The organism is Lysinibacillus sp. FSL M8-0337 (assembly GCF_038593855.1).
Lineage (GTDB): Bacteria > Bacillota > Bacilli > Bacillales_A > Planococcaceae > Lysinibacillus > Lysinibacillus sphaericus_D.
Genome location: NZ_CP151996.1, coordinates 346027 through 461369 on the forward strand (window position 1 = coordinate 346027; position 115343 = coordinate 461369).

At 38.0% G+C, this 115343-nt stretch carries 97 protein-coding genes, 2 riboswitches and 1 other annotated feature (2 of these 100 only partly in view); of the genes, 71 read left to right on the top strand and 26 right to left on the bottom strand.

Annotated elements, in window-relative coordinates:
- On the top strand, positions 1 to 1095 hold the 3' portion of the coding sequence (locus tag MKY08_RS01655; protein ID WP_069512949.1) for an acetyl-CoA hydrolase/transferase family protein. Its footprint begins 426 nt before the window's first position; 1095 of the gene's 1521 nt are visible here — the last part of the coding sequence; the start codon falls outside the window, past its left edge; it ends in the stop codon at positions 1093 to 1095.
- Between the two features lie 60 nt (positions 1096 to 1155).
- Here MKY08_RS01655 and MKY08_RS01660 read toward each other — a convergent pair whose 3' ends face one another.
- Positions 1156 to 1785 (bottom strand): glycerol-3-phosphate acyltransferase, encoded by a 630-nt coding sequence (locus tag MKY08_RS01660; RefSeq protein ID WP_069512948.1) that lies wholly within the window; start codon positions 1783 to 1785, stop codon positions 1156 to 1158.
- Between the two features lie 155 nt (positions 1786 to 1940).
- Positions 1941 to 2054: riboswitch (SAM riboswitch) on the top strand.
- Positions 2055 to 2167: 113 nt separating this feature from the next.
- On the opposite strand from MKY08_RS01660, the gene MKY08_RS01665 reads away from it, so the two are divergent.
- The 3 genes from MKY08_RS01665 to MKY08_RS01675 all read left to right on the top strand — a co-directional run bounded on the left by MKY08_RS01665 (position 2168) and on the right by MKY08_RS01675 (position 5649).
- Complete coding sequence (locus tag MKY08_RS01665; protein WP_069512947.1) at positions 2168 to 3469, top strand: O-acetylhomoserine aminocarboxypropyltransferase/cysteine synthase family protein; 1302 nt, start codon at positions 2168 to 2170, stop codon at positions 3467 to 3469.
- A 397-nt stretch (positions 3470 to 3866) separates the two neighbouring features.
- On the top strand, positions 3867 to 4253 hold the full coding sequence (locus tag MKY08_RS01670) for a hypothetical protein (protein ID WP_069512946.1): 387 nt from the start codon (positions 3867 to 3869) through the stop codon (positions 4251 to 4253).
- Between the two features lie 409 nt (positions 4254 to 4662).
- Positions 4663 to 5649, top strand: coding sequence for a homoserine dehydrogenase (locus tag MKY08_RS01675; protein WP_024362742.1), 987 nt, complete (start codon positions 4663 to 4665; stop codon positions 5647 to 5649).
- A 61-nt stretch (positions 5650 to 5710) separates the two neighbouring features.
- On the opposite strand, the gene MKY08_RS01680 is transcribed toward MKY08_RS01675, so the two are convergent.
- On the bottom strand, positions 5711 to 5941 hold the full coding sequence (locus MKY08_RS01680) for an excisionase (protein WP_024362743.1): 231 nt from the start codon (positions 5939 to 5941) through the stop codon (positions 5711 to 5713).
- 154 nt (positions 5942 to 6095) lie between these two features.
- On the opposite strand from MKY08_RS01680, the gene MKY08_RS01685 reads away from it, so the two are divergent.
- The 4 genes from MKY08_RS01685 to MKY08_RS01700 all read left to right on the top strand — a co-directional run bounded on the left by MKY08_RS01685 (position 6096) and on the right by MKY08_RS01700 (position 10085).
- Positions 6096 to 6956 (top strand): EamA family transporter, encoded by an 861-nt coding sequence (locus MKY08_RS01685; RefSeq protein ID WP_069512945.1) that lies wholly within the window; start codon positions 6096 to 6098, stop codon positions 6954 to 6956.
- A gap of 101 nt (positions 6957 to 7057) precedes the next feature.
- Complete coding sequence (locus MKY08_RS01690) at positions 7058 to 7750, top strand: response regulator transcription factor (RefSeq protein WP_069512944.1); 693 nt, start codon at positions 7058 to 7060, stop codon at positions 7748 to 7750.
- On the top strand, positions 7728 to 7883 hold the full coding sequence (locus MKY08_RS01695) for a hypothetical protein (RefSeq protein WP_176723219.1): 156 nt from the start codon (positions 7728 to 7730) through the stop codon (positions 7881 to 7883). The genes MKY08_RS01690 and MKY08_RS01695 overlap by 23 nt, the downstream gene beginning before the upstream one ends.
- A 15-nt stretch (positions 7884 to 7898) precedes the next feature.
- On the top strand, positions 7899 to 10085 hold the full coding sequence (locus tag MKY08_RS01700) for a HAMP domain-containing sensor histidine kinase (protein WP_069512943.1): 2187 nt from the start codon (positions 7899 to 7901) through the stop codon (positions 10083 to 10085).
- 537 nt (positions 10086 to 10622) lie between these two features.
- Here MKY08_RS01700 and MKY08_RS01705 read toward each other — a convergent pair.
- On the bottom strand, positions 10623 to 11771 hold the full coding sequence (locus MKY08_RS01705; protein WP_069512942.1) for an acyl-CoA dehydrogenase family protein: 1149 nt from the start codon (positions 11769 to 11771) through the stop codon (positions 10623 to 10625).
- A gap of 158 nt (positions 11772 to 11929) precedes the next feature.
- On the opposite strand from MKY08_RS01705, the gene MKY08_RS01710 reads away from it, so the two are divergent.
- The 7 genes from MKY08_RS01710 to MKY08_RS01740 all read left to right on the top strand — a co-directional run bounded on the left by MKY08_RS01710 (position 11930) and on the right by MKY08_RS01740 (position 20778).
- On the top strand, positions 11930 to 13009 hold the full coding sequence (locus tag MKY08_RS01710) for a metallophosphoesterase (protein ID WP_069512941.1): 1080 nt from the start codon (positions 11930 to 11932) through the stop codon (positions 13007 to 13009).
- Positions 13010 to 13233: 224 nt separating this feature from the next.
- Complete coding sequence (locus tag MKY08_RS01715) at positions 13234 to 14067, top strand: undecaprenyl-diphosphate phosphatase (RefSeq protein WP_069512940.1); 834 nt, start codon at positions 13234 to 13236, stop codon at positions 14065 to 14067.
- A gap of 320 nt (positions 14068 to 14387) precedes the next feature.
- The gene (locus tag MKY08_RS01720) at positions 14388 to 15680 is read left to right on the top strand and encodes a globin-coupled sensor protein (protein ID WP_069512939.1); all 1293 of its coding nucleotides are present in this window, start codon (positions 14388 to 14390) and stop codon (positions 15678 to 15680) included.
- A 415-nt stretch (positions 15681 to 16095) separates the two neighbouring features.
- Positions 16096 to 17058, top strand: coding sequence for a D-glycerate dehydrogenase (locus tag MKY08_RS01725; protein WP_069513050.1), 963 nt, complete (start codon positions 16096 to 16098; stop codon positions 17056 to 17058).
- Positions 17059 to 17242: 184 nt separating this feature from the next.
- Complete coding sequence (locus MKY08_RS01730; RefSeq protein WP_256093216.1) at positions 17243 to 17839, top strand: XRE family transcriptional regulator; 597 nt, start codon at positions 17243 to 17245, stop codon at positions 17837 to 17839.
- 58 nt (positions 17840 to 17897) lie between these two features.
- Entirely contained in the window at positions 17898 to 19010 is a 1113-nt protein-coding gene (eutH, locus tag MKY08_RS01735) for an ethanolamine utilization protein EutH (RefSeq protein WP_069512937.1), read from the top strand.
- A complete protein-coding gene (locus tag MKY08_RS01740) occupies positions 19003 to 20778 on the top strand; it encodes an aminopeptidase P family protein (RefSeq protein WP_069512936.1) in 1776 nt (591 codons plus the stop codon). The genes eutH and MKY08_RS01740 overlap by 8 nt, the downstream gene beginning before the upstream one ends.
- Positions 20779 to 21009: 231 nt before the next feature.
- Here the strand turns inward: MKY08_RS01740 and MKY08_RS01745 are convergent, their stop codons facing one another.
- On the bottom strand, positions 21010 to 21810 hold the full coding sequence (locus tag MKY08_RS01745) for a TIGR00266 family protein (protein ID WP_069512935.1): 801 nt from the start codon (positions 21808 to 21810) through the stop codon (positions 21010 to 21012).
- A 434-nt stretch (positions 21811 to 22244) separates the two neighbouring features.
- Between MKY08_RS01745 and MKY08_RS01750 the strand changes: the two genes are divergently transcribed.
- From MKY08_RS01750 to MKY08_RS01765, 4 genes are all read left to right on the top strand, one after another.
- Positions 22245 to 23723: an aldehyde dehydrogenase family protein gene (locus MKY08_RS01750; RefSeq protein ID WP_069512934.1), complete on the top strand. Its 1479-nt coding sequence runs from the start codon at positions 22245 to 22247 to the stop codon at positions 23721 to 23723.
- Positions 23724 to 23749: 26 nt separating this feature from the next.
- On the top strand, positions 23750 to 24922 hold the full coding sequence (locus MKY08_RS01755) for a saccharopine dehydrogenase C-terminal domain-containing protein (RefSeq protein ID WP_069512933.1): 1173 nt from the start codon (positions 23750 to 23752) through the stop codon (positions 24920 to 24922).
- 9 nt (positions 24923 to 24931) lie between these two features.
- Entirely contained in the window at positions 24932 to 26125 is a 1194-nt protein-coding gene (locus MKY08_RS01760) for an acyl-CoA dehydrogenase family protein (protein ID WP_024362758.1), read from the top strand.
- A gap of 211 nt (positions 26126 to 26336) precedes the next feature.
- A complete protein-coding gene (locus MKY08_RS01765; RefSeq protein ID WP_069512932.1) occupies positions 26337 to 28430 on the top strand; it encodes a beta-propeller domain-containing protein in 2094 nt (697 codons plus the stop codon).
- 143 nt (positions 28431 to 28573) lie between these two features.
- Here the strand turns inward: MKY08_RS01765 and MKY08_RS01770 are convergent, their stop codons facing one another.
- Positions 28574 to 29983, bottom strand: a complete 1410-nt coding sequence (locus MKY08_RS01770) for a polysaccharide deacetylase family protein (protein WP_256093214.1) — start codon at positions 29981 to 29983, stop codon at positions 28574 to 28576.
- A 372-nt stretch (positions 29984 to 30355) separates the two neighbouring features.
- Between MKY08_RS01770 and MKY08_RS01775 the strand changes: the two genes are divergently transcribed.
- Complete coding sequence (locus tag MKY08_RS01775; RefSeq protein WP_024362761.1) at positions 30356 to 31108, top strand: threonine/serine exporter family protein; 753 nt, start codon at positions 30356 to 30358, stop codon at positions 31106 to 31108.
- 12 nt (positions 31109 to 31120) lie between these two features.
- Positions 31121 to 31588, top strand: a complete 468-nt coding sequence (locus MKY08_RS01780) for a threonine/serine exporter family protein (protein WP_069512931.1) — start codon at positions 31121 to 31123, stop codon at positions 31586 to 31588.
- Positions 31589 to 31678: 90 nt separating this feature from the next.
- Here the strand turns inward: MKY08_RS01780 and MKY08_RS01785 are convergent, their stop codons facing one another.
- The gene (locus MKY08_RS01785) at positions 31679 to 33700 is read right to left on the bottom strand and encodes a bifunctional diguanylate cyclase/phosphodiesterase (protein WP_069512930.1); all 2022 of its coding nucleotides are present in this window, start codon (positions 33698 to 33700) and stop codon (positions 31679 to 31681) included.
- Between the two features lie 186 nt (positions 33701 to 33886).
- On the opposite strand from MKY08_RS01785, the gene MKY08_RS01790 reads away from it, so the two are divergent.
- From MKY08_RS01790 to MKY08_RS01810, 5 genes are all read left to right on the top strand, one after another.
- Positions 33887 to 34780: a DMT family transporter gene (locus MKY08_RS01790; RefSeq protein WP_069512929.1), complete on the top strand. Its 894-nt coding sequence runs from the start codon at positions 33887 to 33889 to the stop codon at positions 34778 to 34780.
- A gap of 73 nt (positions 34781 to 34853) precedes the next feature.
- Complete coding sequence (locus MKY08_RS01795) at positions 34854 to 36575, top strand: ABC transporter ATP-binding protein (protein ID WP_069512928.1); 1722 nt, start codon at positions 34854 to 34856, stop codon at positions 36573 to 36575.
- Positions 36575 to 38407 carry an ABC transporter ATP-binding protein gene (locus MKY08_RS01800; protein ID WP_069512927.1) on the top strand — a complete coding sequence of 611 codons (1833 nt, stop codon included), beginning with the start codon at positions 36575 to 36577 and terminating at the stop codon, positions 38405 to 38407. Before MKY08_RS01795 ends, MKY08_RS01800 begins: the two co-directional genes overlap by 1 nt.
- Positions 38408 to 38844: 437 nt before the next feature.
- Positions 38845 to 39711, top strand: a complete 867-nt coding sequence (locus MKY08_RS01805; RefSeq protein WP_069512926.1) for a GNAT family N-acetyltransferase — start codon at positions 38845 to 38847, stop codon at positions 39709 to 39711.
- Positions 39712 to 40136: 425 nt separating this feature from the next.
- The gene (locus MKY08_RS01810; RefSeq protein ID WP_255313807.1) at positions 40137 to 40262 is read left to right on the top strand and encodes a hypothetical protein; all 126 of its coding nucleotides are present in this window, start codon (positions 40137 to 40139) and stop codon (positions 40260 to 40262) included.
- 124 nt (positions 40263 to 40386) lie between these two features.
- Here MKY08_RS01810 and helD read toward each other — a convergent pair whose 3' ends face one another.
- Positions 40387 to 42615 (bottom strand): RNA polymerase recycling motor HelD, encoded by a 2229-nt coding sequence (helD, locus tag MKY08_RS01815; protein WP_069512925.1) that lies wholly within the window; start codon positions 42613 to 42615, stop codon positions 40387 to 40389.
- Positions 42616 to 42750: 135 nt separating this feature from the next.
- On the opposite strand from helD, the gene MKY08_RS01820 reads away from it, so the two are divergent.
- The gene (locus tag MKY08_RS01820; RefSeq protein ID WP_069512924.1) at positions 42751 to 43473 is read left to right on the top strand and encodes a glycerophosphodiester phosphodiesterase; all 723 of its coding nucleotides are present in this window, start codon (positions 42751 to 42753) and stop codon (positions 43471 to 43473) included.
- Positions 43474 to 43589: 116 nt separating this feature from the next.
- Here MKY08_RS01820 and MKY08_RS01825 read toward each other — a convergent pair whose 3' ends face one another.
- A complete protein-coding gene (locus MKY08_RS01825) occupies positions 43590 to 44612 on the bottom strand; it encodes a DUF2804 domain-containing protein (protein ID WP_069512923.1) in 1023 nt (340 codons plus the stop codon).
- Between the two features lie 184 nt (positions 44613 to 44796).
- Between MKY08_RS01825 and MKY08_RS01830 the strand changes: the two genes are divergently transcribed.
- On the top strand, positions 44797 to 45291 hold the full coding sequence (locus tag MKY08_RS01830) for an amidase domain-containing protein (protein WP_069512922.1): 495 nt from the start codon (positions 44797 to 44799) through the stop codon (positions 45289 to 45291).
- Positions 45292 to 45389: 98 nt separating this feature from the next.
- Positions 45390 to 45962 (top strand): nitroreductase, encoded by a 573-nt coding sequence (locus MKY08_RS01835; RefSeq protein ID WP_069512921.1) that lies wholly within the window; start codon positions 45390 to 45392, stop codon positions 45960 to 45962.
- Between the two features lie 165 nt (positions 45963 to 46127).
- Here the strand turns inward: MKY08_RS01835 and MKY08_RS01840 are convergent, their stop codons facing one another.
- Positions 46128 to 47513, bottom strand: coding sequence for a dipeptidase (locus MKY08_RS01840; RefSeq protein ID WP_069512920.1), 1386 nt, complete (start codon positions 47511 to 47513; stop codon positions 46128 to 46130).
- A 196-nt stretch (positions 47514 to 47709) separates the two neighbouring features.
- Here MKY08_RS01840 and MKY08_RS01845 point away from each other — a divergent pair, with 196 nt between their 5' ends.
- The 5 genes from MKY08_RS01845 to MKY08_RS01865 all read left to right on the top strand — a co-directional run bounded on the left by MKY08_RS01845 (position 47710) and on the right by MKY08_RS01865 (position 51335).
- Complete coding sequence (locus MKY08_RS01845) at positions 47710 to 47970, top strand: transposase (RefSeq protein ID WP_069512919.1); 261 nt, start codon at positions 47710 to 47712, stop codon at positions 47968 to 47970.
- A 77-nt stretch (positions 47971 to 48047) separates the two neighbouring features.
- Positions 48048 to 48689 carry a hypothetical protein gene (locus MKY08_RS01850; RefSeq protein ID WP_069512918.1) on the top strand — a complete coding sequence of 214 codons (642 nt, stop codon included), beginning with the start codon at positions 48048 to 48050 and terminating at the stop codon, positions 48687 to 48689.
- A 240-nt stretch (positions 48690 to 48929) separates the two neighbouring features.
- The gene (locus MKY08_RS01855; protein ID WP_069512917.1) at positions 48930 to 49172 is read left to right on the top strand and encodes a hypothetical protein; all 243 of its coding nucleotides are present in this window, start codon (positions 48930 to 48932) and stop codon (positions 49170 to 49172) included.
- 227 nt (positions 49173 to 49399) lie between these two features.
- On the top strand, positions 49400 to 50443 hold the full coding sequence (locus MKY08_RS01860) for a zinc-dependent alcohol dehydrogenase family protein (RefSeq protein ID WP_069512916.1): 1044 nt from the start codon (positions 49400 to 49402) through the stop codon (positions 50441 to 50443).
- 343 nt (positions 50444 to 50786) lie between these two features.
- On the top strand, positions 50787 to 51335 hold the full coding sequence (locus MKY08_RS01865) for an RNA polymerase sigma factor (RefSeq protein ID WP_024362778.1): 549 nt from the start codon (positions 50787 to 50789) through the stop codon (positions 51333 to 51335).
- Between the two features lie 129 nt (positions 51336 to 51464).
- On the opposite strand, the gene MKY08_RS01870 is transcribed toward MKY08_RS01865, so the two are convergent.
- The 5 genes from MKY08_RS01870 to MKY08_RS01890 form a co-directional block, all read right to left on the bottom strand.
- Entirely contained in the window at positions 51465 to 51911 is a 447-nt protein-coding gene (locus MKY08_RS01870; protein WP_024362779.1) for a MarR family transcriptional regulator, read from the bottom strand.
- A gap of 23 nt (positions 51912 to 51934) precedes the next feature.
- A complete protein-coding gene (spx, locus tag MKY08_RS01875) occupies positions 51935 to 52339 on the bottom strand; it encodes a transcriptional regulator Spx (protein WP_024362780.1) in 405 nt (134 codons plus the stop codon).
- Positions 52340 to 52610: 271 nt separating this feature from the next.
- The gene (gene abc-f, locus MKY08_RS01880; protein ID WP_069512915.1) at positions 52611 to 54176 is read right to left on the bottom strand and encodes an ABC-F type ribosomal protection protein; all 1566 of its coding nucleotides are present in this window, start codon (positions 54174 to 54176) and stop codon (positions 52611 to 52613) included.
- A gap of 93 nt (positions 54177 to 54269) precedes the next feature.
- Positions 54270 to 54455 carry an SE1832 family protein gene (locus MKY08_RS01885; RefSeq protein ID WP_069512914.1) on the bottom strand — a complete coding sequence of 62 codons (186 nt, stop codon included), beginning with the start codon at positions 54453 to 54455 and terminating at the stop codon, positions 54270 to 54272.
- 211 nt (positions 54456 to 54666) lie between these two features.
- On the bottom strand, positions 54667 to 55713 hold the full coding sequence (locus MKY08_RS01890) for a CMP-N-acetylneuraminic acid synthetase (RefSeq protein WP_069512913.1): 1047 nt from the start codon (positions 55711 to 55713) through the stop codon (positions 54667 to 54669).
- A 220-nt stretch (positions 55714 to 55933) separates the two neighbouring features.
- Between MKY08_RS01890 and MKY08_RS01895 the strand changes: the two genes are divergently transcribed.
- From MKY08_RS01895 to MKY08_RS01915, 5 genes are all read left to right on the top strand, one after another.
- Positions 55934 to 56770, top strand: coding sequence for an NAD(P)H-binding protein (locus MKY08_RS01895; RefSeq protein WP_342534980.1), 837 nt, complete (start codon positions 55934 to 55936; stop codon positions 56768 to 56770).
- 123 nt (positions 56771 to 56893) lie between these two features.
- On the top strand, positions 56894 to 57448 hold the full coding sequence (locus MKY08_RS01900) for an NADPH-dependent FMN reductase (protein ID WP_024362785.1): 555 nt from the start codon (positions 56894 to 56896) through the stop codon (positions 57446 to 57448).
- Between the two features lie 186 nt (positions 57449 to 57634).
- Positions 57635 to 61417 carry an AAA domain-containing protein gene (locus tag MKY08_RS01905; protein WP_069512911.1) on the top strand — a complete coding sequence of 1261 codons (3783 nt, stop codon included), beginning with the start codon at positions 57635 to 57637 and terminating at the stop codon, positions 61415 to 61417.
- Between the two features lies 1 nt (position 61418).
- A complete protein-coding gene (locus MKY08_RS01910) occupies positions 61419 to 62168 on the top strand; it encodes a hypothetical protein (protein WP_069512910.1) in 750 nt (249 codons plus the stop codon).
- 106 nt (positions 62169 to 62274) lie between these two features.
- Positions 62275 to 63342 (top strand): glycosyltransferase, encoded by a 1068-nt coding sequence (locus tag MKY08_RS01915; protein ID WP_069512909.1) that lies wholly within the window; start codon positions 62275 to 62277, stop codon positions 63340 to 63342.
- Positions 63343 to 63806: 464 nt separating this feature from the next.
- On the opposite strand, the gene MKY08_RS01920 is transcribed toward MKY08_RS01915, so the two are convergent.
- The gene (locus tag MKY08_RS01920) at positions 63807 to 63941 is read right to left on the bottom strand and encodes a hypothetical protein (RefSeq protein WP_256093212.1); all 135 of its coding nucleotides are present in this window, start codon (positions 63939 to 63941) and stop codon (positions 63807 to 63809) included.
- 518 nt (positions 63942 to 64459) lie between these two features.
- Here MKY08_RS01920 and MKY08_RS01925 point away from each other — a divergent pair.
- The 18 genes from MKY08_RS01925 to MKY08_RS02010 all read left to right on the top strand — a co-directional run bounded on the left by MKY08_RS01925 (position 64460) and on the right by MKY08_RS02010 (position 86438).
- Complete coding sequence (locus MKY08_RS01925) at positions 64460 to 66655, top strand: DNA topoisomerase III (protein ID WP_069512907.1); 2196 nt, start codon at positions 64460 to 64462, stop codon at positions 66653 to 66655.
- A 914-nt stretch (positions 66656 to 67569) separates the two neighbouring features.
- Positions 67570 to 69648, top strand: a complete 2079-nt coding sequence (locus MKY08_RS01930; RefSeq protein ID WP_069512906.1) for a serine hydrolase domain-containing protein — start codon at positions 67570 to 67572, stop codon at positions 69646 to 69648.
- Between the two features lie 417 nt (positions 69649 to 70065).
- Entirely contained in the window at positions 70066 to 70716 is a 651-nt protein-coding gene (locus MKY08_RS01935) for a TetR/AcrR family transcriptional regulator (protein WP_069512905.1), read from the top strand.
- Between the two features lie 88 nt (positions 70717 to 70804).
- Complete coding sequence (locus MKY08_RS01940; RefSeq protein WP_024362792.1) at positions 70805 to 71947, top strand: acyl-CoA dehydrogenase; 1143 nt, start codon at positions 70805 to 70807, stop codon at positions 71945 to 71947.
- A 31-nt stretch (positions 71948 to 71978) separates the two neighbouring features.
- On the top strand, positions 71979 to 73619 hold the full coding sequence (locus MKY08_RS01945; RefSeq protein WP_069512904.1) for an AMP-binding protein: 1641 nt from the start codon (positions 71979 to 71981) through the stop codon (positions 73617 to 73619).
- Between the two features lie 15 nt (positions 73620 to 73634).
- Entirely contained in the window at positions 73635 to 74993 is a 1359-nt protein-coding gene (locus MKY08_RS01950) for an acetyl-CoA carboxylase biotin carboxylase subunit (RefSeq protein ID WP_069512903.1), read from the top strand.
- Between the two features lie 193 nt (positions 74994 to 75186).
- On the top strand, positions 75187 to 75399 hold the full coding sequence (locus MKY08_RS01955) for an acetyl-CoA carboxylase biotin carboxyl carrier protein subunit (protein WP_069512902.1): 213 nt from the start codon (positions 75187 to 75189) through the stop codon (positions 75397 to 75399).
- 12 nt (positions 75400 to 75411) lie between these two features.
- Positions 75412 to 76329 (top strand): hydroxymethylglutaryl-CoA lyase, encoded by a 918-nt coding sequence (locus MKY08_RS01960; protein ID WP_069512901.1) that lies wholly within the window; start codon positions 75412 to 75414, stop codon positions 76327 to 76329.
- Positions 76326 to 77111: an enoyl-CoA hydratase gene (locus tag MKY08_RS01965; RefSeq protein ID WP_069512900.1), complete on the top strand. Its 786-nt coding sequence runs from the start codon at positions 76326 to 76328 to the stop codon at positions 77109 to 77111. The genes MKY08_RS01960 and MKY08_RS01965 overlap by 4 nt, the downstream gene beginning before the upstream one ends.
- A 24-nt stretch (positions 77112 to 77135) precedes the next feature.
- Positions 77136 to 78674, top strand: a complete 1539-nt coding sequence (locus MKY08_RS01970; protein ID WP_024362798.1) for an acyl-CoA carboxylase subunit beta — start codon at positions 77136 to 77138, stop codon at positions 78672 to 78674.
- Positions 78675 to 78798: 124 nt separating this feature from the next.
- Positions 78799 to 79371, top strand: coding sequence for a VanZ family protein (locus MKY08_RS01975; RefSeq protein ID WP_069512899.1), 573 nt, complete (start codon positions 78799 to 78801; stop codon positions 79369 to 79371).
- Positions 79372 to 79720: 349 nt separating this feature from the next.
- Positions 79721 to 80506, top strand: coding sequence for a putative metalloprotease CJM1_0395 family protein (locus tag MKY08_RS01980; protein WP_069512898.1), 786 nt, complete (start codon positions 79721 to 79723; stop codon positions 80504 to 80506).
- Between the two features lie 23 nt (positions 80507 to 80529).
- Complete coding sequence (ybaK, locus tag MKY08_RS01985) at positions 80530 to 81024, top strand: Cys-tRNA(Pro) deacylase (RefSeq protein ID WP_069512897.1); 495 nt, start codon at positions 80530 to 80532, stop codon at positions 81022 to 81024.
- A 130-nt stretch (positions 81025 to 81154) separates the two neighbouring features.
- A complete protein-coding gene (locus MKY08_RS01990) occupies positions 81155 to 82231 on the top strand; it encodes a nucleotide kinase (RefSeq protein ID WP_069512896.1) in 1077 nt (358 codons plus the stop codon).
- 227 nt (positions 82232 to 82458) lie between these two features.
- Positions 82459 to 83658: a glycine C-acetyltransferase gene (locus MKY08_RS01995; protein WP_176723218.1), complete on the top strand. Its 1200-nt coding sequence runs from the start codon at positions 82459 to 82461 to the stop codon at positions 83656 to 83658.
- A gap of 236 nt (positions 83659 to 83894) precedes the next feature.
- Entirely contained in the window at positions 83895 to 84905 is a 1011-nt protein-coding gene (locus MKY08_RS02000) for a methionine ABC transporter ATP-binding protein (RefSeq protein WP_069512894.1), read from the top strand.
- Positions 84898 to 85566, top strand: coding sequence for a methionine ABC transporter permease (locus tag MKY08_RS02005; protein WP_069512893.1), 669 nt, complete (start codon positions 84898 to 84900; stop codon positions 85564 to 85566). Before MKY08_RS02000 ends, MKY08_RS02005 begins: the two co-directional genes overlap by 8 nt.
- Positions 85567 to 85586: 20 nt before the next feature.
- Positions 85587 to 86438, top strand: a complete 852-nt coding sequence (locus MKY08_RS02010; protein WP_069512892.1) for a MetQ/NlpA family ABC transporter substrate-binding protein — start codon at positions 85587 to 85589, stop codon at positions 86436 to 86438.
- 52 nt (positions 86439 to 86490) lie between these two features.
- On the opposite strand, the gene MKY08_RS02015 is transcribed toward MKY08_RS02010, so the two are convergent.
- Together MKY08_RS02015 and MKY08_RS02020 are read right to left on the bottom strand one after the other, a co-directional pair.
- Positions 86491 to 87660 (bottom strand): pyridoxal phosphate-dependent aminotransferase, encoded by a 1170-nt coding sequence (locus MKY08_RS02015; protein WP_069512891.1) that lies wholly within the window; start codon positions 87658 to 87660, stop codon positions 86491 to 86493.
- Positions 87661 to 87822: 162 nt separating this feature from the next.
- A complete protein-coding gene (locus MKY08_RS02020; RefSeq protein WP_069512890.1) occupies positions 87823 to 88521 on the bottom strand; it encodes a polysaccharide deacetylase family protein in 699 nt (232 codons plus the stop codon).
- 702 nt (positions 88522 to 89223) lie between these two features.
- Between MKY08_RS02020 and MKY08_RS02025 the strand changes: the two genes are divergently transcribed.
- Positions 89224 to 90024, top strand: coding sequence for a carbon-nitrogen family hydrolase (locus MKY08_RS02025; protein WP_069512889.1), 801 nt, complete (start codon positions 89224 to 89226; stop codon positions 90022 to 90024).
- A gap of 90 nt (positions 90025 to 90114) precedes the next feature.
- On the opposite strand, the gene MKY08_RS02030 is transcribed toward MKY08_RS02025, so the two are convergent.
- Positions 90115 to 91683, bottom strand: a complete 1569-nt coding sequence (locus MKY08_RS02030; protein WP_069512888.1) for a PucR family transcriptional regulator — start codon at positions 91681 to 91683, stop codon at positions 90115 to 90117.
- 310 nt (positions 91684 to 91993) lie between these two features.
- On the opposite strand from MKY08_RS02030, the gene MKY08_RS02035 reads away from it, so the two are divergent.
- Positions 91994 to 93346: an aspartate aminotransferase family protein gene (locus MKY08_RS02035; RefSeq protein WP_069512887.1), complete on the top strand. Its 1353-nt coding sequence runs from the start codon at positions 91994 to 91996 to the stop codon at positions 93344 to 93346.
- A gap of 171 nt (positions 93347 to 93517) precedes the next feature.
- On the opposite strand, the gene MKY08_RS02040 is transcribed toward MKY08_RS02035, so the two are convergent.
- On the bottom strand, positions 93518 to 94684 hold the full coding sequence (locus MKY08_RS02040; protein ID WP_256093211.1) for an FtsW/RodA/SpoVE family cell cycle protein: 1167 nt from the start codon (positions 94682 to 94684) through the stop codon (positions 93518 to 93520).
- A gap of 214 nt (positions 94685 to 94898) precedes the next feature.
- Between MKY08_RS02040 and MKY08_RS02045 the strand changes: the two genes are divergently transcribed.
- The 3 genes from MKY08_RS02045 to MKY08_RS02055 all read left to right on the top strand — a co-directional run bounded on the left by MKY08_RS02045 (position 94899) and on the right by MKY08_RS02055 (position 99733).
- Complete coding sequence (locus MKY08_RS02045; protein ID WP_069512885.1) at positions 94899 to 96569, top strand: methyl-accepting chemotaxis protein; 1671 nt, start codon at positions 94899 to 94901, stop codon at positions 96567 to 96569.
- Between the two features lie 313 nt (positions 96570 to 96882).
- Positions 96883 to 97836: an L-threonine 3-dehydrogenase gene (locus MKY08_RS02050; RefSeq protein WP_069512884.1), complete on the top strand. Its 954-nt coding sequence runs from the start codon at positions 96883 to 96885 to the stop codon at positions 97834 to 97836.
- A 271-nt stretch (positions 97837 to 98107) separates the two neighbouring features.
- Entirely contained in the window at positions 98108 to 99733 is a 1626-nt protein-coding gene (locus MKY08_RS02055) for a long-chain fatty acid--CoA ligase (RefSeq protein WP_069512883.1), read from the top strand.
- Positions 99734 to 99847: 114 nt separating this feature from the next.
- On the opposite strand, the gene trpB is transcribed toward MKY08_RS02055, so the two are convergent.
- Complete coding sequence (gene trpB, locus MKY08_RS02060; protein WP_069512882.1) at positions 99848 to 101023, bottom strand: tryptophan synthase subunit beta; 1176 nt, start codon at positions 101021 to 101023, stop codon at positions 99848 to 99850.
- 58 nt (positions 101024 to 101081) lie between these two features.
- Positions 101082 to 101274 (bottom strand) — a binding site (T-box leader).
- A 138-nt stretch (positions 101275 to 101412) separates the two neighbouring features.
- Entirely contained in the window at positions 101413 to 101895 is a 483-nt protein-coding gene (locus MKY08_RS02065; protein ID WP_069512881.1) for a QueT transporter family protein, read from the bottom strand.
- Between the two features lie 6 nt (positions 101896 to 101901).
- Positions 101902 to 101946, bottom strand: a riboswitch (PreQ1 riboswitch).
- A gap of 405 nt (positions 101947 to 102351) precedes the next feature.
- Between MKY08_RS02065 and MKY08_RS02070 the strand changes: the two genes are divergently transcribed.
- The 6 genes from MKY08_RS02070 to MKY08_RS02095 all read left to right on the top strand — a co-directional run bounded on the left by MKY08_RS02070 (position 102352) and on the right by MKY08_RS02095 (position 108507).
- Positions 102352 to 102903: a hypothetical protein gene (locus tag MKY08_RS02070; protein ID WP_069512880.1), complete on the top strand. Its 552-nt coding sequence runs from the start codon at positions 102352 to 102354 to the stop codon at positions 102901 to 102903.
- A 46-nt stretch (positions 102904 to 102949) separates the two neighbouring features.
- Positions 102950 to 103465 carry a hypothetical protein gene (locus MKY08_RS02075; protein ID WP_069512879.1) on the top strand — a complete coding sequence of 172 codons (516 nt, stop codon included), beginning with the start codon at positions 102950 to 102952 and terminating at the stop codon, positions 103463 to 103465.
- 455 nt (positions 103466 to 103920) lie between these two features.
- Positions 103921 to 104943, top strand: a complete 1023-nt coding sequence (locus tag MKY08_RS02080) for an ABC transporter substrate-binding protein (protein WP_069512878.1) — start codon at positions 103921 to 103923, stop codon at positions 104941 to 104943.
- 227 nt (positions 104944 to 105170) lie between these two features.
- Entirely contained in the window at positions 105171 to 106199 is a 1029-nt protein-coding gene (locus tag MKY08_RS02085; protein WP_069512877.1) for an ABC transporter permease, read from the top strand.
- A complete protein-coding gene (locus MKY08_RS02090; RefSeq protein ID WP_024362822.1) occupies positions 106192 to 106986 on the top strand; it encodes an ABC transporter ATP-binding protein in 795 nt (264 codons plus the stop codon). Before MKY08_RS02085 ends, MKY08_RS02090 begins: the two co-directional genes overlap by 8 nt.
- Positions 106987 to 107109: 123 nt before the next feature.
- The gene (locus tag MKY08_RS02095) at positions 107110 to 108507 is read left to right on the top strand and encodes a right-handed parallel beta-helix repeat-containing protein (RefSeq protein ID WP_069512876.1); all 1398 of its coding nucleotides are present in this window, start codon (positions 107110 to 107112) and stop codon (positions 108505 to 108507) included.
- Positions 108508 to 108700: 193 nt separating this feature from the next.
- Here the strand turns inward: MKY08_RS02095 and ilvA are convergent, their stop codons facing one another.
- Complete coding sequence (ilvA, locus tag MKY08_RS02100) at positions 108701 to 109963, bottom strand: threonine ammonia-lyase IlvA (protein WP_069512875.1); 1263 nt, start codon at positions 109961 to 109963, stop codon at positions 108701 to 108703.
- A 281-nt stretch (positions 109964 to 110244) separates the two neighbouring features.
- Here ilvA and MKY08_RS02105 point away from each other — a divergent pair, with 281 nt between their 5' ends.
- Entirely contained in the window at positions 110245 to 110991 is a 747-nt protein-coding gene (locus MKY08_RS02105; protein WP_069512874.1) for a TerC family protein, read from the top strand.
- A gap of 40 nt (positions 110992 to 111031) precedes the next feature.
- On the opposite strand, the gene bshB2 is transcribed toward MKY08_RS02105, so the two are convergent.
- From bshB2 to MKY08_RS02120, 3 genes are all read right to left on the bottom strand, one after another.
- Complete coding sequence (bshB2, locus tag MKY08_RS02110) at positions 111032 to 111721, bottom strand: bacillithiol biosynthesis deacetylase BshB2 (protein ID WP_069512873.1); 690 nt, start codon at positions 111719 to 111721, stop codon at positions 111032 to 111034.
- A gap of 13 nt (positions 111722 to 111734) precedes the next feature.
- Positions 111735 to 112085 (bottom strand): YojF family protein, encoded by a 351-nt coding sequence (locus MKY08_RS02115; protein WP_024362827.1) that lies wholly within the window; start codon positions 112083 to 112085, stop codon positions 111735 to 111737.
- Positions 112086 to 112664: 579 nt separating this feature from the next.
- Positions 112665 to 112946, bottom strand: coding sequence for a hypothetical protein (locus MKY08_RS02120; RefSeq protein WP_024362828.1), 282 nt, complete (start codon positions 112944 to 112946; stop codon positions 112665 to 112667).
- Between the two features lie 203 nt (positions 112947 to 113149).
- On the opposite strand from MKY08_RS02120, the gene MKY08_RS02125 reads away from it, so the two are divergent.
- On the top strand, positions 113150 to 113659 hold the full coding sequence (locus tag MKY08_RS02125) for an acyl-CoA thioesterase (protein ID WP_227665405.1): 510 nt from the start codon (positions 113150 to 113152) through the stop codon (positions 113657 to 113659).
- Positions 113660 to 113830: 171 nt separating this feature from the next.
- On the opposite strand, the gene thiD is transcribed toward MKY08_RS02125, so the two are convergent.
- Positions 113831 to 114661 (bottom strand): bifunctional hydroxymethylpyrimidine kinase/phosphomethylpyrimidine kinase, encoded by an 831-nt coding sequence (gene thiD / locus MKY08_RS02130; RefSeq protein ID WP_069512872.1) that lies wholly within the window; start codon positions 114659 to 114661, stop codon positions 113831 to 113833.
- 171 nt (positions 114662 to 114832) lie between these two features.
- Between thiD and MKY08_RS02135 the strand changes: the two genes are divergently transcribed.
- A protein-coding gene (locus tag MKY08_RS02135; RefSeq protein WP_069512871.1) for a uracil-DNA glycosylase crosses the window boundary here: on the top strand, positions 114833 to 115343 show its 5' portion. Its footprint extends 167 nt past the window's final position; 511 of the gene's 678 nt are visible here — the first part of the coding sequence; it begins with the start codon at positions 114833 to 114835; its stop codon lies off the right edge, out of view.

Genomic DNA, 115343 nt, shown 5'->3' on the forward strand with positions numbered 1-115343 from the left:
TTATTAATTCCTACAACTTCAGTTGGTAACTCTCCGATTTTCGTACAAGAAGCAGATCAAGTAATCATCGAGCTAAACGTAGCCCAGCTTGATGCATTAGAAGGTGTGCATGATATTTTTGTACCAGGACCACAAGGTAAACGTGATCCAATTCCAATGCTAAATGCGTCAGATCGTCTTGGCACAATTGGCATTCCACTAGACTTAGACAAAGTAAAAGGTATTGTTATTTCAGATATTTTAGATGCTCCATCAACAATTGTTCCAGCTGATGAAGAAACAGATATTATGGCAAATCATTTGCTGAACTTCCTGCGCGAAGAGATTAAAGTAGGTCGTTTAACAACAAGTTTACGCCCGTTACAATCAGGTGTAGGCTCAGTAGCAAATGCTGTATTACTAGGTTTCAAAGATTCCGAGTTTGAGAATTTAGAAGTTTATTCAGAAGTACTGCAAGATGCTGTTTTTGAATTAATGGATGCTGGGAAAGTAAGCTTTGCATCTGCTACTTCTATTACCCTATCGGAAGAGGTAGGAAACCGTATTTATGGAAATTTTGAAAAATATGCTGATAAATTAGTATTACGTCCACAGGAAATTTCTAATCATCCGGAAATTATCCGTCGACTCGGTTTAATTTCTGTAAATACAGCGCTTGAGCTAGATATTTATGGGAATGTAAATTCAACTCATGTTTCTGGCACACGAATGATGAATGGGATTGGTGGTTCTGGTGATTTTGCTCGTAATGCCCGGTTAGGTATTTTTGTGACGAAATCGTATGCAAAAGGCGGTAAAATTTCTAGTATCGTACCAATGGTTTCGCATGTAGACCATACAGAACATGATGTAGATATTATTGTCACAGAACAAGGTGTTGCAGACTTGCGTGGTTTAGCACCGAAAGAGCGTGTAGGTCGTATTATTGAAAACTGTGCGCATCCAGATTATAAGGATCAATTATGGGCGTACTTTAACGAAGCGAACGAGGCAACAGGCGGACACCATACACCACATATTTTAGAAAAAGCGCTTTCTTGGCATGTCAATTTAGCTAAGAACGGTACAATGCAAGATCCATCATTTGCAAAATAATGATATAAAAAAGCCTTGAGAGTTTGTTTGTTGTCTCTCAAGGCTTTGATTTGTTTAAATTTATTTTTTAAAGGCAGATGTTACTTTAGGCTCTGTCCCTTGGATAAGCCGTTTAATATTTTCAATATGCAACATGAGCGCGATACCAAAAAGAACAATTGAAATCATTGTTGGTCCAACCCCAGGTATCCATAAGTAAGTTGCTGTACAAAAAACAATATAAAATACAAGCACACCAATGATTAAATAATTTGTTGTTAAAGATAAAATGACAAATAACATAAGTGCAAATAATGCAATTTTCCAATCAATAGCGAGCAATATGCCTATGATTGATGCAGTTCCTTTCCCGCCTTTGAAGCCCATATGGAACGGGAAGTTATGACCTAGTATTACACTAGCAGCTATTGCATAGGTTAATAACCACATTTGTACTTCAGTAAATTGTGAAGCATTGGAGGAAAAGTAGTAAAGTGCGCATAGCACGGCAGCAACTCCTTTACCTATATCTATAAGTGCTACTAATATGCCGTATTTCCATCCAAGAGAAAGCGTTGCGTTTGAGGCACCCGCATTGCCATGGCCAGTCTTTTTTAAATCTACTCCAGAAAGAAACTGTGCCACTTTAGAGCCATGAATACAGCCGATTAGATAACCAATAATAATAAAAATAATCATGGCTTTTACCATAAAAATACTCCTTTCAAACTATATTTTTATATAGTGTATGTGTTCTTATTACGTAAAGGAGCAGACAGAAGTTTCAGAAAAAAATAAATTTTACTGTTGACAGAAAAAAAGTCTATGTTTATACTGTGTAACAACGATGGAAATTGAATCACATACTCTTATCAAGAGCGGCGGAGGGATAGGCCCTATGATGCCCGGCAACCAGTGAGTGACGAACTTGCTAAGGTGCTAATTCCTACAGATTCTTACTTGGATCTGGCAGATAAGGGGAGGAAAACTTGCAACCGCAACCCTCTTCTTAACTGAAGGGGGTTTTTGTTTTCTCACATAAATCCTCCTCATCTCCGGTACCATCGTAAAACCCATTTAGGAGGAAGAAAACATGTCGAATTTTAAACCAGAAACTTTACTATTACACGGTGGCCAAGAGCCAGACCCAGTGACAGGCTCCCGAACTGTACCGGTGTACCGTTCAACAGCTTTCGTATTTAAAGACACTGCTCATGCGCAACGTCTTTTCGCTTTAGAAGAAGCGGGCAATATTTATACACGTATTACAAATCCAACTGTAGATGTTTTTGAAAAACGCGTCGCTTTATTGGAGGGCGGTACAGCAGCAGTAGCACTTTCATCAGGTGCAGCAGCTATCGCATTTTCAATTTTAAATCTTGCAGGAGCAGGGGATGAAATCGTAGCAGCAAGTTCTTTATACGGAGGAACATATAACTTATTAGCAAATACACTACCAAACTACGGTATTAAAACAATTTTCGTAGATGAAACAAATCCTGAGAATTTCCGATCTGCCATTAATGAAAAGACAAAAGCAGTGTTCGCTGAAATTTACGGAAACCCAAGCTTAAAAGTGCTAGATGTAGAGGCAGTAGCTACAATTGCACATGACAACGGTTTACCTTTAATTATTGATAGCACTTTTGCTTCACCATATGGCTCAACACCAATCGACTTCGGTGCAGATATCGTCGTTCACTCAGCGACAAAATGGATTGGCGGACACGGTACAACTTTAGGCGGTGTAGTTGTGGATGCAGGGAAATTTGATTGGACTCAAGGTAGATTCCCAGGATTTACAGAACCTGACGCATCTTATCACGGATTACGATACGGTATTGATACTGCAGCGGCTGCATTTGCCACAAAACTGCGCGTGCAATTACTACGTGATTTTGGACCAACATTAAGTGCAGATGCTGCATTTAACTTATTACAAGGTTTAGAAACGCTCCATTTGCGAATTCCTAAACATAATGAAAATGCCTTAGCAGTTGCAGAATATTTACGTAACCACCCATCTGTGGAGTATGTAAACTATAATGGATTAGAAGATTTTGCTACACATGATTTAGCGAAGAAATATTTGAAAAATGGCTTCGGTTCAGTGCTTACATTTGGCATTAAAGGTGGACGAGAAGCAGGCCGTCAATTAATAGACAGCGTAAAATTATTTTCACACGTAGCAAATGTAGGCGATGCAAAATCACTAATTATTCACCCAGCGTCTACAACTCATCAACAATTATCTGCTGAGGAATTAATCCAAACTGGTGTTTCCGAGTCGCTCATTCGCTTATCAATTGGTTTAGAGGCAATTGAGGATATTATTGCAGATTTAGAACAAGCTATTGCACAAGTAACAACAACTGAACAAAAAGTAGAAGCATAACTATTAAGATAGCCAATGATTTATGTTGTAGCGTTTACGTATTTTCTCATTCGAAATGCCTCATTTGGTAATGCGTATAACGTTGCGACATTCATCCTTACCTCATTCGGTGAGTTTTCTGAAATTTTTTATAAATAATACCTAGTAATTTTATAAGCATTGTTGACTTGGTTAAAACCATGCTGTATACTAGGGATTAAGTAAAACGTTCGAAAGGCTACCAACCTTGAACAAAGTGATGATGTTACTAAACTTTCACCGCCATTCATTAGGCGAAAACAGCTAATTTGTTTTCATAAGTGCTCCCCCACTTTTGAATATATATATGAAAGGGGGTAGCTACCTAGCCAGTAGCTACTCTCGCTTTCCATAACTGATCGAAAAAGGAGTGTTAACAATGGGAAATATTTATCGTGCACAAAATGTAACTGCTTATCTTATATATGAATTAAATGAAAGCCATCATTTTGTAAATAATATGGCCATTCAATACTTACTTTCGACAGTTGAATCAAAATGGCAACAAACTTTTGGACATAGTGCTTTTGAAGAAATCGTATATGCTAAAGAAGAAGGCTATACAGTAAAAGAAGTTTTTGAAGAGTATAAAGTTCATGGTACAAACCATATTACGCTACCTGCGACAGAGTATTACTTACAATACGGGTCATTTCAACTAATCGAGCGCACATATGCCATACCGAACTTTACACAGGAAGAAATCAAACTAGTACAATCAGCTTTAGCACAATATCGTTATCGATTATTTTTACTAGCAAGTTAACTTTCCCTTATATTTTTTAGCTCATTCTCTACTGCTATAGGGAATGAGCTTTTTGTTGTGCTAAGTTTTTTTGAATTTGTTTCGACTTTTCAAGACAGCCATTCTATAAGTAGTATCTTCGTACATATATAATAGAAGAAAGGCATTTTTTTTTATAAAAGAATCGTCAATATTTGTTCAAAAATTATAGATTTATTAAAAAAACGTATAATAAAGGCAATGAAACCGATTTCTTTTGCACGCCTAGAGAAAACAAATGTCCATCCTAGAAAGATTTTTCTTGTGCAATGGATTTATTTGCGTTACAATTTTCTTTAGGTTAAATTTTGAATTATTTGAATATGTGCTTGTAGGCACAAACTTTATATAGAGAGAAAACTGGAGAAATGTACGTTGGAGGGAATCAAGTATGGCAACTATAAAGGCAGCGATCTTAGGATTTGGAACTGTAGGTCAAGGAATTTATCATATTTTAAATGAAAAGCGTGAAGAGCTAAAACATAAATTAGGCATTGAGTTAGAAGTAGCAAAAATATTAGTAACGGATGCTAGTCGTGAACGTGTTCCGGGCACAGCACATTTAATGACAACGAGTATGGATGAAGTGTTGGCAGAGCCTGGCATGCAAGTTGTATTCGAAGCGATTGTCAATGAAGAGCCGGCATTTGGCTATTTAAAGCGTGCGGTTGAACATAAATGTCATGTGATTACAGCGAACAAAGTGATGTTTGCCAAACGTGGCTTAGAGTTACAGGAGCTTGCAAAGGCAAATGGTGTTTTCGTTGGCTTTGAAGCAACTACAGCAGGTGGAGTGCCTGTTATCAAAACGATGAAAAATATTTTGCTTGTAAACGATGTAAGTCGAATTCAAGGTATTTTGAATGGTACTTCAAACTATATTTTAACAAAAATGCGTGCGCAAGGCTGGTCCTTCGAGAAAGCCTTAAAAGAAGCACAAAATTTAGGGTATGCAGAAGCAGATCCTTATAATGATGTGTCTGGTCAAGATGCTTTTAAAAAGCTAATGATTTTAAGTGCATTAGCATTTGGTGAGCAACCAGATTGGGCTGATGTTGAAGTAATTGGTATTGATTGTATTTCTGCTGAACAGGTGAAAGATGCTTGTGAAAAAGGCTTACGTTATCGCCATGTAGCCGAAGTGGAGAAATTAGCGAACGGTAAAGTGGTGGCAAAAGTAGGTCCACAACTAGTAGATAAAGAGCATCCACTTTATCCGGTAGATGATGTTAATAATGCGGTTGCGCTTGAAACAAACTATATTGGTACATTAACATTGGTAGGACCAGGTGCAGGAATGTATCCAACAGCAAGCGTGATGGTAGAGGACTACGCTGAAATTATCGGAAAACGCGCTGGGTTCGTTGTGAGTATTTAAGTATTTGGTGCCAGTCACTCAAACAATTTTGAATTGTTTGAGTGACTGGCACTTTTAGTCTTTAGTCTTCGTCTTTAACATCAATATCTTCAGGAATGGGTGTGTTACGCCAAATTTCTATTTCTTCTTTTATCCGTTCTAGTTGTTCAAAATAGGTGCTAAATTGTGCACTGTTAATTAGTAATTGATGACCATCATATATGGAACGGATGCGTCCTTCATAAACAAGTCGTAGTACTTGCTCCTCCGGCATGCCAAGATCAATGGCTGTTTCTTCAATGGTTTTATACATAAGCGGTCGCTCCTTTTGATGTATCTATTATACCTTCTCTCGAATGGAATGCATAATGATGGATTAATATAAGGAAAGGAATTTGGGAATTGTTTGATTTTGGATAAATCTGTATAGTTAGTAGTAATCGTGTTATAGGCAGGAGGGATAAGCAATGGTCTATCCATATTTTTTTGTTCTTCTAGCAGCTATTTTATGGGGAATGACAGGGACAGCACAAACTTTTTTAGATAAAGGTGTATCTTCCATCGCTGTAGCGACGATTCGTTCAGCAATTGGAGGAGGATTATTATTAGTCGCAGTCGTGTTATTACGTAAAATCTCTTTTCGGACATGGTCCTGGAAATGGACAATATTAGCGGCCGCAAGTATTGCCTTATTCCAAGGTCTTTTTTTTACATCCATCCGTCTAACGGGTGTAGCAATTGGAACCGTTGTGACAATTGGGAGTGCCCCTATGTTTTCAGGCATGCTAGAGTGGTTATTTTGGAAAACACGCCCCTCTAAAGTATGGGGGATTGCCACAATTATGACGATTACAGGTTGTATGTTATTGTTCATCAATAGTGGAGATCGAGCTATTCATTTAGGTGGGGTTGGGCTAGCCGTTTGTGCAGGATTATCTTTTGCCGTGTACACAAATATGAGTAAACAATTAATGGCGCAGCAAGAAGCATTGCCTGCAGTGGCGATGACATTTTCAATTTGTGCAGTATTGTTATTACCGTTTTCCATCAGTAGTGGCTTTAGCTGGCTTGCAGAGATGCAAAATTTATGGACAATGATTTTTATGGGCGTTATGTGTACAAGCATAGCGTATTTATTATTTTTAAGCGGTCTCCAGAAAATTAGCTCGTCCTCTGCTGTAACGTTGTCACTTGCAGAGCCATTGACTGCGGCCATGCTCGGGGTATTGCTAGTTGGAGAACATCTAAGTTCAACATCTTGGGTAGGTGTAGCCATGTTGCTTGGAGGAATTGTAGTTCTAACATTTACCGGAAGAAAAAATAAATAAGTATGAACAATAGATAAAAGCTTAAGAAATTCTTCATTTTTATCCTAGTTGGTTTTTAAGATTTAAACTGTACACTATTAATTGAGAGCGAGGTGTATATCATGACGAAGTTAACAGTTCTTGTAACAGATGATGATCAAGATATTCGTGATGGTATTGAAATTTACTTAAAAAATGAAGGCTATCATGTTATTAAGGCAGCAGATGGTGTGGAAGCGATTGAAAAGCTGAAAAACAATGAAATCCATTTAATTATTTTAGATATTATGATGCCGAATATGGATGGTATTACTGCCACATTTAAAATACGAGCAGAACGCAATATTCCAATTATTATGCTTAGTGCGAAAGCTGAAGATGGTGACAAGATTCATGGGTTATCTGTTGGGGCAGATGACTACGTAACAAAACCATTTCATCCACTGGAGCTGTTGGCGCGTGTTAAATCGCAATTGCGTCGTTATGTACAACTTGGGACGTATAATGACGGGGTTGCGAAGGTGGAAATTGATGGGTTAGTGCTAGATGAAGATGCCAAGGAAGTAGTATTAGAAGGCGAACCAGTTCGCTTAACACCCATTGAATACAAAATTACAGAATTATTAATGAAAAATGCAGGGCGTGTGTTTTCGATTCGAGAAATTTATGAACGTGTCTGGAATGAGGAAGCTTATAATGCAGAAAATATTGTAGCGGTCCACATTCGAAAAATACGGGAAAAAATTGAAGCGGATCCGAAAAATCCACGTTACTTAAAGGTGGTGTGGGGCGTTGGCTATAAAATGGAAAAATAAAATAGAAAAGTATTTCACGATAGCAGGGTTTGTGGCAGGTGTAATTGGTCTAATTTATTTCGGTATTTATGCCTATCAAATGGTCAATGCTCGCTCCTCCGAAATGCTACAGTTTTTTGAAAAAATTTTTTAGAGGAGCGTTAAAGACATGATGAAAAATTGGAAACCTCTTCTTACACTTATTTGTTTAACGTGGTTTATATTCGGTGTGTTTACATTTTCAAAAATTGGTTATCAGTATGTAGGGAAATCCTATTTTCAATCCGAAAACTTTCAACATGAACTGGACAATTTCCTAGCAGAAATAGGACCGCTCGCGTTAAATATACCAACCGCAGAGGAATTGAAGAGCAAGATTACAGTTTCGCAAAATGAAATTGAGGAACATCGAAATTATTATGGCTCACTTGGCACACAAATTGAGAATATAAAAAGTCAATATGAATCTCGTATTCAAGAAGCAGCTGATAATAATGCCAATGATTTAAAGACCAAGCTTGAAAATGAGCGAGATGCCAAAATAAAAGATATTACGAAGAACTTTGAAGATGATGAATATGTTCGTAAGAAAATTGTAGCGCAAAAGGGCGTGCTTATTGATAAATATATAAAATCTGTAAAAGATGAAGCAAAAGAATTCGCAAAAAATTATAATTACTTTTCTTATGAATTAACAAATGAAGATGGTGATACTTATCGTTCAGGAGATATTACTGACAGTAATGTATACAAAAAAATGTATATACAACATCCATTAAGAACGGGAAGTATTAGTAACAATTCAAGTAATTTACTATACGGTTCGGATGTATACATCGAATCCGACGTATTGAATGAAATGACTGATTACACTGGGACGATTACGATTTCTAAAAAAGCAGCTCAATCTGCAGCAATTATGGGAGGCTATGACCAATTTAAACGCAATCAATATATGTTCTTTATGATTTGGATATCTAGTCTAATTGCGGCATTCTTTGCTTGGAAAGGGCGTAAAGAATTGCTGCCAACGATTGGGGCACTAAAAGAAAAAGAATCTCTAGCGAAGTTTCGCATTGATATCCAAATTGTCATAGTGTTTATTACTGGCTGTATCTATTGGTTTGCTTCATATGCTGCATTTGAAGCAATTGAATATATGTATCAATACAATTATGTGCGTTTTTTAATTGACTTTGCATTTAAAGCATTGATTTTGATCACTATTGGTGTTGCGTTTTTCGTGCAAGTTATTTGGTTATATGGTCGCGTCAATACTGTTGAAAAGCTAAGTGAACATGCAAAAGACAGTTATTTATGGGGAATTGGAGAATCCATGACTGATTTATTTTTAAATCGGTCAATCGCACTAAATTCAATTGTTATGGTCGCAGCTGCCTTTTTTGGTGGTGGTAGTTTTGTTGCGAGTGTTACTATGGGCGGAGGATTTCCGGTTATGGTATTCGGCATATGTGGGATTGTTGGTATCCCAGCAATGGTTGTCTTCCTATCCAAAATGGGCTATTTAAATCGCATTATGAAAGATACAAAAGATATGGCAGAAGGGCGACTTAATCGAGATGTGAAAGTAAAGGGGAAATCTCCATTAGCGGCCCATGCTGAAAATCTTAATCACTTACGTGAAGGTGTTCGTACATCAATGCATGAGCAGGCGAAGAGTGAACGGTTAAAAACAGAGCTTATTACAAACGTCAGCCATGATTTACGTACGCCTTTAACTTCAATCATTACGTATACTGATTTATTGAAAAATCCAGATATTACGGAAGAAGAGCGTAAGCAGTATATTCATATTCTCGATAAAAAATCAGACCGTTTAAAAGTGCTAATTGAAGATCTATTTGAAGTATCCAAAATGGCGAGTGGCAATATTGAGCTCCATCGAAGTCGTGTGGATGTTACACAGCTTGTACAGCAAGCGGTTGGAGAGCATGAGGAGGATTTATCGCAAGCACGCTTAGACTTGCGTATGACAATGCCAAACGAGCCGATATACGCTTATGTGGACGGGCAAAAATGGTGGAGATTGATTGACAATTTAATCGTCAATGTATTGAAATATGCATTAGAAGGTACACGTGTCTATGTTACGTTAAAAAGAACGGCAAATGGTGATGCAGAATTCACGGTGAAAAATGTTGCGAAATATGAAATAAGCGAAAATGCTGATGAATTATTTGAACGCTTTAAGCGAGCAGATGCTTCGCGTCATACGGAGGGCTCAGGCTTAGGTTTAGCCATTGCGCAATCTATTGTTGATTTGCACGGAGCGCGTATGAGCATAGAAGTAGATGGAGATTTATTTAAAGTAATTGTTCGAATTCCAGCAGTGTAAAAAAAGCAGCGGCATATCTATTTGCCGCTGCTTAAATTTTAGTAAAGCGTTGATTTCCGTTCTAAGCGCTCCCTTTCTGCAGACACGGCCTCAACTAATTTTTGTGGCATGCGCCACAAAAATAGATTTTCAGCTAGTGCTGTTCCTACGGGAGTGTTGCGCCTTCCACTCCAATCAACTAGTAAACTGCTTGTTATTCTATCCTACTTCTAGGATGCTAAAAATTGTTGCGGTGACATTAAACTCCCTCTCCTTCAAAGCGTCTGCGATAAGAAATACTTTGGAGAAATACGCTGCCAAAGGAGCTGTGTTGATAAAATACCCACTCTTATGAGAGAAGCTTTATTGATTATAGTGAAGGATTGCTCGACGACGCAACAAACCGCGCGTTAGCAAGGATTGCGGTCTTACTGTGCTGAGCGGAAAGCGTCCGCCGTGGCGGACAACAAAGGCAGAGAAAAAGTGTTAGATTGACTGCCATCAATCTAACACTTTTTCCTTTTGTCATAGTCACATTTCCTCGGAGCGAAAATGCTTTTATAAGCCTATATTTTTTGCAATAATCATTTTCATTACTTCGTTTGTGCCTGCGTATATCGACATTACAGGTATATCACGATAACGCCTTGCAATTTTATATTCCTCCATATAGCCATAGCCACCGTGTAACTGCATACATTGGGCGGCTATGTCGCGTGCATTTTCGGTAATCCAATATTTTGCCATCGAAACTTTTGTCACAACATCTTGACCGGCAACATGCTCTTCAATTAAGGATTCTAAAAACGTTTTGCCAAGCTCTATTTTAGTGGCCATTTCAGCAATTTTAAATTGCGTATTTTGGAAGTCACTAATGGATTTGCCAAAAGCCTGACGTGATTTCACATAATCGACCGTTAAATTGAGCATATCTTCGGCTGCTGATTGGGCAGCAATTGCAACAGCTAGACGTTCTTGTTGGAGTTTTTCCATCATGTAGGTGAAGCCTTTTCCTTCCTCACCGAGTAAATTTTCTACGGGAACACGGCAATCTTCAAAAAATAGTTCAGCTGTATCCTGTGCATGCATTCCTACTTTTTCAAGTTTGCGTCCTTTTGTAAAGCCTGGTGTTCCTTCTTCAATGACGATAAGGCTAATACCTCGATGTTTTTTCTCTGCATAAGGGTTTGTTTTTACGGCCACCACCACTAAATTTGCATGAATACCATTTGTGATAAAAGTCTTTTGACCATTAACAATATAATGATTGCCATCACGAATAGCCGTTGTTTGGATATTGGCTAAATCGGAGCCTGTTCCTGGTTCAGTCATAGCAATCGCAGTAATCGTCTCACCTGTTACACATTGTGGAAGCCAACGCGATTTTTGTGCAGCGCTTCCATATGCCTCGATATACGGCACAACGATATCATTATGCAAACCGACACCGATTAGGCTTGAACCTACGCGTTCTAACTCCTCTTGAATAATAACGCCAAAGCTGAAATCTAACCCTAGGCCTCCATACTCTTCTTCGACTTGAGGACATAAATAACCTAATTGTCCGAGCTTGTGCCAAAACGCTAGAGGAATAAGGTGATCTTTTTCCCATTGATCATAGTGTACCTCTGCTTCTTCAGCTAAAAACTTACGTAACGTTTTACGGAATAACTCATGTTCTGTTGATTCAAATTTGTACTTCCCCATTGAGACAACACCCCTTCATTCGCTCGTTTATGCAAAAATTTTCTAGTACATCTATAATGTTACTGAAATACAGTGCAAAATAAAAGTGCTTTTAAAAATACGATTCTTATATGGAATGCTATAATCACAATGAATATATGAAAGAAGAGGACTAGCGTATGGCAAAAATTAGCGTAGGTATTGTTATTTTAAGTATATATAGCGCCTTAACTTTCTATTTGGGCTGGGGCATCAAGCAATGGCTTGTCGCAATGAATTGGTTTCATTATCCCATTTTTTACTGGCTGCTACTTTATATTGTTTCTTTTAGCATTATTATCGGCAGGCTACACGAGTCTTTACGCGTATTTTCAGTTATAGGGAACTATTGGATGTTTATATTTGAATATGGCTTGTTATTATGTTTAACTGTACAGCTTGTGATGTGGCTAACACCATTTCACAATATTCGCATAATTGGTAGTTTAGCAGTTGCTGTGTTCTTTATATTATGGATTTTCGGTTCTTATTTTGCATACTCTCCAGTTGTCCGGCATTTAAATATTGTAATGCCTCAAAAGGATAGTGAGCTATCCTCGATGCGTGTTGTCGTTGCTTCGGATTTTCATTTAGGCGTGCTATCAAACAAAAAGCATTTACAACGTTTTGTTAGGTTATCAAATGAAGCGGAGCCAGATGTGGTTTTTTTAGCAGGAGATATTGTGGATGATGATCCAAAATGGTTTGTTCAAGAGGGAATGGCAGAAGTAATGAAACAGCTAACAGCTACTTATGGTGTGTACGGAGTACTTGGTAATCACGAATATTACGGAAAGAAAATCCCCGAATTTGTAGAAGAAATGAAAAAAGCTGGTGTTAAAATTTTGCGAGATGAAACAATTCGAGTGAGCAATGCGTTTATAATAACAGGCCAAGAAGATAAAACGAATAAAGAAAGGAAGCATCTTGAAGCTATGAAAATGAACGACCAGTTGCCTTGGTTTGTTATGAATCATACGCCAGATGATTTGACAACACCTGCGCACACAGGGGTAGACTTTCATATGTCTGGACATACGCATAAAGGGCAACTATGGCCGAATCAGTATATTACGGCACGTGTATTTGAACTAGATTATGGTTATAAGCTGAAGGGACAAATGCATACACTTGTTTCATCGGGCTTTGGATTTTGGGGACCACCAATGCGTATAGGAAGCCGTTCTGAGCTATGGGTAGTTGATATTACTTTTCAGTAAAAGAGGTAGTATAAGAAAAAAGAGTAGCTTATAATAAGTTGGTGTGTGCAAAAATCGCTTAAAGCTAAGTTAATATCGTGGGCACAAAAGAATGTAGCCTGGATGATTGTAAATGCAACGTACAAAGAGCCTTTTTATCATCTGTGGCATTTCTTTATGTTGTGGAAGCGCTGTTTCCCCGCGTAAAACAAAAGTAGAATAACGTTAAAAGGTAAGGTGACAATGTGGAGATAATAGAATTATTAAAGGCACTTATTTTAGGCTTTGTCGAAGGAATGACAGAGTTTGCACCAGTATCGTCTACAGGTCATATGATTATTGTCGATGATATGTGGTTGAAGACAGAGCAGTTTTTAGGAAAGTATCCGGCTAATACGTTTAAAATTGTTGTTCAGCTAGGGTCCATTTTAGCGGTTATCGTGGTCATGTGGAAGCGTATGCTAAGTCTAGTTGGCCTCTATAATATTGATGGACAATCAAAAACGATGACAGGTCGCTTTAACTTAATGCATGTAATTGTTGGTATGTTACCAGCAATAGTGCTAGGTTTTGCTTTTAAAGATTTTATTGACGACCATCTATTTAAAGTAGAGCATGTTATTTATGCATTAGTTGCAGGGGCAATTTTAATGATTGCTGCAGATAAATTGGCTCCAAGAAGACCAAAAGTTAATTCATTAGATGAGATTTCTTACGGCATGGCGTTTAAAGTTGGTTTAGTACAGTGTTTATCGTTATGGCCAGGATTCTCTCGTTCAGGGGCAACAATTTCAGGTGGGGTTCTTTTCGGGATTAGTCACCGTGTAGCTGCAGACTTTACATTTATTATGGCGGTTCCTATAATGGCAGGTGCCAGTCTTGTATCAGTATTGAAAAACTGGGATACGCTTTCAATGGATTATTTAGGGTTTTATGTAGTTGGTTTTATTAGTTCATTTGTATTTGCATTATTATCCATTAAGTTTTTCTTAGCACTTATCTCAAAAGTAAAACTAATGCCATTTGCAATCTATCGTTTAGTGTTAGCTGCAATTCTTAGTGTTATTATATTTATGTAATTAAAAAGTCACTCATTTGTCACAACAATGAGTGGCTTTTTTTGAATTTAGAACGTTTTGTTTAGAATGAGTAATACTTAAATATCAATATCATCCAATTAATAATAATATACATATAAATAAGTAGGTATAAAGAAATATTAAAAGAGTGAAACGTGTGTAAAATCGTGGTATAGTAGATAAAATTTACCGAACTATTGTAACTATTATTGCATACACTTTATAATCAATAATAGAAAAGGTCATAATACTTATTTTAGCTAATAGGTTTTAACATTCAAAAAGAAAAGACATAATATTTTAATTTATGGGGTGGAGAGATGTTTCAATTTAGAAATAGACCTAAGCAAAATACAATTGTAATGAATGATGTGTCAAATACAGGTGTAATTATTCAAGATCAGGAACGTTTGTTACAGTTACATCTTGTCAATCTCACAAAACAGGACTTGCAGTTAATAAAAAGTTTAAAGCCATATATCGAGCAAAATGTTGTGGATATTGTTGAAACATTTTATAAGGCCGTTGAGAGTGTACCTACTTTACGAGATGTTATTCAAAAGTACAGTTCGAGTGAACGCCTTCGTCAAACACTTCGCCACCATATAATTGAAATGTTTGAAGGAAGAATAGATAATGCCTTTATAGAAAAAAGGCGAAATGTAGGCAAGATGCATGTAAAGATTAACTTATATCCAAAATGGTATTTAGCTGCGTTTCAAAACTTAGAAAAATCCTTGCGCAAGACTGTCTATAATTTATATTTGTCTAAAGAAGAAGAGGAGAAGTATTGTGATGCAGTAAGTAAGATGTGTAATTTCGAACAACAGATTGTGTTAGAAGAATATAATAACTACTCTAATTCTTTAATAGAAGAGCAACGAATGAGTGTACGGACACATGTAAAGGATATAGTGGGTGGCATTTCGACGCAATTAGAGGCACAGTCACATGATACAAATGAGTCAGTGATGGAGCTGATTTCTAGTACAAAGCAAGTAAATGCATATTTAAAAGACAGTATTGATGAGGCCAAAATGATGCAAAAGGTTTCATCGGAAGGCTATTCAAAAATCGTATTGTTAAATGAGCAAACAGGCAAAATCAATGATAAAACGATTGAAATGGCCATGATGGTGGAGGAGTTAAATCATTCCTCTTCAAAAATAAATAATGTCATTGAAATGGTCAAAAATATTTCTGGACAAACCAATTTACTAGCATTGAATTCAGCAATTGAAGCTGCAAGAGCTGGAGAGCATGGAAAAGGTTTTGCAGTTGTCGCAGATGAGGTACGTAAGCTGGCAGACCAAACGAAAGAATCTGTGGAACAAATTGCGGAATTAATCGGTATGTCCAATGGGATTACCAAACATGTTGTACTAGCCATTCAAGAAATTCAAGTGCTTGTCAATAATAGCATCGAGCAAAACTTGAATTCATTAAAAGCCTTTGATGCAATATCTGGTTCGGTGGAGGGCTCTATCGTTAACTTTCAAAATGTTGGAAATCAAATAACGGAGTTGGCGAATGTCATTGAGTCCATTGGAGAATCTTCCGAGGAATTAGAACGAGTTGCGAGTCGTCTAGATACGACCATTAAAGATTTCTAACTGAACGTGTAGCATTTTGCGTCTTGCTGCACGTTTAAAGTAGGACAATCACCCCATTTTACACCAATTCGATTGATATAAATTCCATTTTCTGATTAAAAAAGCATAAACATGACTAAAGGTATTAAGTTCAACTACTTGATGCCTTTAAATGTTATTAGAGCTATATACAAAACAAGATATATTTTTTGACTAGAACTCTCGAAATTTAGAAGGGGAATTTTTAAAAGAAACGGATAGAATGCCTGAACAGAAGGATAGATTTACTAAAATGGAGGATGGAACGAAAAACTTAAAAACCGCTTTTTAAAAAGGGATTAAGTGGAGAAAATCAATGAAAAAGCTTGCTTGTGACCTTCCCATATTAGTGTTACGCTATAGGCAAAATGGGGAAACGAATAAGGGGTGTTGGATGATGAAAAAGAAATTGTTTATTACACGTAAATTCCCGGCTCAGTTTGTCGAGCCTTTAGAGGAGCATTATGATATTGAACAATGGGAGGAAGAAGAGACCGTTATACCTCGCGCTAAACTTTTAGCAGCCGTTGCAAACTGTGAAGTTTTGTGGGTAACGATAGCGGATCAAGTCGATGAGGAATTGCTTTCACACGCCCCCAATTTAAAACTTGTGACAAATTTAGCAGTGGGCTTTAATAATATTGATGTGCCTGCATTACGTAAAAGAGGGATTATGGCAACAAACACGCCTGGTGTGTTAACTAATACGACAGCAGATTTAGTATTCGGTTTACTGCTAGCAACAGCACGTAGAATACCAGAAAGCGAGCGTTATTTACGTGAAGGTAAATGGCAAAGTTGGTACCCGATGCAATTAGTTGGTAAAGATGTATCAGGCGCAACAATTGGGATAATAGGAATGGGGCGGATTGGGCAGGCTGTTGCAAGACGAGCAAAAGGTTTTGATATGAAAGTTTTATATCATAACCGTAGACGTCGCCATGAAGCAGAAGAAATGTATGGGTTTTGCTATGCATCACTTGAAGAGCTATTAACAAAATCTGATTTTGTTGTGATTATGACACCCTATAATAAAGATACGGTAGGTCTAATTGGTGCAAAGGAACTCGCCTTAATGCAGGAAGATGCGGTATTAATTAACGCGTCTCGTGGTGGTATTATTGACGAGAATGCCCTTTATGATACCTTGAAAAATGGCAAGCTATGGGCTGCTGGTCTAGATGTTTTTGAACAGGAACCAGTTGCATTGGATCATCCACTATTAACCTTACCAAACGTTGTTGTATTACCGCATATTGGTAGTGCATCTTTAAAGACAAGAACAGCTATGCTCATGCTCAATGTCAATGCATTAATGGCATACGGGCAGGGTAAGCCACTTTCAAATCGAATTGATTAACGAATGGAGCTTGGCTCATAGAAAGTAAATCAATCTAGGCGCAGATCTAAATGGATCAAGCGTCTTTTTTTGTGCCAATATAGATTGATCATGCAGATACTACTTGAGATATTTAGTGAAATGTCTATAAGGTAAATTTCATTATTATGAATATATTTCATAATTAATTGCGAATCAGATTAAAATGTATTATATTATTCACAAATATGAAAAAATAGGTGAGATGATGAATATAGGGATAGAAATAAAAAAATTGAGGACTGACAAAGGTATTACTTTGAAAGAGTTAAGTGAAAGAAGCGAACTTTCTGTTGGGTTTTTGTCTCAATTAGAGAGGGGGCTTACTACGATAGCAGTCGATTCACTTGAAAAGCTAGCTACTATATTGGGAGTCCATTTAACATATTTTTTTGATTATCCACATAAGCGGAAAGATATCGTTTTAAGGAGTTATGAGCAAGAAATAATGGAAGCCGTAGAAGGTGGATTTATTAAGTATAGTTTAAGCACCAACTTGGAAAATAAACAACTTGTTCCAAGGCTTATCGAAATTCTACCTCAAAAGCAAGATGAAGAAATTTTATCTTATACGCATGAGGGCGAAGAGTTTATTTACGTTTTAGAAGGTATATTAACCGTTTACATAAATGGTAATCGACATGAAGTGTATCCTGGTGATTGTGTTCATATGGACTCAACTATCTCTCACAATTGGGCGAATTACACTAATAAAAAGGTTAAGCTTATCGCTGTTAACACACCTAATTATCTTTTCAAATAGTAGGATGTACACTACAGCTAGCGAGCAGTAATAAAGCTTATAGAAAGTGATAATAGAAATGGATAAATTTGTATTATACCTAATAGGTTCTTTTTTTGTAATTGGTGGGATTGATTATATTACTGGGAATCATCTGAAATTGGGCGAAAAATTTGAGGAAGGCATAAAAACGATGGGGGCTTTAGGGCTTGGTATGATAGGAATACTGTCTTTAGCACCTGTATTAACGAATTTTTTATCCGCCCAAATTAGTCCAATAAGTAAAGTGTTTCATTTGGACCCTTCCATTATTCCTGCAGCATTTCTAGCTGTAGATATGGGAGGCTTTCAAATGGCTGAAAAGCTTGCTTTGTCAAATGAGATGGGAGCATTTTCAGGAATTATCATTGCATCTACTTTAGGAGCCACCGTTAGTTTTTCAATACCTGTTGCGTTAGGGATGCTTGCTAAAGAGGATGAAAAATATTTTTCTAAAGGTGTGTTAATTGGCATCATTACTATACCAATCGGATGTCTTGTAGCAGGCTTATGGCAAAAAATAAATATCACTGTACTTGTATGGAATCTAATCCCTATATTTGTTTTTACTATTATGTTAGGGGTTGGATTACTCAAGGCTCAACATGTTTTTTTAAAAGCTTTTAATCTATTTGGAAAGTTTATAGTGACGTTAAGTACTGTTGGATTACTATTACAAGGCATTGACGTGATATTTGGTGTAAAGCTTGTTTCAGGATTAGCACCGCTATCTGAATCAACTATTATAGTAGGGAAAATTGCATTTATTTTAGCGGGAGCATATCCGATGCTAGCCATGCTAAGTGGAATTTTTAAAAAAAGTTTTAACGCATTAGGAGAGAAATTTGGCATGAATGCTGTGTCAGTAGCAGGCCTTCTCGGAAATTTAGCTAGTAATCTATTAATTTTTGGAACATATAAGGAGATGGACCCTAAAGGAAAAGTCGTATGTACGGCTTTTGGCGTAAGTGGAGCATTTGTATTTGGGGGTCAATTTGGTTTTGTATCAGAAGTAGCTCCGGAAATGCTAGGTGCGTTTATAGTAGCAAAGCTGACTGCAGGGCTTATTAGTATAACCTTGGCCTTATGGCTGTATGATCGTGAAAATAAAAAAATTCATTTAAATGAAAATGGAGGTATTCATAATGAATAGTAGAGATAGAGTCGAAAAGTTAAGAGAGCTTATGGTAAAACATCAACTGGATGCTTATATCGTTCCAAGTTTTGATGCACATCAGGGAGAATATGTAGCAGAACATTGGAAAGGCAGAGAATGGCTATCAGGCTTTACAGGGTCTGCAGGGACAGTAGTCATTACTTTAAAAGATGCTGGTTTATGGACAGATGGCAGATATTATATTCAAGCTGACAAGCAACTTGAAAATTCAGGTATCCGATTATTTAGAATGATGGATCCTGGGGTACCTTCTTATACAGAATGGCTAGCAGATGTTCTTGAAGAAGGAAGCAATGTGGGCTTTGATGGAAATGTTTTTTCAATTGATATGGTTAGAAGTATGGAAAAAGATTTAAAAGCGAAGGCAATCTTATTCAAAATGGATCAAGATTTAATTGGTGAGTTATGGGGAGATCGACCAGAGATTCCTAAAGGAAGGATTTTTAGTCATGACGTCAACTATGCTGGGAAATCACGTGCGGAGAAATTAGATGAAGTAAGAGCGGAAATGAAAAATAAAGGCGCTAATTATTATATTTTAACTTCACTTGATGATATTGCCTGGCTATTGAATATTAGAGGAGCAGATGTACCGAACAATCCAGTGGCTATAGCGAATGTCATCGTAGCAGAACATACATGTTATTTATTTATTGATTCTTGCAAGGTCCCTACTGCGCTTAAATCGGAACTGGAGGGAGAAGGAATTACGTTAAGGGAATATCATGAAATTGAAACTTTTTTAGCAAACCTTTCGGGCGAAGATGCTGTTAGTTTAGATACAAATAAAACAAATATTCGATTGTATAATGCCATTAACAGTCATGTAACGAAAATTGAAAGTCCTAACATGACGACTAACTTAAAAGCGATTAAGAATGAAGTGGAAATAAAAAATCTAAAATGGTGTGAAATAAAAGATGGTTTAGCTATGGTGAAATTTATAAAGTGGTTAAAACACTTTGTAGATAAAGAAGAAATTACAGAGATTGCTGCGGAAGAAAGATTAGAAGATTTCAGAAGAGAGCAAGAAGGATTTGTGGGGCCTAGCTTTGATACGATTGCGGGTTATCAAGACCATGCAGCGATGATGCATTATAAAGCTAATAAAGAAACACAATATACGCTGAAGAATGAAGGTCTATTTTTAATTGATTCAGGCGGACAGTATTATGATGGAACAACAGATATTACACGGACAATTGTTTTAGGAAGTCTTACGGATGAACAAAAAAGAGATTTTACTTTGGTGTTAAAAGGGTTTATTGCATTAAGCTCAGTAAAATTTTTGTATGGTGCAACAGGAGCTAATTTAGATGTTTTGGCAAGACAACCAATTTGGCAATATGGCTTGGATTATAAATGTGGCACAGGACATGGAGTAGGGTTTTTCTTGAATGTTCATGAAGGGCCACAAAGCATCCGCAATACCAATCATGTGCCATTAGAAAAAGGCATGATTATTACGAATGAACCGGGAATATACCTTGAAGGCAAGTATGGCATTCGAATTGAAAATATGATGTCAGTAGTAGAGGCTGAGAAAACAGAATTTGGTCAATTTATGAAGTTTGAAGCAGTAACGTATTGTCCTATTGATTTAGCAGGTATCAATCAAGACATGTTAACAGAGAGTGAAAAGCAATGGCTAAATCATTACCATCAAGAGGTGTATACTACGCTAGCTCCTTATTTAAATGAAGAAGAACGAGTATGGCTAATGGAAGAAACAAAAGCAATATAAAAAAAGTTTAGCGGACAAAACGCTATCCTATCGCCATCTGATGATAACAGTAAAAAGCCTAATTTCTCAGCGTAACGTTGAGCAATTGGGCTTTTTATTTAGCAGATTGTACTCGTTGATGGTCAAGGCCAAGCTTCTTGACGTAGCGGACCTCAACTGCGTAACAAAAAGAGTTCGTTTGACTACGGTCAATCGAACTCTTTAAAGAAAGTACACGGTCTATTTGGCTAGTTACTTATTGAACATATCAAATAGACCACCGATACCACCTTCACCTGATGAATGTCCGCCACCGCCTTGCGAAATCGGTGCTGCAGCGAAGACGCGGCTTGCTAATCGGCTAAATGGTAATGATTGAACCCATACAGTACCAGGGCCACGTAAAGTTGCAAAGAAGATACCTTCTCCACCGAATAGTGCCGTTTTTACGCCGCCAACCATTTCGATATTATAATCAACGTCAGAAGTCATCGCTACTAAACAGCCTGTATCCACACGTAATACTTCACCTGGCTGTAGCGTTTTTCGATGAATTGCCCCACCAGCGTGTACAAAAGCCATACCATCGCCTTCAAGTTTTTGCATAATAAAGCCTTCACCACCGAAGAAGCCTACGCCGATTTTCTTCTGGAATTCAACACCAACTGAAACGCCTTTAGCTGCTGCTAAAAAAGCATCTTTTTGACAAATAATTTTCCCTTTTAATTGGCTTAAATCCATTGGAATAATCTTACCTGGGTAAGGAGACGCGAAATAGACATGACGTTTCCCTGTACCGATGTTTGTAAATGTTGTCATGAATAAGCTTTCACCCGTTACTAGGCGTTTCCCTGCACCGAGTAATTTTCCCATAAGACCGCTTTGGCCATTGCCTTTCGAACCATCTCCGAAAATAGTTTCCATTTGAATTGCATCATCCATCATCATTAAGGCGCCAGCTTCTGCTACCACCGTTTCTTGCGGGTCAAGTTCAACTTGCACATATTGCATGTCATCTCCAAATACTTTGTAGTCGATCTCATGGTTATTCATCGTGTAATTCCTCCAATATCGTTTGTTGTTATTGTATACGATTATTAGGCAGGATAGTTTCATTACATAATTAATAATTTTAGAAAAAAAGGGAATAAGATAGAAAATGTCGAATATAAAAAACTAGAATGTGTATTATTTATCTTTTGTCAGTTATTTTTCTACTAGTGGTGAAAGTATGCATCATCTAGTTGAAATTACTGGAAATGAAGATAAAGCCTTTGGCAAGTGCCACCGATATTTTAACCTAACATTGCTTCGAAATTATTATTCGAGTCATATCTTTGTTATGAAAATTCGGAATTTTGGCATTTTGTATCTGCATATATATAATGCAGTGCGAATAGATAGCGACGGATATTTTCTGTAGTAAAAGCATTCGCGACGTGTTCAAAGAAGCCAAGGCATCATAGATATATCAGGGGGTGTGTGTAATGGAGATTAAAAACTATATCGGTGGTAAGTGGGTTACACATTCGCATTTACAAAGTATAGCAGTGACGAATCCTGCAAACGGAGAGCACTTAGCAACAATACCACTTTCAACTGCAAATGAAGTGACGGAAGCGGTAGCTGTAGCAAAGGCAGCACAAAAAAGTTGGGCACTTGTGCCAGCACCAAAGCGTGCAGATTATTTATATGCCATCGGTCAAAAGATGAAAGACAAGAAAGAATATTTGGCGACCGTTTTAACAAAAGAAATGGGTAAGGTGATTGAAGAAGCAAGAGGTGAGGTACAGGAAGGAATTGATATGGCTTACTATATGGCGGGCGAAGGTCGACGATTGTTTGGAGAGACGACACCGTCAGAGCTTGCCAATAAATTTGCTATGAGTGTACGTGCACCAATAGGCGTAGTAGGGCTAATAACTCCTTGGAATTTCCCTGTGGCAATCGCTACATGGAAGTCATTCCCTGCAATTGTCGCAGGCAATACATTTATTTGGAAACCATCAAATGAAACGCCGATGATGGCTTATGAAATGGGGAAAATTTTTGAAGAAGTTGGCTTACCAGAAGGGGTAGCGAATATTGTTTTTGGTACAGGGCCAACGGTAGGAACAGCACTAATAGAACATCCCGATGTAAAAGTCATATCGTTTACCGGCTCTACCTCAACAGGAAGTAAGGTGGCGGAACTTGGCGGCAAACATTTAAAGAAAATTTCGCTAGAGATGGGCGGCAAAAATGCTGTCATTGTTATGGATGATGCAGATTTACAGCTCGCTACAGAAGCGATATTATGGAGCGCATTTGGCACTGCGGGTCAACGATGTACAGCATGTAGTCGTGTGATTGTGCATAAAGATGTAAGAGAGGAATTAGAAAATCGTCTATTAGAAGCAATGCAATTTTTAACTATTGGAGACGGTTTGGATGAAAGTGTGAAAATTGGTCCGGTGATTAATAGAGCGGCATTAGAAAAAATTAATCATTATGTACAGATTGGTAAACAAGAAGGTGCAACCTTATTAACCGGTGGCAAAATTTTAAATGAAGCACCTTATGATAAAGGGTTTTACTATGAGCCAACATTATTTACAAATGTAAAGCCTCATATGATTATTGCACAGGAAGAAATTTTTGGTCCGGTCGTCTCTCTTATTGAAGTTGCCAATTTAGAAGAAGCAATCGAAGTCAATAATGGTGTTAAATTCGGCTTATCAAGCTCTATTTTCTCACAAAATGTGAATACGATTTTCCGCGCTCAACGCGACTTAGATACAGGTATTGTCTATATTAATGCAGGTACGACAGGTGCAGAAATCCATTTGCCATTCGGCGGAACGAAAGGAACAGGGAATGGACATCGAGATTCCGGTGTGGCAGCATTGGACGTTTACACAGAATGGAAGAGCATATACGTTGACTACAGCGGTAAATTACAAAGAGCACAAATCGATACAAAGTAACAGATCAATGAAAGGGGATGTTCTTGATGAAAGTTGTTGTATTAGGTGCAGGATTGATGGGGAAAGAGGTTGCTCGTGATTTAATAAAAAATAGTAAAGTGGAACAGGTCTTTTTAGGGGATATTGATGTAAAGACAGCCCAAAAATTTGTTGAGACGTTAAAGACAGATAAAGTTGAAGTCGTAGAACTTCATGCGGAAAATGATGACTCTTTAACATCGGTTATTGCGAAAGGTAATGTTGTTGTCAATGCACTGTTCTATTCGTTTAATGAACGTGTAGCACGAGCTGCGATAGAAGCTGGTGTCCATTCCGTCGATTTAGGGGGACATATTGGCGGTGTAACGGATAAGATTTTAGCATTACATGAAGAAGCAAAGGCAAAAGGTGTGACACTTATTCCTGACTTAGGTGTAGCTCCAGGTATGGTCAATATATTAGCGGGCTATGGCGCAACAAAATTAGATGAAGTGGAATCTATTAAGCTATATGTAGGGGGTATTCCAACAGAACCGAAGCCTCCGTTGCACTATACGCGTGTCTTTTCACTAGATGGTGTATTTGACCACTATACAGAGCCTTCTAAAATGATTCAAAAGGGGAAACTTGAAGAAGTTCCATCATTATCAGGTATTGAGCCTATTTATTTCGATGATTTTGGTGTGCTTGAGGCATTTTATACATCGGGTGGCATATCCACTCTTTATAAGACATTCCCGAATGTCCACACATTAGAATATAAGACAATACGTTATAAAGGGCATGCAGAAAAGTTTAAATTGCTAGCTGATTTAGGCTTTTTAGATGCTAGTAATAATGTAGAAGTCGATAACCTAGAAGTGCCTGTCAGAGCTGTTGTCAGGGAGGCGCTTAAGAAGAAGCTTGAACTTGGAACAAAGCCTGATGCGGTGCTATTACGGGTAATTGTTTCAGGAGAAAAGGCGCAACAGCAGGTCACATATGAATACGAAATGGTCGTACGTAAAGATATGACGAATAATGAAACAGCGATGGCTCGTGCAACAGCGAATACAATTTCTGTCGTTGCCCAAATGATTGGTGATGGTGCTATTACAGAACGTGGCGTGTTTGCTCCAGAAACGATTGTTCCAGGTGAGACGTATATTAAAGAAATGGCGAAGCGTGGTGTTGTCATTAAAGAAACATCACATAAGTCTGCAATGATTGTGAAATGGTAGGTGAAGCCCTTGAATTTCGATTTTACAACGGAGCAGGAAATCTTACGAAAAACCGTACGTCAGTTTGTGGATGATGAAATAATGCCACATATTGCAAAATGGGACGCCGCAGGCAGCTTTGATACAAGCATTTGGTCAAGACTAGCTGAACTCGGACTAATGGGTGTTTGCGTGCCAGAAAAGTACGGTGGTAGCGGCATGGATTATAACGCACTAGCCATCGTCTGTGAGGAACTTGAACGGGGGGATACGGCCTTTCGAACAGCTGTATCCGTCCATATAGGTTTAAATAGTATGACGTTAATGCAATGGGGCACCGAGGCACAGAAACAGCAATACCTTGTACCACAGGCGAAGGGGGTACGGATTGGGGCTTTTGGGCTGACTGAACCTGGCGCAGGTTCGGATGTAGCAGCCATGACAACAACGGCCATACGAGATGGTGATTGTTATGTGTTAAATGGGCAAAAAACATGGATTTCCTTATGTGATATAGCAGATCATTTTATTGTCTTTGCTTACACAGATAAAGCGAAAAAGCACCACGGTATCAGTGCCTTTATTGTAGAACGCTCTATGGTTGGCTTTACTTCTAAGGCGATTAAAGGCAAGTATGGCATTCGTGCTGGCAATACGGGTGAGCTCTTTTTCGAAGACTTGCGCATTCCAGTTGAAAATCGTTTAGGAGAAGAGGGAGAGGGTTTTAAAATTGCGATGTCTGCACTGGATAATGGTCGCTTTACAGTGGCGGCAGGCGCAGTAGGACTGATTCAAGCGTGTCTTGAGGCAAGTGTGAAATATTGCCATGAACGAGAGACATTTGGGAAGCCGATTGGCGAGCATCAACTTGTCGGACAGATGATTGCCAAAATGGAAGCGGGCTATCAAATGAGCCGACTGCTCGTTTATCGGGTTGGCGAGTTGAAAAATAAAGGTATTCGCAATACAAGAGAAACTTCCTTGGCAAAGTGGCAGGCATGTGATTTTGCCAATAAGGCAGCAGATGACGCACTACAAATTCATGGTGCGTACGGCTATTCGGATGATTATCCTGTGGCGCGTTATTTACGTAACTCGAAAGCGCCAGTGATTTATGAAGGTACACGAGAAATTCATACAATTATGCAAGCAGATTATGTGCTTGGTCGAAGAAACGATAAGCCATTAGCCAAAATGTTACCAAAATGGCCATTTGATGAGTAAATGACAGACATGTATTTTTATTGTACAGAAGGCATCAGGAAACTATTCCAGATGCCTTTTGTTATGGTGTTTGTTATGGTGTCAGGCACCAAAACAATTCTGAATTTGGTGCTAGTCCTTTTATTTTTTATGAAAATTTTTCATGTAATGTAACTTTATAACCTTTCAGTAGTCTAATTATAAAACAAGTAATATGAAGGAGTGGAAAATAATGAGAAGTAAATGGGTTGCTATATTTATGATTGTCGTATTAGTCGCCTTGCCAGGGATTTTTACATTGATGATTTCCCCAGACGCACAAGCTAAAGCAGCAAGTACAATAATGACAACGCAAAGTTGGCGAGCATCCTTTTCACAAACATTAAAAAATGTAACAGATGAATATGTCTATGTTACGGATGAATCGGGCAAAAAGGTGACGGCAACGATTACATTAGGCGAAGATAAAAAATCTCTTATTGTCAGTAACCTTTCTGCAGGAAGTTACCGATTACATGTGCAAAAAGAAGCTTTTGCTTATAGTACGTTGAAAGCAACATCCCATGATATTGCCTTTACTGTTATTGACAAAATAGAGACTGTTAAATCTGAAAAAGAGTTACAACAATATTTTGAAGCCGTTGTGGCAAATGGAAATAGAGGGCCAGAAATAAACGTCCTTGAAGATAGTGCTTCTAGTAGTAAAGATAGTGCCCCTGTTGCGGATAATTCTTCTACAACAAACAACCAAGTAGAAGGGGTCGAGGAGGGGGATATCGTCGTTGTTAAAGATGGCTTTATTTACGCTATAAAAGATCATAGTATAACGGTTGTTGACGCTAATCATCCTCAAGATTTGAAACTTGCAACGACAATTAAACAAAAAGAATCTCAATATATTACGAAATTAGCATTATACGATCAATTATTAATCGCTATCGGAGAAGAATATATTGAACAAGCAGGCACAAGCATGTCAACGGCAACTTTTTATGATATTTCAAATCCGAAAAATCCCAAAGTGATACGAGAGGTTGCGCAGGAGGGCTCTTTACAGGATATACGTATTACGAATGATACGCTGTATTTAATTGGCAACATGCATCCGAATTATTGGATGCTTCGAGAGGATAGTAAACCAGATTTAAAACCTAAAACGTATGATAGTGTAGTAAGTAAAGAATACAAAAGCTTAGCTATCGAGAAAATTTCTATTTTACCAAACACGATGGATGGCTCATATAGTTTAATTACGGCAATTGATTTAAAAAATGGTGCGAAAACATCAGCGAGTACGAAAGGTTATTTAGGTGGTAGTAGTGGACTTTATATGTCAGAAGATGCCCTCTACTTAACTACACCAAAATATGACGATAAACAAATAACGCCAATGGGAGGTATAAAGGATAGAATCTGGATGCCTCAATCAAATGATACACAAGTGTTTAAGTGGGACTTAGATGGAACGGTCTTGAAGTTTGTAGGTACGAGTGAAGTGAAAGGAACAGTGTTAAATCAATATTCAATGGATGAGTATGATGGAAAGTTCCGCATTGTGACAACTGAAGGAAATATGTGGGACGAAAAAAATATTTCTCGTAACCATCTGTTCATATTAGATGAGAACTTAAAGGAAATTGGTGCAGTAAAGGATATGGCACCAGGGGAAAAGGTGTATTCTGCCCGCTTTATGGGGGAGAAAGCCTATGTTGTAACGTTTAAGCAAGTGGATCCGCTATTTGTTATTGATGTAGCTAATCCACGAAAACCAAAAATACTAGGAGAATTGAAAATTCCAGGGTATAGCAATTATTTACATCCGCTTGATGATACACACTTAATAGGCATTGGTTATGATACGGAAGAACGTTATGATGCTTATACGAAACGCAATTTCACAGTGTCAACGAATATGAAAATGTCCTTGTTTGATGTGACAGATTTTAAAAATCCTAAAGAGCAATCTACCGTTAAAATAGGTGGTAAAGGCTCTTATTCAGATGTACAATACAATCCAAAAGCTTTATTCCGCAATAAAGACTATCATTACTTCGGCTTCCCAGTCGTGCTTTATGAAGAAGGAAAAGGCGATGAGATAGTCTACCAAGGTCAGGGTGCACAAATTTACGAAATTACAGCAGAGAAGGGCATTGTGCTCAAAGGGAATATTATAAATGGAAAGACAAATGAGCAATATGAGAATTGGGAGCAAGTTGTACAACGTGTTGTCTATGTTGGCGATACTTTATACACCGTTGCTCGCAATGAAGTAAAGAGCTACCAATTAAAAGATTTCAAAGCGCTTGATACACTGGTTATTAAATAATAGATTAAATCGAGTGGTGGCTTCTGCTTAGAACGCACACAACGTAAGAGGCAACTAGCGTGTGCGTGGTGAGGCGGATAACACCGACATAGCAAAAAAGTGTTAGATTGATTGCGGTCAATCTAACACTTTTTCTATTCGTGCTATTCACGATAAGGGAGAATTTCAGAGACAGTCACAAATTCATAGCCCTCACTCTGCAAGTAGGCTAATACAGCGTCAAGTCCATCTGCTGTTGATTGGTGAATATCATGCATTAACACGATGGCATTGTTGTGCATATTTTTTTTAATATATGTCAGTAATAATTGTGAATTACGATGTTTCCAGTCCAAAGTGTCAATGCTCCACAATACTACAGGAACAGGTATTTTCGCATTGATGTCGTCATTAGTAGCGCCGTATGGAGGTCTAAAAACAGTAGCGCCTTGATTAATCGCTAATTCAATTTCATTTGCAGTAGACGTATATTCTTTTAAAACTTGCTCCATTGGCATTTTAGTCAATACTGGATGATTCCAAGAATGGTTGCCGATTTCATGACCACGTGCGAGAACATCTCTCGCGATATTAGGATAGTGTTTCACACGACTTCCAAGCATAAAGAACGTCGCTTTCGCATTGTATTTATCGAGCGTATTTAAAATTTGTTCGGTTACTTTCGGGTGTGGACCGTCGTCAAACGTTAATGCAATACGTTTGGCGTTTGGATCTCCTGGAGAAACAGGCTTTGTAGGTTCCATTGTTTCCATAGCAATTTGAAAATCAGATGCTAGTAATGGATTAATAAGTGAAAGAGCAAGCTTCACTATAGGTGCACCTGCTGCGCCACTGGCAATTTCGTACTCATCAAAGTAAAAATGTATCGAATCATCGATAATAGCAAATCGATTAAAGTTTTCCCACTTCGGCTCAGTTACTTTCAGTAGCTCATCATTATTGAGCTGATCTTTTAGCTCAAGATTTTGCTGTAAGTCTTTGCGAACATAGGCTGCTAAAGTTGTCAGGTTATTGGTGTCGTTCTGTAATAATGTTTGGATATTAATTTCTTCACCCGTTTCATTATTAAAGAAAAACGTTTTAGTGGAAACGACATGATTTGCTCCGCCTAAATACAGCATTTTCGTCAAGACAAAAGAATAGTAGTGATCCTGATATGGGAAAGTCTCTAAATTTATAGTAAGCTCACCTGTTGCCTTTTTATCTTTATTTTTTTTCATAGATAACAGATAGTCTTCTTTTGCCTCTGTTATATACTGCAGTACGACATCGTTAAAAACTTCACTTTCTGTTTGTGGATAGTGAACGGCAAAAGGTTTGCGTTTATCTTTAGAAACGTCAGATGTAATACGTATACCTGGAAACGCAGAGTTTTCAGTGGATAGATTACTAGTAGCTTCACTGTTTGTGTCTTTTGAGGCACTAATTTTTTGGAATTTAAAATGATCCTTAGACAATACAATGACAAAGATGATGGATATTAATGTAACAATAAGCCCAATTAACAGAAAGTCAATCATAGGGCCGCGTTTTTTTCTGCGTTCCTGAATCAATGTTGGTACGCTCCTCTCTATAATTATTCTTCTATAAAATCAGACGTGCGAGTCAACGGAAAAGTTGTAGAAATCTACAAAGTTTTTGTTGAATTTAATAGAATTACAATAAAAAATAGTATGTAACAGTGTTTAAAACCTATCACGACAAGAACTTATAAAAGACTCGTTCAAAACAAACTGTATTTGGCACATTTTAGCTCAATGAAATTCGACGGATAAATGGATTTTGTACTGAAGGCATTGTATCATTTAGCGACAGATACAATTATTCCAAAATATAATTGATAATATCGAAGATTTTTTGTTGAGTTTTTATTTACAGTTCGTTACTATATGCAAGGAACCTTTTGAAGGAGGTAGATAACTGGAATGCTATCACGTGAAGTGGATAATGAACTTACTATTGACTGCTTGCTTCTTGCAGGGCGAATTATGATTGAAAGTGGTGCAGAAACATATCGTGTTGAAGATACGATGCTGCGTATGGCACAATCTCAAAATATGCTAGATGCGCAATGTTATGCTACACCTACAGGTATTATTTTTTCGTTAGGCAAGACACAGCCGACGAGAATCACTTCTATTTCCAGTAGGGTTACAGATTTGCAAAAAATATCCTTGGTAAATTCAGTATCTCGTAGACTCACATCTCACATAATATCATTAGAAGACGCTTATGACGAGCTAAAGTCGATACAAAAAACAAATTATTTTTTACCAATTTATATACAAATATTTGCAGCAGCACTTGCCAGTGGCTGTTTTCTGATTATGTTTAAGGGTGGATGGTCTGATTTCCCTACAGCATTTATTGCAGGTGGTCTAGGATTTCTTACTCTTATTCTAATGAATCATTTAACAAAAGTGAAATTTTTCTCGGAGTTTACGGCTTCATTAATTATTGGTGTTATTGCTTTTTTAGCAGTGAAGTTTAACTATGGTACAGAAATCGATAAAATTATTATTAGCTCTGTTATGCCACTAGTTCCAGGTATTTTAATCACCAATGCGGTAAGGGATTTAATGGCAGGTCATTTTATGTCAGGGATGGCAAAAGGAGCAGAAGCTTTTTTAACAGCTTTTGCTATTGGTTCAGCGATTGCCGTCATCCTATCGTTTTAGGAGGCGGAAGTAATGGATATAATTATACAATTAATTGTAAGTTTTTTTTCAACGGCAGGAATTGCGATTATTTTTAATGTACCAAGAAAAACCCTGTTTCATTGCGGTTTTGTTGGTGTAATTGGCTGGATGATTTATTATCTATTGACTGAGCGGGGAATGGACGTTGTAGACGCTTCGTTTTTCAGCTCATTTATCATTGCGATTGTTGCACATTTATATGCGCGCCGCTTTAAAATGCCAATGATTATCTTTATTGTAGCGGGAATCATTCCACTTGTGCCAGGGGGGATGGCCTACAACGCAATGCGTAATGTTGTGGAGGATGATTATTTACAAGGCTTACAATATGGGCTAAAGGCGTTTTTAATTACAGGTGCAATCGTGATGGGCTTAGTGTTTGCGGAAGTCTTAATGCAATTTGTATTTCGTGCTATCCGTTCAAGCAAGTCGAAGCTGCAAAGAACTTACCGAAAATAAAGTATCATCTTACACTATATAAAAAGATGTTAAATAAAAAGAGCTGCTCCGAAGCGTTGGATACTTCGGAACAGCTTTTTATCGCGTTGTTTATTTTACAAGTAATGCTTCGATTTCTTCTGGTGTAACAGGTTTGCTAATATAAAAACCTTGAATAGCATCGCAGCCGTAAGTGATTAATAAGTCAGCTTGCTCAGCTGTTTCAACGCCTTCAGCGACCACTTTTAACTCCATAGATTTACCTAACTGTACCATGCCATGCATAAGCTTTTGTGTTTTTTCGGACTTTAATAACGAACTAGTAAATGTTTTATCAATTTTCAATGTTCCTATTGGTAAAATTTGCATGTAACGGAATGAACCATAACCAGTACCGAAATCATCTAAAACAAAAGCAATCCCTTCGTTTTCAAGCTTTCGCATTTGCTGTGTAATAAAGGTTGCAGCTTCTGCTTCTAATGCGAATTTTTCAGTAATTTCAATTTGAATAAGATTGGCAGGGCAATTTGTTTTTGCTAACATATCAAGAATGGATTTAGCCATGTTTTTATCACGGAATTCACGTACAGATGAGTTAATAGCTACTTTTAAATTATGACCAGCCTTCTTCCAAATAAGTGCTTGCTCGCAAGCCTTTTCTATCATAAACGATCCAATATTGTTAATAAGACCCGTTTCCTCTGCGATTGGAATTAGTTCATCTGGTGAAACGACACCAATCACTTCATCTTCCCAACGAACTAGCGCTTCGACCGCTGTAATTTTACCCGAGTAGATGTCAACTTGTGGTTGATAAAGTACTTTTAGGTTTTTCTGGTCTAGTGCTTGTAGTAGACGTTTTTCAATTAAAGCTTTTCGATTTAATGCTTTATGTGTTGCTTTTGAAAGGGAGACAATTTTGTCACCACCTGCTTCACGCACATTAGTAATCGTTGCGATAGAGGCCTTCATGAGTTGAGAGAAGGTTGTTTGATCCTCAGGGTAGCGTGTAATACCACCACTAATTGAAATAGGTACTGCGATATTGCTGCTATAGATTGGATGCTGTTGTAAATAGGACAAGAAGCCTTGTATAAACCATTCACTTAATGGCGTAATGACAACAAAATCATTTTCGTTAATACGGGCCATCGTACTATCTTGGAAGTACATTTTGATGCGGTTTGTAAATTCGATAATTAGGCTTTGATTGATTTGTTGATCGTGTAATTCCTTTAATGTATAAAATTTATCGATACTTAAATAGACGAAGGAGAAGTGTTTTTCTTCCTCAATCATTTTTGTAATCACTTTTTCTAAACGATGGGCATTCATTAAGCCTGTTTCTGTATCGATATAGGCGATTTTTTCAAGTTGATGTTGAATCGTCTTAGACTTTGTAATATCCTTCTCAATTAAAATAAACTGTTGTTCATTAGCCTCTAAATTAAAAGTTGGGATAGCTGTGAGAAGTACCCAATAGGACTGCCCTGTTTTCGTAACCTTCTCGATTTCCCCTTGCCACGTATGACCATTATTTAAATTGCGCCATATCGTATTTGTAATCTTTTCACTCGCTTCGCTTTCAGGAAATAATTGCCAAAAAGTTTTACCAATCACTCGCTTTGGTGTCCATTGGCTAATTTTTAAAAACTCTGCATTACACTCCAATATAAAGCCGTCGCGATCCAAAGTCACTGTCATAAATGTAGAGTCTAAACCTTGCTTTAAGTCTACATATGTACTGCTGTTTGAAACAGAATTAATCATTAAATCTGGTAACATAAACATAATTAAAATAAGGTGTTCACCTTGTTCAAAAAATGGTTTTGCCAGCAATGCTGAAGAGATTTCTTCTTCAGAATGGGTGTACACTTGAACTTTATCTATATATGTACTTTCTGTATTGTGTAAAATCGCTTGAAACGTCTCAAATGAAAGATTTCTTAGTAGATTTTCATGTATGGATGGAGTAGTATGTCCTGTAATGTCAGTAACTGAGAAACCAAATAGTTCTTCAGCGTGTTTTCCCGAAATTGTTGCTTGTCCATTTTGCTTTATGACAATTGCAGGAAAAGGAAGTGAATTTATATAATGTTCATCTATCGTAAATGATTTATGCATAAGACTCATGAGTATTCGATCTCCTTGGGTAATCAATATATACTAATATTATAGATAATTATCGGGAATTAGTCATTATGAATATATTTGTAAATATTTGATAATGAGAAAAAATAGGACTTTTCTAACGAAAATAAAGAAAAGTTTTGAAGAAAAATAACAATTTTTAGTACGTATATAGGAAGCGGGAATTGAATGGAACGATTAAAAGGTATACTTTTTATTATCACTGGAGCGATGTTGTGGGGAGCAACAGGACCTTTAATGGAATGGTTACTCAATCATACAGCATTGACAGTTTCTTTTATGTTGACAATTCGTCTATCGGTTGCAGGTATTTTTCTACTTACATACTTATTGTTAACGGGTAAAGATATTGTTAGCATATGGCAACAAAAATTTTGGAGTAGACAGCTTATCACCTTTGGTATTGTAGGGATGCTCGGTGTGCAATACGCCTTCGTTGGAGCGATAAATGAAAGTAATGCTGTATTAGCCACGTTACTACAATTTTTAGCACCAATATTTGTTGTTGCTTATGTATCTCTTAGTTTAAAGAAATGGCCACCTAAATATCAAGTATTAGGTATTATAGGCACATTAGTAGGTTTATTTCTACTACTAACGAACGCTTCTTTTGATTCTTTGTTAGTTAGTAATAAAGCCTTATTATGGGGAGTAGCAGTTGGATTAACGTTTGCCTTTTACACATTGTATCCAGCACGGCTTATGAAAGAATGGAATGTGCTCCTTGTTGTAGGCTGGGGGATGCTAATCGGTGGTGTAACGTTAGGTATAGTAAGCCGTGTATGGCAATCCAATCAGTGGACGGTCTTTACAGATTTCAAAATTACAGGTTTAATGCTGGCGCTAATCGTTACGGGCACAGTTGCCTTCATTCTATTTTTAAGTAGCATGAAGTATATTACTGCTGTAGAGACAAGTATCTTATCAAGTATTGAACCATTAACGGCGATGGTAATCTCAGTAATTGTATTTGGTACATCACTTGGATTGTGGCAATTAGTGGGGGTTTTCGTTATGCTTGTTTGTGTAACGTGGTTATCAATCGCGGGAGAAAAGGCATAAAAACATTATTTGTATAGGTGATTTTAACTAGTTTTATAGAATGCTAGTTCTTCTCAAACAAGGGGGAGAGAATGTGAAAGTAATTTTTTCGTATGTAAAACCTTATAAGTGGACAGCCGTTATTGCATTATGTTTGATGCTTATGGAATTATTCGTAGAGCTGATTCAACCGCTTATTATGGCTAAAATTATTGATGATGGTGTACGTGCTCAAAATCAACAAATGATTCTACAATGGGGAGCCGTATTACTTATTTTATCTTTTATCGCCTTTTTAGCTGGCGTCATTAATTCATATTTTTCATCACATACTGCGCAAAGTTTTGCTTTTGATTTGCGTAACGCTTTGTTTGAAAAAATACAATCCTTTACATTGGCTACGTATCAAAAATTTTCTACAGCTTCGCTTATTACTCGGCTAACAAATGATGTAACACAAGTTCAAACGGTATTGTTTATGAGCCTTCGAATTATGCTCCGAGCACCACTTGCTGTTGTGGGGAGTATTGTTATGGCATTTGTTGTCAATGCGAAACTGGCATTGTTTTTAGTAATTGGGACACCCATCATTTTTGTTTTCCTAATTTTTATGGTTGCCAAAGGCGTGTCTTATTTTGGGAAAGTGCAAAAGCGTGTAGACCGTTTAAATCGAGTGCTTCAAGAAAATTTGCAAGCAATGCGCCTCGTGAAAGCTTATTTACGTGGGAAATATGAGGCTTCACGCTTTGAGCAGGTGGCATCACATTTAAAGGTGGATACTGTTAAAGCACTGCGCACGATGGAATATATTATGCCCGTCTTATTGTTCGTAATGAACATGAGTTTATTGGCAGTCCTTTGGTTCGGTACCAAGCAAGTTGCTACAGGGACAGCACCGCTTGGAGATATTGTAGCGATTGTCAACTATGCAATGCGTATCACAGGTTCGTTTTCAATGTTTGCTTTTATTATTATTTTTTATGCCCGTGCGAAAGCTTCAGCAGAACGGATGACAGAGGTGTTGGCTGTTGACAATGAAGTAGAAAGTACTTCGTCATCTATAGTGGGGGCATCTAGTGACATGAAATTAGGAGAGCTGGTATTTCATAATGTCAGCTTTCAATACCCAGGGACAGATGCTACCGTCTTGTCCAACGTAAGTTTTCACGTGAAGTCAGGTGAAAAGTTAGCCATTATGGGGGCTACTGGTGCTGGTAAATCGACTTTACTACAGCTTATTCCTCGTTTTTATGATGTGACAGAAGGACAGATATATGTTGAAGGAAAAGATGTTCAACAATGGGATTTGCAAGAGCTACGCGACATTATAGGCTACGTTCCGCAGCAATCTTTATTATTTACAGGTAGTATTGCGGATAATGTGCGTTGGGGGGATACAGAAGCGGATATGGACGAAGTGTTAAATGCAACGATGCAGGCACAAATCCATGCATCTGTGGAAGACTTCCCGAGTGGTTATGATACCCGAGTAGGGCAAAAGGGTGTTAATTTATCAGGTGGTCAAAAACAAAGATTATCAATTGCAAGGGCGCTATTAAGAAAAGGGCATATATTAATGCTCGATGATAGTACAAGTGCACTTGATGTGAAAACAGAGCAGGCACTATGGGATGCGCTTAGTGAAGAAAGTGCAACGATGCTCGTTGTCACACAAAAAATTCGTACCGCTAAAGGTGCAGATCATATTTTGTTAATAGATGAGGGTAAAGTGGTCGCCTATGGTTCACACGAAGACCTTGTGCAAACTTCTGAGCTCTATCAGAAAATCGCAATCTCCCAGCAGGAGGTGAAATAATGGGATTTTTCCAAAAACCTTTTGGCTATGAGCCGATTTTATCGAAAGAGGATGTAAAACAGGTCGTAAAGAAAAAGAAAGGGCCACGAGCAGCAGATTGGAAAAGTACATTATGGCGTCTATGGAAAATTGTCGATGAACAACGTATGTTATTAGTCATCGTACTATTCCTTGTTATGGTCAGCTCACTTTTAGCGCTATTAGGACCGTATGTAATCGGCAAAATTATCGATCTATATGTGATGCATGGCGAGCTAAATGGATTAGGCAGTAAAATTACGCTGTTAATCGGTATTTATGCGCTTTTAGCCATCTCATTATTTTTACAAAATTACTGGATGATTGGGATTGCTCAACAAACAATTTATAGGCTGCGAACAAGTGTCTTTACTCATTTTCAAAAGTTACCTATATCGTTTTTTGATAGACGGCAACATGGCGAGTTAATGAGTCGCATGACAAATGATATTGAAGCCGTTAGCTCTACTTTGAATAGTTCTTTTATCCAAGTGTTTTCGAGTGTTTTAACGCTTGGGGGCACGCTTATTATCATGCTAAGCTTGAGCCCATTATTAACAATTTTAACGATGACAATTATTCCAATGATGTTTTGGGCAATGCGCTGGATTACGCGTCGAACTGCTCCATTATTTAAAGAGCAACAATCAGCAATGGGAGCGCTCAATGGCATGATTGAAGAAACTATTTCTGGACAGCGCATTGTAAAGGCCTTTTCACAGGAAGAACGTGTAAAGGCGGAATTTCGCGACAAAAGTTTACGTTTGAAAAGAACAGGCTTTTGGGCACAGACTTACTCTGGTTACATACCAAAAGTCATGAACTTTTTAAATAATATGAGCTTTACCATTGTTGCTGGTATTGGTGGGGTGCTTGCACTTTACGGTCATGTATCAATAGGTGTTATTGTTATTTTTACAGAATATGCTCGCCAATTTACACGACCATTAAATGATTTGGCGAATCAGTTTAATACAGTACTCTCAGCTATTGCAGGAGCTGAGCGTGTATTTGCATTACTCGATGAACAGCCTGAAATGGAAATGTCTACTGCAAAAAATCATACATTAGTAGGGCAGGTAACATTCAAACATGTGTTTTTTAAGTATGATGTGGCACAGGAATCTTACACACTAAAAGATATTCATTTTACGGTTGAGCCTGGGCAGACAGTTGCTTTGGTAGGGGCAACTGGTGCAGGGAAAACAACGATTTTACAGTTAATTGCTAGATTTTATGAGGTGACGAAGGGTGAAGTGCTATTTGATGGTGTAAATGTACAGCAAATTGAACGGCAAGCACTCCGTTCCCAAATGGCCTTTGTATTGCAGGACCCTTTTTTGTTTGAAACTACAGTAAGGGAAAATATACGTTATGGCCGTTTAGATGCTAGTGATGAGGAAGTTGTAGAAGCGGCGCAGCTCGCTAATGCGCATGAATTTATTATGAAACTAAAGGATGGTTATGACACTGTTCTCAAGGCAGATGGTCGAGAAATTTCCCAAGGGCAAAAGCAATTACTATCCATTGCGCGGGCACTAATTGCTAATCCGAAAATTTTATTGCTCGATGAGGCAACGAGCAGCATTGACACTGTAACAGAATTAGCAATCCAAGAGGCGCTCAATCGACTTATGCAAGGACGCACAAGCTTTGTCATTGCACATCGATTAAATACTGTGCATAATGCGGATGTTATACTCGTTATGCAGAAGGGTGAGCTAGTCGAAGCGGGTTTACAGCAAGAATTAATCGAATCAGGGGGCATTTACGCCCAGATGCTAAGCGCCTCCTCATATCATTTAGAAGAGTAATTTGGATGAACCATTGCGGCAGAAAAGAACCGCAAATTACTGGCAAATATAAATATGAAATGTTTGATTGTAGAGCGATTTTTCTAGAAATCGCTCTTTTTTAATTGGAATCACCTGCCAATAGTAACAGGTACATAATAATTTATTGTAGAAATTTCGTTCTTTTATTAATGTAATTTTTTTGTATTAATGTTATAATAATTACAATAAATGTAATTATTCGATTTCTTAGGATGAGAAGCCATATAATAATTTATAACTAATAGCTTCTAGTAAATTTCATTTATTTTAAAGACCTATAGTAGTATAAATCTCTATTTATTCTGTATTGGAAGTAAAATTGCTGATTATTAGAAACGGGTATTATAATTTGTTGCCAGTTTATTTTCTTTCTTGCTACAATAGGGCAATAGTCTGATATAAGAACGGAGTAAACAATGAACATTTCAGTGATTACAGTGTCATTCCCTTTGGATGGGGAAACATTGAATGAATTAAAAATATTATGTGAAGAAGCAACTTTAAACGATTATCGTGTATATGAAACGATTATGAATATACCATCGGCAGGTTCTTTTGAATCGAAAGGTTTTATGGTGCTTGCTTATGAAGATGACCATGATGTATTAGTAGGTGCTGCAAGTGCTATTGATTTGATGGGACTGCATACGTATGAATGGTCGTTAGTAGTGACACCAGCTTATCGCCAAAAAGGAATTGGAACAGCTTTAGTCAAGGTGTTACAAGCTGGACTAGAAGAGCGAGGGGCGGAAGGTCAGTTGGCAGTCGTTATTGATGGCTCTCCTTACGGGCATACATTTATCGAAAAGTTCGGCTATTCATACAGTTTTTCAGAAGCAACATTGGAAACAAAAGCAGAGCCAGTTGAACTTCGAGATGATATTCAAATTGCCCCATACGCTGGGGAGCAGACCGAACTAATCGCTATATATAGTGATGCATTTGGGGATTTGCCATCAGAATCGGAGGAGCTAATCGCCTTTAATACGTCAACGCATGGTCGAAAACTATGGGTGGCACATAAAGATGACCACGTTGTAGGTACGGTGACAACAGCAGAAGAAAATGAAATTCAATGGGTGACAGCACTTGCAGTTCATCCACAGTATCAAGGGCAAGGAATCGGTACAGCTTTATTATCCTTTTCAAAAGACTATGCTAGTAAACAAAGCGCTAAATTTGTTATGCTCGATGTAGAAATCGAGAATAGAAAAGCCCTTTCTGTTTATGAGAAGGCGGGCTTTATGAAAGCACAGCAACTAGACTATTATGTGAAAAATTAATGTAAAGAGAGGCTAGGACAAAACTAAAAAAATTTAAGGAACAGAGGAAAGCTGTTCATAAATTTTTGCTATAGGGAGACCTTAGCCATTCTTGCTTTTGCAATTAATAAAATTAGAAGTGTTCACTAGTTGTTGGTAGCGGAGGTGGTGACTCCGGCGGGAACAGCACATAATGTTAGACGCGGGCATTCCGCGCGTAACGAGGGTTGCGGCTTACTGTGTTGAGCGGAAAGCACCGCCGTAGCGGACAACAACGGCATAGCGAAAAAGTGTTAGATTGATTGGGTTCAATCTAACACTTTTTCTCTTATGTCCCAGCCTTCTTATTGCTAAGAAGTTTAAGTTCCTGTTATATTCCTCTTTTTTATCATAAATGTGTACTATGTCCATATAGTATTATTAGGATGAAGAAAGGGGGCGTTGTCATGCGTATGCCAGCATTGCCGAAAAAAAAGTCTCCTCCGAGGGAAGCACCACGCTCATGGTGGAAGGTTGTGAAAGCTTATTTATCGAAAGGAAAGTTTTACAGATTACCACCGCGCCATAAATAATTTTTACAGTACTTATTTAATCTTTATGAATGAGCAAGGCTATCCAACTGCTAAAATAGCATGTTAGGGACTGTATCCTACTGTGCTATTTTTTATTTTTTAGTAAGGCGTAAGAAAGTGTTATTTAATTTTCTAATAGAAATGCCTTTTTCGTAGGACCAATTAAATATAGCTCATGCATAGCACGAGTTAATGCCACATAAAGTAATTTTCTATCAATTTTCGAATCAAAGAAGGGCGTATCAAAGGCAGCAACAATGACAGCATCAAACTCAAGACCTTTTGCTAAATGGCTTGGTACAACCAGTAATACTTGCTGATTAATCGATTCATCTTCTGTGAGAAGTTGACAAGGAATTGCGTCATTCGTTAACGCTTGTTGCATTGATTTGGCTTCAGCCGTAGTTTTGCAAATTAAGGCAATGGATTGGTGCCCATTTGCTCTAATGGAAGCGAAAATTTCTCTAATTTGCTGGGTATTAAAGGAAGCTGCCTGTACAAATGTTGGCGCATCTCCATGACGGACTACAGGCTCAACTAATGGCAGTTGCTCATCCATTTGCATTAAAATTTTGTTAGCGACCTCCATAATTTCAATGGTTGTTCGGTAACTTTTTTGAAGTGTTCTGAAGCTAGCGCGGGGAAATAAATTTTGCACAGGCTCCCAAGCGGTTAAGGAACGATAACTATGAATTCCTTGTGCTAAATCACCTACCATTGTAAACATATCCGTTTCTAGTCCTGCTTTTAGAGCGGCAAGCTGGAACAGGCTGTAGTCCTGTACTTCATCGATAAAGACCACACGCATTTTCCATTCATCTGCAATCCCTTTTAGCTTTGCTTGTAAATAATAGAGGGCCGCTAAATCTTCTAACATCCATTGCTCTTTAGCGTGTACTTGTAAAAATTGCTGTTGCTCCATATAATGCCATTCTGGTGCGATTTCTGCTAATAGTTCAGCATTCGTTAGCAGCGTACGATAGACTGTTTTTACATTATATTTTGTAAAGCGGCGCATATAGACAGCAACGGTAGATTTTGCTTCTTTTTCAATGGCGGGTAAACGTTCATCGCGTTCATCGATAAATTTTGTAACAATGTGTTTTCGTTTCTCAGCATCACGAATACCATTGAGCGCTTTCCCAAGGGCTTCATCGTATTTTGCATGCAATGTATTTAAGACAGCTTGTTTCTTTTGCCGAACATGACTTGCGAGTACTTTTTTAATATGGGCTAACCGTTTTTCAATCGGCATATAAGAAAATTCATATAAGAATAATTTTTTTAAATGTGAAGCCCGCATAATACGATATTTTTCAATATAGACATCCTCGAATTGTTCAGCTATTTGCAATTCAATTTTTTGTAAATATCGTTCGATCATATCGCGATAATAAAGGGAGCCCTTCACTTCAGAAATCCAAGCAGTTGGCTGATCAGCACCGCCTATTACGAGTGATTCCAATTGTTCATTCGGATTGCGTAGCTTTAACTTTAGTTTTGTTGCTGCAAGGACATAGTCTGTAAATGTTGTTTGACATATTTTATCAACACCAAGCTCTGGGAGGACATCTCCAATATAATCAATAAAAAGCTTATTCGGTGCTAAAATCATGAGCTGTTCAGGATTAAAATGTTCGCCCATCGTATAGAGGAAGTACGAGATACGGTGTAAAGCAATCGTTGTTTTCCCACTACCGGCAGCACCTTGGACAATAATTGGCTGACGCAGATGAGCGCGTATTATATCGTTTTGTTCTTTTTGAATAGTAGAGACGATTTCTGTTAGGCGTACATCTGCTTTTCCTGCCAATGCTTCTTGTAGTAATTCATCATTTGTCGTTAAGTCAATATCCCGAATATCGAGCAATACGCCATCTTCAATTTTATATTGTCGTTTGGCAAATAAATGTCCTTTATGAACTTCTCCGCGAACATCATATTCCATATCACCAAGACGGCCGTCGTAATAGACATTTGCTACAGGCGAACGCCAATCGACAATAATTGGTTCATGTGTTTCACGATGAAATAAGGATGTTTTTCCGATATACAAAAACTCTTCAGGATCGCCCGTTTTTTGAAAGTGGATTCGAGCGAAATATGGCTTTTTTTGTACGGCTTCTAAACCTTCCTTTTGATTGCGAGCCATTTCAAAAAAACGAGCATTGGTTAAAATGTTCAAATAACTCAAACTTGAATCTAAATAATCTAAATCTGCCATAGACTTTCGTATATTTTCTTGTGCAGATTGCAGGTCTCGTTGCGATTCATTTAAAATCTGTTGCATATAATTTTGCGTGTATGCAAGGCGCTCTATTTCAGCCTGAAAATCCGGGTGTTGTGCAGTCATTTTTAGCACCTCCTAAGTACTTACAATTTTAAGTAGATTCTCATACTACTATACAAAATTTTACCTATCAAGTGTAAACGTTCTATTTAGCTTATTGTTATACTATTAAGTAAAGAGTAAAAGGAGGTTTTGCATTTGGATTTATTTGCACATCGTGGCGTATCAGCGCACTATCCCGAAAACACAAAAGCCGCTTTTTACGCAGCATCTAAGTTACCAATTGCAGGTATTGAATTGGATGTTCATGTCACTGCAGATGGTGAGCTGGTAGTTATCCATGATGAAACGATAGACCGTACATCTAACGGTTCTGGCTATGTAAAGGATTTTACCCTTCAGCAACTCCGTGCATATGATTATGGTTCGTGGTTTGCAGCACAATTTCAAGGTGAAAGTATTCCCACATTAGGTGAAGTTTTAGAGCTTTTTGTCGCTACACACCATCGTATCAATATTGAGTTAAAAACGGATGTCTTTCCTTATGAAGGAATTGAAGCGCTTGTATTAAAGGAAATAGCGACGCACCAAATGACAGAGAGGGTCATTATTTCTTCCTTTAACCATGAATCACTTCAAACTGTATATCAGATGGCGCCATACATTGAAACGGCTGCTTTATTTGCGGAGGTTTTAGTCGATTTTACAACCTATACAGCAACCATTCCTGCTAAGGCGATTCATGTTAGTTTACCTACTGCATTTAGGAAACCTATAGCAACAGCACTAGAGAAAGAGGCAACTGTGCGTGTTTACACCGTTAATGACGTTAAGTATGCAAAGCAATTGCAACAGCTTGGCATACAAGCCATTTTTACAGATGACCCTGAAGCTATACTAGATGGAATAAATAAAGACTAATAAAATTACCCTCTAGTGATGAACTAATGACGCCAAAGACAAAAAAATTCGCCACACTCTTTTATCAATGGCGAAAAGAGGGCGAATTTTTTTGTGTTTTGAAGTGGAAATAGTTATTACCATTTTGCTTGATGTTCTTCGATACATCCTAGCATTTGCTTAATAACTAATGTTTCACCATTATCTAATAAAATCGTTCCATCATAATAACCAAACATTTGATGTACTTCCGATTTAACGAGTTTTGCGTTCGTTGCGGCAACCCGTTCGAAAAATGGAGAGAATGTTAGAGATACTTGATTTGAAAATTTTGTTTTTACTGTCCATCGTTGCATATAATCCTCTCGATCATAAGTGAACAGCAAATCTTCGTGTATTTTTGTCATCTTCCCATCCACAAAAACAGCATTTTCAGTCATGCCAGTACCATCTGTCCATTTACCGCCTAAGTTGAGTCCGATGCGTCTACCTCGAACACGTTGAGAGGCCATGCCCCAATTCCAAGTGGCTTCCCGTGGCCAAACACCACGTCCATAATCAAGTACAGCAAAGCTTTCTTCAGGGGTAAACGTAAAGTGGCGGTTGCCGATAATTACTTCTCCTGAAGTAGGAAGAATATGATGCTTTCCTGTAAATTGAAATGTCCTACGATTCCAAGGAATGACGACATTTAATGATTCGTCTGAAGGTGGATGCTGAATAATTAAATTGGCACGCAAGGCATCGCCATCAAAAGTAGGGATTGAAACAGATAAATGTGTTTCGTTTTGAATATAGGTCATATCAATTGTCATTTCACTATTCGTGAAAGATACCGATTCCAGTACATGCGTTGGCATTTTGAGCTTGCCACCGAGTGGAACTGTTATTGTTTTTTCAAAATAGCGCTGAGTTTCATATTCAAGGAAATACACGAAGCACACAGCTGCGTAATCGAGATGACTAATCGTTGCGGAGAATAAAATCTCATCGCCATAGATGCACCAATAGTTCCATTTCTTTTTACGCAGGATATGTCCGCTTAAATTGCTATTTATGAGAGGTTTTCGTGCAAATCCAATAGCAGCTGGATTTAAATTCCCTTTTTTATCGCATAAAAGAGTAGGCTGTAAAATTTCTTTCTCAGCATGCTGCTTCACATTCAACATCCCTTCTGTTCGTAAAATAAAAAAATGCCAATTTGTTTAATCTTATTGTAGCAAAAACTATCTTGAAATTGGAAAAGATAGCGCCTAATGTGACCGCTTTCAGCAATTTTGCGATGAAGGACCTAATTAATAGAACGAACGATGGAGTCATATGATGGACGTAAGGAGGGGGAGCGTGGCCAAAATGTATAACAGACAGGCAGCTGTGCAATATGCGAATTTGTGGTGGAATAGTCGTAATCCAGCATTTCCGAATTTTGATGTCGATTGTACAAATTATATTTCACAGTGCTTACTTGCTGGAGGAGCACCGATGCGAGGAGCACCAAATAGGGAAAGAGGTTGGTGGATTCAGCAAGGCAACTGGAGCTTTAGCTGGTCCGTGGCACATTCTCTAAGATGGTATTTGGAGGGCTCAAAAACGGGTTTAAAGGCTACACGCGTGCAAACAGCAGAACAATTAGACATTGGGGACATTATATTTTACGATTTTCAAGGAGATGGCAGAATTGATCATTCTGTCATTGTGACGAGTATCCAAAATGGGATTCCCTATGTCAATGCACATACTTCAGATAGTATTAATAGGGCGTATTTTTATCAGGATTCTACGGCGTATACCCCAAATATGACCTATTATTTTTATCATATAGATGATAGTTTTGCTTAGAGTGTTCGCAGTTTTAAAGCTCATCATTTTATGATAATGTTGGAGATAGAAATGATGAATGTTTATATATACTACTATTATTAGAAGGAGATAGAAAAATGAGTGAACAATTTTTATCGGTAAGAGATGCAATTATCAATCGCCGTTCAATTAAGAAATTTAATGGGCAATCGGTGAAACGTGAAGATTTACTGGGCATTGTTGACGATGCTGTCTGGGCACCGAACCATGGTAATCGCGAACCGTGGCGTTTAGTTATTGCTTGCGATGATGATTTAGTTGCACTACATCAGTTATTACGTGAGCTAGCTGTTCCAAAATGGCAGGAGCTTTCAAGTGAGGATTTAGCGAAGCAAATGGCGAAATTCACATTACCTGGTGGCTATGCATTTGTTATTGTGCCAGAGGATGCACGTCAAAAAGAGCGTTTAGAAGATTACGCAGCAGCGAGTATTTTTATTCAAAATATCCAGCTGTTAGCTTGGGATAAAGGTATTGGATCTTGCTGGAAAACACCAGGCTTCTTAGATAATCCTAAATTCCGTGAAGCATTAAAAGTACAGCCAGGTGAACGTGTAATTGCGATGTTACAGGTCGGTTATTTTGATGAAGTACCAAAAGGCAAAGAGCGTAAAACATCAGCACAGTTTGTAACGAATTTTGGTGAATAAACAAGAAAAAATCCCCTGCCAATGGCGAGGGGATTTTATTATCGCGGGTAAAGCGAAGCAAATCGCGGGTAAAACCGGGTATTCCGCGGGTAAATGGTAATAAATCGCGGGTAACCCAAAGTATTTCGCGGATAAAGCAAAGTGCATCGCGCATAGTTGTGTTGTTTATGATTTACTTAGTGCTGCAACTTCATATAAGTAGTCGCCTAAAACACGTAAGCCTTTATCGAAGTTTTCTAAATGGAAGTGCTCGTTTGGTGCATGGAAGTTTTCGCTCGATAGACCAAAGCCCATTAAAACAACTGGTAAATCTAAAATTTCATCAAAGGCAGCAACGATTGGAATCGAACCACCACCACGTGTGTAAGCGGTAGGTACATTATAAACTTTTTCGTAGGAACGACCTGCTGCTTGAATAAATGGATGATCAAATGGTGTTAAGAATGGACGGCCTTTATCGAATTCTGAAATCGTTACTTCTACACCAGCAGGCTTATGTTTGTCGATATGTGCTTTTAATAAAGCAACGATTTCTTCTGGCTCCTGATTTGGTACTAGTCGGCAAGTAATTTTTGCACCAGCTTCAGCAGGAAGTACAGTTTTAATGCCTTCGCCAGAGAATCCACCGAATACACCATTTACTTCTAAAGTTGGACGAGCCCAAGTGCGCTCTAAATAAGAATAGCCTGCTTCACCGAATAATTCAGATACGCCGACTTCCTCTTTTACGGAGTCTTCGTTAAAGCCTAGTGCTCGATAAGCTTCACGTTCTTCTTCCGTTAATGGCAATACTTTATCGTAGAAACCTTTTACTTGGATTGTACCGTGTTCATCGCGGAAGGATGCTAAAATTTCTGCTAGTGCATGAATGGCATTTTGTACACCGCCACCGTATAGGCCTGAATGTAAGTCGCCTTTTGCGCCACGTACATCAATTTGTACGCCTGTAAGACCACGTAAGCCATAGCATACTGCTGGTTTACCAGGGCCATAAAGACCTGTATCTGAAATCAAAATTAAATCAGCTGCTAATTTTTCTTTATGCTCTTCTACATAGGCAGGCAGATGAGGGCTACCGATTTCTTCTTCACCTTCATAGATGAACTTTACGTTCACTGGTAAAGTACCAGTCGTTGCAAATAGTGCTTCAATCATTTTTAAGTGCATAAACACTTGACCTTTATCATCACTTGCGCCACGTGCAAATAATTTGTTATCACGGATCGTAGGGTTGAACGGTTCGCTATCCCATAGATGTAAAGGATCAACTGGCTGTACATCGTAGTGACCATAAAATAGAATAGTTGGTTTGCCTTCTGCATGTAACCAGTCAGCATAAACAACAGGATGCCCAGCAGTTTGAGTGATAGAAATGTTTTCTAAGTTGAGTTTCTTGAAGGCATCAGCTAGCCACTCTGCGGCATGCTGAATATCGCCTTTATGCTCAGATAATGAACTAATACTTGGAATACGTAAAAATTCATTTAGTTCATTTAAGTGCGCCTCACGATGTTCAGCAAAATAAGCATTTAATGTCTGTAATTGCGTCATACATTCATCCCTCTTTCAATATTTCGATAATAGAAATAGTATAGCATAATGTGGTTGGGGAATCCTGTCGTAGCAATGCTTTCCAAAACATTATTTATTGCTGCAATAGCGATGATTCTTACGGAACTATCCTTCATCTACCTAGACATTGTTATGAATAGCAACTATTATAAATAGGAGAAAAAGGGGGGTTTGTATGGGGAACAAACGATATTCACCTGATTTTAAATTAGAGCTTGTAAAACAATATCGCCTCGGCACCGCTGTCAGTAAATTATCAAGCGAATATGGTATATCTGAAGTAACCATTTATAAATGGATAAAGTTATATACACCAGTTGATGGTGTCACCGACATGACGAAGGCAGAAGTATTAACCGTTCAAAAAGAAAACGAACGATTAAAACAAGAGGTCGATATTTTAAAAAAGGCTATTACCATATTCGCAGCCAATTAGATGATACAGATGTAATTGATTATATAGAACGGGAAAGTAAAAAACATGCTGTTAAAGTACTCTGTGAGCTATTAGACTTGCCCAAAAGTACTTACTACAGTGGGTTGCAAAAAAAGCAACAGTCATCAAGAAAGTCGGCATCGGAAGAGTTATTAGAGGAAATTGAACAAATTTTTATTGAAGATGGGCAACTTTATAATGGTGCACAGCTATATGAAATATTGAAAATGCGAGGCTTTCAAGGGAGTTTGCGGAAGGTCCAGCGCGTATTAAAAAAGGCGAGGGAAGCACAGCTAGAAGAAGTTCCAGAACCGATAGTAAATGTAGGCTTTGAAACGACAAAAGCTAACGAAAAGTGGGTAATTAATATAAGTTACGTACCAACTTGGCATCAAGGTTGGGTTTATATGGCGTCTATTATAGATGTCCATACAAAGAAAATAACAGGCTTCAGCTTCGATCAATTAGTAAGTGAAGACTTAATGGTAATGGCTATAAAGAAAGCATATGACCAGTTTCCAATGCCATCAGTACTATATACAAGCCTACAACCAGCGTTTATTGAACATTGTAAAGAAGCTTGTAAGGAAAAAGAGCTGTTATTACCACCAATTGTTTTTAAAGAGTATTTATATGATGATGAATGTTTACAAGCGATTGTACCATTTTTAACAGGTTCGGAAAATCGACTTCGTCGAGGACATGCTTCCATAAGATAAATGAGAATAATTTGAATCCGAGAGCCTTCTTAAATGGTATATAGGCTGACATTTAAGAAGGCTCGTTTGTCTCTAAAAATTATAAAAATTAACTTATGGATGTCCAAATAATTGATGTTTTCTGAATAATTAATTATATTTGAAGTATATTAAGTCTACAAATCTATTGAGGTTAAAAATACTACACTGATTTACCTTGAATGTGCAGTAAAATAAATTTACTAGATAGAAGGATTAAAGATGCAACTTAAATGGAAACGAGAAAATATTATATTTGATAGTTTATACGAAGCAGATGTATGGGCCGATTCAATAGGAAATGAAATATATGCAAGACTGTATGATGGTTATGATACACCAGATTATAAAATAGCTTATTCCTTAGCTTTTAGACTTGCTCAGATAAATGAATTCAGAGTTCTTACAGAAATCACAATAGATAATGGTAAGAGATATAAAGTTTGGGTGAAATATACTGATTAGAGTCATGCTTCAATGGGTAAATTAGAATAATTGGAAGTAGAGAGCCTTCTTAAATGGTGTGTATTATAGCATTTAAGAAGGCTCGTTTGCCTCTAAAAATTATAAAAATTAACTTATAAGTGTCCTGAATATTGACGTTTTTATAAAAATTATTTATATTTAATGTGTGTTGGAGTTTTGTAAGCCCAATCATATCCAAATTGTTTTTTGAAAGGAGAAATTCTAAAATGAAAGCTCTAGTATATGCAGGTCCAGGTAAAAAAGAATTACGTGAAGTTGAAAAACCACGTGTAGTGAAAGATAGTGATGCAGTGGTGCGTCTAGTAAAAACAACAATTTGCGGTACGGATTTACATATCTTAGGTGGTGATGTGCCCGCCGTTAAAGAGGGAACGATTTTAGGACATGAAGGTATTGGTATTGTAGAAGAGGTAGGCGCAGGTGTATCAAACTTCAAAGTAGGAGATAAGGTAATTATTTCATGCGTGACGTCTTGTGGTAAATGTCACTATTGTAAAAAATCATTATATGCACACTGTGAAGATGGTGGCTGGATTTTAGGTCACTTAATCAATGGTACACAAGCAGAATACGTACACATACCTCATGCGGACAACTCTTTATATCACGTTCCTCAAGGGATTTCGGATGATGCTGCTGTTATGATATCCGATATTTTACCAACTGGCTTTGAAGTTGGTGTATTAAGTGGTCAAGTTTCACCTGGTGATGTTGTAGCTATCGTAGGTGCAGGTCCAATTGGAATGTCTGCACTATTAACTTCGCAATTTTATTCTCCTTCAAAAATTATCATGATTGATCTCGATGATAATCGTTTAGAAGAATCCAAGAAATTTGGTGCTACAGAGACAATCAATTCACGTGATGCTCAAGCTACAATTGATAAAATCTTTGAGCTTACGGATGGTCGTGGTGTAGACGTAGCAATTGAAGCTGTAGGTTACCCTGCAACATTCGATATTTGTCAACGTATATTATCTCCTGGAGGTCATTTAGCGAATGTGGGGGTACATGGTAAACCTGTGGAACTACAATTACAAGATTTATGGATTCGTAATGTGACAATTACAACAGGATTAGTATCAACAAATACTACACCATTATTATTAAAAACTTTAGAAACTGGAAAGATTAAGCCGGAAGTATTAGTAACACATCAATTCAAATTTGACGATATGATTGAAGCATATGAAACATTTGCTAATGCTGCGAAAGAGCATGCATTAAAAATCATTATAGATTTTCAATAAATAGCTTAAAAAGCTCTTAAAGAGGGTAATACCTTTTAAGAGCTTTTTGTATATCTTGCACAATACTGATAAAGGTAATGTGTAAAGCTCGGTATTAGCGATAACCGAATCATTATAAAAACAAAAGTAATAGTAAGCTTACTGAATTTGAATTTGTAAGGGTTTTCATAGGTCTTTCTATATAAAAGAGATATAGTAGTAAAACAATTTTTACGAATATTACAAGTAAAAGCATTTAAGCTTACACGATTGTAATGAAATTGAAAGCCAATACGATAGAGTGTAATACATTATTTTGCGAGAATGTGTATAGAAGCAAGAACAAGAAGCGGAGGAATACACAATGAATGAAAAATTAGAAGGCGTATATGAGGAATATAATCGTTATATATACCATTTATGTTTGAAACTTACTCGTAATAATGTAGAAGCAGAAGATCTGATGCAAGAAGTTTGGGTCAAAGTCGTACGCTACGAAGATAGCGTTGCCGAAGTAGAACATATTAAAGCTTGGCTAACAACAATTACAATGAACACATTTAGAGATCGCTATCGAAAAAAAGTACGACGCAGTAAGTACATGATGAACCAACCTGAAACATTAGACGTACCGATTTTAGATTTGGTTCCCAATAATGAAATTTCAACAGAAGAAAAAATTGAAAAAGAGATTGTGACAAAACTGGTACAGGATAAAATGGGGCAGCTAGATGCAATCTATAGAAAAACTTTATGGTATTTCTACATAGACCAATATTCACTTGCTGAAATTTCTACTATTATGAAGGTTTCTATTGGTACGGTGAAATCTCGTTTATTCCGTGCGAAAGCTCGCTTAAAAGAAATGCTTATGGCTGATGTGTCAATCGTCGAGGCTGTGCTACCAGCGTAATAAAAACATTGGTCGCACTATCTTAACTACTTAGACGGAAGTATTCGTTCGGCCAATCCAAATTAGGATGCATTGCAAACAATAATTTGCGATGCATCCTTATTCGTGTTTCTACATAAAGCTGAAAATTTAATCTTGACGATTAGTATCGACAGTTAGTAAACACTTGGCAAAAATATCACGTAATGTTTGCACTTCTTCTGCTGACAGCATGCCAAACATATTGTTAATAATTTCACTAACTTGTTGACGTGATTCTTCAAGGATATCTTCACCCTCGGTCGTAATAACTAATTGTGAGGCTCTGCGATCGGTAGCGTGCTGTGTTTTTTCGATAAAACCAGCATTAATCAGTTTGGTCGTTAAAACCGTGACGCCACCGGTTGTAACCTTTAAGCGCTCAGCTATAGCAGAAGGGCGCTTTGGTCCCTCCTGCGATAAGTAGTCTAAAATTAAAATATGGGATTTTGAAAAGCCGAGTACATTATGATTATTCCACTCGTTTGCCCATTTACGCTCGATAGAAGAGACAACTTCAAATAATGAGGTAATGGCTTGTTGTTTTTCTTGATCCATATATGGTCATCTCCAAAACATTTTTAACTTTCTTGAGCCAATCTTGTCATCGCGTTTAACTCGTAAGCACGTACTTTACGCGGAATAAAACGACGGATGTCCATCTCATTGTACCCAACTTGGATACGTTTTTCATCTATAAGGATAGGGCTACGTAACATTCTTGGGTGCGCCTGAATAATCGCGTATAGCTCTTGAATAGAAAGCTGATCAATATCAATATTAAGATTTTTAAAATCATTTGAGTTTGTGGCAATAATTTCATCAGTACCATCTTCTGTCATGCTTAAAATTTCTTTAAATTCAGCAAGTGTAAGAGGATGTGATGTAATACGTTTTTCTTTATATTCAATGTTGTGTTCTTTTAACCATTTTAATGCTTTTCTGGATGAAGAGCAGCTCGCTTGTGAGTAAATTGTAACTGTCATTCTTCATTCCCCGCTTTCTTTGTTAGATTATATTTTATGAATAGCTTATTAGTAAGTTAAATAGGTTATACATATATCTTACTAGTAAGCTATATATAAATCAATAGTTATTTAAAAAACATTTAAGAGAATATGATATTTTTTAATCTATACTAAATATACGCTGGAAAGAGGGAAAAGTTTCATTAAATAAGCTTACAATGATGTAAGTTTAGAGGAAGTGCCAGTCACCCTCACAATTGTGTGGGTGACTGGCACTATTTATTAGTATTTAGCTTTGTTGACCAGATGTGAACCAGTCTTGTACATTCCATACTTTCGTTACTAAACCTTCATAAAAATCAGGTTCATGGCTAACGAGTACGATTGTGCCTTTAAATTCTTTCATAGCACGTTTTAATTCTTCTTTTGCATCGACATCTAAGTGGTTTGTCGGTTCGTCAAATAGTAACCAGTTGGCTTCTTCCATCATGAGCTTACATAAACGAACTTTCGCTTGCTCACCACCAGATAAAGAATTAAGAGGGCGAGTGATGTGATCTGTTTTTAATCCAGCACGTGCTAATGCGGCGCGTACTTGTGCCTGCTCCATGGATGGGAAGGCGTTCCAGACATCGTCAATTGGTGTAATTTTATCTGCCTTTACTTCTTGTTCAAAGTAAGAAGGTGCTAAATAATCCCCACGAATAACTGTACCACTTAGCGGATTGATTTTACCGAGCATCGTTTTCAATAATGTAGATTTACCAACACCATTCATACCGACTAAGGCAATTTTCTCGCCGCGTTCAATCATGAAGGAAAGTGGTGGTAGTAAGGGCTTGTCTTTATCGTAACCGATGACTAAATTTTCAGCTTCGACTACATAACGGCTTGGTGTACGAGCTTCTTTGAAACCAAATTCAGGTTTTACTGCTGTTTCAGGACGGTCAATACGTTCTAGACGATCAAGCTGCTTCGCGCGAGATTTAGCACGACCCGTTGTAGAGTAACGCGCTTTATTTTTTGCGATAAAGTCTTCTTGTTTTTTGATGAATTCCTGTTGTTTTTCATATGCATCAATATGTTGACGTTTATTGATTTCAGCTAGCTCTAAAAACTTCTCGTACGTAGCTGTATAGCGAGTCAGTTTTGAAAACTCTAATTGGAAAATCACATCTACTGTCTCATTCATAAATTCCGTATCATGGGAAATTAATAAGAAGGCATGTGGATAGTTTTTTAAATAGATTTTTAACCATGTAATATGCTCTTCGTCTAAATAGTTTGTTGGCTCATCGAGTAATAATACCTTTGGCTTCTCTAATAAAAGCTTTGCCAGTAATACTTTCGTGCGTTGACCACCAGAAAGGGCAGCTACATCACGTTCAAGTCCAATCGCATCCAAACCTAAACCACGTGCAACCTCTTCGATTTTCATATCGAGTGAATAAAAATCACCAGCATCAAGTGCATCTTGAACATCTGCCATTTGCTCGAGTAAATCTTCTAATTCTTCAGGTGTCGCTTCAGCCATTTTACCTGTAATTTCGTTTAGCTCTTCTTCTTTTTTATATAGAGGAAGGAAGGCATCACGCAATACATCGCGCATAGTACGTCCAGCAGTCAGCACAGTATGTTGGTCTAAATAGCCATAATGTGTACCAGGTAGCCATTCAACCTTTCCGGCATCGTGAATTGTTTGCCCTGTAATAATTCCCATTAGAGTAGACTTTCCAACTCCGTTCGCGCCGACAAGACCAATATGATCGCCTTCGACTAAACGGAAAGAAACATCTTTAAAAAGTGTGCGGTCACCAAATGAATGACCTAAGTTTTCAACTGTTAATATTGCCATATAGGTTGTTCCTCCATAATTTCGATTACGTCTTGTGTAGATAGATTCACTGTGCAACTGTTCATACATAATACAGTTGCAAGATGCGAAATATTAAAGCTCTGCTAGTAGTTTGTTTAATTCTGCTAGCTTTGTTTCCATGTTAGCTAGGCGTTGCTCTGCTTTAGCGACTTGGTCGTTATGGCCTGTAGATTCAAGTTTTTCAATGTCGCCTTGTAAATTCATATAATCCATTTTTAATTCTTTAATTTGATATTCAATCTCGCTTTTTGTTGGCATCGTATGTCGCTCCTTTATCGTTTCATTTGTATTACCAATGCGTGTAAAAGCGATGGAGGTTTTATCATCCCCCACCGCTTAATTGTTAAAATCAATCGGGTACTGATGCTTTAAACTCCCTTGAAAATTCTAGCCTACAATCAACTAGAAGCAAGGGGAAAAGAAGTGAAAAATTCTAATATATTGTATCATATTCACCTTCAAAGAATCACTAAGTTGAAGCGATATTATGTCGATCATAAGCGAAATCGAGTAATAATGATTCCAATGTTTGGTTATTGCTTGCGAGATTCAGCTGTCGCTGTTTTTTTACAGCCCGCTCACTACGAGCCTCATGCAATAAAAACTCCATCACCGCATTTTGTATTTGTGATTGTTTCATCTTACGGCCGAGACCAAGGTGAATAAAGCCATTATGCTCACGAGGAAAAGCATGTAATAGCTCGTTCTCCGTTTGTGCAAGTGTAATACAAGGCACACCGTAAGAAGCAATTTTATAAGGTGTATAGTTCGCATTGCAAATAATGACATCGGCTTTGGGCAATAATTTGAGAAGTGCGTCTTTATCACGCAATATGGCAGTATTACGACGACTAAGTACCATCATTTGCAAGTCATCCGTCGCATGGCGATAGCTATCATCTATCATGACTGTAATTTGTAGTGGGATTTGTAGCTGGGTTAAGTGGCGAAGAGTTCGATACGTTAAGTTATGCTCGTCCCCATCCTCAAAAGCAACAACAATATGAGGCGGGTTTTCAGGGACTTTAACATCAGGTAATGATTCAGAATGTTGATAGGCTGCTGGTAATGCAAAGGCGAAACTGCCACCAATATAATGAGATGGAAAATAATCTTTTACTTCTTGATAGAGTGCGAGTAACACACAATCGCAGGCTTGGCCACCATCACCAAAATCATCAAAATGAATTATCGTTTTACAGAATGGTCGTAAACTTTCCACTTGCCAGCTTTCGGAGTTGCGACCGTCCCTGACAATTAAATCAGGCTGTATGGCTTTGATTTGCTTAGGTAATTCGTCAAAAAGATCGAATAGTATTGGTGAAAGATTGTGATTCATTAAAATTTGAATCCCATCATTAGAAGGGGTTTTGACGAATATGAAAACGTCCTCTTGCACAAGCAACTTAGCCAAAGTTGCAACCCGTTCAAAAGGATACAGCCCTTTATCAATACAGCTTTCAATTATGAAAACAATCGATTTTTTCGGTTTTATTGTTTGTGTTTCGTTTTGCAAATGTATCCCATCCTTTCATCTGTCTATTTAAATTATGGTGAAAAATGGGCAAGTATGTGTAAAAATTAACATTAGATAAATAAAGTATGCAGTGAAACTTCAAAAATGGCGTTTGTCGTACCGATGAATAATAGAGAGGATAAGCAAATGTTCTTATTCCTAATATACATATCTAGTAATTGTCTATGTTAAGGCAGATAGGAGGAGTATGAAATTGGGTATGCGTTCGGCAATTGTCGTGGGAGCCACTGGATTAACGGGAAGCTCGCTCATAGAACAGTTATGTGAAAATGATGAATACGTTTCGGTAATCGTTATTGCACGAAGAAAGCTTAACTATGAACACCCGAAGTTAGAGGTCAAGATTCGTAACTTCGACACACTAGAAGAAAAAGATATTGAATTTGCGCATGAGCTATATTGTTGTTTAGGTACAACGATCAAAAAGGCTGGCTCACGTGAAGAATTTGAAAAAGTGGATTTTGAATACCCACTAGCTATTGCTTCATTAGCAAAAAAACAAGGGATTCCACATTTGCTTATTATAACGGCAATGGGTGCGAATGAACGGTCAAAAATTTACTACAATCGGGTAAAGGGTAAGCTGGAGCAGGCTTTAATAGAGCTTGGTATGCAACGCTTATCCATTATTCGTCCATCGCTGTTAGTAGGGCATCGAGATGAATTTCGTTTTGGCGAAAAGGCGGGCGAAAAGGTGTTAAAACTTGTTAAACCTTTGCTAGTAGGACCATTAAAACGTATGCGCTCTATCAATGCTTCGCAGGTGGCAAAAGCGATGATTGTTATTGCATTACATGGCAAGAAGCAACCAGTGACCATCTATCCTTCCCAACAACTAGCTACAATGAATTTTCCAAAAGTGGCTCATGAAGAATTTACGCGTGAGGAGCTATTTAATTGGCAAAAGCGAAAAGGTGCAGATGTAACTGAAGCGGATAAGGTAAATCGAGAGGTCATCATTAATCGAGATAAATTTAAAGTAGAGGAAAGCGTAGTAGACAAAGAGGTGACATTTCATCGCGAGAATGAAAAATAGGTTCCTTTCATATCATTCCGCCTAAAGACTGAATTTCATGTTTTGACTGCTACAATTCTTTCCGTGACTCTATTCATTTGTTACAATATTATTGTAGAAGATGAATGTGGAGGCAAAATGAATATGAAAATTTTACTCGTTGATGGCACAATGTTTGGGCGTAAAACTGGTGCTATTTTAGAGCAAGTAGAGCATTATATTAAAGAATTCGATGCTAGTTTCGACTTAGAAATTATGCATTTTAGTGAATATAAGCATCAAATTGTCGATGGTTCACCATTAAATGATGATATGAAAAAAATGATTCAAAAATTTGAAGAAGCGGATGCGTATATTATTGCTACGCCAATTTTCCAAGCTTCAATTCCAGGTGTGTTAAAAAATGCATTTGATTTCTTACATCCGAAAACGATGCGTTATAAGCCTGTTTCTATCGTAGCGAATGGTGGCACATATCAGCACCATTTAGTAGTTGAAAATCAACTAAAACCAATTTTAGACTACTTCCGTGCGCTTGTAACACCAAACTATGTCTATACACATACATCACATTTTGATGCAGACAATAAAATTGTAGACGAGGATGTTCATAATCGTTTACGTGAAATGGCTCGCGTTTTTGTTCAGTACTGCGAAATGAGTAAATCATTACCGAAAGAAACAATAGACCAACATTAAACAAAGGCAAGTACTGTTCCTAAACAGCTATGACGAGCAAGAGTTACACTGATGCGTAATTTTGCAATATTATAAAGTCCCTTGTACAGTGGAAGGAAATCACTGTGCAGGGGATTTTTCTTTTCAGAATTCCTTTTACGATATGATAAAATAATACTTTAGTGAAATCGGAAGGGAGGGCAGCTCATGCAGAACATCGCTTTACTAGAGAAACAACGCTGTAATTTAATTTTGACGAATAAGGCGAAGGAGGCGGTAGAGGAATGCTCAGCAAATGAGCATGCCTTTTTTGCGTTACAAAAAACATTGACCGTCTATATTGAAAAAAGAAAAGCAAAAACAATTGGCGAAACGTTTTTATCGATTTATTTTAATGCAGAGCATAATGAAAAGTTAGACAGTATATTGGCAGGAAAAACAGCGATTATGGATTGCGTGCTAAAAGTGGAAGGGTTATTAGCAACAAATATTCGTTTTGTACATATGCGTGGTCCAATTAGTACGAATCGTCGTTTACCAGCGGCATTGCAATTTGTCACAAAGCCCAATAATGGCGCTGGAATCCCACTTGATCTTCACACGAAAATTAGAGAGCTACCGATTGCAGAGGAACGGACAGAATATGTGAAAAAGCGTATTGCAAGCTGGGAAGGCTATTTAAAAATTCAAGAACGTGATGCGACAATTGATGATATTCATACGGACTTTAAACAAAGCTACTATAATGAAGATTTCTCACGTTTAACACTTGTATGTCCATATGTGAAGGCGAAGGAATGGAAGCAACTCGAAGGATTAAGTGTGAGCATCCAAGGGGTACGTGGTGAAATTGGACAAGTGTTAAAGGCGAATGCGGGTAAGCAAACAGTGGAAATTGACTTAAAGCCTTTTGCACAGGAGCAAGCGCGCAAAGACCAGCTAAACTTGCGCTCAAAACAAGCAAGCTTTAGTAATTTTGCGACACTAAGTCAAATTCGACGCTTACGTAACGGCTTTACAAAGCTTGAAAAGGGCGAAGCAGTAAATGCTAACTTAGAGACGATTTTATTCGAAAAGCGTCCGACTGTCCGTACAGCAAAGCTCCGTGACGATATTGAGTTTCATAATAATTTAAATGAATATCAACGGAAAGCTGTAATCGGCGCATTATCTGTAGAAGATTTGTATGTTATTCAAGGACCCCCTGGAACTGGGAAAACAACGGTTATTTCAGAGATTTGCCAGCAAAACGTAAAAGCAGGCTTAAAAACACTCGTTGCCTCGCAGTCAAACTTAGCTGTAGATAATGCCTTAGGAAGACTTCTCTCCAATCAAGAAATTCGTATTTTACGATATGGCCGAACAGAAAGTATTGAAGAAGAGGGGAAAAAATTCATTGAGGAAAATGTTGCCCTACATTGGCGTGAGCAAACATTAGCTGCTGTTGAAGAAGAAATTACGGCTTTTACTGAACGTGAACAAGAATTACAAGTGAGTATAAGTAAAACAACTGATGAGCTAGCGAAATTGCAAGCGTGGCTCGAAGAACTAACAAAGGAAATTGCTGCTAAGGAGCAAGCGGCAATAGATGAACCGATTTTACAAAAAGAAATACAATCGCTAAAAAAAGAGTTAAAAACGGCAAAAGCGGAAAAAGAAGCGAGTGAAGCACAAAAAGAGCACTATGAAAAACAGCTTGCACAGTTAGCGTCCGCTATTCAATCACAGGAGCAAATAGTAGCTGAATACGCATCTGCTGAACAGTTACAACAAACGATTCAAGACAGCACCATCAAAATAGAGCAATGGCAAACGGCTATTCAATATAAAAAATTACTTGTAGAAAAACAAGAGCTCACAACGCAGTTTCAAGATATTCAAGCGAAATATGAACAAGAAAATAAGCGTTTGCTTTTAATGAAGGAAAGTCAAAATTATATCGGTTCATTAACATCCTATGAACGTATTCAACGGTTTTTACAGCATTATCACGTTCAACCTTCAGCTGTGTTAGCACAGCAAATTCGACGACTAGAGCATTTAGAGGATGCCAAAGATTTAGAAGCATGGGCAACCATAAATACGCGTCTACAAAAAGCGATTGCAAAACTTGAAGCGTCGGTTTCACCTGAAGGGAAAGAGCGGGCCCTTGCGAAAAGCCGTCAACAGCCTGTTCAATCGTTCTCCCTACAAAATTTAACCGGCGTCTTTGCACAGCTAAATGCCTCATTTCAAGAAGGGCAAACACCGCCAATGGAACAGTTAGAAAGCTATTTACTGGGACTGTATATGCGTCGCGATTTTGTGTGGCAAAAGGGGATGGCACTTCGCCAACAACAGGAGCATAAAGATCGTGAATTTGAGTCGCTCCGTAAAAGTATCGCAAGTTTAATACACCAAGAATGTGCGATTACAAGCTTCGATGTACAAAGCTTGCAGCGTCAATTGCAGCCATATTTAACTCATACCGAGCGTTTACAACAACTTGCAGATACATTCCAAGCTGAGGCTATACCAGAAGAATCCGTAGAGCAGTTGAAAATGCTCGTAACTACAACGCAATCCTCTGTGCAAACAGCCCGTCAGCAGTTTCAGGCTGTTGAACAAGCAAATACACAGCTCTTACCGAAAAGAGCGGCACATCAAACAGCTAAGGCAAGCTTACAAGAGATTGACGAAGAGCTAGCCCAGTTAGAAGAAAAAATTAAAGCTATTAATATAGAAGGACTTAAAAAGGAAAAACAACTAACGGCTTTAACAACATTGCTACAATCCACGCCAGAGCGCACATTAGAAGAAGTGAAGGAAGCTATTCAAACAGCAAATGCTAGTTTAGAAGAGCTACATCGAAAACAACAGCAGCTACCTCTACGTAAGAAATTACAAGAGCAATGGCGCGATAAGCTGCAAAACGCCACGGAATATGATTTAGATGAAATTCGTAAATTGTATGTGCGTCATGCCAACGTAATCGGCACAACATGCGTTGCTTCAGCAAGCAAGGAGTTTATGGAAAACTATCCAACGTTTGATGTTGTGATTATTGATGAAGTATCTAAGGCTACACCGCCAGAGCTATTATTACCAATGTTAAAAGGTAAAAAAATAATTTTAGTGGGTGACCATCATCAGTTACCACCATTACTTGGGGATGATACGTTGGAGGAAACGTTGAAAGGCATGCTAGAAGAAAATCCTAATTTTGATGGGGCGCAAGAGTTGAAAAGCTTGCTCCGTGAATCGCTATTTGAGCGATTATTTAATAACCTACCGTCAACACATAAGCAAATGCTTGCATTGCAGTATCGTATGCATGAAAAAATTATGCACAGCATTACACCATTTTACGCCAAGGAAGAAAACGGCCTGCAATGTGGATTACCAGATTCGGATGCAGCCCGTGACCATGGCTTAGAAGGGCAATTTGTCGGTCGTGATGATCATTTGCTATGGATCGATATGCCAGCGGAAAAACCGTTTTTAGAGGAACAAGTTAAGGGCGGCACAAGTCGTTATAATGAAGGAGAATTACAAACAATTCGTCATATTTTAACGGATTTGAATACTGCCGTGATGGAGGCGAAAAAGGCTGGTCGCATACCACAGGATGCACAGAAAAGTGTAGGCGTTATTAGCTTCTATGGCGAGCAGGTGAAGAAAATCAATCGCCTTCTCCAACAGGAATTACAGTTACCACATCTTCAATTTAGAACGGGCACAGTCGATAAGTTCCAAGGGATGGAGATGGATGTCATCTTAGTTAGTATGGTGCGGAATACGCCAAAAGGAGGGGACATTGGCTTTGCGAGAGATTATCGCAGGTTAAATGTCGCACTATCTCGTGCGCGAGAACTGTTAATGCTTGTCGGTAGTGCTGATATGTTTGCAAAACGTGCGAAACATCAAGATACACGTGATATGTACAGCAATCTTTTAACAACGGTGAAATCCTACAATGGCTTACGTAATCATAAAGGACAGGTGATGTAGGGTGTTGAAAATACAGCAACGTTTAATGCGAGAGTTACAGCAAAATCGTCATGTCAAAATAGTAAAATCAACGGATTGGTGTATTCCAATTCGTACCATTGAGGTAACATATGAGCCGATTCGTCGCTCTACGATGGATGTCTTGATGCAAATGCTGTTAATAAGCATGCAGGAAGCGAAATTTCAAAATGTGCAGGAGTTAAGTGAGCTGTTACTAGTAGACCCACTGTTTATTGAGGATTTAGTATCATTAATGTCTCGCGTGCGCCTTATCGAACAATCGGAGGGCTTCTATACATTAACCCCTAAAGGACAACAACAGTTGGCACGTGGCATTTTCGAAGAGGAGCTAGAAGTCGAAACAGCGACTTTGTTATTTAGTCCATGCCACCAAGCCATACTCCCTGCTGGAGAAGAGGATATAGAGGAGTTTGATGAGTTGCCAGCTCCTTATCGTTATGTTGATAAAGAGGCGGAGCAGCAAGAACAATTTGATGAAGCAATGTTGCTTATAGCTTTACAGCAAGAAGAGCAAGAAGCATCTAGCTCACAGAAAATAATCGAAACCATTGTGACATCAGAAGCGAAACAAATCAATGATATTCCATGTCTAGAATTTCTTCTTTACGATAAGGACCAAGATATTTTCTACGTTCGTGTATGGAATACCTTGTTAAATAAATGGGATGAAGAGCTGGAACGGCAACTTACAGACCAAGAGCAGCCACAATGGCGTGCACAATATTTATAAAATGCGAGAACGAACGGTACAAGTGCCGTTCGTTTTTTTGTGCATTTAGATAACAGCGTGCAAATTTTATAGCCTGCATATATTACTTACATAAAGGAGGGTCCTAATGATAACGATTAGTTTATGTATGATTGTCAAAAATGAAGAAAGTTTGCTCGAAAGATGTTTGGATTCCGTCCAACATGTAGTGGATGAAATCAATATTATTGATACGGGCTCAACTGATCGTACAAAGGATATTGCACAGCACTATACCTCTAGAATTTTTGATTTTCCGTGGTGCGATGATTTTGCAAAGGCGCGTAATTTTTCCTTCCAGCAAGCAACGAAAGATTATATTTTCTGGCTAGATGCTGATGATGTGCTCACATCTGAAGATCAGCAAAAGTTAGTACAATTAAAGCAATTTCTTTATCCAAGCATTGATGCAGTTTCAATGGATTATGTTGTAATGTTAGAGGCGGATGGCACTGTAGCAATGAGTGAAAAAAGATACCGTCTAGTAAAACGTGCACGTCATTATCAGTGGCGAGGAGCAGTACATGAGTTTTTGGATGTAACAGGTAACATCTGTAAAAGTGATGTAGCAGTTGTGCATTTACCAGTAAAGCAGCAAACAGCTCGTAATCTACGCATTTATGAGCGTTTAATTGCAGACGGATATTCATTTGCGCCAAGAGATTTTTTTCACTATGCAAATGAATTAAAACAACACGGTCGTTTTTTAGAAGCGATTAATCACTATCATACATTTTTAGATACAGCACTCGAAACATCCGAGGAACAAGTTCAGGCTTGTTTAAATTTAGCAGATTGCTATGAGCAATTACAAGATACCAAGAATGCGACACAGGCTGTTTTTCAATCATTATTGTATGATCAACCAAAACCGGAAACATGCTGTCGAATCGGCCATCACTTTATGGAGCAATCGAAAAATAAGGAAGCAATTTATTGGTATTCCCAAGCTTTACAAGTAACGCCTTGCACTATCGGCGTTTACAAACGAGCATACTCAACATGGATACCACATTATCAATTAAGTCTACTATATGATCGTTTACGGCTTTATGAAAATGCTTATGAACACAATGAAGCAGCACGCCACCATAAACCAAACGATCAACACATACTTGACCATCAACAATATCTTCGCAAACAGCTGAATAGGTGAGTGAAATGATTTTCCTGTAATGCATGGTGATATCCGCGGAACGGAGTGAAATACCCGCGGAGCAAAGGCGTTTACCCGCGAAAGGAAGCAGAATACCCGCGGAGCAAAGGCGTTTACCCGCGAAAGGGAGTAGAATACCCGCGAAGCAAAGGCGTTTACCCGCGAAAAGAAGCAGAATACCCGCGGAGCAAAGGCGTTTACCCGCGAAAGAAAGCAGAATACCCGCGAAGCAAAGCACTTTACCCGCGAAGCAAGGCAACACACCATTAAAGCACTATAAACTCCCATAAGTGTAGAAAAAAGAATCTGCCTATACGCCTCTCGTAACAGTAAAGAGTGCTATGCAGATTCTTCTTTTTTACGATATAAAAATAAATTTATGGGATGATTCCACTTACATATTAATGACTGCCACACGCATCACGTGATTCAGTTTTACACAATCCAATGGAATACCTTAGAACTTATTCAACGATTTCATTTGCATATGAAGAAACCTCAATATAATCTACATAAATCGCGTGACCAATAATAAGTGATAAAACAACAATAATCGTAATAATAATCACATTTCGTGGTCTAAAGTCTTGAGCTTGCATTTTCTTTTCCTCCTTCATAATTTTGTGAATATTATGGCAATTCAATATATGTTAAGGGAATAGGAGTATGCAGTTTTAAAAATACTTTTTATGTAAATGTTTATACAACATAGGCAAATATGAGGAATGGAACGATGAATGATGCAACAGTTAAGAATTTTACTAGCTTATGTACATTTTACTAGATGAAAAAAAGAAAATTCAAGACGTAACTAATCAATTTCACACAACATTTCTTCTGCGCACATTTATCTGTGTCTACCTATTTTTTTAAAGAGAATGGGCATACATATAAATTGTATGATAAATCATGTTTTGAATATTGAACCAGTTGACTGCAATGAAATTATAAGGATACTTAATAAAATGTTATATTGCAAATTCAACTGATGTACGTAAGGTTTCCAATAACTAGGTTATGTCCATTATGACTCCTACAGTAAGAGTAGCTAAAAAAATTTAACTCTTTACTTGTGGTATATTTAACATGACAGTTGTAAGTAAAGGAGTATGAAAATATGGCGAAAAGTTTAGTAATTGCCGAAAAACCATCCGTTGCGCGTGACATCGCAAATGTACTAAAATGCACAAAAAAAGGGAATGGTTTTTTAGAAGGCGACAAATATATTGTGACGTGGGCATTAGGACATCTTGTAACATTAGCGGACCCAGAAGTATATGACGTGAAGTATAAAACATGGAATTTAGAAGATTTACCAATGCTTCCGGAACGCATGAAATTGGTTGTAATGAAGCAAACAGGCAAACAATATAATGCGGTCAAATCGCAACTAACTCGTAATGATGTAACAGAAATAATTGTAGCTACGGACGCTGGAAGAGAGGGCGAATTAGTAGCACGCTGGATCATTGAAAAAGCAAACACTAAAAAGCCAATCAAACGTCTATGGATTTCTTCTGTAACCGACAAAGCAATAAAAGAGGGCTTTGCAAATCTTAAGCCAGGCAAAAATTATGAAAATCTATATCATGCTGCTGTAGCTCGTAGTGAAGCTGACTGGTATATCGGATTGAATGCTACACGTGCTTTAACTACACGTTTTAATGCCCAATTAAACTGCGGGCGTGTACAAACACCTGTTGTTGCCATGGTTGCAGCTCGCGAAGATGAAATTAAAAATTTTAAACCTCAAACATATTACGGTATTGAAGCAAAAACAAAAGATGAATTAAAACTTACTTGGCAAGATGCAAAAGGCAATAGCCGTAGCTTTGAAAAAGGTAAAATCGATAACATCATAAAAAAACTAGGTGACAACAACGCAAAGGTTATTGAAGTAGAGCGTAAGCCTAAAAAATCGTTTGCACCTGGGTTGTATGATTTAACAGAATTACAACGCGATGCGAATAAAATTTTTGGTTACTCTGCAAAAGAAACTTTAAATATTATGCAGAAGCTATATGAGCAACATAAAGTATTAACGTATCCTCGTACTGATTCACGATTTATTTCAAGCGACATCGTAGCAACGTTACCAGAACGTCTAAAAGCATGCGGAATTGGCGAATACCGCCCGTTTGCTAACAAAGTATTATCTAAACCTATAAAAGCAACTAAAGCGTTCGTAGATGATTCTAAAGTTTCTGATCACCATGCGATCATTCCAACTGAAGAATACGTAAATTTCGCTAACTTTAATGATAAAGAACGTAAGATTTATGATTTAGTTGTCAAACGTTTCTTAGCGGTATTTTTCCCAGCCCATGAATTTGAACAATTAACGTTACGCGCGAAAATTAGTGATGAAAATTTTGTTGCAAAAGGAAAAACAATCATTGCAGCTGGTTGGAAGGAAGTATATGAAAACCGCTTTGATGATGAGGAATCGAATGACGACTTAAAAGAGCAAGTTTTCCCTCGAATCGAAAATGGCACAACATTAGAAGTTCGTTTAATTGCACAAACATCGGGTCAAACAAAGCCTCCAGCACGTTTCAATGAAGCAACATTACTATCTGCAATGGAAAATCCTACAAAGTATTTAGAAAGTAATGATAAACAGCTAGCCGATACTTTAAAATCAACGGGGGGATTAGGTACTGTAGCAACGCGTGCCGATATTATTGATAAGCTTTTTAATTCCTTTATGATTGAGCAACGAGGCGGGAAAGAAATTTATATTACCTCAAAAGGTCGCCAGTTATTAGATTTAGTGCCTGAAGAATTACGCTCACCTGCAACGACTGCTGAATGGGAACAAAAGTTGGAGTTGATTGCAAAAGGGAAATTAAAGAAAGAAGTATTTATCAATGAAATGAAGCAACACACGAAAAAAATTGTTGCAGAAATCAAATCCAGTGATAAGAAGTATAAGCATGATAATATTTCAACGAAATCATGCCCTGATTGCAACAAACCAATGCTTGAAGTAAACGGTAAGAAAGGTAAGATGCTTGTCTGCCAAGATCGTGAATGTGGATACAAGAAAAACGTAGCTCGCATAACGAACGCTCGTTGTCCTCAATGTAAGAAAAAACTAGAGTTACGCGGTGAAGGCGATGGTCAAATCTTCGTATGTAAATGTGGTCACCGTGAGAAACTAACTGCCTTTGAAGCTCGACGTAAAAAAGAAGGTGGCGGAAAAGTGGATAAGCGAAGTGTGCAGAAGTATTTGAAACAACAAGCCAAAGAAGAAGAACCTTTGAATAATCCGTTTGCAGATCTATTAAAAGGCTTTAACTCTGATAATTAAATCATCAAATTTTAATTGAAGATTTAGGACTATAGGCAAATTCAATGGAATTTGAGTTTGCCCATTGTCTGTTAACTAGTTGTCAAATTTGTAGGATGGGAAAATTAATTCTCACGCTCAATTCTGATCGTACGTCTCATATCTTCTACCGCCATCGGTATGGTATTTGGAATATGAACAGCTAACAAAGCAACCAAATTAAAAGACACGAGGTATAAAATCGCTATTTAACTGAAATTAAAGTTAAAGAACGTAGCGCTCTTAATGAAATACTTGCATTTGATTTGCTCCCTGTTGGATAGACAGATAATCTGTTTATCCAATAGGGAGATATTTTTTTGTCAGTTTTGGGGTTAAGAAACAAATTAGGGAAGTCCTCCAATTTGTTTTTAGGGTTTTTGCCTAACATTAGTAAAGTAATATTCCTATGTCCACGCGCCATTTCTACTCAATAAGAAGTTTGAGTCCACACTTTCTGCTAGTCCTTCTACCTTTCCAATTTCTCTAAAACACCAACTCTCTCCACTAACCGTTATTTTAATCACCTCACTTAAAGACTATGTGAACATTAATTGGTAGACGTACAAAGGAATGTCAGGGTCAAAAATGTTAATTGAGGACATAAGAAATAATGAAATTAATTGAAATTTTCCCTGAAATGCTGAAGTTCGATAAATTATGAGGGATTAAAATCATCTCCATTCTATAGTTGGGAGGTGGTTTTTTTGTTGGATATTTATATTAATAGAAATATTTGACTGTAATAACAAAACTGTGTTATTTTGTGTATAACAGATTTATTGTGAATATTACCCAAATTAGTTGGAAGGAGAGGTTCTGATCTAGATTAGTTGAGCTATACTGCTAAACAAGGTAGAAGCAATGAAATCGATTACTTATCTAAGGGGGCAATTATGAAAAATAAACTATCTGCGGTGTTAGCCGCTACATTAGCATTAACAATAAGTCTACCAACTGGGGCGTTGGCGTTTTCTAACAGTCAGACTGCGGTTGTGGCTAGCCAGGAATTAGCTAGTCAAGAACTAAAAAAGATTGCGGAAGAGAAGGCTGCGCTACTTACGAATACCTATGAGACGACTAGCGTGCAGTATGCGCTAATTGATAATGGTAAACTTGTTTTGTCAGGTCAGACAGGGAAGAATGATATGGAAGGCAAACAGCCGCTGACTAAAGATACTCTATATGGGATTGGTTCAGTCAGTAAAATGTATGCAACTGCGGCTATTATGAAATTGGTCGATGAAGGAAAAGTCGATTTGGATGCACCTGTTGTCCACTATATTCCTGATTTCAAGATGAAAGACGAGCGTTACAAAAGCATTACGCCACGTATGCTATTGAACCATTCCTCTGGCTTGCAAGGTAGTACGTTTAGTAATACTTTTTTATTTAACGATAATGATACTTATGCCCATGATAACTTGTTACAGCAATTGTCCGACCAACAATTGAAGGCTGATCCTGGCGCGTTCTCAGTATACTGCAACGACGGTTTTACGCTAGCTGAGATACTGGTCGAAAGAGTCAGTGGTAAGAGCTTTACGGAATTTATCCATCAACAGTTTACAGAACCTTTAAAGCTAAATCATACGAAAACGCCACAGGACGAATGGGAAAACGATAAGCGGGCAGGACTTTATTTTCCAACGTATCAAGGACAGCTTCCACCTGAATCAGTGAATGTGATTGGTACGGGAGGGATTTCTTCCACTGCCGAAGATGTCGTGCAATTCTCACAAATATTTATGGGGCAGGGAAAAGGAATCCTCTCTGACAAGGCAGTTCAGGCGATGGAGCAAGAGGAATATAAAAAAGGAATGTGGCCAGAGGATGGAGATAGTATTATCAACTATGGTCTTGGTTGGGATAGTGTGAAACTATATCCATTTAGTGAATATGGGATAAAGGGTTTGGCTAAAGGCGGCGACACAGGACTGCAACATGCTTCACTGGTCGTACTTCCTGAGCAGAAGATGGCAATGGCTGTGTTATCATCTGGCGGTAGCAGCATGACAAATCAACTGATGGCGACTGAAATACTGCTCGCTGCGCTTAAAGAGAAGGGCACAATTAAGGACATCAAGCCGAGTAAATCCTTTGGCAAGCCAGTCAAGGACAAAATGCCTCAAGACCTAGCGAAGAAAGCAGGTTTTTACGGCAATAGTTCCGGTCATTTCAAAATAGAGATTACGAAGAATGGCGAACTAATCTTGCCAACTAATCCAGAAGAAAAATATATATATACTGCCGATGGAAGCTTTATGAATGAGAATGGTACCGCCAAGTTCAATTTCGTCACGGAGAAGAATGGACGAACTTATTTAAAGGAGAGCACATATTCGTCGCTGCCAGATTTAGGGCAAATAGCGATTACGCATTATGTAGCCGAGAAACTTGAAGACAATGTGCTACCGAAGGAAACAGCTGCCGCATGGGCAAAGCGAGAAGGCGTCAAGTTTTATCTTGTGAGTGAGAAATTTAGTTCTTTGCTATATTTTGCACCAATCGTGCCTATCCAAATTAATAGCAAGGAAGCGATGGAAGGCTATTGGGGAAGCAGTAAAATTACAGGTCCTAACACGGCGATGCATCAGCTCCAAATACCTGTGATGGGTGGACGTGATACGACGGAAACACGTTTCTATACAGAAGGTGACGATGAGTTTTTAGAGATGTCCGGATTTTTATACGTAAGTGAATCCAACTTAAAACCGCTTGATGCAAGTCAATCCTCCAAAGTTACACTACAAGCGAATGGACATGCGAGATGGTTTACAATCCCTGAAGCGTTAGCAGGGAAAACGATGACCGTGGAGTTACCATCGAATAGTTCATTTGCGGTGTATGATGACAAGGGATTATGTATCAATTTTACGGTTGTAAGCGGCAATAACAAAGTAATACTGCCGAAGAACGGAACGGTTGTATTTGTTGGAGCATCGAATTCGGAATTTGCAATCACGTTGAACTAGCTACAATTCAAGAGGAATTTCATCAAAACCAGTGAGACATCGGAAAGGTGTTTTGCTGGTTTTGTTTGTTTAAGGTTATATCAGCAAATGCTCATTACGGCAAAGTCGACAAAATACCTCGATGTATTTTTAAAATGTGAGTTGTTTGAGTGACTGGCACGCAAGGAATGAATTTTAACTGGTGTGCATACAGTTATTGTATGTGTTTTATGAAAGTGGCACATTGTTTTATTCTGTTTAATGTAGTTTATTTTCTTTTTAATGTCATTAAAATTCTTTTTTAAACTAGACAGTGATTTTTTGTGATGCTATATTTAAAGTGTCATAGTTTTTATAATTAGGAAAATTAAGAAAATGTTAGTCCTAGTTATAGGGAACAAAGGGGTAAGTGTTATAAAAGAAGGATGATAGGTGCCTATGGTAAAAAAAACGTTAAAACAAAGAATTGTAGATGCTTCTGTAGTACTGTTTCAGCAAGATGGCTATCATAATGTAACGGTTGAACGCATTGTGGAGTATATTGGCGCATCAAAAGGTGGGTTTTATCATAATTTTAAATCGAAAGATGAATTGTTGTATGAGGTTCATGATGTATTTATTTCCTATGTAATTAAACAGTCACAGGAAGCGTATGACAAATACGATACACCGATTCAACGCTTATGTGCAATGCTTCAAACGCTGACACAAGTGTTTGATGTGTACCAATCTCATATTACCGTATTTTATGAGGAAAGCCGTTCTTTATCAGAAGAATATAGTGCAATCATCCATAAGAAGCGGGATCAATATCGGGATATTTTACAAAAGGTAATTGAAGAAGGGCAGCAGACAAAGGATTTTCGTGCGGAATTGCCTTGTACAATTGTAACTATGGCCATTGTAGGGATGATCAACTGGACATATATGTGGTTTAAACAAACGGGTCCATTAACAATGGAGGAAATTACAGAAGTATTTACAGATATGATATTACGTGCAATTGTGACAGACCAAGCTATGGAAGAAGCAACTCAATTTATGGTAAAGATGAAGCCAGAAGAACAAGCTGGTTTTATTAATGTTTAATACAGACCGACTAGTCGGTCTAAATTTTGTGTAACTGTCGTCTGAATGAATTCCGCTATGGCAAATTGGATATTAGGGGGAAATGGGAATGAACTTTGAACTAACGAAAGAGCAAGCGATGATTCGAGACATGGTACGTGATTTTGCAGAGAAAGAGATTAAACCTTATGCTCGTGAAGTCGACGAGACATCAACAATGAGAATAGAAAGCTTTGAAAAAATGGCTGAGCTAGGCTTATTGGGTATCCCGTTTCCAGAGGAATATGGTGGTTCTGGAGGAGACACGGTTTCCTATGCAATTGCTGTTGAAGAAATTGGACGTGCGTGTGGTGGTACGGGTTTAAGCTATGCAGCAGCAGTGAGCTTAGGCGCCGCTCCTATTTATAATTTTGGTACGGAAGAGCAAAAGCGTGAATGGCTTGTTCCTTTAGCGAAAGGGGAAACATTAGGTGCTTTTGGCTTAACGGAACCTAATGCGGGGTCTGATGCTGGCGGTACACGTACAACAGCAGTTATAGACGGTGATGATTACGTAATTAACGGTGAAAAATGCTGGATAACTAATGCAGGTCATGCGCGCCAAATTATTGTCACGGCAGTAACAGGTAAACGTGAAGATGGCAAAAAAATCATTTCATCCATTATCGTGCCAACGAACACCCCTGGTGTCACAATCAATTGTAATTATGACAAGATGGGTGTGCGTGGTTCCAATACTTGTGAAATTATTTTGCAAAATGTTCGCGTACCAAGAACGAATTTATTAGGGGACGAAAAACGTGGATTCAGCCAATTTTTAAATACATTAGATGGTGGTCGTATTTCCATAGCCGCGTTATCAGTCGGCATTGCACAGTCTGCATATGAAAAGGCATTAAAATATGCGAACGAAAGAGAGCAATTTGGGGCACCAATTGCCAAGTTTCAAGCAATACAGTTTAAGTTAGCAGATATGGCAATGGAAATTGAGCTAGCTCGTACGCTAGTACATAAAGCAGCGTGGCTTAAAGATCAGAAAAAACCATTTGCTAAAGAGGCAGCGATGGCGAAATTATTTGCTTCTGAGATGGGCTTCCGTACTTGTAATCAAGCCATTCAAATTCATGGTGGTTCAGGTTATATGAAGGAATATGATGTAGAACGTCATTTGCGTGATATTAAGTTAATGGAAATCGGTGAAGGAACATCTGAAATTCAACGTCTCGTTATTTCTCGTCTAATTGGCTGTTAAAAATTAAATAGCATATTTAAGGGGGATTTTCATGGCAGAACTTGTGTATCAAACAATTGGTCAATTGCTCGATGAACAGGCTAAAAAATATCCTAAACATGAAGCGCTCGTGTATGCAGATAGAGACTTGCGGTTGACTTATGAGGAATTAAATCAGCAAAGTCGTTTAGTGGCAAGGGGGTTACTGTCCCTTGGTATTGAAAAAGGGGACCATATTGCCGTGTGGACAACAAATGTTCCAGAGTGGGTACAGTTACAGTTTGGTACAGGAAAAATGGGTGCGCCAATTGTCACTGTCAACACCAATTATCGTGCCCATGAGCTGGAATATTTACTAAGACAATCCGATGCAAAGACGATTATTTTAATCGAAAATTTTCGCGACCATTCTTTTATAAATACACTCCAAGAAATATGTCCTGAGCTTGAACATTGTGAACCGGGTAATTTGCAATCGAAGCGACTACCTCTATTAAAAAATGTTATTTTAATTGGCGAAACAAAATACCCAGGTGTCCTGAATTGGTCAGATGTATTGGCAGCTGCAAAGCAAGTAACAGAGCAGCAATTAGAGGAAATACAGGCTTCATTACATTATGATGATGTCATTAATATTCAATATACTTCAGGAACAACGGGTTTTCCAAAAGGTGTGATGTTAACACATTATAACCTAGTTAATAATGCCGTTAACATCGCTGAATGTATGCGTCTAACTTCAGAAGATCGTTTATGTATTCCTGTGCCATTTTTCCATTGTTTCGGCTGTGTCATCGGTACACTAGCCATTACGACAAGTGGTGGAACAATGGTCCCAGTACAAGAATACGCACCTGAGGAAGTGTTACGAACAGTTGAAAAAGAGAAATGTACAGCATTACATGGTGTACCAACAATGTTTATAAGTGAATTGAATTTACAGAATTTTTCGTCATACGACTTATCGACATTGCGTACGGGCGTAATGGCAGGCTCTAACTGCCCAATCGAAGTCATGAAAGCGGTCATCGAAAAAATGGGGATGACTGACATAACCATTTGTTATGGTCAAACGGAATCTTCACCTGTTATTACACAAACGCGAGCAGATGATCCATTGCATTTAAAAGTAGAAACGGTCGGTCGAGCATTACCAAATCTAGAAGTTAAAATTGTTGTTCCTGGTACAGATGTGGAAGCGCCGATAAACGAGCAAGGAGAGCTGTGTACAAGAGGCTACCATGTGATGAAAGGCTATTATAACAACCAAGAAGAAACTCAACTTGCAATCGATCAAGACGGTTGGCTGCATACGGGTGATTTAGCGACGATGGATGAGGATGGTTATGTCAGAGTAACCGGTCGTTTGAAGGACATGATTATTCGTGGGGGAGAAAATTTATATCCACGTGAAATTGAAGAATTTTTATACACGTTCCCAAAAATTGCAGATGTGCAGGTCGCTGGTGTTCCCGATCCTAAGTATGGAGAAGAAGCGGCAGCATGGATTATTTTACGAGAAGGGGAACAGGCGACAGAAGAAGAAATTCGAGCATTTTGTCGCGATAAAATTTCCAAACATAAAATTCCAAGACATATTTTCTTTATCGATAGCTACCCAATGACTGCTTCAGGAAAAGTACAGAAATTTAAGCTACGCGAAGAATTTCTGGCAGCAGTGAAGGTGAAATAGGAAGGGGGCAACATAATGTTTAAAAAAGTATTAATTGCCAATCGTGGAGAAATTGCTAGACGGGTTATACGCACATGTAAGCGATTAAATATTCTAACGGTTGCGGTCTATTCCGAGGCGGATGCAGAAAGTTTACATGTCAAAGATGCGGACGAAGCATACTGCGTAGGTAAACCACCTGTTGTACAAAGCTATTTAAATATTGAACGCATTCTTGAAATCGCTAAGGAAAGCGGTGCTGATGCCGTACATCCAGGGTATGGCTTACTATCAGAGAACGCTGATTTTGCCAAACGTTGTACGGAGGCAGGACTCGTATTTATTGGACCAAGTGCAACTGTGATTGCGTCAATGGGCAGTAAATTAGAAGCGCGTAAAACGATGAAAGCTGCGGGTGTACCGATTGTAGAAGGGGTAGAAGCGCCTGTTAAAGATGTAACAGAAGCAGTTGAAATCGCTTCACGCTTAGGTTATCCCATTATGCTTAAAGCCTCTGCTGGTGGTGGTGGCATCGGCATGCAACTGGTGACAGATGCAGAAGAGCTCGCAAAAGCATTCGAGGGTAATCAGAAACGTGCACAATCATTTTTCGGTGATGGCACGATGTACATGGAACGTTTTATTGCGAATCCACATCATGTGGAAGTGCAAATTATTGCAGATAGCAAAGGTAATGTCGTTCCGTTGTTTGAACGAGAATGCTCCATTCAACGACGCAATCAAAAAGTGGTGGAGGAAGCTCCCTCTCCATTTATCTCTGAAGACACGAGAGCAAGGATGTTAGAAGCTTCTGTACAGGCAGTGAAGCATATCGGTTATGTCAATGCAGGAACAATAGAATATTTAGTCGATGCAGAGCAAAATTTTTATTTCTTAGAGATGAATACACGTTTGCAAGTCGAGCATCCCGTCACAGAAGAAATAACAAAACTGGATCTTGTGGAAGAGCAATTAAAAGTAGCTGCGGGACAGTCATTGAGCTTTACACGTGACAGCATTGATAAACAGGGGCATGCCATTGAAGTACGAATTTATGCAGAAAACCCTACAACGTTTTTCCCGTCTCCAGGCAAAATTACAGAACTGGTATTGCCAATAGGTGAAGGCATTCGACATGAATGCGGTGTAGAAGCAGGCACGACGGTGACGCCTTTCTATGATCCAATGATTAGTAAATTAATCGTATGGGGAGATACGCGGGCAATTGCATGTCAACGCCTTATACAGGCACTAAAGGAATATAAAATTGAAGGAATTCAAACAAATATACCGATGCTTTTAAAAACTGTCAGTCACGAGCAATTTTTACAAGGGCATACAACAACAAAATTTGTCGAGGAATTCTATTTACCACAATTAACAGAAACAAAATAAGACTAAGTTCAGGACATGAGCATTCGTCATCCGTGCTTTAAAGTACGAGATGACGAAAAGATGTTTTCATACTGAGTAGCTTATGCAAAGCCTGGAGAGAGTAAGCATGCGTTACAAAATGATAATCAGTGTGTGGATTTAAGTGTGATTTTAAGCACTTAAATACAGTCACTAACAATTTGGAGGGGTTAATATGGCAACAGTAAAAGCAAGCATGGCAGGAACAGTATGGAAAATCGTAGTGGCACAAGGAGAAAAGGTGACAGCGGGGCAAGATGTTGCGATTTTAGAGTCCATGAAAATGGAGATTCCTATTGCCGCTGAAGAGGATGGTATTGTCACAAAAATCATCGCGAATGAGGGCGATTTTATTAACGTAGATGATGATATTTTAGAAATTGAATAGGGAGGCATTTCTATGCACTTACCGAAGCATGTTACGTTGAAGGAAGTTGGTCCTCGTGATGGTCTGCAAAATGAAAAAGTACACATCGCAACTGAAGATAAAATACAGCTAGTAAATTTACTTAGTCAGTCGGGATTAAATTATATAGAAGTAACGTCTTTTGTTCATCCGAAGTGGATTCCACAATTGGCAGATGCGGTAGAAGTGTTGCAAGCGATTAAGCGAGAAAAAGATATAACGTACGCAGCCCTTGTGCCTAATATGCGAGGACTAGAACGTGCATTGCTAGCGGGCATTGATGAAGCAAGCATTTTTATGTCGGCAAGTGAAAGCCATAACCAAAAAAATATTAACAAAACAATACTTGAAACATTGCCAATCTTGAAGGAAGTAGTTATTGGGGCAAAGGCTGCAAACAAGCACGTACGCGGTTATATTTCAACAGTAATTGGTTGCCCTTACGAGGGTTACATACACCCAGAAAAGGTTTTACAAGTTACAGATAAATTATTAGAAATGGGCGTTGATGAAATATCGCTAGGGGATACAATCGGTGTCGGCGTACCGACACAAGTTGAGTATCTTTTAGAAGAGCTGTTAAAGAGATATCCAGTTGAAAAATTTGCCATGCATTTTCATGATACGCGTGGTACAGCACTTGCCAATATTACGAAATCCTTAGAAATGGGGATTACAAAATTTGATAGTTCCCTTGGTGGTTTAGGAGGTTGTCCTTATGCAAAAGGGGCAACCGGCAATGTTGCCACAGAAGATTTGCTGTATCTATTAGACGGCATGGGCATAGCAACCAGCGTTAACATGGAAAAGTTGCTAGATGCAGTACGATTTATCGAACAGAGGCTAGGGAAGGACGTTGCATCTAAGCAAATGGCAATTGTTCGTAATGAAGGGAGTGCGAATGTCACGTGACACAACAACTCGTTCAATTTGATGTATTACCAGGTAATATCGGGCTTATTACACTTTCTAGACCCGAAGCTGCAAATGCCATGTCCGTACAATTACTAAACGACCTTAGTGCGACGCTAGATAAAATAAATGCTGATCCAGTAGTGCGGGTTGTTTTACTAACGGGTGCAGGAGAAAAGGCATTTTGTGCAGGTGCTGATTTAAAAGAACGCAATGGTATGTCCGACAGACAAGTAAAACAAATTGTACAACGAATCGGCACAACCATTGCGAAAGTTGAAGCATTGGCGCAACCTGTGATTGCCGTGTTAAATGGCGTTGCATTTGGGGGCGGGCTAGAACTTGCTTTAGCTTGTGATTTACGGGTAGCAGCTACACATATAAAAGTGGGACTTACGGAAACTTCACTTGGCATTATTCCTGGGGCAGGAGGAACACAGCGCTTACCGCGACTTATCGGCATTGGAAAAGCAAAGGAACTAATTTATACAGCACGTCGAATTGATGCCGTGGAAGCACAGCGTTTTGGTATTGTGGAATATGTCTATGAGGGGCATGAAGTGCAGGAAAGAGCGCTTCAACTTGCACTGGAAATGGCGAAAAATGCGCCGCTATCATTGATTCAGGCGAAAAATGCTATCAATAATGGGATGGAAGTAGATTTGGCTACAGGCTTGAAAATTGAATCACTGGCCTATAGTGCACTGATTCCAACGGAAGATCGTTTGGAGGGCTTACGAGCTTTCCAAGAAAAAAGAGCACCGCAATACTTAGGGAAGTAATGGACTGCAAAGGGGGAATGGAACATGAGTAATATATCTACAGAAAACACATCCAATGCGATGAAAGATCAAATTTTAGCAGGGGGTTTGCCAAAATATCACGATAAAAATGCGCAACAAGGCAAGCTATTTGTCCGAGAGCGCTTGGAATTATTATTAGATGATGGTCTTCAATCAGAGGATGGGCTATACGCAAACTGTTTAGCAGGTGATTTACCGGCAGATGGTGTGATTACAGGAATCGGTAAAATCCATGGTCGTACAGTATGTGTGTTAGCCAATGATTCAACCATTAAAGCAGGATCATGGGGAAAACGAACTGTCGAAAAAATGATTCGTATTCAAGAAACGGCGGAGAAGCTAAATTGTCCATTATTTTATTTAGTCGATTCGGCAGGTGCGCGTATTACAGACCAACTAGAGATGTTCCCAGGGCGTCGTGGCGCAGGGCGCATTTTCTACAATCAGGTGAAGCTTTCTGGTAAAGTGCCGCAAATTTGCTTATTGTTTGGGCCTTCAGCAGCAGGTGGCGCTTATATTCCTGCATTTTCTGATATTGTGGTGATGGTGGAAGGTAATGCCTCCATGTATTTAGGGTCACCGCGTATGGCGGAAATGGTGATTGGTGAAAAGGTAGATTTAGAGACAATGGGTGGCGCGAAAATGCACTGTTCAGTATCGGGCTGTGGGGACGTGCTTGTAAAAACAGAGCAGGAAGCGATTGCTTATGCTCGTAAATACTTGAGCTATTTCCCGAATAACTATGCTGAGCGTAGCAAAGTCGAAGCACCAAAGCCACCAGCATCTTTTGAAAAATCAATTGAAGACTTAATACCTAAAAATCAGAACTCGCCATTTGATATGTATCAGTTAATTGATCGATTGATTGATGAAGATTCATTTTGTGAAATAAAGAAATTATTTGCTTCAGAATTAATAACAGGGCTTGGGCGCATTAATGGACAATCAGTAGGGATTATAGCCAACCAACCACGTGTGAAGGGTGGCGTATTGTTCCACGATTCGGCAGATAAAGCGGCAAAATTTATTTCGTTATGTGATGCTTTTAATATACCGCTTATTTTCCTCGTAGATGTGCCGGGCTTTATGATTGGCACACAAGTTGAAAAGGCGGGTATTATCCGTCATGGTGCCAAAATGATTTTTGCCATGAGTGAGGCAACTGTACCAAAGCTAACTGTAATTGTTCGTAAGGCGTATGGCGCGGGACTCTATGCTATGGCAGGCCCAGCCTTTGAACCGGATTGTTGTATTGCCTTATCGAGCGCACAAATTGCGGTAATGGGTCCAGAGGCAGCGATAAATGCAGTATATGCCAATAAAATTGCGGAATTGCCGAAAGAGGAACAAGCTAGCTTTATTGCGGAAAAACGGAAAGAGTATCAAGAGGAAATTGACATTTATCGCTTAGCATCTGAGCTAATTATTGATGATGTCATTGAGCCGAATGACTTACGTAGAGCACTTGAAACACGTTTGGAGTTGTATATGTCAAAATACTTGTTATTTTCACAACGAAAACATGGTGTAAATCCTGTCTAAGAGGATTTACTTAAATGCACCCAGTTTATGCTGGTGTGCATTTTTTGATATATTTCACCCCTTGCATGGGTATGGTCAGACATATTAAAATATGGGATGGATAAGAGGAAGTGGGTGAATTAGCATGGTAAAAAATAATATACCTAGTATTCAAGATGATGCCAAGCTACCATTACCATATCGTGCGTGGATTGATACGTATTACATACAGCTTAAAGTAATAGGCTGGGTATTTTTCAGCTTTTACACATTTATCGCCTTTTACAAATTAGTCATTAATCGCTTAGTGAATGTCAGTGTTAGTTTGTTCCGAGGCGAAAATACTTTGAGTGAAATTGGTTTATTTGATTATAGTAGCTGGCGCGTAACGACAAATTTTATACCGTTTGAAACGATTTTACGTTATATCAACTACTCCCATTATTTTAATTTAGATTTAATTATCCTAAACTTATTAGGCAATTTGTTAATATTTACACCGATGGGCTTTTTGTTACCATTACTATCAAAGCGCTTTCGGAAGGTGTGGATTGTAGTTTGTGCAGGCTTTTTCTCAAGCCTTGCTGTGGAAACAGTCCAGTTTATATTCAGGGTAGGTTCTGCGGATGTCGATGACTTGATTTTAAATACGCTAGGCGCTTGGTTTGGATACTTAGCTTACAAATGTATTCTCATTTTTCCAAAAAGAAACGTTTAAAAAAGAAGAGGAAAAAACAGTCCGTTTATGTATGGGCTGTTTTTTATTGTTACGTTTACACTATTTACCACGTGTTTAAAGTGATAAAATTTATTGAAACTAAATTATAAAGTAATAAAGAAATAGAATGCTCACTGAAAAAATGGATTTTCACAGTGTCTTTTTACCTATTCGATAATTGGATTATTGTTTCTTTAGGAGGTTAGTATCAATTTGCACTTGAATTTATAATGGAAAATTCCGATAATAAGAGTACAGAATGCTTTTGTTCGAATAAAAATAGTTATGAGTGAATTGCTCATATTTACGATGTAACTTGCATATTAAAAAAGAAAGTCGAGGTGATGTTATGAAACTATCAAATGTAATAGAACAAGAAAGACTATCAGCCTTTTATAATCGAAAAAAGATTCTTCAGCGTAAAGAGGCTGGTGATGCTTATCGTAAAAATGCACAGTATTTCCAACCGAAAAAAAATCCAATTTTGCAAGAGCTCGAAAATCTTTTATTAGGACGCACAGATCAAGATTTATATGAGCAACATAAAGAAGAAGCGAAAGATGTAACGCCACAACAACAAGCTATGATTCAAGACTTACAACAAGCAGAGAAAAGTGTAAGAGCACATGAGCAAGCTTATAAAGCAGTTGGCAGTGAGGCTGATGATTTGTTATTGTCTTCAGAAGTGAATGATGAGGGATCTATAGCATTAGATGATTCATCGATTGTTGCACTTGATAAAGATAGTGGTGATGTCGATACGTTGCAAATTTTACAGCAGGTTCGAAGTGCGGCACTTGCGCCAACTGTCCCATCTTCACAGGATTTACGTGTAGCGGCTAGTGCAGATACTCAAATACAACAAATTCAGGCAAAGTTAGATGGAATAGAGTTGGATGAAGCAGAACTAGAACCAGCTTATGTTATGGAAACGATAGATGTAAAGGTGCCAGAGCGATTTGCGAAGGCATTGAAATTGGACCCATTTGCAGATACAATTTTCGGTAAGAGTTATGAAGAGGCATTGAAGGCACGCACATTTAAACTGGCGTCTGCAACATATGCAGCACATATTAAAATGGCTAAAAACGGTTATCTTTTTGGGGATAACTCTTTGTTTTCAATGACAGCTTAATAGTGTAGATAGGGGATTTTATTGTGGCAAAGGCAAAGCATACGAAAACAAATGCGATTAGACTATTAGAGCAGCAAAAAATACAATTTGATGTATTGGAATACGAAACAGGTGACGGTCAAGTAGATGGGGTTTCAGTGGCTGAAAAAATTGGTCATCCTGTGTCCTGTGTCTTTAAAACATTAGTCGCAAAGGCGAGCGCCCAAAAGCTATTTGTTTTTGTCATTCCAGTTGCGGAAGAATTGGATTTAAAAGCTGCGGCTAAAGTTGTTGGAGAGAAGAAGATTGAGATGCTAGCAGTAAAGGAGCTTCTAGGTTATACAGGCTATATTCGTGGTGGCTGCTCACCTGTCGGCATGAAAAAACTGTATCCGACGGTTGTGGATGCATCTGCACGGGAGCAAGGAAGTATTATTGTTAGTGCAGGAAAAATTGGCATGCAAATGCATATACAACTAGATGATTTACTCGCCGTAACAAAGGCGCAACTTGCACCAATTACAACTATCCAAGAATAATCTTGGATAGTTTTTTTAGTGTCAGGCACTCACGCAATTCTCACACAATTCTCGCACAATTAAAACCTTCTTTCATTTTTTTCTTTGATAGTTCATATACTGTCATGGCATAAAAAAAGGAGGAGCGACATTGAACGGAAATGTGACCTACTATTTTGGACACGCACTTACGGGGCAAGGAGTCAAACATTTATATAAAGAAATGATGGACGAAGCGGAACTCGTTTATGTTCTGCAAGGCGCATCAACGTTTAAAGGGTCAAAGCTTCTAAAGGAGCTTGGTTATTTTTATGTAAAACAGGGCTTTGCAGTAGAGTGGTTTCAACACGCATTGTTAGAGAACGTAATAGAAGGAGTATTTGTTAGAGGTTGTAATCGACTTTTTGTTTGGACTTCAGCATGGGGCATTGAACCGACTTTACTTGGTACGAAGCACCGTGTGCTGTCCTTTTATGATTGCCTAGAAGAACAACAGCTTGAAGAGATAGGTGAAAAGCTGGCTGTTGCAATAAAAGAGCGAGATTTGTGGCGTGAGAAGTGTATTACAATGCTTGAAATTGCAAAAAAAATACATGATGACTGGGAAGTTGTCACGCAAAGTTGCATGGACTGGCAAGCGTTAGATGAACAAGTTGCCAGTTTAAAGTCAACTATTTTCCAATCCATTGTGTTAAATAAGACAGGCCGACGTACACATCGATTATTAGGAACACTTACACCTCGTGGAGCAGAAAATACAGTAGACAGCATGACAAAAAATTTAACAAGACGATTGATGATTAAAGGGAAGCCCGGTACAGGCAAATCCTCGTTAATGAAAGGATTAGCTGATGAAGCAAATGCAAGGGGATTAGATGCACAAATTGTTTGGTGTGGCTTAGATGCTGGATCAGTGGATATGGTCATCATACCAGAATTAAATTTTTGTATATTTGATAGTACAGAACCGCATGTATTTAATCCACAGGATGGAAGATTGGGCGATGAAATTTTTGATATGGGTCAGCATTGTAAGCTATCAGAGCAAGCCGAAGCCCAAATTGAAGATATCCGTGTGAAATATAAAAGTGCCATGCAAGATGCAATTGGTTATACGACGCGTTATGCTGAAGCGGAGAAAACGATTCGCCAGCTAATGGATCATTGTGTATCGACTGCGATATGGCGTGAAAAAACAGCACCTTTATTTGAAAGATTAGCAAAGTAATTTATTCTAATTGCACGCTTATGCTACACTATGGGTAGACTAGTCAATCTTCAATTAATAGCTAATTGCTCAAGAACAATCGATGCAAGTGACCCCTTAGTTGCAAAGATGTTCAAAAGCCAGCTAAATGAAGAGAATGCCTCTGGCTGAAGCCTTGGATTTTACAATGCATGCATGGACTAAAATCCGAATATTATGACGCCGAGAAGAAATGAATTGTAGAAAGGATGATACTCTTGTCTAAAGTACTAAACGCATTTTTAGATGAAAACTTACAAGCCTTACGAGATCAAGGCTTATACAATGAAATTGACGCAGTAGAAGGCGCAAATGGACCCATTATTCAGGTTCGAGGTCAGCATCTCATCAATCTTTCCTCTAATAACTATCTCGGCTTAGCAACAAATGAGCAATTAAAGCAAATTGCTAAAGAAGCAACAGAACAATATGGTGTAGGCGCAGGGGCTGTTCGTACAATTAACGGCACGCTCGATCTACACGTTAAATTAGAAGAAAAGCTCGCTGAATTTAAAGGAACGGAAGCGGCAATTTCCTATCAATCGGGATTCAACTGTAATATGGCGGCAATTTCAGCTGTTATGGATAAAAACGATGCGATTTTATCAGATCAATTAAACCATGCGTCGATTATTGATGGATGTCGCTTATCGCGCGCGAAAATTATTGCGTACAATCACTCGGATATGGAGGATTTACGCGCAAAGGCAAAAGAAGCGACAGAATCAGGTTTGTATAATAAAGTGATGGTCATTACAGATGGCGTATTCTCGATGGATGGGGATATTGCCAAACTGCCTGAAATCGTCGAAATTGCCAAGGAATTTGATTTAATTACGTATGTCGATGATGCACATGGTTCAGGTGTGACAGGCAAAGGCAAAGGTACTGTAAAACATTTCGGACTTGAAAAAGAAATCGACTTCCAAATCGGCACGTTGTCAAAGGCAATTGGCGTAGTCGGTGGTTATGTAGCTGGTAAGAAAAATTTAATTGACTGGTTGAAAGTACGTTCTCGACCATTTTTATTCTCAACAGCGTTACCACCAGGTGATGTTGCGGCCATTACAGCAGCAGTGCAAATGCTTATTGACTCGACAGAGCTACATGATAAGCTATGGGAAAATGGCGATTATTTAAAAGCAGGATTAGCGAAGTTAGGCTTTAATATTGGTGCCTCTGAAACACCAATTACACCATGCATTATTGGGGATGAAAAGCTAACACAGGCATTCTCTCGTCGCTTATTTGAGGAAGGCGTGTATGCAAAATCTATCGTTTTCCCAACTGTACCAAAAGGCACTGGGCGTGTCCGTAATATGCCGACAGCGGCTCATACAAAAGAAATGCTAGACAATGCATTGGCGATTTACGAAAAAGTAGGTCGTGAACTAGGTGTAATTCAATAATAAAGACAGAGCGCTATTGTTCAATTTGAACAATAGTGCTTTTTTCTTGCATTGTTAGTTTTACTGTGAAATTTCGAGATATTGCTCAATATTCATCGTTTTAAACGGAAATTAGATAAAAGGGGGATAAGGTTATTGTCAAAAGAGATTGACAAATAACATAATTCAAACTATTCTATAAAACATATTAGAATAGTAGGTTTTTAGATGTTGAATAATTGAGTAAGGAGAACAATATGCTCGAATTTCGTAATGTATCCAAAGTTTATAGCGTAAAGAAAAAAGAGGTTGTTGGTGTAGATAATGTATCCTTAACAATTAATAGTAGTGATATTTTCGGTATTGTAGGCTATTCGGGGGCGGGGAAAAGTTCCCTCCTGCGTTGTATAAATCTACTAGAACGACCTACTAGTGGTGAAATATTAATAAATGGTAAAGATTTAACGAAGCTTTCCCGAAATGAACTGCGTTTAGCCCGTTTAAAAATCGGCATGATATTCCAGCATTTTTATTTAATCAGTCAAAAAACAGTTGGGGAAAATATTGCCTTTGCTTTAAAAGCAGCGAGTATGCCAGCCAATGCGATTCCTGCTCGAGTGGATGAGCTACTAGAGATGGTTGGTTTAGCAGAAAAACGAGATGTTTATCCTGCACAGCTTAGTGGTGGTCAAAAACAAAGAGTAGGTATTGCCAGAGCTTTAGCAAACAATCCGGCGATGTTGCTATGCGATGAAGCAACATCAGCTCTCGATCCAAAAACGACAGTGTCGATTTTACGATTATTAAAGGAAATAAATAAAAAGTTAGGCATTACAATTGTCCTTATTACACATGAAATGGATGTTGTGAAGGAAATTTGTAATCGTATGGCTGTGATGCAGGACGGAAAAGTGATAGAAGAAGGGGACGTGTATGATATTTTCGCCAGCCCTCAAAAGGTATTAACACAGGAGTTTATTAGTAGTGTTGTATCTTTTGATATTCCAAAAACAATTCTAAAAGATGTACGAGGTCAAATCGTTAAAATTTTATTCAAAGGAAATGTTGCAGGTGAAGGTGTTATTTCAGATACGATGCAACGTTTTGAGGTAAAAGGGAATTTCCTTCATGGCACAATCGAGTACATTCAAGAGCGACCACTGGGTATTTTTTTAATGGAGCTACAAGGTGAGGACAGCGAGTTAGCGAAAGCTAGTGCCTATATGACCGCACGTGGTGCGATTGTGGAGGTGGTTTTGCATGTTTGATGTTACACATTTTATAGATATGGTTCCAGATTTATTAAAGGCCTTTCAAGAAACCATTATTATGATTGGTATTTCCTTATCTGTGTCGATTGTATTAGGTCTACCACTGGGTATTTTATTATTCGTTACGGATAAGGGATTGTTTTGGGAAAATCGATTGATTAAAAGCGTATTTGGCTTTGCGGTGAACTTAATTCGTTCGATTCCATACATCATTTTATTGGTTGCTTTATTCCCGTTGACGAAGTTGCTTGTTGGACAAACAATTGGACCTATTGCAGCGAGTGTTTCATTATCGGTTGCAGCCATTCCGTTTTTTGCACGTTTAGTGGAAACGTCGTTACGAGAAATTGATAAAGGGGTAATAGAAGCATCTATTGCAGTAGGAGCAACGCCGGGGATGATAATTAAGGATGTCTTAATTCCTGAAGCAAAATCAAGCATCATCCAAGCAGTGACAGTTACGGTAATTAGTTTAGTAGCTTTCTCTGCAATGGCAGGTGTAGTAGGTGGTGGTGGTATTGGTGATTTAGCCATTCGATTCGGCTACTACCGTTATGATAATACAATTATGATTGCTACCGTTGCGATACTCATTTTGCTCGTGCAAGCGATACAAATTGCTGGTGACTGGTTTGCAAAATCAATTGATAAAAGATAAAAAGAGGAGAGAAAGATAAGATGAAAAAATCGTTATTAGCATTTTTGACGATCATCCTTGCTGTTGTGTTAGCAGCATGTGGCGCAAGCGACAAAGGAGCAGAGTCAAAAAAAGGTTCAGATGCAGCAGGGGAAAGCAAATCGATTAAATTAGGTGCAACAGCAGGTCCTTATAGTGATATGCTGAAAAAAGCGATTATTCCACAGCTTGAAGAAAAGGGTTATGAAGTAGAATTAGTAGAATTCAGTGATTATGTACAACCGAACAAAGCTTTAGATAATGGTGATATTGATGCAAACTTATTCCAGCATACAATTTACTTAGAAAACTTTGAAGAACAGAACAATATGGATTTAGAACCATTAATTATTGTGCCGACAGCGCCGATGGGCTTCTTCTCAAACAAATATAAATCTATTGATGAAATTCCAAATGGGGCGACAGTGGCAATTGCCAATGACCCTTCTAATGCAGCACGTACATTGTTATCATTGCAAGAACAAGGCTTAATCGAGATTGATCCTAAAATCGAAGAATTAAAAGCATCAGAAAAAGATGTTGTGAAAAATGACAAAAATTTAGTATTCCAACCGATTGAGGCGGCAGCACTTCCACGTACAGTAGAAAGTGTTGATTTAGCAGGAGTTCCTGGTAACTTTGCTTTAGCGGCTGGATTAGATTTACTAGATGCTGTATTTTTAGAAAATATGCCTGACCAATTCCGCAACGTTATCGCGGTAAAGGCAGAAAATAAAGATTCGCAATTATCAAAGGATCTAGTTGAAATTGTAGAATCAGCTAAATTTGAAGAAGTGATTGATGCAGACTTCAAAGGCTTTGGAAAACCAGAGTGGATGAAAAATCGTAAATAAAAATGAAACAAGAAGCACTCGTCATATGGCGGGTGCTTCTTGTACTGTGGAATTATTGTTTAAAAAGGTTAAGTTTTTCTATACGGCTAATTGCTTCGCGTAAGCGTTCCTCACTTACAAGTAAACCGATGCGTACATAGCCTTCGCCAAAATGGCCGAAGCCGTTGCCAGCCGCTACTGCAATATCCGCTTTATCGAGCAATACATCGGCAAATTGCTCACTCGTATAGCCTAATGGAACAGGGAGCCATGCAAAAAACGAGCCTTTTGGCGCTGTTACTTGCCAACCGATGCGCTGTGCTTCTTCGATTAATACGTTACGACGTCGCTCATATGTCGCACTAAGCTCTTGCGCACAAGTTTGTGAAGAGGTTAAAGCGACAGCGGCTGCCTGTTGAACTGCTGGGAATTGGCTACAGAATAAATGATCTTGAATAAGATTAATCGCTTCGATAATTTGGGCATTACCAACTGCAAAACCGATGCGCCAGCCAGCCATATTATAAGTTTTTGATAATGTATACAGTTCTATGCCAACCTCTTTAGCACCGTCTGCCTGTAAGAAGCTTACGGGTTTATTGCCATCAAAGCCAATAGCACCATAGGCGAAATCGTGTGCAACAATAATCTGATGTTCTTTAGCAAAACGCACAGTTTCTTCAAAAAATTCAAGTGTTGCTGTTCCGCCAGTAGGGTTGTTAGGGTAATTCAAGTAAAGAAGCTTCGCTTTGTCTTTTACTTCATCGGACAATGCATCATAGTCAGGCAAGAAATTATTTTCTGCAAAAAGTGGCATGACATCGTATTGAACGTCTCCTAAGACCACACCAGATAAATAATCTGGATACCCAGGGTCAGGTAATAACATTGTATCACCAGGGTTTAACACAGCCATTGGTAGCTCTACAAGCCCTATTTTCGTACCACCTAAAATCGCAACTTCTGTATCGGGATTAATCGTTACATTGTATTCGCGTTTATAAAAATCTGCAGCAGCTTGCCGTAATTCGGCTATACCACGAAATGGAGAGTATTTATGATGCTGGGGGTTTTCCGCCGCTTCTTGTAGCGCTTTAATAATATGAGGAGGGGTCGGCTGGTCAGGATTGCCCTGCCCAAGATTAATAATGTCGCGCCCTTCTGCTAATGCCGCATTGACCTTTTGCACAAGTGCGGCAAAAAATTGAGTAGGGAGTTGTTGTAGTTTTTTAGATAATTCCATGAATGTTCACCTTTTTCAGAATATAATAATTATTGTAGATATGTTGCAAATACTATTACTTTTTCAACCGATTGTCTAGACCCTATATGGCTAAATAAGTTGCGCTTCACTAAATTGCAGACTAGCAAAGAAGATTCGTTCAAAACTAACGCTGTTTTTATGTTAGTAATCTTGCAGTTCATTTACTGTAATAAATGTATAGCCTTTATTTGAAAGGTCTTGTAAAATACCTTCAATTGTTTGACGTACTTTGTCCGCGTCATCATACATTGGATGTAGTAAAATAATCGACCCAGGTTTAATATTTTCTTTTACATCATTTACTTTGTCTGAAACTGTATTGAAATAACTATCGGGTTCGAGATTCCAAGTAATCGTGTCTCGATGCTGTTTATTTAGGTAATAAGGAAGTCCGATTAGTTTTTTGCCATTCGGAGGACGAACATCAATTTCTCCGTTAAACCCAGCATTTCGAATTAATACATCTGTTTTTTCAATCTCTTTTTTGTAGTAAGAAAGGCTCTTAAAAACCATTCGATGATGAGAATAGGTATGATTGCCAATTTGGTGTCCCTCTTTTACAATATTTTTCGTTTCTTCAGGGTACTTTTCGATTTCTTCACCAATCAGAAAAAAGGTCGCTTTGGCATTGTACTTAGCTAATAGGGGCAATATTATGTTGACGTTTTTTGCTGGTCCATCATCAAAAGTTAAAGCGACCACTTTTTGAGTGGTCTCTACTTGTTTAGTTATATTCCCGAATAACTGGTAGGTTCTAGAATTCATTAATTTATAGGTGCCTAGTAATAGAAGAACAACGAATAGGCATACAGACCCGATTAGTAAAGTTTTCTTTTTCATCATACGCCTTCCTTTCATGTAGCAGTTTTGATATAGTGCTTTATTCTATTGGAAAGCCGTATTCCCCTTTATATATAGAAGAAAAGTATTTCACTTCATTACAATGAATTTATTAGTCTATTTTTAGAATAATAGTAGAGCAAAACTAAAAAGAATGGGAAATCCCATCCTTTTAGCGTTGATCTAATTTATCAGATATACGTTTAAGAATTTGTACTTGTTCCTGTTGTACTTTAAGAAATTTAAGGAGAAACCAAATGATAAAAATCACTGGCGCTATGTAGATGAATAAACTTAAAAGAGGTAATAAAGCGAATAATGTACTTCCCATAAATGATGTTACCTTCCTTCGTATAATATCGAGAAAACCTTTCGTTTATGTATATATTAAATATAGCAATAAACATGGTTATTGTCATTAAACGCTAAAAATGGAAGTTTAGTAACAGATATCCGGATTTGATTTTCTTCAACCGTACATAGGTTAAAATATGACATTCTTAGTGAAAGAGGTTCTAGATAAAATTGGAGCTTGTTAGATAGCGGAATCGACCAATTGTGCAAAAAATCTAAATTAGTGCACTTTTAACTGTAGTATAATGAACAGTAGAAAAGCGATAGAATGGTCAGCGCTTTTGGCAATGTTTAAAAGCTATATATACCTCGAATTTAAAAACTATTTTTACACAGGGGGAATGAAAAATGAAAATAGGTTGTATTCAATTAAATGTAGGATTTGGCAAAGTGGAAGAAAATTTTGCAAGGGCTGAAGAAAAGATTCGTGAGGCTGCAACATTAGGTGCAGAAATTATTGTACTTCCAGAAATGTGGAATACAGGTTACGCGCTTGAAAAATTACCTGAGCTTGCAGATGTGGATGGAGAACGAGCGAAAGCATTTCTACAAGGTTTAGCAATGGAACTTGGCGTACATATTGTCGGGGGCTCTGTGGCAACGAGGAAGGGCGATAAATTTTTCAATACGATGTATACGTTTGATAAAGATGGAAAACTGGTTGGCGAATACAGTAAGGCACATTTATTCCGTTTGATGGATGAACATCTATTTTTAGAAGCAGGCGATGAAATGAATCGCTTTGCACTAGGAGATATTGAAGCGGCAGGCGTTATTTGCTATGATATTCGCTTCCCAGAATGGTTGAGAGCGCACGCATTAACAGGCGCAAAGGTGTTATTCGTGCCAGCCCAATGGCCAACACCACGTATTGACCATTGGAAAACATTATTACAGGCACGTGCGATTGAAAATCAATGCTTCGTCATCGCGGTTAACCGTATTGCCAACAAAGTAGAAAACTTCAATGGGCAATCTATGGTGATTCAACCTTGGGGAGAAGTGTTATGGGTTGGAGCAGACGATGAAGAAGTAGCAGTTATTGATGTTGATTTTTCAATTGTCGATGAAGTGCGCGGCAGAATTCCAGTGTACGATGACCGCAGACCAGGATTGTATAGCATGTGCCAGTCACCGAAACAATTCTGAAAATTTACAAAGACCCCATGGGAACGCGTGTAACGTAAGCTGCAACATGCCTGCGTGTGGTGCCAGTCACCCGAACAATTCTGACTAATTTCATTTTTTATCTTCAATTAACGAATGAGCTAGAAGCATAAACTCAAGTGTAATCCGATTGTGCCCTTTCATGAAATTTTCTCCTAGCAAATTTTCAAGCTTCTTTAGGCGATGATAGAGTGTTTGCCGCACGATAAACAATTGATTTGCTGTTTGTTGTTTCGAGCCATTCGTTTGTAAGTAGACTTGCAGTGTTTCTAACAGCTTGCTGTTGTATTTTTTATCATATTCAATCACAGGCTGTAAATAATCCTGAATGACTTCTTGCAAGTCAACTTGCATTTGTAATTTATAAATTAGGTAATATAAATGCAAGTCATCATAAAAAAATGATGTCGTTTGAACTTTGCGACAAATATATAATGTTTCCAAAGCTGTTTGATAACTCTTCGGAATTTCCTCGACATCCGCCACAATCTTACCAATAGCTAGTTGATAGCCCTGTGCTTGCTGCTTTTTATAAAAATCCGTTGTCTGGAGCGTAGAAAAGAGCGAATTTAATAAATCACGACTCGCTTTACAATCTTTAGTGTGGAGTAAGATAAATACGACATAGCTCTTTCGCTCGAACAGAAAGGGGACAAAACCATTCTGTTCAAATAAATTTCTATAGTAAAGTTTGCTATAAACAATATCCTCCTGACCTTTCATCATTGTATAAGGCGACGATAAAATAAAGACAGCATTACTAGAGTGCGTAAAGTTAGCATGATGGGATACGATAAATTTATAGATTTCTTCTTTCGTCAGCTTGTGATCAATCCAATCCGCTAAAATAGTGGCATCCTCAATATCTCTTTTTTCTTCTATATAGAACTCACGCATTAAAAGCTGAGCGAGTGCCGTTGCTGTCCGGTCTAAAATGAGTAATTCAAATTCAGAAAATAATCCATCCGTTCGATAAAGGGTCAAATCGGCATAATGCTGATCGACAATAAAAATAGGTGCATGTTTAAATTGTGGTGCTGATTGTGGCAACGTTAATAATTGCTGTCGTTTCGCTAGAGGCATGTTTGGGAAAAAGATAGCATCTCGGTCTTTAATGGAAAAAATGATTTGTGTACGTAATGTATGATGAATGGTTTGCAAAATGTCATCAGTGTTTTGTCCAAGAAGGGCATTTTTGTTTAACGTTTGTGCGTAATTTTCTAATGAGGAAATCATGAAATATTGTTGATTCATAATTTGGCTATGTAAATCCTGTGTAATCCGAACAAAGGGCACTGTCTCATGAAATACAATGATTGGAAAGTCATGGCGATTAGCCAGTGATTGTATAGCTTCAGGTATTGCCTGTAAGTAAGTGCCGTATTCTATGCACAGTGCTGCACAATTTTTTTTAATTAACATCTCGACGAAAAAGATAAAGTCCTCAAGATGATGCTGTAAACTAATCCCCGTCGTCAAAATTAATTCGTCCCCTGCTAAGAAATTATCCACTTGCACAATTTCAATAACATGTGCCCACTTAACAATGCGTAATAATCCGTCTTTTCCTGCAATGACCTCTGCACTTTGAAAGTGTTCATTTTTTAATACATCCTTCACTTGAAGTTTAAATTGACTCATCGTAGCCCTCCACTCAAAGTACTGCATGATATAAAAAATAGTAACTTACGACAATTGTGAATATTTAGCTAGTAGTTTACGAAATATCTTCTTTAAAGAAAGTTTATTCTATTTTACATTATGTTAAAAACAAAGTCATAGAATTATACAAGTTGTCTATTACTTCTTTTTGCTAAAAGTTGTAAAATTTTTTGTAAGAAATAGTGCAATTTTGAAAAAGGGGTGACATCAGGTCGTTTTTTACATTCGCTAGAACAATAAAAACTGCTTTAATAATGGAACAACATATAAATTAAAGGGGTGCATGTAAATGGTTCAAACAAATCTGAAGAGTGACGTATTAAAAAAGGATGAACAGTATGTCTGGCATTCAATGAAGCCTTATAATCCGCAAGCCACATATGTAGTAGAGAAATCGGATGGGGCAAGAATCGTTGATACGGAAGGTGTTGAATACATTGATGCGATGGCAGGTTTATGGTGTGTCAATGCAGGCTATGGACGGAAGGAATTAGCTGATGTTGCACATGAGCAGATGATGAAAAACGCCTATGCACCTCTATCGCAAGGGCATTTACCTGCAGTTGAATTAGCTGAAAAGATTAATCAAATGCTTGGTGGCGATTATGTTATTTTCTTTTCGAATAGTGGTTCTGAAGCAAATGAAACAGCATTTAAAATTGCCCGTCAATACCATCAGCAAAAAGGGCAAAGTGCACGCTATAAAATTGTCTCACGTTATCGGGCTTACCACGGAAGTTCGTTTGGAGCTTTAGCTGCAACGGGGCAAGCAGAACGAAAATATAAATATGAACCGCTAACACCGGGATTTATTCATGTGGCGCCACCAGACCAATATCGAGATCCGGAAAATGATGCAACAGCTTCCGGTGAGCTAGCAAGTGTCAAGGCTGTCGATAAGTTGATGACATGGGAACTTGGCGATACGATTGCTGCGATGATATTAGAACCAATTATTACGGGTGGTGGTGTAATCATGCCACCGGAAAATTACATGAAGGGCATCGAGGCGGTTTGTCAAAAACATGGGGCATTAATGATTGTCGATGAAGTCATTTGTGGATTTGGTCGCACAGGAAAGCCGTTTGGTTTTATGAACTATGGGGTGAAACCTGACATTATCACAATGGCTAAAGGTATTACAAGTGGGTATTTACCATTATCAGCAACGGCAGTGAAACGCGAAATTTATGAGGCGTTTACAGGTTCAGATGCCTACGGTTATTTCCGCCATGTCAATACATTTGGTGGCTCTCCTGTAGCCTGTGCTGTCGCATTGAAGAATATCGAAATTCTAGAGCGAGAAGCATTATTCGAGCGCTCCAAGGTAGTGGGAGCTAGTACACTCGAAACACTTCAACAAGCTTTAAATACACATCCACATGTTGGGGATGTACGTGGCAAAGGCTTATTAATAGGAATTGAATTAGTCGTAGATAAAGAGTCAAAAGAGCCCTTACCAGTGGAAAAAGTGAACGCTGTCATTGCTGCATGCAAAGGGCAGGGTGTGATAATCGGGAAAAACGGCGCAACAGTGGCAGGGTTTAACAATGTTCTAACTCTATCCCCACCACTTAATATTGTCCAACATGATTTAGATAAAATAATTGAAGTTGTTATTGAAAATATAAAAAAAATATAATTATCTAAAAGAAAGCTGTCTCTAAAAGTCGCTATCAAGGGCTTTCAGGACAGCTTTTAAAGCATCAGAAAGGCTAGGCGAAGAATGAGTATGCACAACACGCCTCCTGTCAGGTAAAGTAATAAGATAATTCGCTTCTTTACATGAGTATTCACCGATAAATGCGTCCTCCTAAACTTGTGAGGTTTTAAACATATAGCCGCTATAAGAATTATGGATAACCATAACAATACCCATTAACATGAAATTTGATAGTAGTGAACTACCTCCGTAACTTAAAAACGGTAACGTTACACCTGTTACAGGTAAAAGTCCGATCGTCATGCCAATATTTTGTGTAATTTGGAATGCTAGTAAACTGGAGATACCCGCACCCATAAGGGTCATAAATGGATCCTTTGCTTCTACTGTAATAAGAACAATACGATAAATTACAAAAAATAATAATGTAATGACAAAGGCTCCACCAACAAATCCTAATTCTTCAGCGATGGCAGAAAAAATAAAATCGGTATGCTTTTCTGGAACATAGACATTATTTTGTAAATAGCCTTTACCAGTAAATTCTCCTGTACCGATGGCCATAAAGCCTTGTCTAGTTTGAAAGGAGGAGTCCGTATATTCATAGGGTTGTAACCACCCGTAAATACGAGAAACTTGATGCCCAGATAACTTACTTAATATTTTTTCTGTAAAAAAATCATTAAATTTTACATAGAGAATAACGATTGCACTAACGATGGTCACAGGAATAGCTGTGAAAATGACGAGTAATTTTGTTTGGATACCTGAAAAGTAAATCATCGGTAATATCATTGCCATATATAACATAACCATGCCTGTATCCGGTTGCTTATATACAGCGAGTGTTGGTGGAAGTGTAATGATGCCAATCATCAATAGCAATCGCATATCTGATAAAAAGGAAGGACGCACATATTTTGCTTGATGGGCGACAATCACTTTACTGACAACAATTAAAAATGCGAACTTCAAAAATTCTGATGGTTGTAACGACCCTAAAAGTGGAATCTGATACCAAGATTTTGCTTCATTTATGGTGCGCGCGATGCTTTCCGGTGCGATAAATAATCCGAATGTTAGCGCTACTATAACCCAATAAAAGGGCCAGCCGATTTTTTTTAGTTGCTCAATATCAAGTGTTGCTACGCCATACATAATTAAAAAGCCCAGACTATAATAGATAAATTGCTTTATGATAAACAGACTAGAATACTGTTCAAACGCTGTACTGCTAGAGTGTACGAAGAGGCAACTAGTAATACCTAGCAACAATAGACTTATTGCTAAACTGCTATCTAATTTCTTTAACTGCAACAGTTAAACACCTCTCCTTCATATTTGTAAAAATTAGCTATTAATAGTAAACGATAGAATGTAAAGAAGGTTGCGCAAGTTTTTATATTGTGTCGAATTTATTAAATAATGGTATGTTCTGTAATTTCGTTAGAAAATTTTACAAAAACATAACACTGGCTTTATATCTCCATACTATGATTATTGGTAAGAGTTGGAGAAGGAGCCGAAAATAATGCATTTTTTTCGTTATATTAAGGTAAAAGATAAGCTGCTTGTACTCATGATTGTTTGTGTACTATCGAATGTCCTACTAGGTATATTTAGTGTGGATTATTTACGGAAAATGTCATGGCATGCAAGCGAAAGTTATACCGAGGCACTTGTACCGATTGGATGGCTGAATGAGCTTGAGGAAGCGCAAAGGCACTTGGATTATTTAATGGATTCAGGTGGCGAATATCGAGAGATGACAGCTATTCTAAAAAATATTGAACAGCCTTTAAGCGATTTAGAAAAGATAGTAATCGATAAAAAGATGAATCATCAAGTAAATAAGTATAATTCGGTATTCTCACAGCAGATAGAATTAGTTGAAAGTTATCAGCAGTTAAATACGCAAAAACGTCAGCAGTTTTATGAGCAGACCTATTTACCGATTAGCCAACAAAGCCATGCCATTTTAGAAGAGACGCAGAGCTATTTAGTTCAAAGAGCAGATGAACAGCAACAAGCGTACCAAAAAGATGTGCAATTTGGTTATTGGTTATTAGGGGGTGTTTGTACATTTGTCGTACTATTAGTTGTTTTCATTGGCTTCATCGCAACGAAGGCTGTTAATGTACCGACACGTCAGTTGAAATCACTGTTAAAACGTGCAGAACAAGGTGATTTTACAGCGAATGCGAGCTATGTGGCGCATGATGAACTTGGAGAAGTTGTATTGTCATATAATCAGATGGCAACAGAAGTAAAGCGATTGTTACATACGGTTACAAATAGTGCGCAAGAGGTTGCAGGAATGACGGAAAATTTACAAGAATCCTCGGAGCGATCTTCTACAGCTACAGTAAAAATAGCAAAGGATGTGCAAAGTATTGCAGATTTGACATCTGCATCTACTAGTAAATTAGCGTCCAATTCTGCTTCATTAGAAGAAGTATTAAACGGTGTACAGATTGTCTTAGAAAAAGTGCAGCTTGTAGAGAGCTTTGCACATGAGACTGCCCGTGAGGCAGAAAGTGGTACAGATATTGTACAGGCGAATTTAACCCAAATTCAAGCTATAAAGCGCGCTGTTGAAAAATCAAATATAGCTATTTTTAAACTAGTGGAAAGAGCCTCTACAATCGACCATATGGTTGAAGTGATTGAAAAAATAACAGCTCAAACCAATCTGCTTGCGCTAAATGCGTCCATCGAAGCGGCGAGAGCTGGTGAACATGGGCAAGGATTTGCGATTGTCGCCAACGAAGTACGTAAACTAGCTGAACAAACAGTACATTCAACTCAAACTATTACGTCTATTGTACAAAATATCCAAACCGATTCTCACTACGCTGTCAAGATGATGGAAGGCGTACTAAGTGCTACAGAAAAGGGTGTAAATGTAACGTCAGAAACAGCAACAAGCTTCGATCAAATATTGGAAAAGGTCAATATCATTCAGCCATATATTGTAGAAGTATCGACGACAGTACAAGATATAGCTGAACATACAAAGAAGGTTAATGAAGATGCAGGTATGTTAACAGCTCTTTCAGATACGAATGCAGCCTCGACTAAACATGTAGCGAAGTTAACGACAGATCAATTAAATGCTCAGCAACAATTTCATCATACGATTAAAGAATTACGAAAAGTTTCAAAGGTATTACAAATTGCTGTTAAACGTTTTTCAATCTAATGGAACAAGAAAAAAGTTGAACCTCTTTATGATTGTGTAAAGAGGTTCTTTTTTTATGAAAAAATAGATAATTGTATTTTTGGAAAGTACAAATGTATTTTTGTGTTGTGAGACAGCACAAGTTTTATCAAAAATCATATACTGATAATAAGGGATTTAACGTCCTTTATTGAAACTTGTATAGATTGTTGTTGTATTTTTTATATGAACACTTTATAATGAAATGCATCAGAAGTGTTATTAAATCAATGTTTCAGTATAAAATATTGTACTTTTGAGAAGTACAATTGTTCATATGTGGAGGTTTGGAGAAATGGAAAAGATTATGGTTACAGGTGCTCTTGGGCAAATAGGCTCTGAGCTGGTAGAAAAACTTCGTAGTATTTATGGAGAGGACAATGTATTAGCTACCGATATACGAAAGCTTGAACATACAAAGGGGCCATTCGAAGTGCTGGACGTGACGGATGGACAAAGGATGCATGATTTAGCTAAGGATTTCGGTGCAGATACAATGATGCATTTAGCCGCACTACTATCTGCAACTGCAGAAAGAAATCCATTGCTTGCTTGGAATTTAAACATGGGTGGTCTGATGAATGCGTTAGAAGTTTCCCGTGAGTTAAATTTACAATTTTTCACGCCAAGTTCTATTGGTGCATTTGGTCCATCAACACCTAAGGATAATACGCCACAAGATACATTACAGCGTCCAACAACGATGTATGGTGTAAATAAAGTCGCGGGAGAATTATTATGTGACTATTATTTTAATCGTTTTGGCGTAGATACACGTGGTGTACGCTTCCCAGGATTGATTTCGTACGTAACGCCTCCTGGCGGTGGTACAACGGATTATGCCGTAGAAATCTTCTACGAAGCGATTGAACAAGGGAAGTATACTTCGTATATACAAGAAGGAACTTACATGGATATGATGTATATGCCAGATGCGTTACAAGCTATTGTCGATTTAATGGAGGCTGATAGTAGTAAACTAATTCATCGCAATGCATTTAATATTACGGCGATGAGTTTTGAACCATCACAAATTGCAGCCGAAATTAAAAAACATTTGCCACAATTCCGAATGGATTATAATGTCGATCCGGTTCGTCAGGCGATTGCGGATAGTTGGCCAAATTCTATCAATGTTGATGCAGCCAAAAATGAATGGGGCTTTAAAGCAGAGTATGATTTAGCCAAGATGACTATCGATATGTTGGAGAAATTAAAAATTAAACTGCAAAAGAAGGCTATTTCATAAAAAAATAAAAGCTTTTTCAAAAGAAAATTAACGCAGGCAAAGAAAAACGAAATTGTTTTTCTTTGCCTGTTTTTTTGTTTACATAACACTATTTAAAAAAGAAAAGGGTAGAAAAAGAGAGTATAAAAAAGAAAATTTTTGGAATATATAGCATAATGATTAATTTTCTAATATAATCATATTCAGAATATTAATAGTATTCTGTTAAAGAATACATAGATGTTCTACAAGTGTTTGGGGGAATTCACTTAAAAGAAGGGATGGATGTAATATGATGCAAACACCATTAGTATTAACAAACTTTTTTAAGCGAGCTGAGAGTTACTTCGCTAGAAAGACAATCGTGTCGCGTACAAGTGCACATAAAATTCACCGTTTAACATATGGAGAATGGGCGAAAAGGACGCGTCGTTTAGCAGATGCGCTGACAAAGCTGGGGATGGAAAAGGGGAAGAAGATTGGTTCCTTCGCGTGGAATCAGCATCGCCACTTAGAGGCGTATTTTGCAGTGCCATGTTCTGGTGCCATTTTGCATATGGTTAATATTCGCTTATCCGAAGAGCATTTAATTTATATCATTAACCATGCCGAGGATGAAATTTTAATGATTGATATTGATTTGGTTCCTATCATTGAAAATATCGCAAGTGAGCTAAAAACAGTAAAACACTATATTATTATGACTGATGAAGAGACGTTACCAGAGACAACGTTACCGAATGCTTTATCCTATGAAGAATTATTAGCTGCTGCAGATGAAAACTTCGAATTTCCAGATGATTTAGAGGAAGAAGCACCTGCTGGTATGTGTTATACAAGTGCTACAACAGGAAATCCAAAAGGGGTTGTTTATTCACATCGTGGCTTAGTGTTACACAGTATGATGTTGAGTATGTCTGACTCTATGGGTATTTCAGAGCGCGATGTTGTGATGCCAATTGTACCAATGTTTCATGCAAATGCATGGGGGTTGCCATTTGCAAGTGTCAATGTCGGTGCAACCCAAGTGCTGCCAGGACCTCAATTTACTTCTGATTTGATTTTAGATTTAGTGGAGCAAGAACAGGTGACATTGACTGCGGGTGTGCCGACCATTTGGATTGGTGCACTGCAAGAACAGGAGAAGCGAGAGCGAGATATCAGTTCGCTTCGTGCGATTTGTTGTGGTGGCTCGGCTTCACCAACACGTTTAATTCGCACGTTTGAAGAAAAATACGGCATACCATACATCGTGGTATATGGTATGACAGAGACAACGCCAATCGTTGCGTTATCAAATTATATGTCATGGATGGAAGAATGGCCGATTGAAAAACGTATTGAAGCTCGTGCTACGCAAGGAATGACAATGGCTGGTATTGAGTCAAGCATTATCAACGATCATGGGGAAGTGCCATGGGACGGTGAGACCATGGGTGAATTACGTCTACGTGGTCCGTGGATTTCACACGAGTACTATCGTGATGAGCGCACAAAGGATGCCTATCGAGATGGCTGGTTATTTACGGGAGATATTGCGGTTCGTACGGCTGATGGCTTTATTAAAATTACCGACCGAACTAAAGATTTAATTAAATCTGGTGGTGAGTGGATTTCTTCTGTAGATTTGGAAAATGCATTAATGACGCACGATGCTATTTTCGAAGCAGCAGTTATTGCAATTCCACATGCCAAATGGCAAGAACGGCCACTTGCCTGCGTCGTTTTAAAAGAAGGAATGGCAGCAACAGAAGAAGAATTGCTAGCATTTTTAGAAAGTCAATTTGCGAAATGGTGGGTGCCAGACGATATTGTCTTTTTAGATGAAATCCCAAAAACATCTGTAGGAAAGTTCTTAAAGGCTAAGTTACGTGACAATGTAGCGGAAATCTATCCGAAACTAAATACGCTAGTGTAATAGGAAAAGGCATTGAGAAGTATATCTCAATGCCCTTTGTCTTTTTTATCGATATGATGCGAAAGTTGTGGCTTCCGATGTGCCCGCAGAACGCATCTGAATGCAAAAAGTAATTTATAGTGTAGCTTTATTTTTTAACATATTGAATACTTGTTCAACGTCTTTATCTCCACGACCTGAAATATTAATAATAATACTTTCGTCAGGCGATAGCGTTGGTGCTAATTTTATAGCATGTGCTACAGCATGCGAGCTCTCTAGTGCGGGGATAATTCCCTCCACTTTTGATAGTACTTGGAATGCTTCAAGCACTTCTTCATTTGATACAGTTACATACTCGCCGCGGCCAATTGTTTTTAAATAACTATGTTCAGGACCAGCCCCAGGGTAGTCAAGACCAGCAGCAATTGAATATGTTGGTAATGGATTACCTTGTGCATCTTGCAATACTAAGCATTTAAAACCATGCAATTCACCTGGAGTACCTTCATTTAATGTTGCTGCTTTTTCTGGTTCAATACCGATTAAATGAACGCCTTCATCGGCGATATATTCTGCAAATGCACCGATTGCATTACTACCACCACCGACACATGCAAGAACTGCAGCAGGGAGCTTGCCTTCTTTTTCTAAAATTTGCTCACGACTTTCACGGCTAATCACTGATTGGAAATGTTTCACCATTGAAGGGAATGGATGTGGCCCTACCGCAGAGCCTAATAAATAGAAAGTTGTTTCATAGTTTTCTACTAAATCAGCAAATGCTTCGTCTACTGCATCTTTCAGACGACCTTGGCCTTTATCAACGGCAACAACTTTAGCACCTAATAACTCCATACGGAATACATTTAATGCTTGTCGCTTTGTATCTTCTAGTCCCATGTAAACTGTGCAATCCATGCCAAACATTGCGCAAGCAGTAGCTGTTGCAACGCCGTGTTGACCTGCGCCCGTCTCGGCGATAACACGATTTGCGCCCATACGTTTTGCAAGTAAAATTTGACCTAGTACATTATTGATTTTATGTGAACCAGTATGATTTAAATCTTCACGCTTTAAGTAAATTTTAGCGCCGCCAAGTTGCTTCGTTAAATTTTCTGCAAAATACAGTGGCGATTTTCGACCAATATATTCACGGAAATAATAGTCTAGTTCATTTTTAAACTCTTCATCATCTTTATATTTTTGGAAATTCTCATCTAAAATATTTAATACATTTTGAAGCTCTTCAGGAACGAAGCTACCTCCAAATTCACCGAAATATCCCTTTTGCTCTACTGCTGTACCCATCTTCACTCGACTCCTCTATTCTAAATTTTCCATAAAAAAGGTCACTCCACTCCTCTATAAAAAGGACGAGTAACCGTGGTGCCACCTTTATTCGCAAAAATGCGCGCTTGTACTCCTGTAACGGGGAGTTAGTTCGACCTTTTAGAAGGCTGCTCCGAAGTCCATTCACAAGTTCATACTGCTGATTTACACCAACCATCAGCTCTCTAAAAGTACGATTTCTTGCTACTCCTCTTCTTCTACGCATTTATTATTGAAAAATTTTAATATATTTTCAGAATAGTGTCAAGAAAAAGAAAAAATACTTTTGTATCCTTATTTATAAGAGGAGAAGCAGGGGGGGAGTGCGCCCGAAAGTAAAAAAAAGACGAATCGAAAAGACTCGTCTATTAAATCATATTTTTGAAATTTAGGCGCTTGTTGAGCATATACATAATCGGTGCACCGACTGCTAATACAACAAATTCACCCGCTGCGACAGTTAACCATGTCCACAGGAATGGTAATTCTAATGCTAAGTTCAGTTCGAAGGCGATGATAAACATTGTGCATGTAAATAAAAATGTGTTAATGATTAAACGCGCCCATATATTTTGGACAAATTTACAAATCACAATTAAAAGGCCAAGCGTAATCATTGTCTGCCCAACGCCAAACACTAAATCATAGGCACCGAGTGGTGAAAATAGATTGGAAATAAACACACCCATAATAATCCCAACGGCAAAGCGAGGGTTAAAGGCAACTAAATGATTAAAAATTTCCGATACGCGGAATTGCACCTCTGTAAAACCAAATGGTGCGACGAGCATTGTAACAGCAATATAGAGCGCGGCAATAATGCCACTTGCTGCTAAAAATTTCACTTTCATATTCATTTCTCCTTAGTTTTTTTTCGTGGGATGGTTACGAACCACGTAAAGCAAGTGCAATCATAGCAGTATTTATAAAGGTTTGTAAATAGCAATGTGTAAAATTTGTGTAGCCCGAATATTCGTAGTATTGCTTCTTTTATGCGTGGTGTAAAATTTTCCGAGTTTTTAAGTATAAAGTACTGGTGTACCGACAGAAAAAATGTCGGTTGAAATGTCGGTACTGTTTTCGATAAAATTAAATTAACTCGAGTATATTTAAATTTGCTATAGCAACCATTTCAGATGACTTAATAAATTAAAGTTGAATTTGAAAAAGGGAAAAGGGGTGCAAAGCAAGATGAGGATACTTAAACTCACACTATTTCTTTTGATTTTTTTCCATTAATTGATTCAGATGTAAAGGCTAATGATGAAACTAATTCAAACATAATTAAAATATTAGATGGTAAAAATATGAGTGAGGAAGAGTTGTATGCAATTTTAAACTCAGGTGAAGAATTTACAATAGAACTAACAGATGAACAAGTCGCTGAACATTATGCCGAAATTAAAGGTGTTTCTTTAGACGAAGCTTATCAGGCAATGTCAGATAGTTTAGTACAAGCTAAACCAAGAGCAAGGTCTGTTACATCAAATCCGTCTTGTGGATGGTTAGCTACTAGTACACCGATAACAATTCCAAATAGATCCTATAAACCAACTCTTCTTGTGTATCTGAATGTGTGCCGTGGTAGTGCGCAATATATAGATACAAATACGAAGCCACTTCTTCAAGAGTTTCGAGCAAATCCAATTTCTTTCGATGGTACAATAGTGGTTGAATTATACAACGGTCATTTTTTCTATATTATAAATGGAAATTTTTACAATTCAACAATGTCAACTCATACAGGAACTGTTGGGGTCACTACGGTTTTCAGTGCCACTTATTCAGTTGCATCAACTAGTAATTATTATGCATCGTTAACAATCTTAAGGACAAAACGGGATGTGTTAGGTTATTAGATAGGATAAAGTAAAATGATCTTATCCATAACTGGAGGGATGTCGTTTGAAGAAAATTGCATCTTTGCTTATCGGGGTTTTAATCTGTCTCGTCGGGTGCAACAATACAGCATTTGGCATTTATCAAGGGCGGGATTTAAAAATTGGGGTAATTGGGGCGATTCCAGAAGTAAGGGAAGAAAATATAGCTTTTCAAGATATTACTTTTGAGGAGTTGAAAAATAATACGGAATCCTTATCTAAAGAGCTAGATGCCATTATGATTATGAAAGAATTTTTACATGAAGCAGATGATGACCAATATGTAGCTGCTTATAGGTCGTTAAAAATTCCTACATTTTTTATGCAATCGACTAAAGTACATGTACCATTTGTCAATGAAGGTGTTCAGTATGATGATATTATCGATGTTGACCCTGCTAATTTCGCAACAGGGTTTCTCGATTTAGGAACAGATGAGAAAATTAAAGAACATACATGGAGATATAAGCTGGAAAAGAAACAGAATATTCAAGATGTTTACTCGCGAATTTTTGCTACTATTGAATCTGTAAGTAGTTAATTCAAATGGCGCAGTGAAGGCAAGACCCCTGCACTTAATGCAAGATGGGGACACCTCGCACGCTTGTTGCTTACGGTGTGCCCGCGGAAAGCACCGCCGAAGCGAACAACAATGGTGCAGCAAAAAAGTGTTAGATTGATTGTAGTCAATCTAACACTTTTTCTCTTTTTATGCTCTTATCGATTTTTGTATTATGAAGGCAACCTTTAACTGTCGAAAAATTGCCATACAATTATTATTATATTACAAAAGAATTATAAATTAAGAAATGTAGTAGTTTAGCGGTTTAAAGCGACAAATTAAGTGAAAAAGTAAAATATTTTGTCAAATTTAAAAGTCAGAACATTCATAATGTTGTTGACGAATAGCGATAATAACGATAATATAGCGATACATTCACACTTTGCTAGAGTGAAGTGTGATAGATAACAGAGTATTAGTCGGGGGGATTATTTGTGAAGCGCAATATGAAACAGCTTTCGTTCCTATTATTTGGATTATTATTATTGCTTGCTGCTTGTGGTAGCGGTAGTTCTAATTCATCAGATGCAAAAGGTGACGAAAAAAATAATGCAAGTGAGAGCGGTAGTGTAGATCAAAAAACATATAAAATCGGGATTACTCAAATTGTTGAGCATCCATCTTTAAATGCTGCAACAGAAGGATTCAAAAAAGCGATTGAGGATTCAGGCTTAAAAGTGGAATATGATGCACAAATTGCACAAGGTGATAACAGCTTAAATACAACAATTGCCAATAACCTAGTAAGTGCAAACGTAGATTTAATTTTTGCTAACTCTACCCCTTCTGCACAAGCAGCAGCTACGGCAACGGGTGATATTCCAATTATCTTTACTTCCGTGACAGATGCAGTGGGCGCGCAGTTAATTGATTCGATGGACAAACCAGGGAAAAATGTAACGGGAACAATTGATTTACATCCTGATACGATTTCTAAAACGGTAGCATTATTAAAAGAACTTGGCGCTAAAAACGTCGGTATGGTTTACAATGCTGGTGAGCAAAATTCAGTAGCACAAGTAAAAGAAGTGAAAAAAGTGATGGCTGAACAAGGTCTTGAAGTAAAAGAGGCTTCAGCTGCAACTTCAGCGGATGTTAAACAAGCGGCTGAATCGTTAATTGGTAAAGTAGAGGCTTTTTATATTATTACAGATAATACAGTTGTTTCTGCATTAGAATCTGTTATTGATGTAGCAAAAGCAAATAAATTACCACTTATTGTTGGTGAGCTTGATTCTGTAGAACGTGGTGGCTTAGCTGCATACGGCTTTGAGTACTATGATATCGGCTATGAAGCTGGTCAAATGGCTGTCAAAATCTTAAAAGGTGAAGCAACACCTGCTGATACACCAGCTCAATATCCACAAAACTTAAAATTAGTAGTGAACAAAAAAGTGGCTGATGAATTAGGGATTGAAATTAAAGATTCTTGGGGCGCAGAGCTTTTAGAAAAATAATGCATATGTCATGTTACATTTAAGCTGAAGCGGGGGAGAACTATCCCCGCTTTCTCTTCATTTTAACTTGTTAAAGCAGACAATCTTTGCATTTATCAATAAGAGATTTGAAGTTCCAAGTAAATTTTACAGATTTTAAGAGAAGCTTTTGAACAAGCTAGATAACACCTTGGCGCAATGACGCCTCGGTATAATTGATACGATAATTTTTAGGAGATGATTCAACAATGTTTACAGCAATATTTGGCTCAGTGGAGCAAGGAATCATCTATGCAATTATGGCACTCGGTGTTTACTTAACATTCCGTGTGTTAGATTTTCCGGACTTAACGGTTGATGGAAGCTTTGTAACAGGGGCGGCCACGGCAGCAACAATGATTCTGCTTGGCTACAACCCAATCTTAGCGACTTTAGTGGCAATTGTTGCTGGATTTATTGCAGGATGTATGACAGGAATTCTTCACACAAAGGGGAAGATCAATCCGCTATTATCAGGGATTTTAATGATGATTGCCTTGTATTCGCTTAACTTGCGCATCATGGGGTTAACTGCAGAAAATACGATAGGTCGTCCGAATATTCCATTATTAAACTCTGAAACATTGTTTTCAACGTTTCAAACATTTTGGAGTAATTTAGGTATCGATGCTGCATTAAATAACGTATTAAAAAGCATCGGCATTCAGCAAGTACCGTCAACTTGGGGTACGTTGATTGTAGTTTTACTCATCACGATTTTAATTAAATTTATTGCGGACTGGTTCTTAAAAACAGAAGTCGGGCTAGCTATTCGAGCAACAGGTGATAATAAACGTATGATTCGTAGTTTCTCTGCGAATACAGATACGCTTATTATTCTTGGTCTTGGTCTTTCGAATGCACTTGTCGCATTTTCTGGAGCTTTAATCGCACAATATTCGAAGTTTTCGGATGTTAGTATGGGGATAGGTATGATTGTTATCGGTCTTGCTTCGGTTATTATAGGGGAAGCCATCTTTGGTACAAAAACAATTATGCGTACTACATTGGCTGTAATCGCTGGAGCTATTATTTACCGCATTATTTTAGCGTTAGCATTGCGTGTCGATTTCCTTGATTCAGGAGATATGAAACTCATTACGGCTATTATTGTTATTTTAGCGCTTGTCGTACCACAGTTTGTCGATAAAAACAAAGAACGAAAGCGCAAAGCAAAACGGGCAGCAGAACGTTCACAAGTGAAAACGGTAGAGCAGGGAGGAAAAGGCCTTGCTTAAATTAGACGGCATTAATAAAATTTTTAATGAAGGTACACCCGATGAGAAAATTGCACTTGCTGAAATAAACTTACATTTAAAACCAGGCGATTTTGTTACAATTATCGGCAGTAATGGTGCGGGTAAATCTACGATGATGAATATGATTTCAGGTGCGTTAACACCAGATTTTGGTTCCGTATTAATCGACGGTAATAATGTCACGAGTTTGCCAGAATATAAACGGTCTCATTTCATTGGTCGCGTGTTTCAGGACCCGATGGCGGGAACAGCACCGACTATGACGATTGAAGAAAACTTAGCACTTGCGTATTCAAGAAACAAAAGTCGTGGTCTACGTATAGGCGTAGATAAAAAACGTCGACAATTTTTTAAGGAATCATTAGAAATGCTAGGCTTAAACTTAGAAAGTCGCCTATCTGCAAAGGTTGGCTTGCTTTCAGGTGGTGAACGTCAGGCATTATCACTGTTAATGGCTACGTTTACGAAGCCATCGATTCTATTGCTAGATGAGCATACGGCAGCACTTGACCCTTCGCGTGCGGAGCTTATTACGCGTATTACGAAGCATTTAGTTGAAAAGGATAATCTTACAACGCTAATGGTCACACACAACATGCAACAAGCATTGGATTTAGGAAACCGTCTTATTATGATGGATAAAGGTCAGATTATCTTGGAGGTCGGCGAGGATCGCAAACATGAACTGACAATTCCTGATTTAATGGCTGAATTCGAACGCATCCGCGGTGAAAAAATGAATTCTGACCGTGCATTGCTAGGCTAATGATTAAACGCCCATACCATAGGTATGGGCGTTTTTATTGTGCTGGTGATAATTCTGAATTGTTTTGGTGCCTGTTACTTGTATTATTAAAGTTATGAAATATATTCAATAAGGAATGATTTAATGAAAAAAATTTATTTTATCCTCTTGGTAGCAGTTGCTATGGTGATTGTCTTTGTTTTAAACAATAATGAAGTTAAGCAGGATCAAGCTATTTACGTTGCGACAAATGGAAATGATGATAATGTTGGTACAAAATCAAAGCCATTTCGCACATTAAAAAAAGCGGCTTCAGAAGCAAACGCAGGTACTACCGTCCTCATACGAAAAGGAAATTATCATGAAAAACTTGTCGTAAAACATAGTGGCACCAAGTCAAAACCAATAACATTTAAAGCCTACAACAAGGAGAAGGTTGTTCTTAGTGGAAAGGACTTGAAGGATGTTGAAGAGGATGTAGCTTTAGTGGTGATAAATAATAAAAATTACGTGACCATCAGTGGACTAACTATCAAGGATTTATCTACTGATTTAGCAGGCGAAACAGTAATGGGGATTTATGTAACAGGTTCTAGTAGCCATATTACACTAGAAAATAATCATGTGCAGCGCATTGAAACCCATGCAGATGATGGGAATGGCCATGGGATTGCTATATACGGAACTGGCACAATGAAAGATATAAATATTTTAAATAATACGTTGGAAGACTTGAAACTAGGGGCAAGTGAATCTCTTGTTCTAAATGGCAATATTGACGTTTTTAAAGTAGAAAATAATATAGTTCGCCGTAGTGATAATATCGGGATTGACCTAATTGGTTATGAAGGCATTTCAAATGATAAAAAAGTGGACTTTGTACGGAATGGCATCGTAAAGAATAATATAGTTTATGAAATATCCTCTTATGGCAATCCAGCTTATGGGAAGGATTATGCTGCTGGCGGAATTTATGTAGATGGTGGCAAAAATATAACCATTGAAAAGAATACCGTTTATAAAAGTGATATTGGAATAGAAGCAACTTCTGAGCATGCTAAAAAATACGCTGATAACATTAAAATAATAAACAATATTATTTATGAAAACTTCTACACTGGGATATCGATTGGTGGGTATGATGAAGATCGGGGAGGTACGATTAATTCTACTATCTCTCAAAATATTCTTTATCGAAATGACACGAAGGGGCTAGATGGGGGACAGCTATTATTACAATATGATACAAAAAACAATGTGATAGAAAGAAATGTTTTAACCGCCGGACCATCGCGGATTTTTATCTCCAACTATTTTACAACTAATCAAAAAAATAAACTACAAAAGAATGTATTCCATAAAGAAAAAGGAGAAACGGGTATTTGGATATGGAAAGAGAAAGAATATACATCTTTTCCTAAATTTCAAAAAGCCTCAAAAAGTGATGAGAAGTCTAGCTATATAGACCCGAAATATCAAAATGCAAACAAATATGATTTTAGGTTAAAAGAGGATTCTCTTGCAAGAAAAATTGTATATTGATTTTGTATTCTAGGACGCGTATTGTTCTTATTTGTTTTGTGGGTCTATGCTATTGTCAATAATTCCATGCTATGATCTAGGGAGCTTCGTTATGTCAGAATTCAGAATTGTTTGAGTGCCTGGCACTTATAAAAAATAGCGTACTAGAACTATTTCTAGTGCGCTATTTTCCTTTTAGTAGCCCTAAAAGACCTTACACGAGTAGGCCGAATAATTGGATGTCATTATTTACTTCTTTGTAGTTAAAACCAAACTCTTTCATACGTTTTAACAATCCTTCATAGTCATCGCGGTTGCCTAGCTCAATGCCCACTAAGGCAGGACCACTCTCTTTATTGTTTTTCTTCGTATATTCAAAAGTTGTAATATCATCATTTGGTCCAAGAACGCTTGTTAGGAATTGACGAAGCGCACCTGCACGTTGAGGGAAACTTACGATAAAGTAGTATAGTAATCCTTCGTGAATTAAAGATTTCTCTTTAATCTCTTGCATACGCCCGATATCGTTATTACCGCCACTAATAATAACTACAACCGATTTGCCTTTAATCTCTTCTTTATAACTATCAAGAGCAGCAACGGATAATGCGCCAGCGGGTTCAGCTATAATCGCGTGTTTATTGTACAAATCTAAGATGGTTGTACATACTTTTCCTTCGGGAACAAGCACAATATCGTCTAAATAACGGCGACAAACATCATAAGTGTGGTGACCGACACATTTTACGGCAGCACCGTCAACAAATTTGTCAATCCAATCAAGTGCCACTGCTCCACCCTCTGCAAATGCAGCCTTCATACTGCCTGCACCGGCTGGCTCTACACCGATAATTTTACTGTTTGGAGAAAGGTTTTTCACATAAGCTGAAACACCTGACATTAATCCACCGCCGCCAATACTACCGAATACATAGTCAATTGGTTCTTCCATGTCATTCATGATTTCAACAGCAACTGTGCCTTGTCCAGCGATGACGTCAAAATCGTCGAATGGGTGGATAAAAATTTTACCCTGTTCTTCGCAGTAGGCCATTGCACTTTCAGCAGCATCATCAAAAGTATCTCCTGCTAAAATAATTTCAGCGTAATCACGGCCAAACATACGCACTTGGTCGATTTTTTGTTTTGGGGTTGTTTGAGGCATGAAAATGCTCGCTTGAATTTTTAACTGTGCGCAGGCATAAGCAACACCTTGTGCATGGTTCCCAGCACTGGCACAGACAACGCCATTAATGCGTGCGTCTTCCTCAATTTTTTTAATTTTATAGTAAGCACCGCGAAGTTTAAATGAGCGAACATGCTGTAAATCCTCACGTTTGAAATAAATATTAGCACCGTATTTCTCTGATAAATAATCGTTTTTCTGTAGTGGTGTATGCACGACTACATCTTTTAAAAAGTGATGTGCAATTAAGATATTCTCTACTTGCACTGTTTTAGTGTCAGCAACTTCCATAGTATTCATCCTCCGTTTTACGTATAAAACATTCATCTATGATAGCATATTTTTTTCGATTTTTGTTATAAATTTTTAGTAAATTCTAAATTTTCGGTGTCCATTTTCTTAGCTTATTTCATGGAAGTAGCATAATTTATGATGTTCGAGAAAAAACGTCTATTGTTCGAGTTTTCTAGAAATTGAATTATCAAAAATTTTTTAAAAATGACAGAAGGAGAAACTTTCATAACGAAGAACGCCGAGCATATATTAGTTTAGGACAAGTAGGGGGTAAGCATTTGGACATTATTCATGGGATACTATCTACATATATGCAATTTTTCGATTGGGATATGTGGAAAAAAGTATTAGCAGATCCAGTATCGTGGGGATTAATTTCATCGCTCATTGTCATTGAGGGATTACTGTCGGCAGATAATGCACTCGTACTAGCGGTACTTGTCAAACATTTACCGGATAAGCAACGTAAACGGGCATTAATGTATGGTATGCTAGGGGCTTATTTTTTCCGTTTTTTATTTATCGGAATTGGCGTGTATTTAGTAGAGTTTTGGTTTATTAAAGTGTTGGGAGCGTTGTATTTAGGGTGGATTAGTATTGCGCATTTTTTACAACTCGGACAAGAGGACAGTGTCAAAGAAGTAAAAAAGTCTGGAATAATGGTGCGGATATTTGGTGTGTTTTGGGCTACTGTTATTTCTGTAGAGCTAATGGATATTGCGTTTTCGGTTGATTCCATTTTTGCTGCCTTTGCAATATCCGATCAAGTTTGGGTGTTATTAATAGGCGGTATGCTTGGAATATTAATGATGCGAACAATTGCAGGATTATTTTTAATTATTATCGAAAAAATTCCAGAGCTTGAGGCGACGGCATTTATCATAATTGGGATTATTGCGCTTAAAATGTTAGTGACTGTATTTGGTATATATGTGCCGCATTATTTATTTTTTATTATTTTAGTCGTTGCCTTTGGTTTGACGATGGTTATCCATGTGTTTAATAAATTAAAAATAGCTAAATAAAAGCGGTTGTGCCTTAAAAGGTTACAACCGCTTTTTTGTATTATTTTACATAATTATCAGGGTTAACAATGTAGAACTTTTCAACATTCAGCCAGCTCTCGCTCATTGGCTCTCCATCATCAATGCGTTTTTCTGTTTCTTGCATCATCCATCCAGTTTGAGAAGCATGAGCTTGTAAAGCCTTTACTTTATCCATCTTCATTTCGCGGATGTCAATTTGGACATGTGGTTCACCATTTTTAGCAATTGTATCGTTCGCAAAGGCGCAACCAAAAATTTGAGGTCGCGCTGCTTTAGGCATGCGACGCACAGCTTCTACAACAGCACGTGCTGTTGCTTCATGGTCAGGATGCACCGCGAAGCCAGGAAGGAAAGTAAAAATAAGCGAAGGCATTAACTCTTCAATTAAACCTTCTACAAGCTTGACCATTTTTTCGTCGTCTTCAAATTCAATGGTTTTATCGCGTAAGCCGAGCATACGTAAATCTTGAATGCCCATTGCGTCAGCAGCAGCGACAAGCTCCTTGCGGCGAATTTCTGGCAATGATTCACGCGTAGCAAATGGTGGATTTCCTAAATTACGACCCATTTCACCTAATGTTAAACAGGCATATGTAACAGGTGTATTCATCTTTTTCGTATAATAGGCAATCGTTCCAGCAACTGAAAAAGCCTCATCATCTGGGTGAGGGTAAACAATTAAAATATGACGTTGTGGTTGTAAATTCAAATAGTCGTCCCCCTTAATAAGTAAATGGCGTTTCGCTAATTTCCAGTGCTATCGCCAATTTACCTGAATAGTCTAGTCCAGCCATTAACAAACGGCCTAAATCATCTAATTCATAATGTGTAATACCTTGAGCATAAACCCATCCATGTGCCATTTTTAAACCGACACGATGTGGAGAGTCATCCACTACTTTAGCCAGTTCGTAATTAATTTTTGCATTGCGAATAAAAGCTCCAGCATTAAAAAATTTTTCATCGTAGTGTGCTGCGTAAGAACCGTTTGTCGTCTCAAGATGAATATAAACGTCTTTGTTGGCGAAAGAATTCAATAATTCCTGCAACGTCTCTACTTGTACTTCTTGCATCTTAACACTCCTCTCGATTATTTCTTTATTAAGTATAGTCAAAAAAGGTCATAAAGGGAAATTGAATGCCCTTTTTATGACAAATTTATGTTAGGTTCATTTTTGGAGTGTTTGGTAATTGGATAGATATAGGAATTGGAAATGCCTATAATTCCCTTGCCATTTCTTGAAGCAAAATTCTTGAAAAAGTTATTGCGATGTATCAATATATAGAGTGTGAAAGCAAATTTGTACAAAAAGTGTCGTTTTATTTTGTATGCGGTTTCACAATACGAAAAGATGTTGCATATTTGACTTCTCACACGTAGAGTGACAGTTCACCATGCAGAAGGGGAATATAAGCTAGACAAAAACGATTTCTATCTTGGTACAATAGATGACGTCCTTCTACATCTGGTATAGAGCTGTAGCGTGCAAAGAAGACATGAAAGCTCATTATCATAGTATAGTAAAAAAGCCACAATTCTCTTTTATGACGGAGAATTGTGGTTTTTTTGCAATAATGGGCATTAAAATCAGATTGCTCTTAAAGCTTCCTAAGGTTAATCGGGGAGCGTGTGGGAGTAAGATATGTCTCTTTTAAAAACGATTAAGTTTCTTTTCAATGGATTCTAAACGATTATTAACATTTTGTAGTTGTTTACACATTTGTTTAAATTGTTGATTTTGATCTTGTGAATTGGAAGCGAGTAATTGCGCATCTTCCTCTTCCTCTTGTAACGCTAATATCGTTGCGAGGGTGGATAGTGAATACCCGAGGGTTAATACAATTGAAGCGATTACTTCCATTTTAGAAGATGTTATTTCTCCAGCTAACAAGCGTGATTCTTCAGTTGTCTCCTCAGATTTATGTTTTTTCATACGTCTCCCTCCCATATACAGCTAATATATGGCATGTGTTGTGCTACGGTATCTTGTCCGCTTTTATTATGTAAATGTAAAGTATTGTAATATTCAGATAATTTAATTGCTTTTTTTAGAAATATATTGCATTATAGTAGAAAAAAGTAATAGGGGGAATTGATGTGATAAAAGATTATAAGTTTTGTAAGGAATCAAGAGTTATGCGGACAAGTCGTGTTTTTCCGAATGATGTAAACAATCATAATACTCTTTTTGGTGGTCGTTTAATGAGCGATATTGATCAGGTCGCATCAATTTCCGCTGCTAAGCATAGTCGGAGAGATTGTGTCACCGCTTCCACCGATTCGGTCGATTTCTTACATCCGATTCGTCCTACAGATTCTGTCTATTTTGAGTCATATGTAACATGGACTGGAACTTCCTCGATGGAGGTGTTTGTGAAAGTCATCTCCGAAAATTTAAAAACAGGTGAGCGTAAAGTTGCAGCGACAGCTTTATTAACTTTTGTAGCACTAGATGAACAGAATCGACCTGCTGCAGTTCCACGCGTTATACCTGAAACAGTAGAGGAAACCAAATTGCACGAGACTGCTTCAGAAAGAGCAAAAGTACGTGCGGAGCGCAAAAAAGAAAGTAAGGCATTAGCTAGTTTTATCTCCATGAACGATCCATGGGATTATCGGCTCGAACTGATGGAAAATTACATGTAAATAGAGGTAAACCTCTAGTAAAAGCCTGTACCTCGCGGGTGTAAAAGCCCATAAATCGCCGATATGCTAGAAAAAACGTTGGTAAACCTTTCGGCAAGCGTCTACTGATTCACGCAAAAAAGTGTTAGATTGACTGCCATCAATCTAACACTTTTTCTTATTTATGATTTATTAAATTTCAGTTACAGTAACTGCTGGTGCACCAAATCGAGATTTAGCACCGTGCATAACTGGTCCTACATATTCATTTAACGCCCACCCATGTGCGATGGCAGCCGATACAAATTCTTTTGCTTCAATTACAGCTTCTTTGACAGATAGTCCATTGGCAAGATTAGCTGTCACAGAAGCAGCGAATGTACAGCCTGCGCCGTGGTTAAACGTAGAAGCGACTTTTTCTGATTCTAATAAGTAGAATGTTGCGCCATCAAAAAATAAGTCTGTTGCTTTTTCAGTTGCTAATGCTTTTCCGCCTTTAATGACAACTGCTTTTGCACCTAGTTCATGAATTTTTTTGGCCGCTGTTTTCATCTCATCAATTGACTTTGGTGTACCTGTACCAGCTAATTGTCCTGCTTCAAAAAGGTTTGGTGTTGTCACGGCAGCCAGTGGTAGCAAGTGTTGAATCATAGCGTCAGTGTTGCCAGGGTTTAAAACCTCGTCATCCCCTTTGCATACCATAACAGGATCAATCACAACATTTGAAGTACCAGATTTGGCGATCGCCTCACCAGCCATACGAATAATTTCTTCTGTTGAAAGCATCCCTGTTTTTACTGCATCAATGCCTGTTGATAATGCTGTATCAATTTGTTTTTGAAGAAGCTCTGTTGGCAATGGCGTTACATTATGTGTCCATCCATTTGGATCCATTGTCACAACTACTGTTAATGCCACCATACCGTATGTGCCATGTTCTTGGAAAGTTTTCAGGTCGGCTTGCATACCTGCGCCGCCAGATGTATCTGAACCTGCGATTGTTAAAGTTTTTTTAAGAGCCATGTGAAAGATCTCCTTCATGAAAGAATAGTTTAATCTACCGTTTAGTATAGTCTTAATCTGATTCTGTAAAAATAGTCAGAAATCAATATTTTTATAAGGTCAGTATTAATTGAAACTTGAATAACACGTTATTTTTTTGTACCGTTGTAAATAAAAGAAAGGGGCATTTCAATGAAAGAAGTATTCCCAAATGATTGGCAAACAATACTAGCAGAAGAATTAGAAAAACCATATTATCAACGTTTACGTCAATTTGTGGCCCATGAATATTCGACACAGACCATTTATCCACCAATGCATGATGTTATGAATGCATTTTATTGCACAGCTTATCGTGATGTAAAAGTGGTAATCTTAGGACAAGATCCGTACCATGGACCGAATCAAGCGCATGGTCTAAGCTTTTCTGTAAAGCCCAATGTCCCACATCCACCAAGCTTGCGCAATATGCTACAGGAATTACAAGATGATATTGGTTGTCCAATACCACAGCATGGTACATTGACGAAATGGGCAGAGCAGGGTGTAATGCTCTTAAATACAGTGCTGACAGTAAGAGCAGGACAAGCTCACTCCCATAAGGAGCAAGGCTGGGAACAGTTTACGGATACGGTGATTGATAAACTGGCTGCACGACAAAAACCAATTATCTTTGTGCTATGGGGCAAGCCTGCGCAGCGCA

Excerpts from the sequence above, each read along its gene's own strand:
- MKY08_RS01675 (WP_024362742.1), top strand. The coding sequence starts at position 4,663 with ATGGCAACTATAAAGGCAGCGATCTTAGGATTTGGAACTGTAGGTCAA.
- spx (WP_024362780.1), bottom strand. The coding sequence starts at position 52,339 with ATGACAGTTACAATTTACTCACAAGCGAGCTGCTCTTCATCCAGAAAA.
- MKY08_RS02065 (WP_069512881.1), bottom strand. The coding sequence starts at position 101,895 with ATGAAAGTGAAATTTTTAGCAGCAAGTGGCATTATTGCCGCGCTCTAT.
- abc-f (WP_069512915.1), bottom strand. The coding sequence starts at position 54,176 with ATGGCAATATTAACAGTTGAAAACTTAGGTCATTCATTTGGTGACCGC.
- MKY08_RS01950 (WP_069512903.1), top strand. The coding sequence starts at position 73,635 with ATGTTTAAAAAAGTATTAATTGCCAATCGTGGAGAAATTGCTAGACGG.
- MKY08_RS01755 (WP_069512933.1), top strand. The coding sequence starts at position 23,750 with ATGAAAGTTGTTGTATTAGGTGCAGGATTGATGGGGAAAGAGGTTGCT.
- MKY08_RS01740 (WP_069512936.1), top strand. The coding sequence starts at position 19,003 with ATGAATAGTAGAGATAGAGTCGAAAAGTTAAGAGAGCTTATGGTAAAA.
- MKY08_RS01920 (WP_256093212.1), bottom strand. The coding sequence starts at position 63,941 with ATGCAAGCTCAAGACTTTAGACCACGAAATGTGATTATTATTACGATT.
- MKY08_RS02085 (WP_069512877.1), top strand. The coding sequence starts at position 105,171 with ATGTTTACAGCAATATTTGGCTCAGTGGAGCAAGGAATCATCTATGCA.
- MKY08_RS01785 (WP_069512930.1), bottom strand. The coding sequence starts at position 33,700 with ATGAGTCTTATGCATAAATCATTTACGATAGATGAACATTATATAAAT.
- MKY08_RS01725 (WP_069513050.1), top strand. The coding sequence starts at position 16,096 with ATGAAAAAGAAATTGTTTATTACACGTAAATTCCCGGCTCAGTTTGTC.
- MKY08_RS02015 (WP_069512891.1), bottom strand. The coding sequence starts at position 87,660 with ATGGAATTATCTAAAAAACTACAACAACTCCCTACTCAATTTTTTGCC.
- MKY08_RS02035 (WP_069512887.1), top strand. The coding sequence starts at position 91,994 with ATGGTTCAAACAAATCTGAAGAGTGACGTATTAAAAAAGGATGAACAG.
- MKY08_RS01665 (WP_069512947.1), top strand. The coding sequence starts at position 2,168 with ATGTCGAATTTTAAACCAGAAACTTTACTATTACACGGTGGCCAAGAG.
- MKY08_RS01925 (WP_069512907.1), top strand. The coding sequence starts at position 64,460 with ATGGCGAAAAGTTTAGTAATTGCCGAAAAACCATCCGTTGCGCGTGAC.
- MKY08_RS01895 (WP_342534980.1), top strand. The coding sequence starts at position 55,934 with ATGCGTTCGGCAATTGTCGTGGGAGCCACTGGATTAACGGGAAGCTCG.
- MKY08_RS01765 (WP_069512932.1), top strand. The coding sequence starts at position 26,337 with ATGAGAAGTAAATGGGTTGCTATATTTATGATTGTCGTATTAGTCGCC.
- MKY08_RS01835 (WP_069512921.1), top strand. The coding sequence starts at position 45,390 with ATGAGTGAACAATTTTTATCGGTAAGAGATGCAATTATCAATCGCCGT.
- MKY08_RS01800 (WP_069512927.1), top strand. The coding sequence starts at position 36,575 with ATGGGATTTTTCCAAAAACCTTTTGGCTATGAGCCGATTTTATCGAAA.
- MKY08_RS02095 (WP_069512876.1), top strand. The coding sequence starts at position 107,110 with ATGAAAAAAATTTATTTTATCCTCTTGGTAGCAGTTGCTATGGTGATT.
- eutH (WP_069512937.1), top strand. The coding sequence starts at position 17,898 with ATGGATAAATTTGTATTATACCTAATAGGTTCTTTTTTTGTAATTGGT.
- MKY08_RS02005 (WP_069512893.1), top strand. The coding sequence starts at position 84,898 with ATGTTTGATGTTACACATTTTATAGATATGGTTCCAGATTTATTAAAG.
- MKY08_RS02000 (WP_069512894.1), top strand. The coding sequence starts at position 83,895 with ATGCTCGAATTTCGTAATGTATCCAAAGTTTATAGCGTAAAGAAAAAA.
- MKY08_RS01705 (WP_069512942.1), bottom strand. The coding sequence starts at position 11,771 with ATGGGGAAGTACAAATTTGAATCAACAGAACATGAGTTATTCCGTAAA.
- MKY08_RS01810 (WP_255313807.1), top strand. The coding sequence starts at position 40,137 with ATGCGTATGCCAGCATTGCCGAAAAAAAAGTCTCCTCCGAGGGAAGCA.
- MKY08_RS02120 (WP_024362828.1), bottom strand. The coding sequence starts at position 112,946 with ATGAAAAAACATAAATCTGAGGAGACAACTGAAGAATCACGCTTGTTA.
- MKY08_RS01790 (WP_069512929.1), top strand. The coding sequence starts at position 33,887 with ATGGAACGATTAAAAGGTATACTTTTTATTATCACTGGAGCGATGTTG.
- MKY08_RS01955 (WP_069512902.1), top strand. The coding sequence starts at position 75,187 with ATGGCAACAGTAAAAGCAAGCATGGCAGGAACAGTATGGAAAATCGTA.
- MKY08_RS02115 (WP_024362827.1), bottom strand. The coding sequence starts at position 112,085 with ATGCAAGAAGTACAAGTAGAGACGTTGCAGGAATTATTGAATTCTTTC.
- MKY08_RS01870 (WP_024362779.1), bottom strand. The coding sequence starts at position 51,911 with ATGGATCAAGAAAAACAACAAGCCATTACCTCATTATTTGAAGTTGTC.
- thiD (WP_069512872.1), bottom strand. The coding sequence starts at position 114,661 with ATGGCTCTTAAAAAAACTTTAACAATCGCAGGTTCAGATACATCTGGC.
- MKY08_RS01670 (WP_069512946.1), top strand. The coding sequence starts at position 3,867 with ATGGGAAATATTTATCGTGCACAAAATGTAACTGCTTATCTTATATAT.
- MKY08_RS01775 (WP_024362761.1), top strand. The coding sequence starts at position 30,356 with ATGCTATCACGTGAAGTGGATAATGAACTTACTATTGACTGCTTGCTT.
- MKY08_RS01700 (WP_069512943.1), top strand. The coding sequence starts at position 7,899 with ATGATGAAAAATTGGAAACCTCTTCTTACACTTATTTGTTTAACGTGG.
- MKY08_RS01805 (WP_069512926.1), top strand. The coding sequence starts at position 38,845 with ATGAACATTTCAGTGATTACAGTGTCATTCCCTTTGGATGGGGAAACA.
- MKY08_RS02055 (WP_069512883.1), top strand. The coding sequence starts at position 98,108 with ATGATGCAAACACCATTAGTATTAACAAACTTTTTTAAGCGAGCTGAG.
- MKY08_RS01660 (WP_069512948.1), bottom strand. The coding sequence starts at position 1,785 with ATGGTAAAAGCCATGATTATTTTTATTATTATTGGTTATCTAATCGGC.
- MKY08_RS02020 (WP_069512890.1), bottom strand. The coding sequence starts at position 88,521 with ATGAAAAAGAAAACTTTACTAATCGGGTCTGTATGCCTATTCGTTGTT.
- MKY08_RS01980 (WP_069512898.1), top strand. The coding sequence starts at position 79,721 with ATGAAACTATCAAATGTAATAGAACAAGAAAGACTATCAGCCTTTTAT.
- MKY08_RS01915 (WP_069512909.1), top strand. The coding sequence starts at position 62,275 with ATGATAACGATTAGTTTATGTATGATTGTCAAAAATGAAGAAAGTTTG.
- trpB (WP_069512882.1), bottom strand. The coding sequence starts at position 101,023 with ATGGGTACAGCAGTAGAGCAAAAGGGATATTTCGGTGAATTTGGAGGT.
- MKY08_RS01900 (WP_024362785.1), top strand. The coding sequence starts at position 56,894 with ATGAAAATTTTACTCGTTGATGGCACAATGTTTGGGCGTAAAACTGGT.
- MKY08_RS01945 (WP_069512904.1), top strand. The coding sequence starts at position 71,979 with ATGGCAGAACTTGTGTATCAAACAATTGGTCAATTGCTCGATGAACAG.
- MKY08_RS01855 (WP_069512917.1), top strand. The coding sequence starts at position 48,930 with ATGCAACTTAAATGGAAACGAGAAAATATTATATTTGATAGTTTATAC.
- MKY08_RS02030 (WP_069512888.1), bottom strand. The coding sequence starts at position 91,683 with ATGAGTCAATTTAAACTTCAAGTGAAGGATGTATTAAAAAATGAACAC.
- MKY08_RS01730 (WP_256093216.1), top strand. The coding sequence starts at position 17,243 with ATGTATTATATTATTCACAAATATGAAAAAATAGGTGAGATGATGAAT.
- MKY08_RS02045 (WP_069512885.1), top strand. The coding sequence starts at position 94,899 with ATGCATTTTTTTCGTTATATTAAGGTAAAAGATAAGCTGCTTGTACTC.
- MKY08_RS01690 (WP_069512944.1), top strand. The coding sequence starts at position 7,058 with ATGACGAAGTTAACAGTTCTTGTAACAGATGATGATCAAGATATTCGT.
- MKY08_RS01745 (WP_069512935.1), bottom strand. The coding sequence starts at position 21,810 with ATGAATAACCATGAGATCGACTACAAAGTATTTGGAGATGACATGCAA.
- MKY08_RS01710 (WP_069512941.1), top strand. The coding sequence starts at position 11,930 with ATGGCAAAAATTAGCGTAGGTATTGTTATTTTAAGTATATATAGCGCC.
- MKY08_RS01780 (WP_069512931.1), top strand. The coding sequence starts at position 31,121 with ATGGATATAATTATACAATTAATTGTAAGTTTTTTTTCAACGGCAGGA.
- MKY08_RS01905 (WP_069512911.1), top strand. The coding sequence starts at position 57,635 with ATGCAGAACATCGCTTTACTAGAGAAACAACGCTGTAATTTAATTTTG.
- MKY08_RS01680 (WP_024362743.1), bottom strand. The coding sequence starts at position 5,941 with ATGTATAAAACCATTGAAGAAACAGCCATTGATCTTGGCATGCCGGAG.
- MKY08_RS01970 (WP_024362798.1), top strand. The coding sequence starts at position 77,136 with ATGAGTAATATATCTACAGAAAACACATCCAATGCGATGAAAGATCAA.
- MKY08_RS01930 (WP_069512906.1), top strand. The coding sequence starts at position 67,570 with ATGAAAAATAAACTATCTGCGGTGTTAGCCGCTACATTAGCATTAACA.
- MKY08_RS01860 (WP_069512916.1), top strand. The coding sequence starts at position 49,400 with ATGAAAGCTCTAGTATATGCAGGTCCAGGTAAAAAAGAATTACGTGAA.
- MKY08_RS01685 (WP_069512945.1), top strand. The coding sequence starts at position 6,096 with ATGGTCTATCCATATTTTTTTGTTCTTCTAGCAGCTATTTTATGGGGA.
- ilvA (WP_069512875.1), bottom strand. The coding sequence starts at position 109,963 with ATGGAAGTTGCTGACACTAAAACAGTGCAAGTAGAGAATATCTTAATT.
- MKY08_RS02025 (WP_069512889.1), top strand. The coding sequence starts at position 89,224 with ATGAAAATAGGTTGTATTCAATTAAATGTAGGATTTGGCAAAGTGGAA.
- MKY08_RS01975 (WP_069512899.1), top strand. The coding sequence starts at position 78,799 with ATGGTAAAAAATAATATACCTAGTATTCAAGATGATGCCAAGCTACCA.
- MKY08_RS01720 (WP_069512939.1), top strand. The coding sequence starts at position 14,388 with ATGTTTCAATTTAGAAATAGACCTAAGCAAAATACAATTGTAATGAAT.
- MKY08_RS01885 (WP_069512914.1), bottom strand. The coding sequence starts at position 54,455 with ATGCCAACAAAAAGCGAGATTGAATATCAAATTAAAGAATTAAAAATG.
- MKY08_RS01845 (WP_069512919.1), top strand. The coding sequence starts at position 47,710 with ATGGGGAACAAACGATATTCACCTGATTTTAAATTAGAGCTTGTAAAA.
- MKY08_RS01750 (WP_069512934.1), top strand. The coding sequence starts at position 22,245 with ATGGAGATTAAAAACTATATCGGTGGTAAGTGGGTTACACATTCGCAT.
- MKY08_RS02125 (WP_227665405.1), top strand. The coding sequence starts at position 113,150 with ATGCGGACAAGTCGTGTTTTTCCGAATGATGTAAACAATCATAATACT.
- MKY08_RS01935 (WP_069512905.1), top strand. The coding sequence starts at position 70,066 with ATGGTAAAAAAAACGTTAAAACAAAGAATTGTAGATGCTTCTGTAGTA.
- MKY08_RS02050 (WP_069512884.1), top strand. The coding sequence starts at position 96,883 with ATGGAAAAGATTATGGTTACAGGTGCTCTTGGGCAAATAGGCTCTGAG.
- MKY08_RS02070 (WP_069512880.1), top strand. The coding sequence starts at position 102,352 with ATGAGTGAGGAAGAGTTGTATGCAATTTTAAACTCAGGTGAAGAATTT.
- MKY08_RS01995 (WP_176723218.1), top strand. The coding sequence starts at position 82,459 with ATGATACTCTTGTCTAAAGTACTAAACGCATTTTTAGATGAAAACTTA.
- MKY08_RS01960 (WP_069512901.1), top strand. The coding sequence starts at position 75,412 with ATGCACTTACCGAAGCATGTTACGTTGAAGGAAGTTGGTCCTCGTGAT.
- MKY08_RS01865 (WP_024362778.1), top strand. The coding sequence starts at position 50,787 with ATGAATGAAAAATTAGAAGGCGTATATGAGGAATATAATCGTTATATA.
- MKY08_RS01940 (WP_024362792.1), top strand. The coding sequence starts at position 70,805 with ATGAACTTTGAACTAACGAAAGAGCAAGCGATGATTCGAGACATGGTA.
- MKY08_RS02010 (WP_069512892.1), top strand. The coding sequence starts at position 85,587 with ATGAAAAAATCGTTATTAGCATTTTTGACGATCATCCTTGCTGTTGTG.
- MKY08_RS01840 (WP_069512920.1), bottom strand. The coding sequence starts at position 47,513 with ATGACGCAATTACAGACATTAAATGCTTATTTTGCTGAACATCGTGAG.
- helD (WP_069512925.1), bottom strand. The coding sequence starts at position 42,615 with ATGACTGCACAACACCCGGATTTTCAGGCTGAAATAGAGCGCCTTGCA.